Raw genomic sequence first — 115,343 nt, 5'->3', positions numbered from 1 at the left:
AGATGAAAAGAATAAATAATTTTTTAATTTTCGCCATACTCTTCTTAGCATTTGTTTCCTGCAACAATAAGAAGACAGAAGTAAGCGATCTGGATAAGTTAAGAAACAGCAACAATGTAAAAAGTTACCCTGCCGTACAGATGGACAGTATGCAGGCCATCAATTCCATTACCAAGCAGAAAGTACAGGAGCTTCTGGATCTTTCTACCTTATATTTGTCCGGAAACAGAAATACTGAGGTAGATACATTTATCTATTCTCAGATGGAAAGTTATTTTCACAAGCCCGACTCTACTACGTTCAAAAAACTCTTCCATGAGCTGGACAGCCTTAAAGTAAAATCGGTGAAAGTAAATAACCTGAACGTTTACAAAGAATTCTATAAAAAGGATACTTTAGATTATGCAAAATTCAACCTGGAATATTTTGATTCAAAAAATAAATCCCTGGGAACTTTTGAGAAAAATGCCCAATATATTTTGCTTTCTACTCCAATGATTAAAAAGGAATTTAAGTTTTATTTCTTAGATTTTTATTCTGATCCGCTAAAGAAAGACAGCACATCAGCAGGTGTCACCAAATAGTCCAGAGGAATATCATTTTCCCATACATCATCAATATTTTCATCGGGGTTAAAATAATTAACTCCGATTTTTTTTGTTTCGGAAGGAATCCTATCAAAAAAAGCATCGTAAAATCCTTTTCCGTAGCCTACTCTGTTTCCTCTTTTATCACAATAGAGCAAAGGCGTAATAACATAATTAAAATCTAAAAACCCGGAATCTTCATTAGAAACGGGCTCCGAAATACCCCATTCATTAGTTTCGAATTCTGTATCATTAAAAATCTCTACGGATATTAATTTAGCATCAACAATTTTAGGCACAAAAACTCTGATATTCCGGCTTAAAAAATAGTTAATGAATATTTGAGTATCAATTTCTTTAAATTTTTCAATCGGAATGAAAATGTGAACTTTCTGACCGGGTAAAGGCTTAAAAAAATCAACAAAATTTTCAAAAACTTTTTCAGATAACAAGAAAGCCTCATCAGTTGACAAGGCTTTTCTTTTCTGCATGTATTTTTTTCTAAGTTCTGATTTCAACATCGTTATCAGGCGTTTAAAGCTTACAGAATCTTATATAATTTATCTGACAGACGAACTCTGAACGGAAGCTCAAAAGTGATCTGATCTCCTTTTTTTGCTGTTTCACAAGGACCTCCATTGGCATAAAGCTCAGTAATGGTCAATTCCTGCTCACCTGTTGTTGGGCCTGAAATCAATACTTTATCGCCTACTGAAAGCTCTTTGTTTTCAATTAAAAACTGTCCGATTTTCGATTTTGTATAATAATGTTCTGCCTTTCCGACTAACACTTTTTTGACGGCTATTTTCTGACGGATATTCTTTGTTTCAACTTTCGCCAAAGGCTTATCAGGAAGGTCACCTGATTTTTTAAATTTCAACGCATCCGATTTCCCTTTTCTGAAAACCTTATTTCCAACCTGCAACCCCTTTCTTAGCTTCAACTGTTCTTCCAAAGGCAAATGTATGATTTCCAAACATTCTGTAGAACAACAGTTTTCCATGGCAGCTTTACATTCGTCACACTGGATAAACAACAAGTGGCAGGCATCGTTAGCACAGTTCGTATGGTTGTCACAAGGTTTTCCACACTGATGGCACTGTGCAATAATATCATCTGTAATTCTTTCACCTAAGCGGTGATCAAATACAAAGTTCTTCCCAATAAACTTACTTTTAATCCCTTCTTCTTTAATCTGACGGGTATATTCAATAATTCCGCCTTCCAGCTGGAAAACGTTTTTAAAACCCTGATGCTTGAAGTAGGCACTGGCTTTTTCACAACGTATTCCGCCTGTACAGTACATTAGCAGGTTCTTATCTTCTTTAAAATCCTGTAACTGCTCGTTGATAATCGGTAAACTTTCTCTGAAATTTTCCACATCAGGAGTAATAGCCCCTTCAAAATGACCTACTTCACTTTCGTAGTGATTTCTAAAATCAACAACAATCGTATTCGGATCATCAAGTAAATTATTAAATTCCTGAGCCCTTAAGTGAATTCCTTTATTGGTAACATCAAAAGAATCATCATTCAAACCGTCAGCAACAATTTTATGTCTGACTTTTATAGTCAGTTTTAAAAAAGAGTAATCATCGTGCTCAACCGCTACATTTAAACGGATCCCTCTCATAAAGTCGTAGGCTTCCAGTGTATTACGAAAAGCCTCAAATTGATCCGCAGGAACACTCATCTGAGCATTAATACCTTCATGGGCAACATAGATACGACCAAGCGCATCAAGTGCGTTCCAGGCTATAAATAATTCGTCGCGAAATTTTTTGGGATCTTCAATTTTGGCATACGCATAGAAAGACAACGTAAGGCGTTCCTTACCAGCTTCATCAATAAGTTGAGCTCTTTCTTCTGCGCTTAAGGTGTTATACAGTTGCATGCTATAAACGTTTTAAGTGAGAAAAATATTTTTGCAAATATAATCATTTTTCAATTGACAGGGTTGAAGCACATTTAAGTAAGTAATAAGAGCCTGAGAATGATTAAGAATATTTGGACTAATTGTTGTAACTTAAACATAAATTTCATTTCAGCCCGGTTGAATGTGACATTTTTTCTTTAATAATTTTTTAAGTTTTGTTAATACACGATCTAAGATTATGACATAATGTATAAAATGACACAATAGCCGTTAAATTTTAGTTAAAATTGAAACATAGCATGCTAATTGCTTACTTATTTAGCATTAAATTTGTTTGCGTATAAAACAAAAAAAATCAATAAAATAAATAAAAAAGAAAGATATACAATGAAGAGTACTTTAAAAAAACTATTACCATTTGCAGTAGTGGGAGTTGTCTCAGGAGCTACTACCGTTGGGACACTACAATACTTCGGTCAGCATTCAAATAACAGTGACCAGTCTTACTTCACAGCAGCAGCCCCTAATGCCTCATTTGTAGGTATGAATACAGGAGCTGTAGGCGATGATTTTGTAAAGGCCTCAAAAACTACAGTTCCGGCTGTTGTTACAATCAAAAATTACCAGAGCAGATCAACGAGCAGGGCTTCAGAGCAGGATTTGTTTGATTTCTTCTTCGGAGATCCTTTCGGAGGCAGAGGTCAGCAGAGACAGAAGCAGCAGGCTCCGGACAACATGCCATCAGGAATGGGATCCGGGGTAATCATCTCACCGGACGGATATATCATCTCCAACAATCACGTTGTTGCAGGAGCCAATAAACTGGAAGTGGTCTTAAGTAACAAGAAATCTTACATCGCTACCCTTGTGGGAACTGATCCAAATACGGATATTTCTTTACTTAAAATTGAAGAGAAAGGACTTCCTTATTTAAATTTTGCCAATTCAGACAATATCGAAGTCGGACAATGGGTGCTTGCCGTAGGAAACCCGCTTGGGCTGAATTCTACTGTAACGGCAGGTATTGTCTCTGCTAAAGGCAGGGGAATTGGTATACTGGGAGGCCAGGGCAAAGCTACCAATCCTATTGAAAGCTTTATCCAGACTGATGCAGCGATTAACCCGGGTAACTCAGGAGGAGCCCTGGTTAACGTCAATGGTGATCTAATTGGGATCAACTCTGCAATCCAATCTACCACAGGATATTATCAGGGATACGGATTTGCTGTTCCGGCTAATTTAGCAAGAAAAATTGTTGAAGATATCAAGAAATTCGGAATTGTACAGAGAGGATTCTTAGGAGTTTCGTCATTAGACCTTTCTAACGACCAGCAGGTAGCTGCGTACAACCAGCAGTATAAAACAAGCATCAAAGCAGGTTCAGGAGTTTATGTAACCGGATTCGGGGATAACAGCGGCGCTGAAGATGCAGGTCTGAAAAAAGGTGATATCATTACTAAAATAGATACCTATGACATTACAGACTTTGCAGATCTTTCCATGTCTATCGGAAGTAAGCGTCCGGGTGACAAGGTTCAGGTAACCTATCTGAGAAACGGTAAGCCAAACACAACTACGGTGACCCTTAAAGACCAGAAAGGAGGAACAACCACCCGAACTAAAGATGATTTAAGCGTAACGGAAAAAATAGGAGCAGATTTTGATCCTCTTAATGAAAAGTTTAAAACGGAATATGGGCTGAACAGCGGAGTTGTTGCTAAAAATGTAAGCGAAGGAAGCGAGATGGCCAAGATCGGAATTGTAGACAATTACATCATTATAGAAATTAATGGCAAGCCTGTAAATTCACAGAAAGATGTAGAAAAGATCCTTGATAAATACCAGGGTAATGTACAGGTGAAATTCGTGGATGACTATGGAAGAATTTATACCAAAGGATTCAAGATGCCTTAATAAATAATGACAATTAGTCTCTTAAATAACAAAAACGCTGCAGATTTGCAGCGTTTTTTATTTTATTTGGTTTTGTTCATTTTATCAGCGATCTTCTTTTTCTTATTCCGTTCATAAATAATCTCTACAATCTTACCCCCAATCCACGAAAACGGGAAAAACGTAAGGAAAATAGAGATCTTATAAAATGTAGGATGGTATGGAAATACAATAACATCCAGCATGGCTATGAAAAGCATGATAAAACCGATAAGAATAGCATAAGCCACCTTGGCATACTTTACAATAAGTGCAGTAGCAACGCCTCCTATCGTTGTTCCCAGCCCTGAAATAAACAGCAGAAAACCGAAAAACGCATTATCGCCTCTCATACTGTAAAGAAATCTCTGCCAGTGCTCAAAGGGAGCAAAAGCTTCGAAAGTGATCCATTGCGGAAAAACCCTTATACCAAGAGTAATAATAAGCCCGGCTATTCCAAGGCCTACAAGAACCGCAATTGTATTTCTTATAAAATTCATTAATCCTGATGTGCAATCATAGAAATTTCAATATCAACATTCTTAGGCAGGCAGGAAACTTGTACAGTTTCACGGGCCGGATAGCTGTCTGCATCAAGATATGAGGCATAAATATCGTTCATTACTGCAAAATCATCCATACTTTTAAGGAAGATTGTAGCTTTTACTACATTTTTAAACGTCATTCCCGCTTCAGTAAGAATAGCTTCAAGGTTCTTCATTACCTGGTGCGTTTCCTTCTCAATTCCCTCTACAAGTTTACCAGTTGCAGGATCTACAGGGATCTGGCCGGAAATATATAAAACTCCGTTGGCCATATTAGCTTGTGAATAAGGCCCGATTGCTGCAGGTGCATTAACTGTGTTGATTATTTGTTTCATATGTGGATATTTATTTTTTTCAAAGTCATCATGCCATCACTTCCCTTCATCGTTCGCTTAACGAATTTCATGAATAGTGATTTCATTTTGGTGCAAATATAAAATTTATATTTACAATTGTCAATCTGATATTAGAAAGGTGCACCAGGCTGCGTAAAACTTCTGTCTTTGTATTTCAATGCATCACTTAAGATATTAGCTTTGATACCGATAAAGAAGTCATATACCTTATACTGCCCAAAAGGAACCCAGTTGAAGTTGATTGTGAAACTTCGCTGGTCTCTGGAAAACCCGATTCTTGTATAGGCAAGGTCTTTCGTCACCAGGTCAAAATGTGTACTTCCATTGATATTCCAGTACGGAGTAAGCTTGATGCTGCCATCCAGACCTACAGAAGCAATCTTAGTACCAAGTGCGGACAATCCTTTTGAATAAGCATAGTTGGCATTGATATTCAAAGTCCATGCCTGGTCGAAATGGGCATAATTATCATCGTCAAAATAATAATTTTCATTTCTTATTTCTCCTTTTGCCGGATACTTTTTAGCATAATCTGTTTTTTCGCCAAAGAGTTCGCTGCTTAAAGGATATGATAACTGTACGTTGAAACCCTGTACACTGAAATGTCCAAACTGTTCCGTTCTCACCCCCTGTGTTGCACCCGGAGCAAAGACAATCTTATAAGGATCCAGTGAAAGACTGGTATTCACATTCAATTTATTATTGAAGAAAGAAGACTGTCCGTTGATGCTGAATACAGACCATGGATGATCTTTCGCTGCAAAATTATAGTTCCCTGAAAGGTTAAGAGATTCAAAGATTTTTATTTTCTTCACGCCGGTAGAATCGGTTTTAGATTTTACTTTCATTTCGATATTGTTTCCAATATTAAAACCTAAAGCTCCTACCACTCCGCTTGACGGGCTTCCCACAATTCCTTTTTCAAAAATAGAATAAGGGGTCAGGGCACCCTCTGCATTATAATAATTTTTATAGTATCCGAAACCGGGACTTGAGAAATCCGGTGAATATGTAAAGCTAAGACTTGGCGTCATCATATGTCTTACCGCTTCTACCGCAGACCCTTTTTTGAACTTCAGCATACCGTAAAGAGTAGTCTGAAGACTGGCAGATGAAGAGAAAGTGGAATATCCGGCAATATTTTTCTGAATTTCGTCTACATCCGCATTCTTTACAGGATCATAATATTTTTTCAGTGTCTTGGTCGTTAAAGCATTATCAATATTGGCACTTAAACTGAATGTGAAATATTTGGCTACCGTTGTGTTGGTTCCCAATGCAATATTATTTTTCAGTCCTGTCTGCATCTTATCCCACATTGCTTTTGTAAAAAGCTCATTTTCCTGTGTACTTACAAAGTTCGTCAGGTTAAAACCTGTGTTCACTGTAATATTTTCAAGAAGTCCCTGTCTCACTCCTGTTTTCGATTTAAACAGATAAAACTGATTGATCGCCACATTCATCTGAGGCAGACGAAGATCTGCAAGCCCGGTGGCAAAGTTTTGAGAATATGATGCCGTTCCGGTAATGGTTGCAGGAAGCTTTAAGAATCTTTTTGTGATTGTTACCGCCGAACTCTGCTGTGTATTCAGAACGTTCTGGTTGAAAATATAGTTGTTATTAAGCGGGTTGTTGTAAAACTTGGTGCTTACGATATCCACCGAAGCACTGAAGGTCAGGAAAGGATTTGCCTTTGTATCCTGAGTATGTGTCCATGCGATTCTGTATGTACTGTTTTTGGTATAATCGTCCAAACCTTTAATTCCTCTCACCATGGTTCCCACATCGGCTGTAAAAGTTCCGGAATACCTGTATTTCTTAAGGTAATTCATCTGCGGCCTTAGGTTCCAGCTTCCTTTGGTATAAATATCGGCAAGTACTTTAAGGTCGAAATGCTCTCCTATCGGCTGGTAATACCCCAATCCGTTAAGGAAGAATCCTACATCTTCCCTTTCCCCAAAACTTGGGATCAGGATACCGGCCGCCCTCTTTTCCGAAAACGGAAGAATGGCAAACGGAAGAATAAGAGGAGTTGGCACTCTTTCTATATACATCTGGATAGGACCTGTAACAATCTGTGATTTATTTTTTGTCTTGATCAGCTTGATATTGGAAGCCCGCATAAAGTAATCCGAGGCCGTATCTTTTTTCTTGATATAATATTCATCTGTAGTATAATCTGCGTTTCTCATGGCAAAAACAGAATCATTATACTTTTTGGTTTTTTGTGCCGTAATGACCCCTTCACTTTCTTCTGTTCTGGCATTAAAGGCAATGGCCTGCTTGGTTTTGGTATTGTAGCTGAACTCATTGGTCTCGTACTTCTTGCCGGCCTGAGTGGTAATTACAGGTTCTATGATCTTCCCTAGAGAATCCTGTTTTCCGCGGGCATAGATCAGGTTTTTGTTGTCATCGATAGAGATATAATCCGCATCAATCTGCATGTCCTGATATTTTACCTGGGCATTTTTATTCAGAAATGTCATCTTTTTCGGAACATCTCTTCGCTGATCATCTGCTTTTGTACGGAGAACATCATCTAAAGCTTCCTTTTTTACGACAATGGTATCCTTTTTGGAAATAGTATCATTAACCACATTTTTAGGCAATTTTTCAGGGGTTTTCTGTGCTAAAAAATTGTTAAAAATTAGGATAATTAAAATTTGTAATATATTTTTGAGGACGGTTTTGGCCAATTTTATTCTTTAAATTAAGGCTCAAAATTAGTATAATTTTTAAAACTGTAAGATGTACAAACAAAAATTTAAAATAATTTTATCATTTCTCCTTCTTCTTTCCGGCATTTTAATTTTTTCACAAAAGAAATTTACGATCGTTTTAGATGCTGGTCATGGGGGAAGTGACCACGGAGCGAACAGGACTTATGCAGATATCGGAAGGGTTGCAGAAAAAGACGTTACTCTTGCCGTTACTCTCAAAGTTGGGGCCATGTTGGAAAAAAACAGAGATTTCAAAGTTATATATACGCGTAAATTTGATGAATACCCTTCCCTATCAGACAGAACCAATCTGGCCAACAGGAGTAAAGCTGATCTTTTTGTTTCCATTCACTGTAATTCTTCACAGAGACCAACAGCCTACGGAACTGAAACTTATGTACAGGGACCTAACCAGAATGATGAAAACCTGGAAGTGGCAAAAAGAGAGAACGACGTGATCTTTCTTGATGAAAAAGACAGACAGACCTTCGGCTCTTACAATCCAAGCTCTCCGGAATCTCTTATTGCGCTGAAGCTTCAGCAGAACAAATACCTTGAATCAAGTTTGCTGCTTGGCGGACTGGTTGAAGGTAATTTTGTAAATAAAGATAAAAGGTTTTCCAGAGGGGTTTTCCAGAAAAACCTTCACGTACTGCGTATGAATGCGATGCCTTCTGTACTGATAGAGACAGGATTTATCAACCACCCCGAAGAAAGCCACTATCTGGCTTCTGAAAAGGGACAAACCGAAATTTCGGAAAGTATCTATAATGCGATCATCGATTATAAAAAAGCAATTGACAGAAAAACAGGCGGATCTTCTATCGCTACCAAAAAACCTGAACCTGAAAAGCCTGCTGAATCTCCTTTGAAAAATGATTTCAGGATTTTACTGTTGAGCTCCCCTGTTAAATACAACGACGGAGACCCGGCCTTAAAAGGATTAAACTATATTCTCCCTATTAAAGACAACGGGCAGTATAAATATTACTATGGGGTTACAAATATGGCCTCAATACGAGATATCAATCTTAAAACTGCTAAGGATGCAGGATTCAGAAATGCTTATGCGGTAGGATTTATGCCTAATCAAAAACTGCTGACAGGCTATTATACCATAGAGGTCTATACGGGCGAAAAACTGAATGGCAATTCGTTTATTCTTCAGACATTGAAAGATGTGGAGAGAAATAAAGACAATGGCGTGTTTTATTACACGTATGGTAAAGTATTTACTTTAGAGGATGCTGTAAAGCTTCAAAAAGACCTTGAATCCAAGGGAATCAAGAATACGATTATCCAAAAAGTTTTTAAATAACGTAAAAAATAATTTTGAAGTTAAAAAGTTAATCATTACTTTTGCAACCTCAAAATTTGGCCTATTCGTCTAGTGGTTAGGACTCAAGATTTTCATTCTTGCAACAGGGGTTCGATTCCCCTATAGGCTACCAAATTTGATATCATGCCGGATTTAAAAATACAGGAAGCAAAACTTCTTTTTAAGAAAATCCACTCTAACCCAAAAAGTTATGATTTACAAATCAATGAAGAGGGGATTACAGGCAGAGATGATAAGATAAGTTTCAGACTTTACAGGACAGGAGAAAGGGTTGCCTTTGAAGTAACAATTGACGGACTTTCCTTTACCAATACCACTGGAGAATGGAACAATGCGATGATCATGCTAAGCAGCACGATCAAGAAAATTGAACGAGAACAAGAGAATTTAAAAATAGAACAAGCAATAGATAAACTCAGAAAATACCTGTCCGAAGAAAATTGAAAAATTTTAAAAAATAATTTGGCAGATTAAAAAAAAGTTTATAGTTTTGCACTCACATTTGAACGATATGGCAAATCATAAATCAGCATTAAAAAGAATCAGACAAAACGAAGTTAGAAAAGTTCGTAACAGATATTATCACAAGACTGCTAGAACTGCTCTTAAAGTCTTAAGAAATGAAGAGAACAAAGCTGCTGCTACAGAGCAACTGCCAAAAGTTATTGCTTTATTGGATAAATTAGCTAAAAGAAATATTATCCACAAAAACAAAGCAGCTAACTTGAAAAGCAAATTAACAAAGCACGTTAATAAATTAGCGTAAAAGTATAGTAGGCCCGTTCGTCTATCGGTTAGGACCTCAGATTTTCATTCTGGTAAGAGGGGTTCGATTCCCCTACGGGCTACAAAATTTAATCGCTACTAACCGAGTGGTTAATAAGAGTTGAAACTTATAAAAACAAAAAATCTAACCCGCTAATTTATTAGTGTTAGATAGATGGCCCGTTCGTCTATCGGTTAGGACCTCAGATTTTCATTCTGGTAAGAGGGGTTCGATTCCCCTACGGGCTACTTAACAACAATTAAAAAACTCTGATATATACAAGTATCAGAGTTTTTTTTGTTTTGAATCCTTACGAAATTCTTCCGATTTTCCGAAATCTCCCTTACACAATCTTGTACAAGGCGAATTTCCAAAATCTTTTTTGATTTCTAAAATTTCTCCTTTCCTTTATTTTCCTTTTGCTCTAAGTTCATTCAAATATCTAAATATAAATTAGGACAAAACATTGGTAAATCGTCTTAATTTCGGAAAGATTATTTTGGTACTTTTTATATGAAAAATATGACACCTCAACAATGCTGAGGTGAGCTTATTTATTTTTTCCAATTTGGATAATCAATCAAATGAATTAACTCTTCAAGAACAATTCGTAAATCATCCTTTAGTTTATCTAAATCTGATTTTTTTGCACTATATCGTCTTGTGTGTGCACTCATATCTCCCATCTTTTTTAAGCTTTTAAGGCTGTCTTTTGCATTTCTGCCAATATTCCATTTAGTTTCAGCGCTGAAATGATCAATTAGATCACTTAAAAAATAAAAGTGCCCATTGCTTGCATTTTTTATTTTATCCGAAATATTAAATCTTTCAAATGACTCAATTATCAAAACTTCCAGCAATTTTCTTGTCATTACCGAACACGCATCATAAAGACCTTGATCATAACATGAAGCAGCTTGTTTAGCTATTGTTTTTAAATAATCTCTTGTATTATCAAACAATTCAAGGGGAAAATAGCTACTTGTGGGAGCAATGATTTTTGGAACGTTCATCAACCCATCTATTTCATTTTTTTTTGTTCTTTCTAAATGATATAATCCTTTTTGAAGAATAAATTTCACCGTTTTGCCTTTGACTTTTTTTGAGTTATTTTTCAAGTATTGCGGAATGTTACTATACTTTGAAATTTTCAGCTCATTGAAATAAATCTCAATGTCTTTTGCAGAGCAGCCTTCATTTCCAAGAATTGAAGTATGATAGTAAACAAAATAATCAATCTTCTGACTTGCAGGAATATCATCAAATTTTTCAATTTGATTAACAAATGTAATTAAATCCAAACTCATTTTTTTACCTACATTTTTATTTATTGTGACTTCCAATTTCTAAAGTGATTAAGACCTTTGGTTGTTATTTCAATATTTGATTTATCACCAGTGAGCCATGATGTCCTAGTCTTGGTATTATTAAAGCTTCCTAACATATTTTCTGGAAGCTTATATTTCATAGCATCATAACAAGTAAATAGATGATCCAAAGTTATTGTCTGAATTTTAAGAATCTTTGATAAATAATATGTAAAGAGCAAATTTCTTTCACTATCATTCTTGGGATTATGCTCTTGAACAAAATCATTTAAATTTTCTTCTCCAATTGGATGAAAATCAATATCTGAAAGCACCTTATATTTTGTACCATTTAACGTTTTCTTTTTACTACTTTTATCACTTTCACTACCATTATCTTTCTTTGGTTTTGATGATGCTTTTGGTTTTGCTTGTGAGCCAATAGTTCTTGATATTATCTCTTTAGCTTTTTCGACACCCTCATTAAGAATAGAGTATCCTTCAGATAAAGGATTTATAAAATTACCCCGAACAGCTCTTCCAATATTTGTAGACAATCTATTTTTTTTATCATTATCAAGCCTTTTTGATTCATCATATTTTGCAATTAGGTCTTGACGAGTAAAAGTATCTTTACCAAAATGAGATGCATAAAATGAGTAAACAACAACCCATTCTACTTCAGTTGAAGGAAGATTTTTCATCGCTATTGCTTTCAAAGCAGGGTAATTTTCTATTTCTACATTGTGCAATTCTTTTTTCTGATTCATGTCTTTCTCAATAATGACATTTTTTTCTTGAATAGAATAGTCAACATCAATAGTTTCTACATTTTGTTCAAACTCTTGAGTGTTAATTTTTGGAGCTTCATATTCACTTACAGGAATATTTTTAATTTTTCCATTTCCTGACAAGTCTCTTAAAATCCCAGCTAAATCCTTTCCCACACTATCACTAAATGTTGCTTCGATTGTCCTATCTGAACTAGTTTCATGTAATCTAAAAGTGTTTGCATTAACAATTCCAGGTGAAATTGTTGAGTTTTTTGTTTCACGTGGAGTACCACAATTGGTGCATCCTACATCATCAATCTCCAAAACATCATCACAAACCTTACATCTAATTTGTGTCATACAGCCTCCACAAAAATATACTTTTTTGGGTGCTAAAACTTTAGAACAATTTGGGCATTGAGAAATCATATTTTCTTCCATCATAATTTTGAATAATTTATTAGTTAATGGTTATCAATTTGTATATTTCAATGTGAATTTAATCAATTTATTTGAAATATCTAAATATCATCTTATCTACTAATTTTTATCAAAAATTATATTCAATTTATCAATCTTGTTCTTCCAAACTTGAGAGCTACTAATCTTTTTGATTTATCATAAACAAATATGTTCTTTTGAGCTGACACATTCATTCCTCTGTTAAATTTGAAATCTTCTGAAAACAAGTCATCGGTAAACAAAAGTTCACAATCAAAATAAACGCTGTCTAATTCCTGACCGTTTTCAGAAAAGGGAGAGATTTTTCTGATTTCCAAATTCTGAACCTCAACCTTGTTTTCAAGCATTCCTTTCAAATCATAATCTACCTGCTCTATTGTTGTTCTTTTGGAACAGGAAAACATCAAGAGAACAACTGTTGATATTATAGTGATCTTTTTCATTCTTCTTCAAAATTTATTCTGACGATTTTCTGTGATTTCACATTTTCCTCACTGATTTTATTGACAACTAAATAAACTCCTTGTTTCTGCATTTTTGGGTTTAGTTCTTTGTATATGTCTGAGGTCTTATCAAGTGATTCTTTCATAACAAAATCTTTTGATGTTGAAGTGTCGTTGAGTTTGTAATCAATATCAACATAAAATTTTGGATTGGTAACTTTTCTCAAATTTCCCTCTCCGTCGGAATAATACAATTGCTGAATAAATGAGAATGGTTGTTTAAAATAGGAAATACTCAATATTTTTGCATCAATCATCCAATCACCGTGAGATATTCTATTTCCGTCATAGTAAACTCCCTGATCCCCTTTGAAATACTTTGGTGCTGGTATTCCTGCCAATCCTCGTTTGTTCTTGATGATGAGAGTATCTTTGACCGTATAAGGAAGACCTTTGTCTAAAAACACCTGTACAAAATATTCTTTCGGGATTGTTCCCTCTGGAAAGGAGATGTCGTTTTGAGATTGATTAGTAATATTTGATTGTTCTTTTGACTTGAAAGTCTTGTCTTTTTCAGTTGACTTTAAAGAATCAGATAAAGGAAAATCCAGAATATCCATTTGAGAATCAAATCCTACCTCTTCAACAGCATAAGATTCTGAAATTTTGCTCGTTTTTATGTTGATATTTTCCTGTTTTATCAATCCTCTGTTCTTAGAATAGTATTCAACTGTTTTTTCAGAGAATTGTTGTCTTCCTGACATTTTCCTTTCAATAACAAGAAGTTTTTCTTTTCCTGTTTTCCAATAGCACAGACCATAATAAATTGTTCCGTTATCATCTGCGTAACTCCACTTGGTTGTTCCGATAGAGGCAGGGAGCTTGAAATAAATGTTATTTTTCCCAAAATCATGTTCTTCTCCACCCATGTCTCCAAAAGTTCCGTCTTTTGTCTTAATCAATGAAACTTCATCACTCCCGATCTGAAAGAGCTTGGCACTCGGTTCGGAGTTCATGAATCCAATTTCAAGGGTTGTTCCGATAAGCTGATTTGAAATTTTGAAATAATTGATTCTGAAAAAATCCTCTGAATTTGTTTTTGATTTCAGGCTAAGGAAATTGTTTTTGACTGGAAAAATCCATTGTTCCAGTTTTTCTGTTTCTTGTCCTTTTACTCCTTGACAAAAAGCTGTCAGAGTCAATAAAAGAAAGAAAAAACCATAATTGTTTTTCATATCGTTACTGTTTTAATCTTCAATGATGTGATGAAGTCTATCGTAAAACAGCTTTTCTGGAAAAAAGAAAAGCAAGTGGTTCTCACATGCTTTTAGTTCTGAAGGCTCGGCAAAGCCTATGTTACATAAAAACAGGATAAGCCACTTGCCTATAAGACAAGTGTGCCGAAACTGTTTGCATTTTGTAACATTTAAGAATTTTGCCGATTCACAGAACAAAAGCAAAAGTTTTACACTTTTATTTTTCCGATAAAATTTGAATCACAAAGATAGAAATTTTTGCAATTCCTTTCTCTGTTTCGTTTCAACAAAGAGAATTTCAAAATTTGACATTTTTTCTTTGATTCTCCTTGTCTTCTTTTAAAAAGCACAAAGTAGGTCAACAAGAACCTACTTGACGATTTTTTTCAACATTTATTTCATTCTGAAAGTTTGCTTTAAACCTTCAACATACATTTTTTTCATTTCGTGATCGAACTCTTTTGTATTTCCTCTGAGTTTAAATCCTAAATCAGAGTTCAAAGCAGCATCAAATTGACTAAGCTTCTTTGATTTGTCACTTGACCTTAATAATCCTTTATCAACTCCTTTTTTCAATATAAAATCAATCTTATCTCTACCCAAACGGTACATGAGATACCTTTTCATAAAAGCTTCAAAACCTTTCAATCCTTTTACACCAGGATATGCTAACAATGATTTTTTGTGAATTCTATTATACATATCAAACCATAATCTTAGAGCCTTTTTGCTGTTTTCAGCTTTGAACAAATCTTTAACCCTTAAATCTGGGATTTTCAGGTGCTGAGAAGGGTTTGATTGCATCATAAATTCGTAACGAACCAGATTATGGAAAGTATCAATAAGAGAAGTATCGTCTTGGATCAGTTTTTTATTCTTTGCAATAAACTCTTTTATCTTGTCATAAAAAACTAAATTTCTTCTGCCACTATTTGAATAATATCTCAAAGTTGTTCTTTTTGAATTATCACGTTGAAAATATTTCAAAGAATACATCTCAGGAAAGTAATCAGAAACTTCATTTTTGAGTTCAAAATTTGCTCCAATATCGAGTCTTCTAATACGAGCATTTTTTAGATCAACACCAAGCTCATCACTTAATAACATAATTGCCCAACCAAAATTTCTGAAATCAAAGTTTACAACATTGTTCTTATTAAAATATTTTGCAATGCTTCCTTCAACTCTTATAACTTCGTCATTGACAAATATTGCCATGTTTCTGATCATTCCTGTTGGTCTAAAATTTCCTCTGGCATATTTATCAGCTGGCATTAAGTTCTCCTTAATTTCATCGGTATTCCAAGGCATTTCAACATCTTCCAGATATAGTTTCAAATGAATTGTGTCGTACATAATTTATTTTTTTGAGGTGAACAAAAGTCAAACGGCAAAATTGACTTGTATTAATACTCTTCTCTTTCTTTTTTCGGAATATTAATACGCTTTTTATTTGAAATCAGACAATTTTGCCGAAACTTTTGATAATGGTAATTTTCAATTTCTGAAAAGAGAAATGATTTTCTCCGTTTTCACTAAATTTTCTTTGGGTTTTGATTATTTACTTCAGATTTTATCTCTTCAAGGGTTTTGACTTTTATTGCCGTTAACCATTCGTCAATCTCAGATTTTCTGAAGAAAATACTATTTCCTCCAGGTGTTTTGTAATGAGGAATTTTCCTTTTGCTTGTCAATTTGTAGATATATGATTTTTCATAGCCTGTGTAACTACAAAGCTGGTTGAGATTCAGGATTTCTTTTTGATTTCTCAATAGCTCTCTAACTTCTAAAAGAATATCAATGAAAGTTTCTTTTTTCATAATTTAATCTGCTAATATGTTTGGTAATTTATTGATGGCTTTGGTTTTTGAAAGCTCAGCGGTTCTGACATAGATTTGAGTTTGCCTCAAATCTTTATGACCTAAAAGCGATGAAACCATATTGATTCCAACATCTGCAAAAACCAAAGACGTAGCAAAAGTATGTCTGGCACAATGCCAAGTGATGTGTTTATCAATTTCAGCTTTTTCAACCCATTTCTTCAAAATACCCAAACAGCCTGTATGGGAAGGCAAATCAAAAACAAGAGATTTCCCCTGCTCTCTTTCTCCCAAGAGCTTAATAGCATTGTCGTGAAGAGGCATGACCTCCTTTTCCTTTGTTTTGACCTGAACGATTGAAAGAATGTTTTCATTATTGATATTGCTCCATTTGAGTATCTTGACATCACAATAACGTAGACCTGTCAAGCAACTGAAAAGAAAGGCTCTTTTAACATTTGAGTTGGAACACTCTGTAATAGACAATAAAAATGCTTCCTCCGATGTGAGAATATCTTTTTCAGCTGAAATTCCTTTTGAGTTTTTTATATTTAAAGCAGGATTTGTTTTGAAATACTTGGAAATTGTAGCCTCCTTGATAATTCTTTTCAACTTTTTAAAATAATTGAATGGAGTACTACCGTTCAATGTTGCATCCAAATAATCCTTAAAAGAAATTAAAAATTCTTCATCAATTTCAGAACAAGGCAATTTTTTCTTTTTCCAGAAAGTTTTGAGCTTTGCAATCATTGACTTAAATGTACGCATCTCACTATGTTGAGCTTTTCTTTCAATAAATTCATCACAGTATTCAAAAAAATCTTTTTCTGTTTGATAGCCTTTCTCATACAAATCATCAACTCCCCTTAGTTCGATGTTTGCTACAATTTTTTTGACTATTTCTTTCCTCTCCTTATTGATTTCCCTTTCAAGAGGAGTTTTTGGATATTTGTAGTATCTAATATCCAGCATTTTCTTTTTTCGTGTCCCATTCTTGTGAATGTCCAATTGAATTCCAATCTGGTTGCCTTTCAATTCAATCTCTCTAACTTTTATTGTCATACTTATAATTTTTGTATATCAGCTTTATAACAGATGTTCAAAAAAAGAATCGGATTTTTAACAGATTTTAACAAACATTGTAAACATTTACGAAAATCTTCCGAATACAAGTATGAGGAGGAGGTCAAACAAAGGAAATCAGAATCAAAGAATCTTTGATTTTTCTAAGTATTCTCTGAAAATTTATGCTCAAATTTTCTAAAAAGTATTTCCCCTACGGGCTACTAAAAGAGAGATTCTAATATTTAGAATCTCTCTTTTATTTTTATTCCTTTAATAATTTCCGTCACACAACTCCCACTCTATTATCAGGAGATTTTTACATTAACAATAAAATAGTGCAAATCTTATTATTTTTTACCTACCTTTGCATTCATCAGATGATAAGATGTATATGCAGATTCAAAGGAAAACATTAGCTCAGGAGGTCGCAGAAAGATTAATTCAGGGGATTACCAATGAAGAATACGCTGTTGGTGATAAACTTCCGATTGAACCGGAACTGATGAAAATATATGGCGTCGGCCGTTCCAGCATCCGTGAGGCTATAAAAATTTTATCGATAAAAGGGGTTCTAAGTGTACAGCAAGGTGTGGGAACTTTTGTGACTTCTAAAAATATCCAGGAATCACTGGAAGATCAGATCAATAATTCGGAATTAAACGAAGTGTATGAGGTACGTTCTCTCTTAGATTCAAAGATAGCGGCAAAAGCAGCTGCCAGCCGAAGTGAAAAGGAACTAGAGACGATTAAAATGTATCTGGATCTCAGAGACCAGTTTGCGAAGAAAAACCAGGCACTGGAATGCTACCAGGCTGATATTAATTTTCATATCTCTATTGCTGAAGCCTGTGGCAATACTCTTTTGAAAGAAATTTACAGAATTGCAAGTAAGCATATTCTCAGAACTTTTGAAAGCAGTCATAAAAACAATACAGACTCTTTCAAAATCTCACAGAAAATACATGCGGACCTTTATAAGTCTATTGAAAATAAAGATTCTGAAACTGCAGCCCGTATTGCACAACTGATCGTCGACAGAGTATATTAAAATAAATTTTTAACAAAATTCATCAGATGATATGATGAATACAAATTATAATTCATGGAAAATCTTCAAACAAAAACAATTGACACCAATAAAATTGTTTACCCGATCTTATTTATGATCAGCTTTTCTCATTTTTTAAATGATCTCATACAATCTACAATTCCTTCATTATACCCTATTCTAAAAGGTAAATTTAGCCTGTCTTTTTCTCAGATTGGTATTATTACATTGGTATTTCAGCTTACTGCATCCATTTTACAGCCTTTCGTTGGAATTTATACGGATAAAAAGCCCAACCCGAGATCTTTAGCTATAGGAATGGGATTATCTATGGCCGGACTATTACTTTTGGCTGCAGCACATCAGTATTATATGATTCTGATATCAGTTGCATTAATCGGAATGGGATCTTCCATTTTTCATCCTGAGGCTTCCCGGGTTGCTCAATTGGCATCTGGCGGGCAGAAGGGACTTGCCCAATCTATTTTCCAGGTAGGAGGAAACTCAGGGAGTGCTATTGGTCCTCTATTGGTCGCTTTAGTTGTGCTTCCCCTGGGGCAGCACTATGTAAGCCTTTTTGCTATAGCTGCCTTTATAGGAATTATAGTACTGTGGAGAATTGGGAACTGGTATGCGGAAAGATTATCTCTAAAAAAAACAGCGCAGCATTCCAGTAATATCATAACTGTAGAACTGTCCCGTAAAAAAGTTATATTTTCTATTAGTGTTCTGCTGGCATTGGTTTTTTCCAAGTACATTTATCTGGCATCCATGACTAATTATTTTACGTTTTTTCTCATTGATAAATTTCATGTTTCTGTAAAAGATTCTCAGCTGTATTTATTTATGTTTCTTGCAGCGGTAGCTATCGGAACCATTTTAGGGGGAAGATTGGGTGATAAGTATGGAAGAAAGAAAATCATATGGATCTCCATACTTGGTGCAGCACCTTTCACTCTCTGTCTTCCGTATCTCCCGTTGTTATGGACTGTGGTATTTGCCATTTTAATCGGGTTAATTATTGCTTCAGCTTTTTCTGCAATTTTGGTATATGCTACAGACCTTCTGCCCAACAAAATTGGATTGGTAGCAGGATTGTTTTTTGGCTTTATGTTTGGGATGGGCGGAATAGGCTCTGCTGTACTGGGGGCTTTGGCAGATGATACCAGCATTGAGTATGTATTTAAAATCTGTGCTTTCTTACCTCTTATGGGCATAATCACTGCGTTTCTGCCGAATATAAAAGGCCGAAAAAAATAATTTCTGTGGAAATAAGATTGAGGAATTAAGAGATAATTCTGATAAAATCTTTGCTGAAGTATCTAAGATTACATAATTCACATTAAATAGAAATAATGTTGTTCACCTACACTTTTATGCTTAAATTTGGATAAAACATTAACCAAAATCTTTATAGCATGAAATCTAATTTAATTTCAAAGGGACGCCTTTTTCAGGCCGCATTATTTTCAGTTTTTTTATTCCAATCGGGCAATACAAAGGCGCAAAACAGAATCTATGCCCATGACCAACTCTCCAATGTGTATGGAGTATGTCTGGGATGTGCCGTACAAAATCCGCTGAATGCCGTTGGAGACAACGAGGACAACTATTCTACCATGGTTATGGGTACCGTTTTATTGGGAGGTGTTGAACAGACCCTGAGGTTTCCTGAAGTGAGAACCAACACTAAATTAGTAATTGGTATCGGAACCAACAACATTCCTCTGACTGTTCAGCTATTAAGTGGCATATACATAGAAACGATGAGCGGAACAACAGACAACAATGACAGCCAAATGATAACCGGAAACTTACTGAAGCTCTCGGACAATCCTTCCAGAGCAACTATTGAATTTGTTCCCGTGAGCTCCTACAACGCCGTTAAAATAAGACTGAGTGGTGGTGTTCTAAGCCTGGGTGGCGGATTCAGAGTGTATTATGCTTACCAGGATCCGCTTGCTTCCATTATGGCTTACAGCAAAGCCGGACAGATTACACTGAGTGGTACCGTTCCATTGGAAGGCTCTGAAGTTACCCTAAGAAATACTTCCGGAAAAGAAGTACACCGCTCTACCCTTACTTCCAAAACTTTTGAACTTTCTTCTCCACAGCCTGAAGGAATTTATATCCTGACGGTAGAAACGAAAGACAAAAAAACTTATTCCCGTAAGATCAGAATCAATAATTAAATAATAATACATATTAAGGATTCCGGCAGGCTAAAAGCCTGCCGGAATCTGTTTTAAATCTGTTTTAAATCTAAAAATCGGCGGCCCGAATGGGCCGCCGATTCATTGAAATATATAGACTGTGATGGTTATTTTTTGATCAGCTTCTGCTGGTATACTGCTTTATCGGTTACAGCCTTTAGAATATACACTCCGTTCGGAAGTGTACTTACATTGATCTGACTATTATTCAGCTGTGCATTTACCATTTTACCGGAGACATCATAAATAGTAACATTCAATATCTTTTCCTGAGTTTTAAGAATCAAAATATCTGTTACCGGATTCGGGTAAATACTGAATTCTATTTTCTTCACTTCAGCAGTAGCCAACGTAGAAGTTGTACTGTTAACCGTAAGTATTTTTTCCACTACTTTTCCGTTTGAATTAAAGCTGATTTTAATATCTGCTGTTCCTGAAGCAACAGGAGTTAGAACCAGTTCATCATTGGCATTAATCACTGCGGAAACTGCTGCAGGATTAGAATTTGACTTAATTGACTTTACAATGGCAGATGAAAGATTATCCTCATCAGAAACTACTGTTTTAAGGTCAATTACAGAGGCATTATTCACATTAACCTGCGACGGAAATGTACTGCTCACCATAGGAAGCGTATTATCCGGGAATACCGCCATAGCCGGGAACCAATAATAGTCATTAAGTGTTTTTGTATTGGTAATGGCTCCGTTAACGCCAATAGTATGGATCCAGTTTTTCTGATAATGCGCACCAAAACCACTTTCAGTTGTGTTAAGAATTAATTCATCAGTGGTTGGGTTCACACGAAGTCCGGCTCCGTATGGAATCTGCTTATATGTACCTGTCTGACCAGGAATTGTTGCGAAATTTTCGTTGAATGTCTTGGTCGCAACGTCAAACTTTACAATCTGTGTTCCTGAAACAAAGCTATTAACTGAATTGATCCAGTATAAAACATTCTGTTTGCTGCTCGCTGAAAAGCTTCCTGCATTCCATGCTCCCCAGGATCCTAAATACTTCGTGGTAGGAATAGTATATGAAGTGGTAACAAAAGTAGTTGGATGAATATTCACCACTTTCTGATCCTGGATAGCCCAGATACTTCCGTCTTTTGCCTGAACAATAGAATGGAAAGCTCCCGGAATCGTACTAATCAGCGTATCGGTTGCAGGATCAATGACTAAAATTCCTGCAGACTGCTTCACGGCAAATACATATTTAGAAGAACGGATCATATTTCCGATCTGCCCGGCATATTGGCCGCCACCGCCTGTTCCGGCTATTGCACTTCCAACCTGCATATTCGCGATGTCAAATACAAAAATACCGTTTGAAGCTCCGATGTATCCTTTATTTTCATTAACCCCAACAAATGATCTTCCGTCGCCGCCCCCGATATTGTTAAATCCTGCAATTTTCTGCATTGTCTGTGCATTGGCTACAACAAGCCTTCCTCCCGGAGTATATTGAGTGTCGCCACCGTCTGCAGCCTGCTTTGAAATAAAATAGAATTTATCTCCGTAGATTGTCCCATACTGAGTTGTAGCTCCAAAGGCATGATTATTATTCGCATTGCTGTAGACACGGTAATTGATCTGTCCGTTATTACCAATGAAATTTACAGACCCGTTAGTATGACCGTACCATTCTTCATTGACCATAAAGTAGCCGTCAGTAAAATTAGCAGAAGCCACATAAGCAGATACCGGTGTCAAGGTTGAAGAAATAGGAAAAGAATTCATTCCAGGATTAAAATTCCATACATCCCATGATCCATTCTGAAGCACACGTGAAGAAGCCCCCACTCCTGAATATCCAAAATCAGGATCTGCAGGATCTTTCACCCAATAAGACCAATAGCTGTTATACCATCCCGATCCCCAATGATCTCCGGCATCTGCAGCAGTAAAATCATCAAAATCATACGCACCCGTGTTTACAATCCCATTTACAGGGTAAAGAGGATAGGTTGTATTGCCATTTTTATAAAGTGCATTGGTATTTTGTCCATTAAGGTCAAAACCCATTCCTCCGATGGCTGTTCCGAACTGTGTTCCCGGGTAAAACAATGTGAAAAATCTGTGATCTGCCTTTGCTATGGCTTTCAGCATATCTTCTCCGGTAGCATTTCCGTTCCATCTGAAACCCCATACCAAAGCATCAGGATTTTTGCTGTCGTTCCACTGAACCACGAAGGCGGCTTCATTGGTACCACTTCCCACCCAATACTGGATATCGGAGAAATTGATGTTAGTGGTTACTGTCGTATTCAGCTGATTGCTGTTGCCCTGAATATCATTTCGGGGCACACCCTGCACTTTTACCTGCGCATTTGTAAAGAGCGCAAATAAAAAGAGCATGGCCAAAAGGTAAAACTTTTTCATTTTTTTGAATTATATATTAAATTTTGTTTCTTATTTAAAATGCAGATCATAGGCACCTCCTACTTCAGTAGAGACTTCTCCAAGCCAGCCCGCTTCCTGATTGATACCGGTGTATACTTTAATAAAATCAATACCAGGCAGCTTTACATAGTTCCCGTTCTTGTCTACAGCCCAGGAAATATCAATATTAGAAGCTTCATCAGTATTCGGAGCATTATCGGCATAACCGTACTCATAAGATGTTCCTACCCAATAATTTCCAACTCCGCTTTGGTCATAATAATTATCCTTAAGTCTGGTTCCTGTCAGGTTATAAGAAGTGCCTGACAACCATAAAGGATAATAGCTTTGTGAATGGAAGGTATTTTTGGTTTTAAATCCTGAATTCCCAATATTATCCTGCCATTTGATATACTCCACATCAGTCTGCCAAAGTTCACTTCCGGGAACAGGAGGCTTAGTTTCGTTGGGCTTGAAGTAGGTTATGCTGTAATTCTTAGTTGTTGTATTTTTAAAATATTCGCTGCCGGCGATTTCGTACCATTCATCTTCATCAGGCTTTCCATTTTTATTTTTATCGTAGCCCACCATGATGATACCGGGTTCGCAGGATCCTGTTCTGGTTGCATTGGCGTTATTTCCCCAAAAAGCATTACCCAAAATTTTGAAATCTCTCCCTTCAAGGTTGGGAATCGTATGGTCAAAGCCAAAAGCAACATAACCACCAAAACCGCCAAGTGTAATCATCATAGAATTGCCACCTACCAATAATTCTTTGGCTTTTTTAATCATATCAGCCTCGGTATTTCCGGCTGTGTATGTAGGATTATCATTGGTAAACTGGCCAACAGCAGGACGGAATTCGAAAACATCTGCAATGTATTTGCTGTAAGGGATCAACTCTTTATTAACAATAATCGAAGATTTGTAGGTTTTCACAGCACCTTTTACTTCTACCCTTAATGTCAAAGGGTAAGTTTTTACAACAGGGCTCACAAAGTCCAGCTGCAGATGATCAGAAATAATAGAATCATTAATGCTCCAGGTAAGCTTGCCTTCAATTTTCGGATCTATATTCAAAAGCTTAAGCCTGTCTATGCTATAAGATTCTTTAAGAACTTCCGTAGGAAAAGTCACTTCTTCCCCTACTTCTTCACTGTCGCTTTTACAGGCTGCCGTTCCCAAAAGAACGGAAGAGAGAAAGGTAATTTTTAAAATAGTTCTGGTTTTTCTTTCCATTTTTTCTAATCAGATTATTTATATAAAAAAGCAAAATGGGCAGGGATATTTCCGCCTTCGGTTTTCCACTTGAATTTCCCGGTCTTGTCGAAACAGTATACATATCCGGTGGTCACATAGTTTTTCGCATCCGTCAGATAAATGTCGCCTGTATAAGGGTTTACAGCAATTCCGTAAGGAGCTTTAATCTCATCCACATACTGCTGGTCAATAATTTTATTGGAAATTACCTGCTCTGTCTTTACATCGATAATTCCGAAGGTCTTGACGTAAGAATGAGTATTGTAATTAAATTCATTTCCATAATAATACAACTTGTCATTCACAATGGTCATTCCGCTGACAGCGACGTGAAAATCTTTTTTCACAGTTCCGGTAGCAGCATCAACCAGGAAAAGACTGGATGGGATGTTGTAATAATCCCCTCTGGAGCTTACATATAAATCTCCGTAATTATCTTTTTTAATACGGTGAAGATTAATAGCTACATCAATTTTCTTGGTTTGAGTAAAGCTATTCAGATCAATGACGGAAACGGTTTTATCATAATCCGGGAACATATACCCCCCGGAATTGGCCACAAAAAGCTGATCGCCCATCACTTCTATTTCTTCCGGCTGATATCCAACCACCACCTGTCTTTCAATGTTCAGTGATGTGGTATCAATTTCAACTACTTTTCCCGGTGGAGAGTTCGGATTCAGTTCAACCGGACCTGCATAGCTGCTGGCATAAACTTTATTGCCTTTAAAAGCCAGATAACGGCAGTTCTGGAGCTGTATCGTTTTGATCCGCTTGGCTGTTTTTGCTTCCAGCACTTCAATTTTATTGGAAACATTCACCACCACATACATTTTGCTTCCGTAGATCATGATATGATTTCCCACATCACCCAGCTCTTTGACCACAGAAGCATTGGTTTCCCCATAAATATTTTTGCGGTACGTTCCTGTGGCATAATCGAAATAATCGAGTGTACATTTATTGCTGCCCATATTTCCTTCGTTCAGAAGATAAAAACCTTTAATAGGAGTATCTTCTCCGGTGCTTACCTCTTTTGTCTCCGAGGGAACTATATTGTCATCTGTCCTGCACGAGAACAGAAAGAAAAGAGTAAAAGCCAGCAGGCAAAAATTTAGTTTTTTCATAATGTAAAGCTTACAATAAGTTTAAAATTTCTTCCGGGCATCGGATAATTCCTTACCACGTCATAGTATTGATTAAGGAGGTTATTGACCTCAAAACCGGCTTTAATCTGATGAGAATGCCAGTTGAATTTTTTCTGAACGGATAAGTCATGGGTATACCACGGCTGCAGATAATTGGCCCGGATATTATTCAGCTGGGCGTCATATCGTTCTCCGGTGTACATGAAACTGTAATTGAAACTCCAGTCTTTATAGTCTGCCATCATGGTAAAGGTCAGGGCATGCCATGGCACATAAGAGATCTGGTCGCCATAATAGTCGTCACTTCTGTCAGTATAGTCTCCGGCACGCTGATAGGTATAGCTTACCAAAGGTTTCAGTTTTAATTTATTAATATCAAATTCAGCCTGGACATTCACATCTGCCCCGATGATTTTCACTTCACCCAGATTCACCATCATCCATCTGAAAAGATTGGTGGTAGGAACAGCTATAATCTTATTTTCTACTTCATTATAATAGCCATCCACTTTCAGATAGATTCCTTTAAACACTTTATGGTCATAGAGTTTCTCGTAAGTAAAACCTGCATCGTACTGATTCGTATATTCAGGTTTCAGCATTACATTCCCGATCATGGTGTAGTACAGATCATTGAAAGTAGGCATCCTGAACACTCTTTTGTAGAAAGCCCGAACGGTAAAGTCTTTTGAATCAAAAGGCTGATAGCTCAGGAAAGCTGAAGGCGTCCATTCGGTTTTATCTGGAGATTTTGCATTCATTTTCACGTCTTCATGTACAAAAGTCCCAAGAACGCTTCCTAAAAATTTAAGCCGGTTCCACTGATAGGTCGTAGCAAAAGACACGAGCGAAGTATAGCGGGTAGGATATGAAAAATCCCTCAGGCTGGCATCCAGATTATTATACTGAAAGTCAAAGCTTGCACTTACATCCCAGTTCTGATTAACAGAATAAATATTGGAATTGGAAAAATAGAGCTCTCTCTGAACATAAGAATTATCAATCGGCAGAACGGTTGTTGCCACATTCACCGTATCTAAAAACCGGGTGTAGTCGTAGGCAAATTTAGCTTTGACCTGCGTTTCAAATTTCGGAAACAACTTTTTACGGAAACTGGCCTGGACGAAATAGTTTTCATCCAGCATCTGCTGACCTTTAGGTTTGAAATTGTTATTAACAATAGCCGTGGGAACTCCACGATCGGAAATATAACCGTAACCGCGCACACTCCAGTTTCCATCGCTTATGGTCCCGTTTAAAGCAGTTTCAAATCGTTTCGCACGGATATAAGAATCATATCTTCTGGCAATGGTATCGTTGGCAACAGAGCCGTCAGAATTTTTCTTTTCATATTTAAACTTATACAATCCGTCACTCTGCACAAATTCCGAGCTGAAACTTACAGAAACTCTGTCTGAAAGCTTCTGCTCCAGACGGAAGGAAGGGTTGAATAAACTGATGGAGCCTAATTTCAGTTTAAGCGTCAAATTAGTCGTCTGATTTCCTTTAAAAACAGGGATTTTAGGCTGAAGATAAATAGATCCGGAAGACCCGAAATCCTTTGCCGGCTGAAAAATTTCACTTTTCTGGCCGTTATATAAAGAAATAGCTTCAAGATCGTACAGTGAAAACTTTCCGAGATCCACGATTCCGTTCTGAACATTTCCCAGCTGGATACCGTCATAGAAAACACCCACATGCTGGCTTCCCATACTCCGGATATTCACCGTTTTCAGACCTCCCATTCCACCGTAATCTTTGATCTGAACTCCTGAAAAATACCGTAAAGCATCAGCCACCGACTGGCTGTTCAGCCTTTCAAGCTGTTCTCCGGAAAGCACCTGTGCGGGAAGAATTTCTCTAAAATCTTTTTTGTAAAGCTGAATTGGAAGAATGGTTTTCTCCCGGATCGTATCTCGGGATTGTGAGAATAGAAGTTGAGATGCTGCCACAAATAATGTGATAACACTTTTTTTAAACTGTGAAGCAGTACATTTTCTGACCATTAGCTCATTGAGAATAATGCTGACGCTAATGGATATAAGATAGCAAAGATAAAGCACAGCTGTCACTGCACAGAATCGTTGTTGTCCTAAGCTTTATTCCACGAAAGCATCAAACGTTTATCTTCTGGCAGGTCTTCTGACTTACTCCGTTTTTGAAATCCTTCCCATTAAAAAAACAGTGGATATACTCTTCAAAAACTTTGATGTGGAGCTTACAGCAGCGGGTCTGTCCCGGATTTTCACCGGATTCCCTTTTAAGTGCTTTTTACAGCGCACCAGATTGCGGCAAAGATAGAAAATAACTTAATATATACAATAATGGCATAATAGATTAATTCTCAATACTATGAAAAAATCAGATTTGTTAAGTGATATATTAAAACTGGTGGCTTCGAGAACCTCAGCCACCAGTTTTTTAGAAATTATAATCGAGTGTACAATTTATTTTCTATTATAATGAATATTGAATAACCCACATTTGTTGGCTGAGGCTCTCGAAGCCAACTACATTAAATTCCAAAATTGATAAATACACTGAATCTGGATTTTGCTTCGATATCGCCTGCCGCAAGATTGGAATAGGCAGGCAGCATCACTTCTCCTCCTAAACTGAACTTTTTATACGAAGCTTCAAAACCGAGTTTTCCATATAAAGCGCTTCCGGCTGTTTTGGGCAATACTTCGTCAAACTGTCTGTTTTTATCATAGACTTCGCCCTGAAGTCCGGCTTTGGCAGAGAAAATAGTCTTTTCATTTGCTGCAAGCTGATAAAAACCTGTTGCGGCATAATTCCACTGGTTTCCGAAATGGTAATGCTTCTTATTTTCGGTTTTTACCGTGTAATCTGTGTTGACCAGCACAGCCAGCTTATTCTTTTGAAATTTATAGTTCAAAGCGGCCTGATAGTCCCAGCTTCCTGTTCCAAGCTGAAAACTTGGATTGACTCCCGAAGCTCCTTTTTCATCAAATTTCCCCAAAGGAATTTTTACTCCCAAACCACCACTAAGCTGATGAAAATTATCTTTAGAATTGATAATCCTGTAGATTCCCATCAGGTTCATATCACCGATTCCATTGATGTTGATATCGCCCTGCATTGTTTTCTTTTCATGAAAATGAAATGGCAGGCTGGCATATACGCTCAATTTTTCAGTCAATGGAATTTTACCCCAAACCTGCAGGGTATTGAAGTACTGATCCTGTGTGAGGTCTTTTACAAAAAGGTTTTCTTTGGCCTTGTAATGCTGGGCAAAATATTTGATCCCGATAAACTGTGGATTCAGTAAAGATTCAAAACCGGAGGAACCGTTTCCTGCTGCACAGCCGCACGCATCACAGTCATCAAATACAATACTGTTTACCGGATCTGCGATATACAGACTGTCGTTGATCGTTTTAGCCTTACAGACCCATGATAATGTAACACTTAGTATAAATATTATTTTTTTTATGCTCATTCTGCAAATTTTGGATTAGAAATAAAGTTTTTATCAGATAAGGTTTTCAAAAAAGCGATGATCAGCTGTTTTTCCTGTGTATCCATCGCAATTCCGACATGCCCGTTATTTTTCAGCTGCGGATCAAGATTGGGATTATCCTCCACACTATCTGAATAGAAATTAAGGACGGCTCCCAGCGTGTAAAACCTTCCGTCATGCATATAGGGTGCGGTATATTCTACATTTCTAAGGCTCGGTACACGGAATTTCATCCAATCCACCTGATCAAGGGTTACTCGATAACGCCCGGCATCTTTGAACTGGGTATTGTAGTACATTCCTGTATTCCTGAAACTCTCATCGGTAAATAATTCTCCGCTGTGGCAGGAAGCACATTTCTGATTAAAAAGAGCTAATCCCTGAGATTCTTCAGCAGTAAAATTTTCTTTTCCCTGTTTAACCCTGTCATATTTCGAGTCTGCGGAAATCATGCTTACCATAAACTGCGACAGAGCCTTCAATAGTCTTTCACCGGTTATGTTTTCGTCACCATAAGCTGCCTTGAAGAGTTTTTTATACTTCTGATCATCCTTTAATTTAGAAATTACTTCTGGCATTGAGCTGTCCATTTCATTGGCATCCGTGATCGGTATGACCGGCTGTTCGTTCAGATTATGGATCACGCCGTCCCACATATACCTTTTCAGGAATGCCATGTTTTGAATGGGTGGTGCATTACGGATTCCAATTCTGTCGTCCACACCATGACTCACGGTATGGCCATGGTGCGTGAAGGCATTTTCCTGAATATGGCAGAAACCACATGATATGGTATTGTTCCGGGAAAGCCTGCCCTCGTAAAATAAATTTCTTCCCAACTCTACTCCATTTTTTGTGACCGGATTACCGGCTTCATCGAAAGTCATTTTAGGAAAGTACGACGGAAACTGCAGTGAATAGACCTCATCTTTTTCCAGCGGCTGCATGACCTCATCCGAGCATGACAAATAGCTCAGAAAAGTAATAACCAGCAGTATTGTTTTTAATAAAATCCTAATCATTATGAACATGATCTACTTTAAACATCGCAGTTAGGTTATTGGTAACATCCACCAGATGCTGGCCTGAACCCATCATCATATTGTTTTCTGTAGTTAGGGAAAGCGTTTTGCTTCCGCTCAGAAACTGATTAAGATCTGCAAGAATGTGGATAGAAGGTCTTACCTGGGCTGTTACTCTGGCGGTTGTCGGAAGATTCAACGTAATTTCCCGATAAAGATCCGGAGTATTATTAGCCGTTACATTTCCCATGTTTCCGGTGTGATTCATGAATTCCGTATCTGCAGAAGCAGTTCCGTATTTTCCTTCCAGTTTTACAAAGACATAACCGGCTGCCCATGACCACGACATTCCTTTCTGCTTGGCTTTCGTCCAGAATTCTGCCTGCCCGTCCTGTCCCAGCAGGTATGCTTTCTGACTGATCCCAAGTCCGAATTTTACTTTTTTGTAATTGTTTTTAGGAATACCGTTCAGATCGAGATAAACAACTCCTGCAACGGCATCTGCCTGATCTATAATAAAAGCACCTTTATCAGGATTATTTTCATTGTATGTGAATTCATTTCCGCTTTCGTCAATCAGTGTGATATTGCTGATGACATATTTCAAAGCGGAGAAAGTATGTTTCTGCCCGGCAGCAGAAGTCTGTACCGTCTGGTTTAGGACAATATCCCCCAGGTTATTGAATCCGTTTTCAAATTTTATCTGCAGGTTTCCGGTTGCAGTATCCTGCGGATCGGCATCATCGCTGTTTCGACATGATGATAAAGTGAATAAGCTAAAGGTAATAAAGAATAATGATAAAAATTTATAGGTTTTCATTTTGATTTTTTAAGTTGAATTTTTAAAATAGAAATACTTTTGAATGAACTAACATTCAATTTATTTAACCACAAAAGGCACAAAGTTTTTTGACACTTTAGTTAGTTGGAGTTGAAATGTTTTTGAATAAGAAGATCACTTAAGTTTTAAAAAAATCAAGGATTTTTTATCTCGAATATGTATAAACATTTGTGAAAATCTGTGCAATTTGTGGTGAAAAATATCACACCAAAGGCACAAAAGTTTTTTGACGCTTCAATTATTTAAAGTGTATTGAAAACTATATAGAAGAACACTGAATTTTCAGCGAACCTTATATGCGTTCTGTGGTTTTGTAATGTTTAAAATTGAACTTAAAAAAAACCGGTGGTTTGAAAATGTGTTTCAGAAACAGAAAAGAATAGACTGTTTCATAAAGGAAATTGAAATTTACGGATAGAAATTTTTCTGCATTTTGAACAGAGGTAATTTCAGGAAGTGTACAGATATCAAGATTTTTCTGTCCTGAATTTTTGGTTTTATTTAAAGGTGAGGAATCGGAATTATCCGTCTTCGAAAGTTCTTTGCTTAAGTAGCACTTTCCGTTACAGTGAAGCTCCGGCTTGCTTTTATTGATACAGAGAACCGTGGAAATGTAATTATAATTTACAGCATACTCCATCAGTGGGATCAGAGGCCTGAACACCATATAAAGAGTGAGGAATATGCTGCAAATTAAGTTCATCTTTATTTCTTGCTTACAGCTTCATCATATCTTCTGCTTACTTCTTTCCAGTTCAGTACATTCCAGATGGCAGTAAGATAGTCTGCTCTCTTGTTCTGATATTTCAGGTAATAAGCGTGTTCCCACACATCAATTCCTAAGATCGGAGTTCCTTTTTCTTCCACGACATCCATCAGAGGGTTATCCTGATTGGCTGTAGAAGACACGAATAATTTTCCGTTTTTATCCACAGAAAGCCATGCCCATCCTGAACCGAAACGGTCTGCCCCCGCTTTACTGATCTTTTCTTTGAAAGCATCCATGCTTCCGAAAGTTTCCGTAATTGCTTTAGCTAATTTTTCAGAAGGCTGTGTATTTTTTACAGGCGTAAGAACGGTCCAGAAAAGCTCGTGATTGTAATGCCCACCCGCATTGTTTCTCACTGCCGGAGTCAATTTAGAAACCCCTGAAAGGATCTGGAAAAGGGTCTGCTTCTCCTGAGGTGTACCCGCAATTGCTTTATTCAAATTAGCAGTATAAGCTGCACCATGCTTTGAATAGTGAATTTCCATAGTCTGTGCATCTATCGAACCTTCCAGTGCATTATAGGCATAAGGAAGCGGTGTCTGCTTAAACTGAGCAAAAGCAAACTGTGCGGCAAATACGGCACTTAAAGCTGCTACTTTCAAAATCTTCATAACGTTTTGTTTTTATGGTTTAACAATATTTTTATACTTATAGAAGGGAAGCAGGATGATGGAAGAGGGAAGCTCATTCTGCCTGAGGATGACTATACTCCATCTATACTTCCTCATCTCATCTTTTTAATCATCCGCATGCATGAATTCATCACTCAGTATCCCAAATCATTAGCTTCTGCATTAAGACTCCTCTACTCCATAATCTCAATTCATTTGTCTCTAATCATTTCATTAATGACTATCATCAATCATTACCCTCATCATTAACTTCCAGCTTCATTCTTCCATCTTCCTTCCCTAACTCTATTTCAATAATTTCTTAATATCCTCGATCAATATTTCCCGGTCCGGATGGTATTTCCCGTTAAGCTTCGGAGTTTTCCCTTCCGGATCTTCATAATTCAGTCCGGAGTAATACAGGATCGGCATTTTATCTTTATTGTATCTGCAACGGATATTTCCTTCCTTATCTACCAGAGCGATCATTCCACTGTGGTTAAGGCTTTCGCTGTCATCTTCCTTATCTCCTACGTAGATATTGAACTGGTCTGCCAGTTTTCCGATATAATCTCTGTTTCCGGTAAGAAAATGCCAGTCCGGGGATTTTGCCCCTACACTTTTAGCGTGTTCTTTCAATGCCGCGGGTGTATCATTTTCCGGATCAATGCTTATTGAAATGATTCCAAATTCCGGACTGTTTACCTCATCTTCAATAAATCTCATATTCCGGTTCATTACAGGACAAATTGTAGGACATCTGCTAAAGAAAAACTCTACCAGATAGACTTTTCCCAGCATATCTTTATTGGTGATTTTTTTATTATTCTGGTCGGTGAGTTCAAAATCGGGAACCTTCATTACGGTATACAGGTTCTTTTTAAAATATCCCATTCCCACACCTATTCCCAGAAACAGAAGAGCGAAAATCGCAATCGGAATAATCACCTTTCTCTTTGTTCCGTTTTGGGTTTTATTATTTTTGGGCATATTTCTCAGGATTTTTTTTGAATTCGTCCTTGCATAGGCTACTGCAAAAACCGTACGTTTTATTTTTATAGACTGCCGTATCTTTCATATCATCTTCTGTTTTCATGTGGCAGATGGGATCTTCTGCATTGGCGAATTTTACTTTCTTAACAGTCGATTTTGAAGATGTTGTGCTCTTTTTATGCTTTACTTTAGGCGTTTCCTGGCCACAGGCGAATAATGAAACTGACAACAATGCAGTCAGAATAATTTTTGATTTCATTTTAATGGTAAATTGAAATTGATAGTATATGAATGTGTGAATTAGTTTTAACACAAAGAGAAACACCGTTTCTACCATCTATTGCTTTAAAACAATATCCAGCCATAGAAAACGAGGTACTTTGAGAAAAAACTAAAGGTAGTTAAAAATTTAACCTAAAGGAGGATGGAATATTCTGGAAAAGTACTCCGAAGAATGATCAATACTATAATCTGAATATATAGCCTTATCTTCAGCATCAGATTCTTTCTGACCGAAAAATGAAAGGATATCGTGGGAAACAAAAACATCCAGACCGGATATTTTGATGACCTGGGAATTGTTGGACTGCTTTTCCGTTTTTGCCAGCTCTTTGCTGACATAACACTTCCCTTTACACGTTGACTGAGGAATATTCCTGTTTTCACAAAGGTTTTTTACAATATAATCATAGTTCACGGCATAGTTCACCAATGGCAAAACGGGACGTAATGCAATGGTAAAAATGATGAATATGGAAATAAAAAGTCTCAATGATCAGTTCTGTTGTACAAATATACTATTCAAATTGGGTTTATGCCTTATTTATGATGAATGTCATTGTTATTTTTGATTGAGAACCGGTGAACCAAGTTAAAAGAAAATAAATCTCCGCTACAATTATAACGGAGACTTTATTTTTATCTCGCTGATTTTGCTGATTAAGCAGATTTTTATGTTTGAAACTGTATGTTTGTTTTCATTTTACCTGCTACCTGCAATCTATGATGCAACCTAGTTAAACTTCATCCTCTGAATTCTCACTGCATTTAAAATAGCCAGCATTGCTACTCCCACATCTGCGAATACGGCTTCCCACATGGTGGCCAGACCTCCGGCTCCGAGCGCTAAGACAACCGCTTTTACCGCAAAGGCAAGAACAATATTCTGCCAAACGATCTTCTTGGTTTGTTTACCAATATTGATGGCCATTGGAATCTTGTTGGGTTTATCATCCTGGATAACTACATCTGCGGTTTCAATCGTGGCATCGCTTCCTAGTCCGCCCATGGCGATTCCTACGTCGCTAAGCGCAACTACGGGAGCATCATTCACGCCATCGCCGACAAATGCTACAGTTTGATTTTTTGCTTTGATTTCTTTTACTTTATTGACTTTGTCTTCCGGTAAGAGGTCTCCAAAAGCACTGTCGATACCGAGTTGGTCTGCCACATATTTGACAACGGTAGTTTTATCACCGCTGAGCATGGTTGCTTTTACACCCATTCTGTGCAGGTTATCAACGGTTTCCTTGGCATCGCTTTTTATACTGTCTGCAATGGTGATGTAGCCTGCAAACTTTTGATCATAAGCTATGGCAATAAGCGTGTACACAATATTGGCATGATTGGTATCGTAGCTGATACCAAATTTATCCATCAGCTTAAAATTACCTACCAGCAATACTTTTCCATTGACTGAAGCTTTTAAGCCATGTCCCGCAATTTCTTCCACATTTTCCAGGGGAAGAGCATGATCAATCTCTCCTGCATAATTGTGGATTGCTGTGGCTACAGGGTGTGTACTTTTACTTTCCAGGGTATTGACCAATTTCAGGATCTCTTCTTTATTAAATTCGGGCTGAATGCTTACTTCCTGTACTTTGAATACGCCTTCCGTCATGGTTCCGGTTTTATCCATTACTACATTCTGGATTTCTGCGATACTGTCTAAGAAATTACTTCCTTTAAACAAAATTCCGTTTCTGCTCGCAGCTCCGATTCCTCCGAAATACCCCAGCGGAATGGAGATCACCAACGCACAAGGACATGAGATCACCAGGAAGATCAAGGCTCTGTACAACCAGTCTCTGAACTGATAATCATTCACAAAGAAATACGGCAGAAGACATATTCCTATGGCAAGAAATACAACAATCGGCGTGTATATTTTTGCAAATTTCCTGATGAATAATTCGGTAGGGGCTTTCTGCGCGGTGGCATTTTGAACCAGTTCCAGAATTTTACTCAGCTTGCTGTCTTCATAAGCGGTATTCACTTTTACAAGAGCAATGCTGTTCATATTTATCATCCCGGCCAGTACGGCCTCCCCTTTTGTTTTTGTATCCGGCTTACTTTCACCTGTGAGCGCTGCGGTATTGAATGAAGCTGATTCAGTCATCAGTTCACCGTCAAGAGCCAGTTTTTCACCGGGTTTCAACTGGATGACATCGCCTATTTTGGTTTCTTTGGCTTTAATGGTCTTTGGCTGGCTTCCTTCAATGATCGTTACCTCATCAGGACGCTGATCCAGCAATGCTTTGATGTTTCCTTTGGCTCTTGAAACGGCCATTCCCTGGAATACTTCTCCTACGGAATAGAAAAGCATTACGGCAACACCTTCAGGATATTCCCCTATTGCAAATGCTCCTACTGTGGCAATTCCCATCAGGAAAAATTCAGAAAAGACATCACCCTGAACGATGCTTTCGTAGGCTTCTTTTAATACGGGAAATCCTACAGGAATATAGGCTGCCAGATACCAGGCCAAACGTACCCAGCCTGTAAACCATTCTGTTTTTATATAATTATCCAATGCTATTCCTATCAGCAACAGCAGCAAAGAAATGATGGCAGGAAGAAACATCTGGAAGGCTGTTTTGTCTCCTGTATCGTGAGAGTGATCATGCCCGTCTCCTTCTGAATGACCGTGTGTATGCTGTTCTTTCTTTTTGGGTTTTGTACTGCAACATTCTTCCATAAATACTATTTTGATGTAAAATTAAGGTTATACTCAATGCAATACTATTGCAAACTTTCAAGACAGTTTTCGCAGATTCCTTTGGCAAAAAGTCTTATTTCATCGATTCTGAAATTGGCCTGAACATTTTGAGGAAAGGAAATATCTTCTCTGCAGGTGGTCTGCTTGCATATTTTGCAGTAAAAATGCAGATGCCAGTCTTTGTGAGTTTTCTCATCGCAGCCGTCATCGCATAGTTTATATTTTGTAGTGGTATTTTCCTGTATGCTGTGGACAATTCCTTTTTCTTCAAACGTTTTCAGTGTCCGGTAAATGGTGGTCCTGTCTGCATTATCAAAGTGACTTTCTACTTCTGACAGAGATAATGCAGCTTCCTGTGTACTCAGAAAATCATACACCAGAATTCGCATGCTGGTGGGCTTGGTATTTTTATCGATGAGTTTGTTTTCTATATCTTTTTTCATTTTCAATTTCTTTTTAAAGATGTACTTCCTGTTCTTCATAACCTTCTTCTTCAATCTGAAAAGTGGTATGAGAAATTTTAAAATTTTCTGTTGTAGCTTCCGTTAAAATTTTGAGCAACTGATTCTGCCCTGTTTCCTTATCTTTCACGATGTGAGCGCTCATCGCATTTACGCTTGAGGTCAGCGACCATACATGAAGATCATGAACCCCTTCTACACCCGGAATTTTTTCTAATGACTGACGAAGCTGATGAATATCAACATCTTTTGGAGTTCCTTCCAGCAGGACATTGACAGCTTCTTTCAATAAACGCCATGTTCTTGGAAAAATCAAAAGCCCAATAACTGCAGAAATAATCGGATCTGCATAATACCAGCCTGTCGTCAGCATAATAACTCCTGCAATCATTACTCCAACAGAGGTAAGCATATCGGAAAGCACTTCAAAGTAGGCTCCTTTCATATTCAGGCTTCCTTCCGAGTCTTTTCTTAGAATCATCATTCCGATTATATTTACTACAAGTCCTATTCCAGCAACAATCAGCATGGTTTTACTCTGAACAGCCGGAGGATTCTGAAATCTTTGGTAAGCTTCATACAATACGTAAAGGGAAATTCCCAATAATACCACAGCATTGATAACTGCCGCCAATATTTCTGTCCGGTAATACCCGAATGTTTTAGAGGCATCGGCTTTTCTTTCTCCTATTTTGATGGCGATAAATGCCAGAAGCAATCCCACAACATCAGTCAGCATGTGTGCTGCATCTGCCATCAGGGCAAGACTTTGGGTGATAAAACCGCCAATCACCTCAGCAACCATATAGGCTCCGCTTAACAGCAGGACAAAGAGTAAGTTCTTTTTATGTCTGCTGGCCGGTGAACCTGTCTGCATTTTTATTTCTTCCATGTTTTCTGAATTTTAGGTGATTACATTTCGTAATACAAAGCATTTTCTTTTTTAACGGGAATATTCTGATCTCCTGTCATTTGCTTAATATTCATTTCAATAGTCTGCGCCAATGTGGTCACAGGTGTATCTACAGGCCCGTTTTCAAAAGGATCCTGCATGATAATGGATGTCTTTTCGATCGCAAGAAACATGACCGGAATAAGGAAAGTTATTAATATTTCAACAGCCAGCTGGGAATCATCCAGTCCAAACGGAAGGATAGCCGCAAAAACATAGATCAGGGTATGCAGCAAAATACTGTAAGACCTTGGGAAAACCGTATTTTTCAACCGTTCACATTTTCCCATGCTGTCGCAGAGCCTGGTGATGATGTCATTCAGCTGCATCCGCTGAAAGTCTGTTAATCCTTTTGAAGAAGCGATTTCTTTGAGCTGTTGGGAATGGGCATCTAAAAGGGCATTCGGAACATTGGCAGCTTTGATCTGATATTCATCCAGATAGTGCTGAACTTTGTCTGAAAAAGGCAGTCTTCTCAGAGATTCACCAAGGGCATAGGTCCAGATGATCTGTCTTTGTGCAAATTCTTTTATGACTTTATCTTCTCCTGCCGGAAAAAACTGGATGACGAGCCTCATCAGTGTTCTGGAATCATTCACTATCGCACCCCATACTGTTCTGGCTTCCCACCATCTTTCGTAGGATTGGGAAGTACGGAATGCCAGCAGCAATGATACGGCTGTTCCCAACAGTGCCGGAATATTAAGGGGAAGCGAAATTTTCCGGAACCATGGGAGAAGGTCTAATAGTCCTATGGATACAGCAAATATGGCCATAAACAGGATCTGAGATCTTATTTCACGGATGAAATACCAGATGGATATTTTCTTGTTTAGCAGCATAACTGAATAATGTATTAGAATGTTTCTTATTCTGACTCTGAAAATCTACCGTAAACACCTCTAATTTAGGCATAAAATCGGCACCTCTTCCGGTCTGTTCTTATAAATTGTCTATTATTTCCTGTTAATGCCCATGATCCCCGGAATTGGCAAGCTTCGCATTAACAAAAAATGCTCCTTTCACTACTATTTTAGCACCCGCAGGAATTCCTTTTACAGGAGTAATTGCCGTATACCCCATATCTGAAGTTCCTTTTACCACTTCTACTTTTTCAAAATTTAAAGTCTTTTTACGTTCGGCAGGTTCTCCTTTTTCATTTTTGTGATCGTCTCCGCCTTCTTCCTCTTCATGCTCCTCCGGCTTTTTATTTGTCTGGATAAAGACGTAGTATTTTCCATCTGCTTCTACTATGGCTTCATTCGGAACAGCAGGCGTTGTATTTTTATCAAGACTGACAATTCCGGTAATGTTCATTCCGTCGATCAGACCTGCTTTATTCCCGGTGACTGTGCCATGTACTGAAACGGTTTTGCTTTCGTTTTCAAATGAGGAGCCTACACTGTAAACCATGGCGTCATATTCGGTTTCAGGATTGTTTGTCAGTTTGAAATGGACGATCTGCCCTACTCTCATTTTAGGAAGGTCTTTTTCAAAAACCTGAAGATCCAGATGGATAGAATTGTTATCAATAATTTCTGCCACGGGTGACGAAACATCTACATAACTTCCAATCTGTGCTGAAATATTGCTGACCGTTCCGCTGATCGGCGCTGTAATCACCAGTCCTGATCTCATATTGCCATTGCTCACTTTCCCCGGACTGATTCCCATCATCTGAAGCTGTCTCAGAAGGGACGCTTTTTTCGTTCTCAGGGTTTTAAGCTCGGCATCTGAGCTCTGCAGGTTTTTCTTTGCGCCGGCATCGTTGTCAAAAAGTTCACGCTGTCTTCTGTATTCCTGCTCTGCATAGGTAATCCTGCTGTTCGTCGTTAAATATTCTTCCTGCAACTGGATAAATTCAGGATTGGCGATGGTTGCGATTACCTGTCCTTTTTTTACGATACTTCCTACCTGTACATTCAGGGTCTTGATCACTCCGCCATACAGAGAAGTAATGGTGGCTTTATTATTGTTGGGCACTCTCAGAAGGCCGTTCGCTTTGACGGTGGAAGTAAGTTCCTTCATTTCGATTGGGCCTAAAGATATCCCGACGGATTTAATCTGGTCTTCCGTTAATGCAGCAATGGTCTGTGGTCCTTCTTCATGGCCGGCCTCAGCTTTTTCAGTTTTCACTTCTGGTTTTTCAGCCGATGTTTCTTTTTTTCCACAGCTTAAAAGTAAAAGTGCCGTGACGGTCAGAGATATGATATTGTGTTTTATTTTCATGTTATTTATTGATGATTGAATTAATGGTAACTACAGATTGGTTGACCTGCTGAATGGATTCTAAATATTTCAACTGAATATTGGTGGCAGTCTGCAAGGCAAAAAGATATTCTACGTAAGAGATTTCTCCTGTTTTGTACCCTAACTGGGCCGCTTTCACAATTTTTTCGGCATTAGGGATAGCTTGACTTACGTAATATTCGTACTGCTGTATATCCTGCTGATACTGTCCGAAAGCGTTTTCAAGCTGTGTAGAAAGTTGTTTCTGCTGCATCTTCGCATTGGTTTCGGCTGCCAATTTTTCATATTCCAGGGACTGCATTCTTGCTTTTGTCGCTCCAAACGTCAACGGAATGGCAACCCCTACAGAGAACGAATTGAAACGGTCGCCTGCATTATAGAATTTCTCCTGCCCGTTTTTGGTATGGAAACCAATCAGCGACTGGCTCGTCAGACCAAGGCTGAATTCAGGAAGCCCCTGTGATTTTTCCACATTTTTATTCTTTTCGGCCAGTTCCATTTCATGATAAAAAGCTTTAACCGTAGGATTATTGGCTAGCGATGAACTGTCCAGAATATTTTCGGTATTCAGGGGTTCGTAATCACTTTTAAAAGGAACTTCAAAATTCTCGGAAGTATTCAGTAATGTCTTTAGATTTTTATAGGCATTGTTTAAATACACTTCATTCTGTTTCAGCAGAAGACTGATTTCTCCTTTTTGGGTTTCTGCGGTGTTAATTTCAATTTTCTTGATATCTCCCGCTTTAAATCTTACGGTAGCGATCCTGATAAAATCCTGATAAAGGCTGTCAAGCTCTTTCAGTTTGAATTTATTGTACTGAAGGTATTCAATCTGATAATAATATGTTCTTACCTGTTTGGTCAGTTCATTCGCCGAGATTTCTTTATCGATCTGCCTGCTTTTTATATTTTCGGTGATCAATTCTCTCCTTGCTTTGAACAACGTGGGAAAAGGGATGCTCTGCGAAATGGCAAATGACTGGTCGAATTTCGGACTGTTGTACTGTCCAAGCTGTGCTTCAAAATTTAATTTGGGAAGTTCTTTTGCCGTTCCTTTTAAAGCTTCGGCAGATTTTATATTGAGATCTTTTGATTTTAAAACCAGATTATTTTCGGCAGCCATTTCTACAGCCTGATCTACGGAAATGGGTCTGGTCTGCGCATTGAATGTCTGTCCAAACATCAGGAACCCAAGAACAATAGCTGTAGTGATTGGCTTCATTTTATTCATCTTTCCTGAAATCTTTGAATTAAAAATAATATAGAGCATCGGCAGAACAAATAAGGTAAGGAATGTAGCAGTCACCAATCCTCCGATGACTACGGTTGCCAAAGGTTTCTGTACCTCAGCTCCTGCTCCCGTAGAAATTGCCATCGGCAGGAATCCTAATGAGGCTACTGTTGCGGTCATCAGAACCGGTCTTAATCTGGTTTTTGTTCCTTCATAGACTCTTTTCAGCACATCCGTCTCACCCTCTTTTTCCAGTTGGTTAAATGTTCCGATCAATACAATTCCGTTAAGAACCGCGACTCCGAAAAGAGCGATAAATCCAATCCCGGCACTGATACTGAACGGCATATCCCTTAAAAGAAGGGCAAATATACCTCCGATGGCACTCATCGGAATAGCTGTAAAGATCAATGCAGCCTGCTTAAATGAGTGGAAGGTGAAATAGAGCAACATAAAAATCAGAAACAGGGAAACCGGAACCGCGATCATCAGACGCTTGCTGGCTTCCTGTAGATTTTCAAACTGACCCCCATAGGTAAAATAATATCCGGAAGGTAACTTGATCTGTTTATCTAATTTCGCCTGAATATCTTTCACCACACTTTGTACATCACGGTCTTTTACATTGAAACCGATTACAATTCTCCTTTTCCCTTCTTCACGGCTGATCTGTGCCGGTCCCAGTTTATAGCTGACATTAGCCACCTGGGAAAGTGGGACCTGTGCCCCTGTTCCTGTTGCAATCATTAAATTATTCACATCCTCGATATTCGTTCTGTGAAGACTGTCGAGACGGACCACAAGGTCGAAGCGTCTTTCGTTTTCAAAAACCTGGCCGGCTGTTTTACCTGCAAAGGCGGTGCTTACGGCATTGTTTACATCTTCTATATTCAATCCGTAATTGGCCATTCTCGTTCTGTCGTATTCTACGTTAATCTGGGGAAGTCCGCTTACTCTTTCGATCTGTGGGGCAGTTGCACCATCGACGGTCTGGATTGCTTTTCCAACTTTATCCGCATAAATAGAAAGCGAATCGAGGTTTTCGCCAAAAATTTTAACGGCAACGTCCTGTCTGATTCCTGTCATCAGCTCATTAAAACGCATCTGGATGGGCTGGTTCTTTTCAAAAAACACTCCGGGAATGGTTTCTAATTTTTCACTGATCTCATCGGCGAGTTCTGTATATGATTTTTTTGATTTCCATTCTTTTTGTGGTTTTAAAACAACAATCAAATCGGTAGCTTCGGGAGGCATCGGATCGGTAGGAACCTCAGCAGAACCGGTTTTTCCAACGACCATTTTCACCTCATCAAACTGTTTGATAATTCTTGACGCCTGCATAGAGGTTTCGATACTCTGACTGAGGGAACTTCCCTGCGGCAGGATACAGTGGAATGCATAATCTCCTTCCTGCAGCTGCGGGATAAATTCACCACCCATATTTTTGAAAATGAAAGCACTAACGATAAAAATGAAAACCGTAGCTGATACAATGATGTATTTTACTTTAACTGCTTTCTGCAGCATGGGCTGATAGATTTTCTGAAGAAAATTCATCATTTTGTCCGAGAAAGTCTCTTTATGTGAAATCTTTTTAGACAAGAACAAGGCACTCATCATTGGTATATAGGTCAGTGAAAGGATCAATGCTCCTAAAATGGCAAATCCTACCGTTTTAGCCATTGGCGTAAACATTTTTCCTTCCACACCGGCCAATGTAAGGATCGGGATATAAACGATCAGAATAATAATCTCTCCGAAAGCTGCACTGCTTCTGATCTTCGATGCGGAGAGAAAAACTTCTTCGTCCATTTCGCTTTGGGTAAGCGTCCGCATGGATTTTCTCAGTCCCAAATGATGTAGAGTGGCTTCCACAATAATTACTGCACCGTCTACGATCAAGCCGAAGTCTATTGCTCCAAGACTCATTAAATTGGCACTTACTCCAAAAACATTCATCATTCCCAAAGCAAAAAGCAGTGACAATGGAATGGCTGAAGCCACAATCAATCCTGCTCTGAGGTTTCCAAGGAAAACCACCAGGACGAAAATAACAATCAGGGCACCTTCAATAAGATTCTTCTCTACAGTGTTAATTGCTCTCCCGACAAGATCTGTTCTGTCCAGAAAAGGCTCTATGACCACATCGTCGGGAAGGGACTTCTGAATGGTCGGGATTTTAGCTTTAATACGGCTGACCACTTCGTTACTGTTGGCTCCTTTCAGCATCATTACTACGCCGCCTACTGCATCTACTTTTCCATTGTAAGTCAGTGCTCCGTAACGCACAGCATTCCCGAGACGAACATCTGCAACATCTTTTATAAATATAGGAACGCTTCCTGTCTCATTTTTTACGGAAATATTTTTAATATCTTCCAGTGAGGCCACAAGGCCAATTCCCCGGATAAAATAAGCATTTGGCTTTTTGTCGATATAAGCTCCTCCTGTATTCTGGTTATTTTTTTCTAAAGCTGTAAAAATGTCGGTAATGCTTACTCCCATGGCTTTAAGGCGGTCCGGGTTTATACCGACTTCATATTGCTTCAATTCTCCTCCAAAGCTGTTGATTTCTGCAACGCCTGGTGTTCCGTTCAGCTGTCTGCGGACAATCCAGTCCTGCATGGTGCGGAGTTCTTTGGCAGAATATTTCTTTTCACTGCCTTTTTTCGGGTGGAGAATATACTGATACACTTCCCCAAGACCTGTACTTACAGGGGCAAGTTCGGGAGTTCCCACTCCTTTGGGGATTTCTTCAACGGCCAACTTCAGCTGTTCATTGATCAGCTGTCTGGCAAAATAAACGTCTACATTTTCTTTGAATACCACAGTGATCACGGAAAGTCCGAATCTTGAAATGCTTCTTGTTTCCTGGATATCCGGAACATTGGCAATACTCTGCTCTATGGGAAAGGTAACAAGCTGCTCCACTTCCTGCCCTGCCAGCGTAGGACATGCTGTAATAATCTGCACCTGATTATTGGTAATATCAGGAACCGCATCTATGGGAAGTTTTGTAGCACTCCATACTCCCCAGATAATGAGAAGCAAAGTCATGATACCCACAACCACCTTATTTTTGATACTGAATTTTATGATTTTATCTAACACAATCTGTATTTAATTTTTTATTGGAAATAACTGCATACGGCAATAATGCCGCTGCAAAAATATCACGAAGACCTCTGCAATGGTATTGCAAAGTTCAGTAGATCAGAAAGCCTAACTTTCTAATAATCAATAAAAATTAAATCTTAGGGGGCTGCCAGATATGGTCGTACATCTGGTATGCGAAATTGTTTTTCTGAAAAAGAATTTTCTTTGAAAAGTAAGCCTGAACATGGCTTTGAACTTCAAACAAAGGATCCATTTTGAAAGAAGACACTGTCATCTGGCAGCAGCTGCAGGTACACAACGGTGAGCAGATGTCTCCCTTATCTTTTGAATGGGATTCCTGAATATTGAATGAAAGTTTAATTTCAGAAGGCCCTGCAGGACGGTGCACATCTTCGCAGGGCATCAGTGACAATGCCATGAAATAGAATGCTAGTATCCATCTTAACAGGTTCATATGGACAAAGGTAAAGTTTTTTTCTAAAAAGGAAAGACCGTAGAGTGATTTATTATATTTTTAGCATCTAATTTCTTTCTAAGGAGCATTAATTTTTCAAAAATAAATTAACACTGATAAACAACTGTTTACAAGTTCAAGATCACTATTTTTTGATTTTCCCCGCTTAATATTTTTTGATTTAAAAGAGTTTTGACTAAAATTATTATGATTTTTTTTAATTCGTCATCATATAATTCCCATTTTAATGATTTGCCTTATTATTGTCAGCTTTTGATTTAAATATTTTTTATTTTTGCTGAAAAAACATAACCTTATTACTAAAAAACACAGCCTTCAGTCACTCACCTACTGACATTTTATATTAATTATTTTTTAAAACACTTATACTGAAAAAAATTATGAAACAATCTTTATTAATTATTCTGAGCTTTTCGGCTTATCACAATTTGCACAGAACCGGAATACAGATAGCTCAAGTGCTACTCCTTCGAACAGGTTTACAGAAACAATTGTTCATCTCTAAGGCCAACAATACAAAAGTCACACCGATTCTTTCCAGAAGGATGGACTAATGAATCCACAATGCGTCACCGTAGTTTTTTAGTAATGCCAGTGCAAATTACATTGGGAAATATTGATGAAGGACATTTAGTAACGCAGAGAAACTTACCTAATTTATTTAATTGAACAAAAAATAAACAACTATAAACAGATGAAAATTAAATTATTATCATTGGCCCTATTGGCATCATCTTTCACATTTGCACAGTTATATACTCCAACCGGTACATTGCAAACCTCCTCAAATAATAATATTGGTATCGGAATCAATGCACCTGAAGCCAGTCTTGATATTAATGCAAACAGCAGTATTCCCATCATTAGAGGTAATGGAGGTTATATTCCGACCGGACTGAGATTTGTTGATGATTCATATACACAATCCGGCCAGGTAAAGGAATGGAGTATATGGAAAGGAAATACCTGGGCAAAAGGGTTGGGATTCATGAGATATGATGCAGTCAACCGTTGTGCTGGGGGAATTTGTGATGTGCCTTTATTCTTAGCGGACGATGGCAATATAGGTATAAATACAAGTACACCCCAAGAGAAACTTTCTATTTATGGAAAGCATTACACTTCTACCATCTTATTGCATGCAGACAATGATGGTAATGCTCCTGCGGATTTAATGATTTGGGCTTCCGAACCAGGATTAACCTATTCCGGGGTGGGTATTGGGAATAATATAAAAAATTTTTTGAACGGGGGCAGTATGGAAAGAATAAACCCTTCAAAAGGAGGCTCATATATTCGATTGTTAGATAATGAGATTAATTTTAATCTAGTATCCGGTGCAGGGCTCAAGCAACAGACTCTGACTTTACATTCCAACGGCAATGCATCATTGCAAGGTAAATTTGAAGCCAAAGAAATAAAAGTAACTCTTACACCTACAGCCGATTTTGTTTTTGATGAGAATTATAATCTTCCAAAATTAGAAGATGTTGAAAAACATATCAAAGAAAAGAAACACCTTCCCGAAATTGCTTCAGCAAAAGAAATGGAAAAAGAAGGAGTAAATGTGGGAGAATTCCAGATTAAATTGCTGCAAAAGATTGAGGAATTGACCTTGTATACTATAGAGCAGGATAAAGAAAATAAATCTCAATCCGAAGAAATTAAAGAACTAAAAAAACAAGTCCAACAGCTTCTTTCCACTAAAAAATAAATCACAAATGAAAAGAAAATTACTTTCGATATTCTCATTATTTATAGGGTTTCTAGGCTTTTCACAAACTGAGGTCTATTTCAAATATGACGAAGCCGGAAACCAAAGATACAGAGGAACTAATGCAGCAGCCAAAAATGCACCTACTGAAACAGCAAAACAAGAAACTAAAACAGTGGTTGCTTTGCAGCAGCAAGAAACTCCTGCCATGGATGAAAAAACTTTCCTGAAACAGATAAGACTTTATCCTGTACCCGTTAATGACGTTCTTACCATAGACTGGACTAAAGAAGCAGACGATCTTATAGAATCTGTTTCGCTGTATCAGCACAGTACGGTACACTGGAAATTCCAACAGCAGAATATTCCTGCATTGAACCGTCAGCTGAAGATCAATATGACAGGTTATGACTGGGGCGTTTATATTCTGCGCTTTACATTAAAAGACGGAAGAGTCTTTGGAAGAAATGTTACAAAACGATAAGCTATTTATCTGATTCGTCGTCTATCAATTTATTAACACAAAGAAAAAGAATATGAAAATTTTCTATTCATTCATAATATCCTGTCTTTCAATAGTAGGGTATTCACAAACTATATTATACCAAGCTGAAAGTACCTCGCGAACGGTTCAGGATCCACAAACTGTTGTGCTTGCACAGGGGTTTCATGCAACATCCAATGTATCTAATCCTTTTATCGCTAAAATTGGACCGGGGACTGAAAATCCGGGAGGGGGCCCAATTGATTCAGGAGCTGGTGCCGGTAATCCAACCGGAACTACAGAAACAGCAGATAACAAATTTCATGATACTAAAGGAAATATTGAAGTAAATGGCGCAGGGCAACTGCAATTTACCTTACCGATTGATCTGCCTCAGGGTGTGAAAAATGTTTCTCCCAATATGAGCTTAATCTATCTGAGTAATTCTGGAAATGGAATTGCTGGTTTTGGATGGGCTTTATCAGGTGTCACTACTATCTCTAGAAGTGGAAAAAATATTGAAAAAGACGGAGAGTTAACCAGTGTAAAATTAGACTATTCAGACTATTATAGTTTTAACGGACAACGATTAATTTTAAACTCAGGAGAATATGGTAAAGATGGCGCAGAATATGTTACGGAGAAGTATTCAAATATCAAAATAAAATCAGTTGGGGCAATTACAGGTCAGGCATGGCAAGGTCCAGAATACTGGGAAGTGACTTTTGAAGACGGCTCACAGGCTTGGTATGGGGGAACAAATTCGGGAATGAGCTTAGCGAGAACCCCCATAGAATATAATATTGTTAAATGGAGAGATGCTCAGGGAAATTATATTGTCTATAACTATGTACAGACTGCATCTAAAAATGTAGCTTCAGTCTCCAGCATTCAATGGGGAGGAAACGAAGTATTAAATACTCCTGTAATCAATGAAATCACATTTAACTATATGCCTAGAGCTTTGTCTGAGCAATATTATGTTGCTGGAGTTTCATTGATTCAGGACAGGATATTGGATAATGTTGTTGTGAAAACAAACAACAATTCTTATAAAAAATACACTATTGAATATGGTAATAATGGTACAAGCTACCAGTTTATTAATAAAATTACGGAATATAATGCAGAGGGAGTTGCTGCCAATCCTATCGCATTTGATTATCCTCAACCCGTTCCTTCTTCTGTGGATTTAGACTATTTACCCAATAGTGATCCGTTTAACGGCGTAAAACTGACAGGAGACTTCAACGGGGATTCCTATATCGATTTTATTATGTCAAATGGTACTGTGAAATTGGGAGCATTTAATAATGATACTTTTACGACCATTACTACAAATAAATATTTTGAAGCTAATGCAAAAGTAGTGAGTACATTACTGGACGAAGAAGGACAAATCTATAATGGGAATGGGATTGTACAATATGAGGAAGGTAAAATTGTAGGTTATATCTTCAGAAATAATAATTTCGTCAAAGTATTTGAAAAATTAGTATATGATGAATCCGACTGTGTGACAGGTAATGAACCTCCACCTGCGGGTTGTCGCATAGAGGTTTCCTCATTGAATGAAGGTGATATTAATGGAGATGGTATCTCGGACATTTTTTTGACTTTAAAAAAAAGAGTTTGTGAATGGGTGCCAGATCCTGCTTGTAGTAATATTACACCAAATGAAACTACGAACCGTCCTGCTCCATGTACCGTTCTTAGATGTGCAACATATGATGTAGGAAACTTCATTGTAGATTTAAAAAATCAGAATAATCCAGTTGCTACTTATACAATTGATGCAGGAATTAATGAAAACATTCTTTATAACCAGCAATATATGGATATAGATGGAGACGGAAAGGTTGAAATCATCAATGTCTCCAATAATGATTACAAAGTATTTGAATTTGTAAAAACGGCTACAAATCAATATCTGAAAAAAATTAGGTTTACAAGCAATTTAGTTGAAACTAAAGATCCTGAGTTTCCTGTATTATTTGGGGATTTTAATGGGGATGGGAAATTGGATTTTACCATACCAGTTACAGACACTGCCATTGGAAAAGCAGATGACTGGAGATTCTATATAGGAACTGGCACAGGATTCAATAATTTCCTTAAAGTAGAATTCTTTCCATACAGAAAACGTCAAACACAGGTCAATAATAGCTATACTCAATTTGCCAGACAGTACTTTTTTGCTATTGCTGATATGAATAAGGATGGTAAATCTGATGTTATTCAGATTTTCTCTTATAATCAGGTTAATAATTACAGCGCACAGGGATATAGGGATTTCGGGTATGTCATAAGTACAAAATTGGCTAATGGAGCAGCTTCTGATGGTACGCTAAATTTCCAGCCCATACCATCCTTTGTAAGTCCAACGTACCAAGTACAGGATATTCAAGACCTGACATTGTTTACTCCTCTAACAAATCCAATAAAGGCAAATAATAACTATTATAACGTATTTCTATATTGGAAGGAACATCTGCACAGAATAAAAGCACCAACACCACTTTCAGAACTAGCAAGGATTAAATCTATTAACCAACGAAATGGGAGTGTCATAACGGGGGTTAGTTACTTGGAAGCGGTTCCTAATGGAACTAATATTTATAAGAAAGTTAAGAAAGAGCTTTATCCTTATTTTTCATTAGAAAGAGTGGATCAGACCTTCGTTGTTTCTCAACTTCAGCAGGTAGGCAGAAAGCAGGATTTCCGATACAGAGGAATGACAGGGCATTTGCAAGGAAGAGGAAGTATTGGGTATCACCAAATGGCTAGATCTTCATGGTATGCAGATGGTTTTGAAAACACGAAAATATGGAGCGGTGTTGAGATAGATGCTCAAAAATTTGGTCAGCCTGTAAAAGAATGGTCAATCAGAACTAACGACGAAAGCCTGATTTTCCCGACAGATATTTCCGTTAATAATACTCAGTTATTATCATTTAAGCAAAATAATTATATTATTCAGCAACTGCCTAACAAAGTTGATATAATTCTTCCTGAAATCATTATTGAAAAAGATTTCTTAAAAAATATTACTTTAACGAAATCAGTAATTTATAATAATTACTACTTACCAAGTTCCACCCAGGTCAATATCAATAATAATTTTTCAACAATAAACACTACTTTTGGATATATTCATAACCCAGCAGGGATAGGCTCCAATTATTATATTGGTCGACCAGAGTCTAAAACTGTTATAACACAGGCTTATGGTGATACAAAATCTACAAAAGAAGAATATGTTTATGAAAGCAATCTTTTAAAAACACTTAAAACGTGGAACAGAGATAACACCGAATATTTACTGGAAACCTATAATTATGATGGTTTTGGAAATATTATTCAAAAAGTTATCAGTAACAGTGTAGATTCTCAAACCCAAACCAGTACATCTAAATATGAACCTACAGGAAGATTTGTTGAAAAAAATACAGATAATCTCGGACTAGCGACCAGCTATACATACAATGATAGGGGACAAATCCTTACCCAGACGGATCCGTTGGACAATAAGCTCACCAATATCTATGATGGTTGGGGTAAACTAATGAAGTCCAAAACCAATCTGGAAGGAACAACAACTTATCAATATGAAAAAGATAGCCAATCAAATATAACTATTACTCAATATGACCCTGATGGTGATGTATCAAAAAAATTCACCAACAAATTAGGACAGGATTATAAAACATCTACAAAAGCATTCGGACAGGGTCAATTTGTATCTCAGGAAATCCAATATGATGTTTTAGGCAGAAAAACGAAAGAGAGTGAACCTTATTTTGAAGGTGGAAGTATAAGCCTATGGAACGTCATCGCTTATAATGATACTTTTTATCCTGCTAAGGTAACAGCAACTGCATTAGCAACATTAAATAATGTAGGAGAAATATCTTCATTCTTGGGCAAGCGAATAGAAACTGTTACTTCTGGAAATACAATCTCTATAACAGAAGTTAACGGATATGCACGAACAAATAGTAAAACCACTGATGCTTTAAATAATGTTATCTCCAGTACAGATAAGGGAGGGACTGTCAATTTCTCTTACAATGCTGCGGGAGAACAGATAAAAGCACAATATGCCGAAAATATTGTTACTACCAAGTATGACTCCTGGGGAAGAAAGTCTGAGTTCAATGATCCTTCCAATGGATTGTATAAATATGAATATGATCCTTTCGGACAAACTAAGAAAATTATAAGTCCCAAGGGAACTAAGGAGTATACTTATAATAATTTAGGTCAGCTTATTTCTCATGCAGAAATCTCTACAACAGATGGAGGTCAGGCAACCAATAAAATAATTTCTTATTCATATGATAGCAAAGGAAGGGTAATTTCAAGAAGCGGAACATCTAAAGGAAAATCTTATAGCTCAAATGTGGCCTATGATCCGCAGGGAAGATTATTATCTTCGTCTGAAAGCAGCAATGGAAGGTATTATATACGAAAAGGGATTACTTATGATGATAAGGCAAGGGTAATTTCTTACGAAAAACAATTATATTCTTCCGGTGTTTTGACCAAAGTTACTGTAGAAAATGTATATAGTGCCTGGAATGGAGAGCTTTATCAGGTAAAAGATAAAAATTCAGGTAAAGTTTTATGGGAACTTAAAGAAACCAATGCTAAAGGTCAGGTTGTAAGAGCCAAATTAGGAACCTCAGATATTAATAATACATACAATGATGCAACTGGTTTCTTAACAGAAATCAAACATATTTCTCCTGTACAAAGTATTCTGAACATCCAGTATAATTTTGATGTTATTAAAAATGAACTTAAGTTGAGAAAAACTTTAGGTGATTTTAATATAATCGAATCATTTGATTATGATGACAATAACAGATTAATCAGCTGGACAAATCCTAGAACGGGACAGAATTCTCAAAATAGCTATGACACTAAGGGAAGGATAATAGAAAATGATCAGGTGGGAATCATGAAATATGAAAATTCTGCCAAGATCTATCAACCGACTGGAATGACCCTGAATGCAGCAGGTACTCAGAATTATAATAATGACCTGATCCAAAGCATAGCCTACAACGAGAACAACGATCCTGTCTTTGTTGATGGTGAGAAAGGAGATGTAGCTTTTCAGTACGGCTTGACTAGCATGAGGCAAAAGGTAAGCTATGGAGGAAATTTTGATCCTGATCAGGAAGGTAAATTTACTAAGTTCTACAGTGAAGACGGAAGTTTTGAAATCGTAAAAGACAATACAACAGGTAAAGAAAAGCATGTTCTTTATATTGGTGGAAGTCCATACGAAAGTAATATCATTTACCTGAAGAACTATGATGAAGCCAATGGATCTTACAAATTTTTACATAAAGATTATTTAGGAAGCATCCTAGCCATTAGCGATGAAGCAGGAAACAAACTGGAACAAAGACATTTTGATGCCTGGGGTAATTTTACTCATCTTCAAATAGGAAATGGAGCGATTATCACCGATAAAAATATAATTAACAACACTTCGTTATTATTAGAAAGGGGATATACAAGCCATGAACATTTTGCAGAGGTTGGAATCATTCACATGAATGGAAGATTGTATGATCCATTACTAAGGAGATTCTTAAATGCCGACGAAAATATACAAGATCCTTCGAATACGCAGAATTACAATAAATATGGATATGTATTGAATAATCCATTAATGTTTAATGACCCGACTGGAGAGGCTTCTATACCTGTTATAATAGCAAATATATTAAGAAATTCTTTGTTTTATCAAGGCTTTGCAGTGCTTACAGGACAGGGAAATGTGAAAATGTTTTTATTAAATTCTTATATAGCACTCCTTACTTATGGTGCATCAACTATCGTGAGTAGTGCAATGAGTTGTATAAGCAGTAGTTTTTTAGGTGTTGTAGCACAAAGTGCCGTAAATGGTGCTATTAGTGGAGGGATAAATGCAGTATTTAATGGAGAAAATTTTCTTAAAGGAGTATATAGAGGAGCCGTAATGGGAGCCGCAATGGGAGGAATTAGTTACGGTATTAGTAATGTAATAATGATGTTAACAACACCTCATTATACTTATCATAATATTACAGAAGAGGATCTTAAATTCTTAGAATCAGATAATTCTTCTCCAGTAGATGCATCACCCCGTACTATGTGGAAAACTTTCTATGACAAAGATTGGAATAAAGATGGAACAGGTGTACGTAACTTTTATGCTGATAATCCAACTAAGAGGTATATTAGAGACGGTGACTGGTATTATGATACTGTCGATAAAGTTAGAGCAGGTGGATATACTAGATTTAATAATTGGAATAATACCACATCCATAAATTTGGCAAAAACAGCCTTTGCTTCAAGGTTAAGATTAGAATATGTTATGACACATGAATTAGCCCATTCTACAATTTTTATGAATCCATCTTTACGATCCTTTCTACAAGTTAAAGTTCAAAAAAATGGTAAAGAAGTTTATGAGCCAGAAATGTTACTACATAATGGACTTAAGACAGACGTCAGTATTGAACATGGTGCAATATGGGGGATAGAAAGAGATTTTATAAATAAATACGGTTCAAAAGGTCTATCTGGAATAATGCATGATTCATGGGGTACATATTGGAATGATCATTTTGCCCCAAATAAACAATATAATCATGTATATGAAGCGATTAAAAAATTAGTAAAATAGAAAATTATGAGAAAAATCACTTTAGTAATGTTATTTTTCTTTTTTGTTCTGTCTTGTAATAAAAAAGAAAAAGAAGGTGTAGAAATTTATATGGAAAAAAAGCAACAACTTAATAGTCATTGTTTGCTGGTCAAAATAATTATTAAGAACAACGATAAAAAAAATTATTTGATTCCTATCGGTCCAAATTTTTATTTAGATAATGATAAAAAAATGTTACAATCAATTCCTTCACAGATTATAACTTCAGATTTTATAACTTTCGATGATAGGAAGGATTTTATGTTACAAGAATTTACTGAAAAAAATCTATACAAAGGATTTTCTCATGAAGCCTTTAAAATGGCAATATTAAAAAATTATGAAGAATATGCAAATTCATTATTTTTTATTCCAAAAAATTCTAAAAGAGAGCTGTTCTTAGCTTTTAATAACTATATGTATAATACGCATAATCGTAATGAAATTTTTAACGATAAATCCACAAAAATAAGAATTGTTCATTATGTAAAAGAAGACGTAAAAAATATAGATTCCTTGATTAATTATAATAAATTAAAATATATGGTGTACAGAAAGAATATATATTTAGATGATTCATTATATATCAATAAATAGAATTTGAATATCCATGTAATAAATAGATCCGAATAGGAATGATTAGTATCTTTAGTTAACGGGACATGGTCTCGGGAAGATTTTTGCTAAAGTTTAGTTCTCATGATTGTTCTACTGACAAGAAAGAAATTAAAAAATATTCTAAAATAGAAGCTCTCATTTATGATTTAATAATGAAGTCTCCGGAATATCGGAAAACACTTTATTGGGAATTTATAAAAAGAGAGTCTCTTTTAGAATAAAAACTTTAAAAGCCACGATGTGTAAACATCGTGGCTTAAAAAAAATCAAATCTAAACACCTATAAGCTTGGGTTATTCTCAATCTCCTATCTACGGAATACTAAAAAGATAATATCCTGATATGATCTGATTAAAATCTTAGGCTTTGGAGAAGTATTTAGTGAGGGTTCTGGGCTTAATAGAAACAGCTTATATGAAGCCTATGTCAGTTTTTAAATGCTCAATGAAATAATTATCTTATGAAAAATTATATATACATAATAATTTTATTTAATGCTTTTCAAGCTTGTACAGCTCAGAACAAAGTAAAAAAAGACTTTATATATCATACCGCAGATTATGACTTTGGAGCTATTCAGGAAGAACGTGTTTACAACAGCTCAACTGGAATATATGAATACAAGAAATATTCTAAAAATGATTTAGATAAAAGTATAAAATTATACATAAGGCTTACACAAGACGATTTAGACACTATTTACAAATTATATACTTCTTCAAATTCAGGAATGAGTGATTGTTATTTTGAGAATTATGTAATTGTACATAAATCAACACTAACATTCAGTTCAGAGAAGGATGGTTTCAATGAAATAGAATGTATTAAAAATGATGATAATTCTATTTTTACTAAAATTGAAAATAAGATTGAAAGCTACATTACCTCCTCTAGTATCTATAAAACCACTTTTTACTGGGAGTTTTATAAAAAATAAAAATCATGATAAAACTTAGATGGAAAGATGAAACAATATTAAAGTTGAGGCTTCTGCTATTAGTCATTCTTAGCTTCTTTTTAGGTTGTAAAAAAGAACATAGCAGTATAAATAAACAGCAATCAAATAAATCTGTTGAACAAAAAATCATTCCAAAGTATGGAAAACTATACTTTGATTATGATGGAATAGATCACTATCATATTAGTATTGATGAAAATGCAGTCATGATTTTAGATAGTGGTCAGAATCGTTCAAGAAAAGATCAGTTAAAACTTGACATACTTATTAACAAAACTCCCAAGGATATAAATGATACGGAGTTTATAAAAAGTCTGGATAAGCTTGGTTTCAAAAAATCAGTAATAAAAGCTCAAAACTTTAAAAAAATCAATGAGATATTTATTGAGAAAACCGTAAGTGAGATTCTTGAATATGCCTGCGTTCCTGTATATCGGGATATTTTAGTTTTTAAAAAGGGAGAGAAAATTATTGGGATGGCAAAAATATGCTTTGATTGTCATCAAAAGCATATCGTCGGAACCAATGCTAATACAGAAAATTTTGGACAAGACGGTGACTATCCGAAACTCCTTCAAATTCTTAATACCAATTAGTTTAATAGAAAAGCCGTAATGTTGAAACATTACGGCTTTTTAAAAAGTCAAATCTAAATAAACTACAAATTCGGATTATTCTCAATCTCCTTTTGCGGAATACTAAATAGATAATACTTACTGTTCGGGGCAAAAGCAGACTGATCCGGGAAATTAAAGACCGAATGCCCTCTTCCATTCACTGTTTTCACCGTTCCGTCTGGAGTGGTAATCTGTACTTTTACAGGTTGTCCACTGGCATCTACAAATGGTTTTCTTACTACGGCTCCCTGCGTTCTGATGATATCTGAAAGGGAGAATCCTTCTCCGAAAAGTTCTTTTCTTCTTTCAATCAGGATCTCTTTTATGACATCATTTTGCACAAGAGATCCACTGTAAGGATTGGCATTTCTCGCAGTTTTTAATTGGTTTAAAGCTGCAACAGCATTGGTGATATTTCCGTTTCTGGCTTCTGCCTCGGCTTCAATCAAATACATTTCTGCAGCTCTCATCAATACAATATCTGCGATGAGTCCGGTTTTAAATTTAAATTTGGAATACCTCAACAGCCCTTCCCTGCCCGGAAGGCCATCCCACTGAAATAGCTGATATCTGATGTCATTCGTATCAAATAAATCTTTGAAGAAAGGATCTGCCATAAAACTATAGTAATAGCTTCCCGAAGAAGACACATCCAGATAGTGAAAAGCATAGCTCGCTCCTGACTGTTCCTGAGTTTGCCCATGTCCCCATATCCATTCTCCGTTGTTGATATCGTTGAAACCTTCCTTATATTTTTCAGCTGTCATTAGCGGGTAGCCTGCTCTGGCTATTTTTGCTGCCGCTGCCGCCTTACTCCATTCTCCGGTATTCAGGTAGGTTCTTGCTAAAAGTCCGTTGACAACAGCTTTGTTGATCTTATCTTTATTATTTCTGGTATAATTGGCCAATAAATTATCCGCTTCAGTAAGGTCGCTTTTAATCAAGGTATATATTTCCTCCAGACTTGCTCTCTTCTTTGGAACTGAACTGATTGTCGAAGGCTCTGTGTAGATGGGTGCTGTAAGAGCCGTTTTATCTTTGAGATAACTGAACTGGTAAAAGCTGGCCAGATTCAGATAGCAGAAAGCCCGCAAAGCTTTAGCCTGTCCCTTTACCTGGTCTTTTTTGGCCTGGCTCCCTCCCGTCTGGTCAATACGGGTGATCACATTATTCATATTATTAATCGTTGAATACAATGTCGACCATATAAACTGCGGTCTCGACGCTGTATTGTTGATCATTTCCGTAAAAGCATAGGCAGATGGGAAACCGTATTTGTTCGTAAGGATCGCAGCGTCGCTTCCCATGGCATCGCTGGTTCTCAAGACTGTTGAATACCCTATATTGGCATAGGTGGGTCCGTCATCATTCAATTTCGCCCATGCCCCATTGATTACCGTTTCTGCGCTTTCGGCCGTTTTGAAAACCTCTGCACCGCTCGCCTGATCCGTAGGAGCCGTTTCCAGTTCGTTTTCACAGCTGATCAGCGACCATACTGCGATCAGGACAAAAGATATATATTTTAATTGTTTCATTGTTTCAAATTTTAAAGTTTTAAAGAGTTGCCTGAAGACCAAAAGTTATTGTTCTCATGGCAGGATATCTGTAATAAGTGGTCCCGTCCAATGCCTGTTCCGGGTCCATTCCTTTATGTTTGTAGAAAGTCAGAAGGTTTTCTGCCTGAACATAGATCCTAAACTTTTTCAGTCCCAGTTTTTCAAAATAATCGGAAGGAAGTGTATAACCGAGGTTCACATTTTTAAGTCTTGCATAGGTTCCGGAATATAAAAACCTTGAAGAAGTGGAAGTCCAGTTATTTGTTGTTGTACTTAACGCAGGAACATCTGTATTTGGGTTTTCAGGCGTCCATCTGTTCAGCATTTCTGCACTCCATGCACGTCCGCCAGCGCTTCCGTTGGACATTAATGATGTATAATCCGTATCAAGGATCTTTCCACCTATACTGAATGTCAACAATCCTGATACATCAAAGTTTTTATAGGCAATACTTGTGGTAATTCCTCCTGTTACTTTAGGAAGTGCAGATCCCTGTACTGTTTTTGTTGCTTTGGCATACTCTGAAGTGGTTCCGTCCACTGTATTTCCGTTCGCATCCTGATAGATATATCTCCATAAAGGTTTTCCGTTGGAAGGATCTACGCCCATCCATTCAGGAATAAAGAAATCATAGATTGAACCGCCTACTTCCAAACGCTTTGTTCCCGTTATTACAGATCCTTTTGGAAGCTTTGTAATCTTATTGCTCAAAGTACTCAGGTTGACATCCACATTCCACTGGAAATTATCATTTTTGATGGGAGTTGTAAACAATGAGAATTCAAAACCCGTATTCTGTATCGTCCCGACATTGAACGGAAAATCACTGATTCCAAGAGATGGAGCAACCGGCATATTAAACAGAAGATCCTGGCTTTTCCGTTTAAAATATTCTACGTTACCTTTCACCCTGTTATTAAGAATGGCAAACTCAAGACCTACATTTAAATTAAGATTGGTTTCCCATTTCACATCATTGGTCTGTACTTTTTCAAGAACAGTTCCCGGCTCACCAAGATTATTATAAAATTTATACAATTCCTGATAAGCATAATAAAGTGAAGATCCGTTCGGTCTTCTTAATTTATCATTCCCCTGGCCACCATAACTTGCCCGCAGTGTTAATTGGTTAAAGACATTCAGGTTCTTGATAAAATCTTCATTTGAAACTTTCCATGAAGCTCCTACTGACCAGAATTTTCCCCATCGGTTATCTGCAAAGAATCTTGAAGAACCGTCTGCCCTTCCCGATACTGATAAAAAGTAGGTATTGTTAAAATCATATTCCGCCCTTCCAAGAAAACTCAACAACGAAAATTTATCACTGTTTCCACTGAAACTTCCCAATAAGGCGGCTGCATCAGGCTCATAATAGTAAGGAAGGGAAAACTGGCTTCTGGAACCGGAGATCGTCTGGTAATCATATTTATAAAATTCCTGTCCTCCTAAAACATTAAGATGATGCTTACCGAATTTTTTGTCAAAAGTCAGAATATTACTGGTTGTATAGGAAAGTGTTCTGCTGTTTGATCTCGTTACAGAACCACCGATCTCACTGCCTTCTCCGATAAGAGGATTAGAATAGTAATGACCGTTATAATTTACCAGATCAACTGAAAAGCTGGTTTTAAATTTCAGTTCCGGAAGGAAAGTAAAATCTAAAAATCCTTTTCCTGAGAAATTGTCTTCTTTATTTTCGTTCTTGTCCAGAGGAAGTGTTGCCGCAGCATTTTGATTCTGCAATGCACTTGTAGGCCTGTATTTCCCGAAATCATAAATTCTGTTCCCTCCGGCATCCAGCACATAGCTTCCATCGGCATTTCTTTCGTAATATGGATAGAAAGACGGAATTACCCTGGCTGCATTAATAATATTGTCTGTTCTAGAATCTGAAGATGGCGGTGCATTCTGGATACTGTTGGTATAACTTAAATTCACACCTGCATTCAGCCATTTTTTAACTTCGGAATTGATCTTTAGTCTGGTTGCAAATTTTTGAAATCCAGACTCTATGGCAATTCCTTTATCATCAAGATACCCTACTGAAAAGAAATAATTGCTTTTTTCGCTGCCTCCGCTGATATCAAAATCTACCTGGCTTCTGGAAGCTGTCCTTTGGAGAATATCCCTCCAATCGTCATTCCATAAGGCTTTTGCTCCAGGAAGAAGCTTTCCGTCCGCTCCAACAGGATTTGGAAATCCGGTTCCGTAAGGATTTATTCCCAAAGCATTCACAAGATTGTTGCTTGCCATCTGTCCGGCCTGTTCAGAAGATATCTGTCCGGATTTGTATCCGTTTCTAAGTGCTTCCCAATACAGCTGGAAATATTCATCTGTACTTACCTGCTTATAGTCTTTTACAGCTCTGCTGGAAAATCCCTGGCTGATATTGAAGTTTACTCTCGATTCTCCTTTTTTACCGGATTTCGTTGTAATGATGATAATCCCGTTAGCTCCTCTTGAACCGTATAATGAACTGGCTGTAGCATCTTTCAGAACACTGATGGATTCTATATCATTCGGGCTGATGGAATTAATATTTCCGTCAAAAGGAATTCCGTCCACCACATAAAGAGGATCACTGGAAGCACTGATAGAACCTACTCCCCTGATCCTTACGGAAGCTGTTGAGCCCGGCTGCCCGGAAGCGCTTACTGCCTGAACGCCGGGAACCTGGCCTTCCAGAGCTTTTGTAATATTGGTAACCGGCCTGTTATTGATCTTGTCACTGGAAATAGTGGCTACAGAACCGGTATAACTTGTCCTTTTTGCTTTACCATAGGCAATCACTACCACTTCATCGATTTCCTTTTCGTTAATCGTATCTTTTTTCGGTTTTGCTTCCTGTGCATTAGCACTGATAATTCCTAAAAAAAATACGGCAACCGGAGGAATCCAAATTTTAGATTTAATTAAATTTCTACTAATCATAATCAATTTTGTTTACTACATATTAAAAATTAACCCTTTGCAGAAAATACAGCAAAGGGCATCGATAAATACGATTAACCAAATGCTTATTTTCCCTTTAAAGGCTGAATGTAACACCTTGCACAGAGGCAGGTTGTTAAGACTTCACAGGGTCAGTTCCCTCCATCTTTCTTTATAAGCCGATCGAAATATGTTGCAAATCTAAAAACATTTAGTCTACAAAACAAGTAGACTAAATGTTTCATCAATTATATTTTTAAAAATTAAACATATCATTTAAAATAAATATCAAATAAATAAGGAGTTACAAGGATTAATAAATTATTAAACATGAGAAATATCATTAAAAATAATTCAATTGAGGTATTTAAACAGATCATTTAATTACTTAAAGCGAATATTTTCTTCCATTTGGCGACAGAATTCCGGCTCAATTTAAAATGGTTAGCCAATTGAGTATTATTAAGGCCGTTTTTCTCCTGATATTCCAGAATATCCAAAATTGCAGATTCATCGTAAGACCTATGCTTTTGATTAAATTGAAATGTCCTTTGATCCTTAAGCCCGAAAACCATCTGATTCAATCTAATAATATCTAGAGTCGATAAGGTCTTTTTCTGCAATACAGGATTACAAATATTAAGTTTTTCCGGATGTTTTTTAATGATAATATCAGTATAGATTTTTCTATAGTTCGGTTGTAATTTTCTCATGCATTTTTTTGATTTTTACTTTATTTTTCATTCTCTAGCTTTTCTTTCAGCCATATTTACTTATCCATTTATACAGTGTGGTCTTGGGAATTTTATATTCATCTATAACCTGAAATTTTGTTTTCTCTCCTGTACTTATTAATTCTAACATAAAATCTATAATTTCTTTCGTATATACATTTTTACGAAATTGCGGCAAAGATGTTACTGTGATTTTAGAAGAACCCTTTCCCGGAGGTGAAAAAAGTATTAAATGCTGAGTATACAGTCTGAAAAAATCATACTCCAACAGTTTACTCCATTTAAGAATAATTTCAGTCCCAAGACTCTTTTCATTATACATTTTATTGATTTCATCTTCTGTGATTTTGAAGAAATTGCAGATCCGGGCAATAGGGATTTTCTGCTCATCTGCTCTTTCTCTGATACACTCGCCAATATGAATATTTTTTAAATCTAATTCCATTACTCTTTCTGATTATTAAATCTTTTATTTTGTATTCTGTCATAGGCATTTTCATATTCAGGATTTTCAGTTCCCATAATTTTATCCCAAAACCTAAAATACAGCCCATAATTTCCATGAAACTTACTGTGGTGCAGATTGTGATACACTGAAGAATTAAGGATCTGAAATAAAAATGATTTTCTAAACCATTTTGGTGCAATTTCATATCCTAAATGCCCATAAGCATTGATCAAAAATCCAACAACGATAAAGCAATAGATACTTATGAGGTGGAAGGGAATAATAAATAGCAAAATGGGAACAATCAACCCTTCTCCTACCGCTTCTAAAAAATGGAAAGAATATGATGTGAAAGGACTTGGATTATTGGATTGATGATGAACAACATGGGCATACTTAAATACTTTTTGATGATGCAAAAGCCTATGAAGCCAATAAAAATAAGTATCATGGATAAATATACCCAACAAAAAACTTACAGGAAGCCACCAAAGCGGATAATCATTGATGTTGTGATACCATTTTGTATATTTTGATAGATCAGTATCTATTGCCACAAAAATTAAAACAGACATAATCACGGAAGACAAAACCGAATGTCTTATTTCTCTTTTAATATCTCTTCCTAAAATCTCTTTTTTTTGGATTTTAGCAGTCGCTAAAGCTTTTTTGTATAAAATATAACATACAACATAATAGCTCCCGGCAATCATAAAATATTTTAAAATACCAAATACGCTAATATCTAAAAATTCATTTATTGGATTCATTCCGTGATTATTAGTTTTTATATCATATCATATATGCCAGGCTTTAATTAAAACCGGAAAGAGCAGTTACTAAAAACAGCTCTTTTCCGGAAATTATTATGAATGTTTAAATGGTTAGTACAATCTTTGGATAGATATGTAGACCTCTAATGTATTATCGGTAGTGGTTGCATCGGCAGTAGTATTTCCATTACCACTATTCGTAAGGGATTTATTGTCGATACGCAACACATAATAAACCCTGTACCATTTATTATCGGTTGTCGTTACATCAAATGTAACAGTTTCATTTCTGCCTTGTGTAAGATAAACTCCATCATCAAATTGTGCATAATTACTTGGAAGAATCAGCAGATTGGCACCATGAGAGTCACCTGTATGTGTTGATACTTCAGAAACCCATACTTTTGCATTCGAGGCCGTTATGTTATAAAGGCGCGGATCCATATTTGTAGTTGCACCGGTTCCGTCATAAGCTCCGGGAGAATTTATAAAGGCATCTATTCTGAAGGTATTGTTTAATACCGGAAGGTCTGTAAGATATTGGCTTAAGAGAAATGATGACGCTTTACGGGGAATTGATGAATGATAAAACACCAACTCTCCCAACCCAATCCCGTCACCGGCACCTACTGTTGCATTACAGGTTTGTCCTCCGATATTTAGCGGAAATGTTGTAGTGACAGGGCTTGTAACAGTGGGTATACCAGATACTGTGTAGTTCAAAGTTCCGGATCCTGAATTAAAATTTCCTGCAGATAATGTTGCAGTAAGACCATTCACAGGACCTACTGTCTGTGCATTATAAACTCCTCCGTTTCCTCCGGTATACGGCACACTCATAGTTCCCGTATATGGCACCCCTGCAGTATAAGTATTTGGAGAAAGGGTAATCCCGTTACAGGTAATTCCACTTATAGTTCCGGGAGCAAGAGAATCATTATTAAGGGTTCTCCATTCGCTGCCATTCCAGTATACATAACCAATATAAGCAAGTCCTCCTGTTCCAAGGTTATATACCAATAATCCTGCAGCCGGTGAAGGTATTGTAACCTGATCTGTCTGAGAACTTAATGCTGCTTTAGGACCTAAAAGACCTTTCTTACTGCCGGAAGCCAATCCGTCTACATTTATATCCAGAATTGCAGATGCATTTGGAATATTAATTCCTATACCTACACTTCCATTTGAAGCTACTGTAAAATCATTAGCCTGTTGCGAAGCAGTCGGAATTCCTGTTATGGCATTGTCTTTCGATGCATCTACATTAAAAATCCCTTGTGGATTAGCGGTGTTTATTCCAACCTGGGAATATACTGACGCAGAAGCGATGCATGTAATTAGTAATAGTATTTTCTTCATTTGTAATTGTTTAAAAAGTGTTAAAAAATGGAAAGAGGTTTTTAAAGGGATGCCTCTTTCAAAAAATTATCATTGAATGTTTTTTTATTGAAATTTATGTTTATGAAAACTTTACATTTTAGATAATCGGGGGAGGCCTGATATAAGAAATTCTATTTTTAAATAAAGTATTTTTACAGCTTTCAAATATTTTTATCAGTCTCTTCTTTTCAAAAAATAATTTAAAAACTGTCTGATTCGGGACAATCATGAAATTTGATTTATACTGACCATCAGTTATTCCTTTTAATTCCTCAGATAACCAGATCAGAAATTTCTTTTGAGTATCTTTATCTGCTATTTTAATTTTAATTTCAAAGGCATCTTTAGCGTTTTCTTTTTTATCCAAATCTTCTCTTTGTGTTTTCCTTTGTTGCCTTCTTAAAGGATTTTTTCTGTGAGTTTTAGAAGTATTTTTACTTATTTTCTTTCGTTCAATCTTAAGCTCTGCATTTTTTATTTTTTCAATTCCATAAATGATAGTTCCTTTTGCAATAAAAACTGTAGATATTTTCGCGTTTTTTTCAATACTTTTGTTTTCACTTGAATCTCTCCTCATTTTAGCCTGCATAAAAAGAAATGTCAGCAACACAAAAGTGCACAACATTATTTTTTTTATTAAAAGAGGGGTATTCATTTGAAATATTTTTTTGATATGATTCCTTTTGCAAAGTTATTTCTATAGGTAAATCAAAAAAATGATGAATAAATGAGAATCTTGAAAATGATTTAAACTTAATTATTTAACTGAAAATCAAATAATTAAATAAAACATTTATAAGAATTGATTGATATTCTCTGAAATAAACTGACATAAATGCTTGAATTAAACACAAAATATACACAAATAGAAAAATTAAAGCATGAATTGATGGATAGATATGTAATCCTAATGATTCTTATCTTAGGAACTTATGCTGTTATCTTTACTTTCTTTATTCAGGACAAAATAATGCCTTGGTATTTAATTGGTGGAATAGCTTTTACCAGTTACAGTTATTCGCTTGCACGAAAAAAATACCCTATAACTCTGATTATACATTTATATTTAATATTTGCCCCTCTATACAATTTTTATATTATGCTTGCCTTCTGGAATAATTCTGTAGCAAGTTTTTGTTGGCTAATGCCCATTCCTTTGGGAGCTTATATCTTTTTTTCCAGCAGAATGGTATTGAGCTATACAGCATATACCTTACTAATGATTATTCTGGTTTATATTATTGCCAATAATTTTTCTTTTAGCTTCCCGCAGCACTCTCAAAAGGAAGTCATATTTACAGATACCATTCTAATTATTTCTAATGTTTTAGTAGTTGCCTTATTAATTTATTATAAAGATAAGATCAGGAAACTGGAAATCTTATCACAGTTTGAGCAAACCGGAACAAGGAAATCTCAAAAATACAAGGCCAATACTATTGAAATACATTCAGAAGATACCGATATTGACATTGAAAGTATGGAAAAACTCTTCAACCGGATAGAAACATGTATGACTGAAAACATGCTCTTTAAAGATGAAAAATTTAATCTTTCAAAGCTGAGTGTGGCATTAGACGTCAACAGTACTTATATATCCAAAGCCATCCGTTATAAAGGATATCCTAATTTCAACAACTATCTGAATGTTTATAGAATTAACTATGTAAAAAAACTATTCACCGAAATTGATTTCCAAAAAACCACATTAATGTATGTTTATACCGAAGCAGGATTTTCTAATCAATCTACATTTAACAGGGTTTTTAAACAAATAGAAGGAATTACCCCCTCAGAATATTTCCAGAAAAACCTCAAAAATAATCGTGAATAGTACTCTGTAGAAAATTATTTATCTTTGGATAAATTTTTTTAATGAAAATTCTTATCCTTAACGGTCCGAACCTTAATTTACTGGGAACAAGAGAACCTGAAATCTATGGAAATATTTCTATGGAGGATTATTTGGAAAAACTAAAATCTGAATTTCCCTCCAATGAACTAAAATATTACCAGTCCAATATTGAAGGAGAAATTATTAACCGTCTTCAGGAAGATGATTTTGATGCCCTGGTGATCAATCCAGGTGCGTATACTCACTATTCCTATGCTATTGCAGACTGTTTAAAGAATATACGAAAGCCTAAAATCGAAGTGCATATTAGTAACATTTATAAAAGAGAAGAATTCCGTCAGAAGTCTGTAACGGCAGCCCATACGGATGCAGTGTTATCGGGCTTTGGAATGGACGGGTACAGGTTGGCGATTTTAAGCTTAAAAACGGTAAGCTAATAAGTACTTTAATACTTTTAAAAATGCTGAGCTATGCTGAAGCATCTAAATATATATAAAATAAAAATCCTCATCAATTGATGAGGATTTTTATATTTAGTTGGTTGTCTGTTCTTGCAATTGAGGTCCGGAAGCAATAAGCTTTTTACCTTCTTCTGTATTACAATACTGTTCAAAGTTTTTAATATATCTTGTAGCAAGATCTTTTGCTTTTTCTTCCCATTCTGAAGCATTGCTGTACGTTTCTCTTGGATCTAAGATTCCTTCGGAAACATTCGGAAGCTGTGTAGGAATTTCAAGGTTCATAATCGGAACCCGAGTTTTAGGAGCATTTTCGATAGACCCGTCAATGATTGCATCGATGATCGCTCTTGTATCTTTCAAAGAAATTCTCTTTCCCGTTCCGTTCCATCCGGTATTTACTAAATAGGCTTTGGCACCATGCTCCTTCATTTTACCAATCAGTGTTTTAGAATACATTGTCGGGTGAAGGGTAAGAAATGCCTCTCCGAATGCAGGAGAGAAAGATGGTTCAGGTTCAGTAATTCCTCTTTCTGTACCGGCAAGTTTGGAAGTATATCCACAAAGGAAGTGGTATTGTGCCTGGTTCTCATCTAAGATAGAAACCGGAGGCAATACTCCGAATGCATCAGCAGAAAGGTAAACAATCTTTTTAGCATGCCCTGCCTTAGAAGGAAGAACGATTTTGTTGATATGATAAATCGGGTAAGATACTCTTGTATTTTCAGTGATAGATCCGTCGGTATAATCTGCGATTCCGTTGTTTACCACTACGTTTTCAAGAAGCGCATCTCTTTTGATCGCTCTGAAAATGTCCGGTTCTTTTTCTGCTGAAAGGTCAATTACTTTAGCATAACATCCTCCTTCATAGTTAAATACACCATTATTATCCCAACCGTGCTCATCGTCACCGATCAGGAATCTTTTAGGATCTGCAGATAAAGTTGTTTTTCCGGTTCCGGAAAGGCCAAAGAAAAGAGCTACATCACCGTCTTCACCTACGTTGGCAGAACAGTGCATAGAAGCCATTCCTTTCAGTGGAAGGTAATAGTTCATCATAGCAAACATCCCCTTCTTCATTTCACCTCCGTACCATGTACCTCCGATGATCTGTAGTTTTTCAGTAAGATTAAACATGATGAAGTTCTCAGAATTCAGTCCCTGGGCTTCCCAGTTCGGGTTGGTAGTTTTAGAACCGTTGATTACTGTGAAATCCGGCTCTCCGAAGTTTTCAAGCTCATAGTGAGAAGGACGGATAAACATATTAGTAACGAAATGCGCCTGCCACGCTACTTCAACGATAAATCTTACTTTTAGTCTGGTATCTGTGTTGGTACCACAAAAAGCATCAACAACATAGATTTTTTTAGCTTCAGAAAGCTGGTTTAGCACTAATCCTTTACAAGAATCAAAATTTTCCGCTGTAGTCGGAAGGTTTACTTTCCCATCCCAAAAAATTGTATCTCTTGTAACATCATCCTGAACTATGTATCTGTCTTTAGGTGAACGACCTGTGAAAATTCCGGTTTTTACTGATACTGCACCAGATTCTGTAAGTTCAGCTTTCTCAAAGCCTTGATTTTCAGGAGCTACCTCAGCCTGATATAACTCTTCGTAAGACGGGTTATAGACGACTTCATAATTCCCTTTAATCCCTAATTTTTCTAAATCCTGGATGATTTTAGCGTGTTTCATTTTACTTATATTTTCTATTTCTTTATTGGGCTCAACAAAATTAATATTAATTATTTGTTAAAGGTGGTTTAAATATAATGATATAAGTCAGAATGACAAATAAAAAAACAGGATTGTAAATTACTGATTATAAATTAATTATATCAGACCATTCAAAAACAGTATTGAAACCTTTTCCCCAAAAATAGTCCTCATAGCCGTGAAATTTGGCACTCATCACAAAATCTCCTCCCCATGCTCCCAGACTTTTAACAAAAACGGGACAGTCTGCGAAAAATTTTTCTTTAACTGTGGGTATTTCAAGGAATTTTGAAATTTTTTGCTCATGAATCATCATCAATTGAGAAAAATTTTCCAATTCTCTACATAACAAAACTTTTTTTGTGATATCCGAAAATTCATCAATAAGGATTTGTGATTTCGGCTTCGACTTGTAAAAACGGATTCCTTCCCGGCTGTCCTGTTTCTGATTTAAATGAATAAAAATCAGCTCATTTTTGAATGGTGGATTAAAATCTGCTTTCTCATAACTGATTTCAGGTTTACTGCGGAAAAGAACAGCTGACTTTTCTTTTGCCACTGCAATATCATAGCCGCTTCCTCCCAGACTCATGCTGTTAAGATGGAAAGGATCAATAGCCGCCCACTCTGCAAGGTTGCTCATTAGAGTAGAGCTGCTGCCCAGTCCGTAATCTGCAGGAAACTGAAGGTTAGTCTTCAGATGATAAGTAAAACTGCTTTTGAATTTGGATTCAGAAAGCTGCTGAACATTTTTTAAGGTTTTTAGAATAAATTCAGCGCCTGAGGGAATATTGGTTTCCAGGATCTGCCAGTTCTTATAATCAATGACAGCCTTCAGCCATAATTTGTTTTGATGATGGGCTTCCCAAAAGATCAGGGACTTTTTATCATCTTCTTCATCAAAAAAAAACTCTTGTCCAGGCTTGGTAGGTACCGCCAGGACAAGAGCTCCGTCTATCGCGAAATATTCTGAAGTAAGCATAAGCTTTCCCGGTGAAAATATTCCGCTCATATTTTTTTTAATTAGATTGCAGAAGCAACATCTACAGAAGCATCAATTTTCTTGATCAGTCCCTGAAGAGTTTTTCCCGGACCAACTTCCACAAAATTAGAGGCTCCGTCTTTGATCATATTCTGAACAGACTGTGTCCATTTTACAGGACCTGTAAGCTGAGCGATCAGGTTTTGTTTGATCTCCTCAGGATTAATCACTGCGGTAGTGGTAATATTCTGATATACCGGAATAGTTGCTTTTCTGAATTTTGTTTTTTCAATCGCAGCTGCCAGTCTTTCCTGCGCCGGCTGCATTAGCGGAGAGTGGAATGCTCCGTTTACAGGAAGCAACAATGCTCTTTTTGCTCCCGCTTCTTTAAGCTTTGCGCAAGCTTCTTCTACTGCAGGTGTTTCTCCTGAAATTACCAATTGTCCGGGACAGTTATAATTGGCAGGCACCACAATACCGCTGATTTGCGCACAGATCTCTTCAACTTTAGCGTCTTCAAGACCTAAAATTGCAGCCATAGAGCTTGGATTGGCATCACAGGCTTCCTGCATTGCTTTTGCTCTTTCAAATACTAATTTCAGGCCGTCATCAAAGGACAAAACTCCATTGGCTACTAAGGCTGAAAATTCCCCTAAAGAGTGTCCTGCAACCATTTCGGCTCCAAGACCGTTCACTGCTTTTAAAGCAGCTACTGAATGTATAAAGATAGAAGGCTGGGTAACCTCTGTTTTCTTAAGATCTCCATCCGTACCGTTGAACATCAAGGAAAGAATATCGAAACCTAAAATTTCATTGGCAGATTCCATTAAGTCCTTTATGTCTTTTCTAGAATCGTACAATTCTTTTCCCATTCCTACGAACTGAGAACCCTGCCCAGGAAATACAAGTGCTTTCATGTATTGAATTAAATATTATGCAAATATAAAGATAATGTTAAAAATATCCTTTTAAAAAGGCATAAATCGGTTAAGGAACTAGTCTTATCACTCGGTATCCGGTGTTTACGTAAGCCCCGTTTGCTTTAGATTTTACAAACTCAAACTTGGTAGCAAGCTGGGTCTGAACTTTATTCATCTGTTTAAAGATCTCTCCTTTTTTATTTTCTCTGGTCAGCATGTCATTTACAACATCAAAACCTACGATGGCATATTTTGGAGGTACTTTGCAGTATTTACTTTTATAAGCGGCTAAGATTTCTTTCTCAAAACTACCGTCAGCATTGATCTTTCTGTCCATCAGGTACACAAGGCTTGCCTGGCTCAGCTCATCTACTTTCTTCTCGAAAACCGGAGAGTAATACATACTGAATGCTTTTACTCCCTGTACTTCTTTGGAAAGAGCAATGGTTTTATTGGCAAATGCTTCTCCGACAGCGTCATTATCGCTGGCCAGAATTGCAATAACCGGAGCAGACTGCCCTGTCATCATATTCTTATCCAACTGAATTTCTGAAGGAGAATTCACAATAATTATATTTGGATTTTTAACTGCTTTTTCAAGACCTCCTTTGATGTAGTTTGCAATTTCTTTTTTGCTGTCTGCCACTACATAGATTTTCTGATCCGAATATACCGCTTTTACTTCTTCAACAATTTTATCTGCATAAGTCTGGTCATTGGTTTCCACGATGATCAGGTTATTATAATTGTAGAGTTCGGGAGAGTTCGCAAAAGGTGCTACAACCGGAATTTTCTGGTTTTTGGTAAAATCAAGAACGTCAATCACATTCGATTTAAAGAATGGGCCGATGATCAGGTCTGTATTATCAGGATTGATCTGGGTCATTGAGTTTTTAAATGAGGCTTCGTTTCCTGAATCCACAATTTTAATATCAAGCTTCTGCCCGCCTCTTGCATTTCTTTCAATAGCCAGTTTAGCCCCGGTAAGGAAATCCAGCGCCATTGATCTGTACTGGGTTTCGTTGGTACTGTATCCGAAAGGAAGCATCAAAACAACGCTTAATGCGTCACCGCTTTTCTTCACATAAGCCGGATCCTGCTTTTTGATCTTTAAGATCATTCCTGCTTTCAGTCCTTTGGAAAGATCAGGATTCAGAGCGATCAGTTCATCGATTGAAACTCCGAATTTATTCAAAATAGAGAATACAGTATCTCCTTGTTGAACGGTATAGGTAACGTAATCGTCAGCCACAGCAGTTACATCTGCTGTTGTAGATTTTTCGTTTCCTGAATCTATTTTTGTTTTCGAATTTACGGGTTCGGAAACTACAGCTGCATCCGTATTCGTTCTTTTTATTCTGATGGTTTCGCCGGGCTTAAGACCTTTTTCTTCCAATCCTGGATTTAAAGCAAAAAGTTCCTGCTGGCTGACTCCAAACTGTTTTGTAATTCTGTAATAATTATCTTTTGACTGGATTACATAATCTTCTCCTTCTGCAGGTGTTGCTACAGCTGCGGATGTTTCTGTATGAGTTTCTGCAGACTTAGTAACTACAGCCGCAGAAACTGCCTGTTGTTCTCCGCCATATTTTTTGATGCTATCGAGAGGCAATGTGATCTCGTCCCCTATTTTCATATGGGTATCAAGTTCAGGATTCAGTTTTCTTAAATCCGTTTCAGAAATACGGTATTGTTTTGTAATTCCGTAAATCGTTTGTTTAGGCTGAAGTATAATTTTTCCGACCTGAGCATTTGCATGACCGGGTTTTGCTTTTTCTACGACTGCAGGCTTGGAAGCCGGAACAGTATGCTTTTCAGCTTTTACCATAACCACGTCTCCTATGGCCAGCTTACCGTCTTTGAATTTTGGGTTCAGCTTTAACAGTTCATCTACAGTAATCCCGTATTTCTTTGCAATATTATAAGGATTGTCTCCTTTTACAACGGTGTGAGAGTTCTGGGCAGACACTCCCAAAACCATACATAAACTGGACAAAATAAAAAACCTCTTTATCATACTCGATAATTATAATTTACAAAAATACTTCTTTAAAATTAAATGGCAACAATTATTAATTTGGATTCTTGAACCACCATTTCTTCCCAACAATTTTCAAGCCATGAATAGCCATAGTCTGAAAAGAATACGCTGAAATTATAGACTCTCTCCTGCCATGTTTTTGAAGGATGAACATCTAAAAACAGGTTTTCCAGTCTTTCGAGCAGTTCGCCCTGCTTTATTTTTTCTGCATGCAGAAGGCGCTTTTTCATTCTCTTAAATGATTTCAGCTGTCTCACTTCTTCTGCTTTTACCATATTCCCGAAAGATCGTTCTGTTGTTTCTGCTATTAATTTCAGTTCGGAGAAGCTTTTCTCTAAAAGTATTTCTTTTTCTTCAAGTAATGATAATAAATTGCTGTCTTTTAAAATTTTCTGGTTGGTAATTGCCGTAAAGTTTCCAAAGAAGTCCTCGATATTAAGATTCAGTTTTTCAATTTTCCCAACAGTTTTTTCTTTAATGAAAAGCATGGAGTTCCTTGGGATCAAAACAGGAAAAGGAATATTAACTGATGCAAAATAATCCTTAAGTTCCAGCCAGTACATGATCTCGGCATTTCCTCCGATGTAGGCTAAGTTGGGAAGTACTTTTTCCTGATAAACCGGACGCATTAAAGCATTCGGGCTGAATTTTTCAGGATGGTTTTCCAGCTCTTGAAGTATTTCTTCCCGGCTAAATATTTTATCTGTATCTACTGCAATATATTTTTCTCCGTCAAAATCGATCCTGTCTCTTGTTTCAGAAAGATAAAAAAGATTGATATCACGCGGATTGACCTGTACTTTTCCATATTTTCCTGTCAGAAAACCTACTTTCTCTTTTGAGTTTTTCTGTAAGCTGAAATTCAGCAGTTCATCTTTGAAAATATCTTTGATCTGGCTTTTAAGCTCTTTGGAATCACCATCAATGATCAACAGTCCAAATTCAGAAAAAAGCCTGTTTACCAAAATTTTAATAGCCTCCGTCAGTGTATTCCCAGATTTATAGGCTTCTTTCATCATCAAAATCAGCTCTGTACCGAATACGGAATCTTTAAATTCTTTTTCAAATTCAGAAATAAAGAATGTATCGCTGATCGTAATCCTGCCTACCGGCCCACCGGATTTCTCGTTGATTTCGTAATAATTAGGTTCTGTTTTGAAATGGTTGATCTCTGCAAAATCATGATCTTCCGATGCCATCCAATATACAGGAACAAAATTAAAATCCGGGAAATTTTCCTTCAGATAAGTACATGTTTTAATGGTCTGTAAAATTTTATAGACAAAGAAAACAGGTCCGGAAAACAGATTTAGCTGATGTCCGGTAGTTATAGTAAATGTATTGGGTGACCTGAGGTTTTCCAGATTCTCTTTCTGTTTTGAAGAAAGGGTAAGTTCTAAAAGTTGCTTTTCCAGCACATCGGATAAGATACTTCTCTGACCCTGCGTAAAAGAGTCCTGTTTGAGATGAATCTGATCTTTAAAGTGGTCTAAAGAAAAGGTATTTTTTTCAAAGCCTTCAATTTTCTGATTCAGGAAATCTTTTACCAGTTGTGGAATGCTTTCTATATCATTAAATGATATTTTATTTATTGTTTTCAACGCTGTTTTGTTTTTAGTTGAACAAATACCACACAATACCAATATTCAATCTGAAATCGTAAACCGGATAATGTGGAAATGCGTAGGCTTTATTGTTGGAAATTACCGTTCCTATCTGCTGGCCTTCTACGTAGAAGAACATTTTTTTAACCTTCATGTTAATATACAGATCTACAATAGGCTGCCCTCCGATAGAGAATGAATTTGCATCTGGCAGAATATATTCGTTTAAAATCGGGAAGTAATCTCTTGAGGCAAATTTCGAGAAATAATAGACTTTCAGACCTGCCTGAATTTCCGCGGCCTTTTTAAATGCCTGGCTTTGGAAGAAGAAATTGGCTCTTCCTATGAAACCTGGCATCGGAAGCAGCTCTTTATTCGTCAAGGCATTTTGGAAATGGAGTCTTGTATTCAGGTGGAATTTCCCATAACTGAATGTAGCATCTCCACCAATCTGGGAAATGTTCAGCGAGTTACTGCTTTGTTCCGGCGCTCCATCAGCATTGAAATAAGTATAATTATCTATTCTGAAATAGTTGGCAAAAATTTCTGTTTTGAACCATTTCAGGTTAACACTTCCCCCAATCTCTGTTACCGTCTGGTTTTTGGCGTCTTCAAGATAATAATTGTATTTGTTGTAAACGGAAGTATTTAAAAGGTAGTTAAATGATGGGTAAGCACTCTGGAAATTCACTTTTGCATTCACAAAATAATCTTTTACCGGCTCAAATTTTATGTTGTTGGCTGTTCTAAGATAGCTCCCAAACTGGCTTCCGTTGGAGAATTCCAAGAAAGATTTCAGCTGGAACTTATCCCAAAGTTTTACCTGAAGATTTCCAACGGCTCCAATCCTATTTTCTTTAAATTCACCGGGAAGAGCTATACCATTTACTGTAGCAATATCTCTCACTCCAAATTTCAGCATCTGATAACGTACCCCACCATCAAGCTTGAATTTTTCATTATTGAAAACAAGGCTTAATGTATTGCTGAAGTTGTCTGAATATTTTTTTGTGGTAAGAGGAAAGCCGTTAGTTAATTCTGAAACATTATCATACCAGTAGGGTTCTACTGCTCCCTGATTGTAAAAATATTTATTACCCTGATGAGACAGGGTATGCCTTATGCTGAATGGAAATTTTTCTGAATTGAACGGTGTAAACTGATGACTCAGATAATATCTTCTGTATGAGTACTGAGAACTGGATGAAGCCAGATTAACCTGAGCATTTTGCCTGTTCTTATAGTTGCTGTCACCATTCTGGAAAAGATCATCTTCTGTGATCCCCCCACTTTCCTGGTTGTTTACATTCTGGTGAAGATAATGAGCAAACAATTCATAATTTCCACTTTTGGAAACGTAATGTCCCGAAAATAAAGTGTTGTTATTAGATGCTAATGAATTTCTGTAAAACCCCTGGGAACGGAGTCCCATATATTCAAGGGCAAAATTGAATCTCTTCCCAATATTCTGGGTATAGGTAGACTTCAATGCAGCTCCGTTCTTCATAGCCGTATGGTAAATGAAAGCAGCTGTAGGTGTTTTTACATCATAATATTTTACGTCATCAGCTCCGATGATCATGTATGATTTGTTGGAAGGAAGTAAGGCCAGGTTCTGCTCCGGATTCACTTCATACACCAAAGGATTGAATCCTGCACCTATATTGGCCACCTGAGCTCTCCCAAAGTTTTCTGTATTATTGTACTGCGAAAAAATATGGGTCTTATCAAACGTCAGCACAGTATCAAAAATCTTCTTTTCGGAAAATTGGGTCTGATACTGATAATCGTTAATAGTAGGTTTAAAGATTTTGAGTGAATCTTTTTTCCCGGTGTCTATGACAAGAGTGTCTTCTTCTTTTTGCGGGCTTTTAATATCTGTTTTATTAACGACCTGGGCTTTAACATTAAAGCAAACGAAGATGATTATGATAAAAAAATATCTCATTGTAACATTTAAGCTACAAAAATATAAAATCTGCTACAATGTATTCATATAAGTTACCAGTTTAATTAAATCAGCTTCTGATTTAAAATTAATATGTTGTTCTTTGATGAATTTCTCCACTTCGTCTGATTTCACTGAAAAATCATTTAAAAGATCCTTCTTGTTTTTAGCCATTTTTGTAAAAGCTCCGCTTTTTCTTATGATATAAATGTCTTTTTCTTTGGCATAGTAGTCATTTCTATCTTTCGTCATCCCATTAGGGCTCTTTTCTCCTTTTAACAGTTCTATCTTTTCTCTTTTATATAAAGAGTATTTCTCAGGGTTGTTTACCAATTGTACGAGATACCCAAATTTATCTTTTCCTTCTAAATTATAGTTTAGACATTCATATATTTTGCCATCAACAAATTTTATAATTTGTCCGTTTTCTTTATTGGCAGCATAGGTATCTTTTCCATTAAGAAATTCCATTTCATCACTAAAAGCATTATAGCGAAGATCCGGAACATTATTCGAATACCCTGAAATCTTTACTTTTTTAAAGCTATCACCATTCATATATGGACTACCATCTCTTACTTCTGTATCACCAATTAATTTTCTTTCTTCAAAAGGAAGCCTCTGAGTATTATTGGTACTTATGCTTCCATTTTTGTTGGCGCTCTGTGCAAAAGAGAATAAACTAAATCCTACAAATAACAGAGTCATATTAAATTTATTCATAATTATCTAATTTTAAACATTCAATATAAAAAAAAGCCTGCATACACAGGCTTTTTTTGTTAAGTTTTTCTTAGTTATCGTAACCAGGGTTAGATTTTACAAGGGTTCCGGCAACATCTGTTTCTACTCTAGGAATAGGAAAAGCTGTCAGAAGAGGGTTTGTACTAGCACCTGAAGGTCTTGGTACAGGATCTCCCCATCTCAATAAATCCCACAGTCTCAATCCTTCTCCAACCAATTCTTTAGCTCTTTCAAGCTTCAGGTCAGCCATAGTAACAGTTCCTGCAGCAGGAAGACCTCTGTTTACAAGAATCATATTATAATATTGAAGGGCTTTAGCAGCACTACCTCCATTAAGTTCAGCTTCAACACCATTCAGAATAACCTCTTCATATCTTACGATCTTGATATTATCAGTTCCCTCCAGGTTTGGATATTTTCCGTTAAGATAATACTCTTCATCAAACTGGATCATTGAAGGATGTCTTCTAATATCATTTGCATCATACTCAGCAAATAAATCTTCACTCACTACAGTATTAGAATATCCGTTATAATTAAACATGTATCCCCATGAATCGGTACTGTTTGATCCTGCAACTCCTACAGCAAGCTCAAAAATGCTGTTATTTTGTTGTGGAAACTTCCAAGAGCTAACATATGAAGATGTTGGAATAACATTAAATTCGTTAGAAGCTACAATATCATTAACAAGCGTTCTTACTTTAGCATAATCTCCTTTGTAAAGATAATATCTGCTCATTAAAGCTTTAACAGCATTAATAGTTACATCTACAGATCCGGACGAACCTTCACCAAAACTACTACTGTTAGCCTCCATCATAGCAAGTCCTGCATTAAAATCTGATTCAATCTGAGCTTCATTTTGAGCAATTGTTCCTCTTGCCTGCATAGCCTTAGGGTCATACTTTAAAGGAGTTACAATACCCAGAGTTCCCCCTGTATATTTCTGACCATAAAGTTTTAGTAGGTCAAAAAAGAAAAATGCTCTCATAGCATATGCCTGACCAATATGGTACTTTACTGCTTCTTTTTCGTCTACTGTTCCTTTAATACCATTAGGATCCGTACCAATCAGAATGTTAGCTTTAGCAACAGCTGTATAGATCTGTCTGTATGTATCTCTTGCGTAAGCATCAGCTGATGTCATGGTATAGTTATTTACTGTATTGTAATATCCCGCAGCACCATTACTATACATTTCATCTGATCTTACTTCTGCAAATAATCCATAATCTCTTCCGTAATAACTAGGAGCTCTCATTGAAGTATACATCCCTCTTGCGAAAGACTCTACTTCAGTTAAACTTGTTAAAGGCGCCTGTTCTACATCTTGATAAAATTTTGTTTCTACGAAATCATCGCTACAAGAAACTGCAGCTATTGATACTCCGACTGCAACGACAGCAGCTTTTAGAATATTTATTTTCATAATATCTTTTTATTTATTTATTAAAAACCAATATTAACACCGATGCTGTATGTTCTCATAATTGGTAAATTCAGGTCAGACGTTCCGTCTAAGTTAATTTCCGGATCCAGTTTAAGTCTCTTATCGAATGTATGTGTCCACATATTAGTACCCATAACAAAGATTTGTACTGAGTTAAGCCCTGAACCGTTTAGGAAATCTTTTGTAAATGTATATGAAAGTCTTGCATTACTTAATCTCAAGTAATCACTGTCATATAAGAATCTGGTAGAAGCCTGATTAGCACGCTTGTTTCCAAGACCAAAAATAGGTTTTGGATTAGCAGCACCAGTATTAGTTGGTGTCCAGTAATCCAGCTGATCTGCATATCCAGAATAGTTGGCTGTATACTGTCCATCACTCATTGTATAGTTGGCCCAGTTATCATAGATTTTACCTCCGAAACCATAAGTTAACTGTGCATCAAGTCCGATTCCTTTGTAAGACATATTGATGTTACCACCACCAAATATTTTACTTAAGAAACTTCCTTGAACAGCCTGTTTAGCTGTATTATAATTATTGGTAGTTTCTCCGTCAACACCATTGATATACCAAAGCGGATCTCCATTTGAAGGATCTACTCCAGCCCACTTTCTCAAGTACCATGTTCTTGCACCTTCTCCTACTCTTACTGTCTGTAATGCTGTGTTCACATCTCCTCCATATAATGAAGTAATTTCGTTATGTAAAGTACTTAAATTTGCTCCGATGGTTAAATTAAATTGGTCTCTGTCTCCTTTGAAAATATCTGCATTTACAGCAAATTCGAAACCTCTGTTAACAAGTGTCCCGATATTGTCAACATAGCTTGCAAGACCTTGAGCTGATGATAACGGAATGTTATAAATCAAATCTTCTGTCTTCTTGTTATAATAATCTGCAGAAACAGTCAATCTGTTTTTGAAGAATCCGAAATCAAATCCTACGTTGAAAGGCTTAATAGTTTCCCATTTCAGGTTAGGATTGTATATTCCAGAATAAGAAGCTGCAGCCAGATCGTTGTAATTTGTTGAGTAAGCATATAATGCGTAAGGGATAGCAGTAACCTGGTTACCTACTTTACCATAAGAAGCTCTGAATTTCAAGGTAGAGATTGCATCTATATTCTTCATAAAGTCAAGTCTTGCAAGGTCAACTCCCAAACCGGCTGACCAAAAGTCTCCTCCTTTCTGTCCAGGTGTAAAACGTGACAATACGTCTCTTCTGTATGATAGATCTAATAAAACTAACTTATCGAAGTCATAGTGACCTGTTAATGCATAACCATATCTGCTTGTTTCAACTCTTGTTCCTGCAATTGACTGCATTTTCACAAAGTTGGTAATTGTTCTAAGGCTTAAAGATCCTACGGATGATGCTGATGCAGTAAGGTCTCTGAAATCAGATTTATATGCTTCCTGAATTGCTGAGAAATCAAAATTATGTTTGTCTGCTAATCTAAAGTTATAACTTAAGATATTCTGAACGTTAAAGTTAAAATATCTTCTTGATCCTGCAATATTTAATCCATTATAGTTCGTACCATCACCATGTACCGGACTTCTGTATTCATCCTCTTCAAGTGTAATGTATTCAGGAGCAAAAACGAATCTGTATTTTAAGTTTTTAAGAATATCGTATTCAGCATACATATTACCAAAGATTCTCGCTGTTTTTCCTACCTGCGAATTTAAATCAAGTAAAGCTGCAGTATTGAATAACCCATTGGACATTCTTCCGTTTCCTCCCCAATAATATGTTCCATCTGCATTACGTACCGGATCGGTAGGTCTTAAGAAATATTCACTTAGAATAGGGTTCGCAAATCCTCCCCCGTTTGCAAGTGTACTGATTTTACTGTAAGAAAACTGTAAGTTGGTCCCGAATCTGAATTTATCTGTCGCTTTTACATCTATTTTATTGGTAAAAGTCAATCTGTTAAAATAAGAATTCTTTACAATACTGTTTTGGTCGAAATAGTTAATGGAATTGTAGTAAGAAATTTGTTCATTTCCTCCGGACATACTAATGTCGGCACCCTGTACATAAGCGCCTCCATTATGGGATAATTCTTTTCTCCAGTCTGTATCTCCTCCTAATCTGTAAATCGCGGCCACTCCGGAACCTGCATTCCCATTTCTCAGATAATTTGTTGCAGCCTCAACAGTTCCAAGAGAAGGTAGTCTGTTTAATAACTGGTTTGCAACAAGATTCTGATATTCTGATGCATTCAATCCTCTATGTCCTTCAACAGCTCTGTCACTTACACCATGATTAAAGCTAACACTAAATCTAGGTTTTCCTTTTTTACCTGATTTAGTTGTAATAATGATAACACCGGCACCGGCATCCGCTCCATACACTGCAGTAGAAACCGCATCTTTAAGAACAGTTACACTTTCAATGTCATCAGGGTTCATGTTTGCAAGGATATTCGCAGTAACACTATTTCCTGAAAGGTCACCCGAAGAAACTCTTACACCATCAACAATGTAAATAGGAGAAACACCTCCATTAATGGAAGCTACCCCTCTTACTCTTACAGAAGCAAAACCTCCAGGCTGTCCTGAAGATGAACCGGTCTGAACACCAGTTACTCTACCCTGTAACATTTTATCAACCGACGCAACAGGAATATCTTCAATAGCTTTTGCTTTCATTGTAGATGTAGAACCTGTAATTTCTGAAACAGCTTTTTTCTGTCCGAATCCAACCATTACTACCTCATCAATCTGAGTAGTAGATGCTGTGTCCTTTTTCGTCGTTTGTGCAAAAGCCACCTGTCCTAAGAAAAACAGAGCTCCAGCACTTAATACACGTAGTTTAACATTCATATTAACAAATTTTAATATATTTAATTCGCAAATATGTTAATAAATATTAAAACTCACAAGTATTCCTATGAGATAACCTATAGCTTCATTTAGTATGAGCCCTTTAATTATTTTATTGAATAATGAAGATTAAGCAATAATATTCCGCTTTATTTGTAAAAATTATATTTTTTCCACGCCTGTTATTTTTTTTAACAAATTATTACCATTACAAAAAAAATTATTTAGAAGCAATATAAATTATATTTTTGGAAATGTAATTTATATTTTTAACATCATTTTAAAATTAAGAAATAGTAAAAAAATACATTAAAACACTCAATATCAAATAATTATAAAAAAATAAAGTATTATATTGACCTTATCTTTTCAAAAACTCACTTATAAATATTTCTACAAAAAACATTATAAAATTTATATATTTAACCTTATTGCCATGAAAAAGAAATAAAATCATCCTGTAATTTATTGCCACAAAATATAATATATCAGCCTTAAATGAATTTAACTTCTAAATGTGCAATAAAAAATATTAACCCTTGCTAAAATAAGCAGGGGTTAATATTATCGTTGTATTATTGACCTGTAAATACTTCATCATAATTTCCATAGCTTCCAAGTGATCCACCCGTAGCAGGATTTTTAACAAAATAATTAACACGAAGTTTTAATATTCTCGTGCACGCATTAAATGATGATTTAGTTCCATCAGTTGCATCCTTAACATAATTTACACCTCCATTTGCACTAGAACCTAAACTTTGTTCAGGTGTTGTTATAGCATAAGTGTCTGGATTATATTTTAAAGTAAGATCACTACCATCATCCATAAAACCAATAACCTTGAATGTGCCTGTACCATTTGTAACTCCTAAATCCTGAATAGTATAAACCGCATTAGGATTCTCCACCCAACTTGATACATTGTTTTTAAACTGTCCATTTCCAACGAATGAAGAAGTAGGACAAGATTTAGTATAAGTTAAAGTATAAGTTTGATCAAATGTTGCATTAGCGACTGATGCAGACTGTAATTTAAACACAATTACTTTAGGATCCACAGTAGCTCCAGCTTCAAGCAGCTTTACCTGAAATTGTCCGTCAATTTTACCTCCCTCAACTGTCAGATTTTGATTTACAATTTGAAAATCAGTACCTTCTACAGCCGTTGAAACACTTGTGTCCACCAACAACTTTACCTGTGCTGCACCTGAGAGTGCATGAATTGTCCCGAAATCAATGCCTACTGTAGTAGGGCCAGACCCCATTTTCACGATTGCTTCTCCTCTTACTCCTTTATTGAAATGTAAAAACGGTTGACCATCATAAACCTGAGTCTCATCTTTACAACTATTTAGGAAGAAAACAACGAATGCCAATATTAAAAATGCAATTTTTTTCATAGATTCTTTATATTATTATTAATAATTAATAACCTGTATTTTGTTGAATATTAGGGTTTGCATTAATCTCATCCAATGGAATAGGTAATGTAAATCTATAGTCACTCGCAGGTAATGTAAGCGGCATACTCTTATTGTCATCATCATACACATCTCTATCAACACCAACACCGGCAGCTACACCCATTCTTTTTAAATCCACATAACGATGCCCTTCGAAACATAATTCTCTTCTTCTCTCCAAAAGAATATCTGCATATGCCTGTTGAGCAGTTGTGTAAGTAATGGCAGCAACTGTTCCATTTTTAGATCTTGCTTTTCTTACTTTACTAATATTACTTGCTGCCGTAGGCAGGTCTCCCTGATGCACAGCAACTTCAGCTAAAATAAAGTGCATTTCAGATAATCTAAACATTTTAATATCATTTCTCAACTGCATAGTAGCACTTGCCAAAGGAGCAGGTTTCCCTGGATATTTGTTAATAACAATTACATCATCTTCTCTTGCATTTGCACCAGTTGGATAGAATCCATCAAATGTGCTTGATGGGTCTACAAATACATCACGTCTCACATCTCCTCCTGCTATCTGTCCATTAATAACAGAAAATAGCTTTCTACTCATATCAAAATTCACAGAACCATTGATATCCGTAGAATTTGTAGTCCATAAATTTGCAATATTAGACCAGCTGCCCGTAGAACTATTAGGTCTGTATAAAGACCATAAAATTTCACCTCTTCCATTTGTTGTTGCATCTGCCCACATACTAGAATATGCTGTACCTGTCCCAACTGTTAAAACTAGCCCACTGGTATTAATAGCTTCCGTAGCATTAAGTTTTGCATTAACATCGTCACCTCTGTAATTATAATATCTAGCAGCAATAGCATTAATGGTAGCTTTTTTATCAAGATAATTCTGAGCAGGAACACCAGTTCCAGCAGCAACACTACTTGTATTATAATTGGTAAGCGCATACTGCAAATCCGAATCAATCAAAGCATAAATATCAGAGTTTTTAACTCTTGGCAATTTAGTCGTAAAGATGTCTGCGGGTGTAGTACTAAGCATTACTCCCAGAGCGTTTACATCTTTCATATTTGGAGAAAAATATGACTCTAAAGTGATGTAAGCTAATGCTCTCAATGTTCTTGCATGAACTAAAATATTAGTATACAAGGCTTTATCATTAGTAGAAAGAGCATTATAATTAATTAATGTACTCCCTTGTAAAAGAATATTCACTTTATTGATCGTGTTATAATTACTCACCCAAATACCAGAAACCTGGCTTGTTGTAGAGTTCAAAACAAATCTATGTGTTAAAATATCAGAAGTACTTACACTACTTGGGCCAAATCCAACTTCATCTGTAAAAAGCGAAGTAAAAAAAATTTCATTTACTGGATTTACAGCCGGATAAACACTCCCATTAAGAAATTTCTGCATATCTTCTACTGAACGAAATGCAACATCAGCATCATTAATCTCTCCATCCTGAACAATTTCCAGTGCATCATTACATGACATCAGCACCAGAAAAAACGATAATATATAAAATACTTTTTTCATTTTAATAATTTTTTAAAAATCAACTTTTACTCCTATTGTGTACATTCTTGGATTAGGATATACACTTAAGTTAGATCCTGTAAGTGGCTCCGGATCAAAACCTCTCCATTTTGTCCATGTATAAATATTTTCTCCTTGTACATAAATTCTAAGTCCTGTAATCGGAAGGTTTCGCAACTGCTCTTTTCTAAGCTGATACCCTAGAGTAACAGATCTCAATTTTAAGAAAGATGCATCTTTTATGAAATAATCAGAATCAGCTGTATACCCCCAGTTTGTAGCTCTTAAGCTTGGTGTATCAGAATTCGAATTTTCAGGAGTCCAAGCTCCCAACAAATCGGTTGACATGTTCGAAGATCCAACAGCACTAGATCCTAACCCCTCAGGATTAGCTAACCAATAAAGTGCATTATCGAATTTTTTTACACCTTTCTGGAAAGTAAATAAAGTATCAAAGAAGAAACCTTTATATCCACTTTCAAAGCCAAAGCTTCCTGCATATTTAGGAATAGGACTCACATCTAGGAATTGTGCATCTTCAACTTGTGGAGCTTCTGTAACCCCACCATCTTTAGTAAAGAATAATAAGTTACCATTACTCTTGTTTACACCAGCATATTTATAAACATACCATTCACTTAATGTGTGTCCAGCCATATTAACTGTTGTCCCTGGTTCTGGATCTCCAAAAATAGTATAGTCGTTGATTTTATTATTGTTATAAGAACCATTAGCAAATACACTGAAGTTAACATCATTTGTTTTTACAACGTTATAACGCAACCCAAGCTCAATACCCTTATTAGTCATTGTACCGTTGTTACCACTTACTGTATAAGCACCAGCAACACCTGAAATTGGAATTGTACTAAACAGGTTAGTTGTTTTCTTTGTATAGACATCAAAAGTACCCTCTAATTTATTGTTAAGCAAAGTGAAATCCAATCCAACATTTGCCTGAGCTACATCTTCCCACTGCACCAATGGGTTTCCGTATGCAAAACTTAATCCAAGCGCGTTACCATATCCTGTAGGAGAGGTATACAAGTCTCTAATAACCTGACTCGCCGTCAATAGGGGGTTTGCACCTGGATTTGCAGCTACAATATTCTGATTACCATTCGTTCCGTAAGAAGCTCTCAACTTAAGGTTATTAAATACAGAACCTTCCATGAAACTTTCTTTATCAATATTCCATCTACCCGCTACAGACCAATATGTTGCCCATCTGTTTTCTCCAACGAATCGATAGGATGCATCTCTTCTTAAGGTACCACTAAAACCAAATCTACTTGCATAATCATAATTTACTGTTCCGAAAACAGCTACAGTTCCAGCAGTAATTCTAGAAGCACTCACTGAAGGAATATAAGGGGAAGTTGCAGAATTATCAAATGGCACATATCCAGTTCCTGAACCTGGCACATATGTTCTTGGGTCTAAGCCGTTTTGTCTTCTGGTTGTAGATCTATAATTTACCTTATTATATTCCATGTTCACGGAAGCATCCACTGAATGCTCACCGGATTTCCCACTGTATAAAGCTGAGATTACATTATTAATAGTTAAATCTCTTGTTGTAGACTGATCTTCAAAACCAGTATATTTAGCTGCTCCTTGAGTAGCTAAAGCTAAATACGCCCAAGGGGCTCTACCAGAAATTCTATCACTTTGTCTGTAATCAATACCTAGTTTATTATTCACTGTAAAGTTCTTCGTAATACTGTAGGAAGCACCCAAATTTGCCCCAATAGATACCTGATCTACATAGTTTGGAAGATTACCTCTTGTTAAAAGGTTTTGCAATACATAAATATTATTTCCATTATTAAAGTTAGTTCCAATATCATTAAACAAAGCCTGTCCGTTTGCGTATTTAGTTGGACTTAAATAAGGTAATCCCTGAAGAACTCCCAAAAGCGGATTTTGTACAGAGTTGTTTCTAAGCCCCGTATTCGTTTCTTCAAATAATTCATTTCTTCTTGAAAAAGCAAGAGCTATCTGCGAATTGACATTCAGTTTATTGTCTTTAGACTTAGCCTGAATATTTGATCTTACTGTAAATCTCTTAAAGTCTGTAGTAGGCACAGCTCCACCCTGCTCCATATAACCAAAAGAGTTATAAGAAGACACATTTTCACCACCAGTTGAAAGCGCCACATCGTGAGACTGAAAAATCTCTGGTTTAAAGAAGTATTTTGACCAATCTGTACTGATGCCGGCATCCTTAGCCTTCTGCGCAGCAATATAATTTGAATTGGTTGGCGTCAAACCATACAATCTCATAATTCCCATATATTCCTCTGTATTGGCTAGATTGTACTTATCCAATGGTCTTAAAGACATACCTGTCATTCCGGTATAGGAAACTTTAAACCCACTGTTATATTTTCCTCTTTTAGTTCTGATAACTACAACACCATTAGCACCACGGTTACCATATACAGCAGTTGCTGCAGCATCCTTCAGAATTGTGATAGATTCGATATCACTAGGATTCAAATTTCTGTATTCGGAAGCATTTGATGGAATATCATCTATAACGACTAAAGCATCAGTATTACCATTGATGGAACTTGTTCCACGAATAAGCAAACTAAACTTAGCTGAACCTGGACTTCCGGAACCTCCATTCATAACCACCCCAGGAGCAGAACCCTGCAAAGAAGTCAACATATTAACGTTAGGTCTATTCTCAAGGAACACTTCCCCTACAGTATTAGAAGCAACAGTTGATTTTGGCTTCGTAATACTTTTTGAATAACCTAACAAAACCACTTCATCAATTGTTGTTTCTTTTTTTACTGTATCCTTTTTCTTAGTTGTTGTCTGCTGCGCAAGTACCATTCCTCCAAAGAAAAATAATGCGCCAGCACTCAATACACGTAGTTTAACATTCATATTAACAAATTTTAATATTTAATTGGCAAATATGTTAATAAATTTTAATACTTACAAATATTCAATAATAAAACTAATATATATTTTAACATATTTAAAATTATCTCCACGTTATGAATAATTATTAATACAAAAAAAAGGTAAATAACCACTAAAAAAACAATATAAAAGTTAAATTATACGAATATATTTAAATTAATTTAAATAACAAAATAACAATTTAGACTAATTCTAAATTTAAACAATTGGAAATTTATTAATTTATATAAAAAAATGAATATCACCTATTTACAAAATAATAATATCTTTACTCCTATTGTTTATCTCCAATATGTGATAAAACCACCCATTACAAAACCCTTAATATTAAAGCTAATTTAAGAGAAAAACAGTATTTGAAAAATCTATTTTTACATCTATTTCGTAGCCAATAAATCTTAATATTTCTTAAATAATCAATACATCAGGTAAAATATCTGCAATTCAGAATTTTAACATAACGTTTCCTAAAAAGAATTACAATATTTACAACAGAAAGTATTAAAAATATTATAAGGAATCAATTGGACTGACAAAACCATTTTCTAAAAATGATTTTATATTTATAGTGAAAAGAATATTATTTCCACCCTTTAAACTATCTGCTTTAAAAGACCTCGATTAGATATTATCATATCTTTTTCATTCAAACTGCTACACTAGCCACCTCACGCTTCTCTTATTATCTTTAAACCATTATCATAGCTCTCTCTATCAAATTTTGACGAAACTAACCATCTAAGCGATAAGTACAAGAGTATTCTCGTCAACATTATAAGCATATCAACTAGATAAACAAAAAAGCCACTTTTTACAAAGTGGCTTTTCAATTATAATTAAAAATTATTATTTCAGTTTTTTCTTAACAGCTACCTGTTCGTAAACTTCAAGAATATCTCCGACCTCAATATCGTTATAACCTTTTAGGTTCAATCCACACTCGTAACCTTTGGTTACTTCTCTTACATCATCTTTAAAACGTTTTAAGCTTTCCAGCTCTCCGTCGAATTTAACGATACCATCTCTCAATACCCTTACTTTAGACTGTCTGGTTACTTTACCTGAAAGAACCATACATCCTGCAATAGTACCTACTTTAGAGATTTTGAATACTTCTCTGATCTCAACATTACCGATTACCTGCTCTTTAATTTCAGGGGAAAGCATACCTTCCATCGCTTCTTTAACCTCATCGATGGCGGCATAAATTACGGAGTATGTTCTGATCTCGATTTCTTCTTTGTCAGCCAATTCTTTAGCATTAGCACCGGCTCTAACATTAAATCCGATAATAATTGCATCAGAAGCAGTTGCTAGGTTAACATCAGACTCAGTGATTTGCCCAACACCCTTGTGTAGAATATTAACGTTGATCTCTGCTGTAGACAATCTCTGTAACTGATCAGATAATGCTTCTACGGAACCATCCACGTCACCTTTAAGGATAATATTCAATTCTTTGAATTCACCTAAAGCAATTCTTCTTCCAAGTTCCTCAAGTGTAGTATGCTTCTTGGTTCTTATTGAAAGTTCTCTCTGTAACTGCTCTCTCTTATTGGCGATTGTTTTAGCTTCGCTTTCATCTGCATATACCTTAAATTTATCACCTGCTGTCGGTGCTCCGTCAAGGCCTAAGATCGTAACAGGGATTGAAGGACCGGCCTCTTTAAGGTTTCTGCCTCTTTCATCAAGCATAGCTTTTACCTTACCGTGGTTTTTACCTGCCACTACATAATCTCCAACTCTCAAAGTCCCGGTCTGTACCAGCATAGTGGCAACATATCCTCTTCCTTTGTCCAGTGATGCTTCAATAACAACTCCCTGAGCTGCTCTGTCAGGATTAGCCTTCAGATCAAGCATTTCTGCCTGAAGCAATACTTTTTCCAAAAGAACATCCATATTGTTACCAAATTTCGCGGAAATTTCCTGCGCCTGAACATTTCCACCCCACTCTTCTACCAGGATATTCATCCCGGAAAGTTGCTGACGGATATTATCAGGATTAGCATTTGGTCTGTCCACTTTGTTTAAAGCAATGATCATTGGCACTCCTGCAGCCTGTGCGTGAGAAATTGCTTCTCTCGTTTGAGGCATTACGTCATCATCGGCTGCAATTACAATAATTGCAATATCGGTGATCTGAGCACCTCTGGCTCTCATCGCTGTAAATGCTTCGTGACCCGGTGTATCTAAGAATGTAATTCTTTGTCCGTTTTCTAATTTTACGTTGTATGCTCCAATGTGCTGGGTAATACCTCCCGATTCACCAGCAATAACGTTGGTTTTTCTGATGTAGTCAAGTAAAGATGTTTTACCGTGGTCAACGTGACCCATTACCGTTACGATTGGTGCTCTTGGAGAAAGATCCTCCTCAGTATCCATATCCTCTTCAGATTCCACCTCTTCAAGATCAGCATCTGAGAATTCTATTTTATAACCAAACTCATCTGCAACTAATAATAAAGTATCAGCTTCCAGTCTTTGGTTCATTGTTACCATTACACCCAAAGAGAAACAAGCAGAAATAACTTCTGTTGGAGAAACATTCATTAAACTTGCCAATTCACCTACTGTGATGAATTCGGTCACTTTTAATGATCTGTCCTGAGCATCAATTTCCTGCTGACGTTCATCCTGTTCTCTACGGTAAGTTCTTTTATCTTTTCTGTGTTTAGCAGATTTGGATTTACCTCCTTTATTGGTTAATTTTTCAAGGGTTTCCTTAATTTGGTTTTTAACCTGCTCGTCGGTAAGCTCAACAGGCATAGTTCTCTGCCCTGGTCTGTTGTTGTTTCCGCCCGGGCCTTTTTTGAATCCGCCTCCCTGACCTGGTGGACGGCTTCCCTGGTTATTTCCAAAACGGTTTCCTCCCGGACCTCCTTGTCCTGGTGGACGGTTTCCTCCCGGACCTCCCTGTCCTTGCGGACGGTTTCCTCCCGGACCCCCTTGACCTTGGGGACGGTTACCCTGCCCTCCCTGGTTATTGTTATTATTTCCTGAGTTTTGGTTATTCCCCTGACCTTGTTGATTTGGTCCTCCGGGTTTTTCAATTCTCTTTCTTTTCTTTTTAGCGCCAGAACCAGGTTTTGGTGCAAACTGCGTTAAGTCAATCTTTTCACCAACGATCTTAGGACCGTCAAGCTTCTGATAAACAGTTTCTATTTTCTGAGGTTCCTGAGATTCAGGCTCAGCTGGTTTTTGAGGCTCTGCTTTGCTTTCAGCAGGCTCAGGCTGCTTTGGAGTTTCTTTCACAGGTTCTGCCGGTTTTTCCTCTTCTTTTTTCTCCTCCATTTTGGGTTTGTCTTTTTTCACAGGTCTATTTCTGGATTCTATTTGGGACAGATCGATTTTATCCAGAACTTTGAATTCCTGTTTTTCAGGAGCTGCTTTAACTTCCGGTTCAGCCACAACTTCTTCTTTCTTCTCTTCAACCGGTGCCACTACAGCTGCTGGTGCTGCAGGCACTTCTTCAACCTCAGGAGCCTTAGATTCCAGATCTATTTTACCTAAAATTTTAGTTTCCGGTTTATTTGCTTTAGCTCTTATTACTTCAGGGGTTTTCTTTTCTTCAATTTCCAGCTTTTCTTCCGGAACTTTAGTGATCACCACCTCATGGGAAGCCTTTCTCTGTTCGCCGTCTTTGGCAAACTCAGCCTCCAATGCAGAATATGCCGCTTCTTCTAATTGAGCGTTAGGATTGTTTTCAACTTCGAAATCCTTTGACTGTAAAAACTCTACTAATCTGGACATCGAGATGTTGAATTCCTTAACCGCTTTATTTAATCTTATTTTTGGCATCTATATTATTTACTATTTTTTTAATTCTTAAAATTAAAGTATTTCTTTTTTACTGTTTATTAAAATTCATTAAAATCTTAATCTTCAAATTCTTCTCTCAGAATACGTTTTACATCTTCGATAGTTTCTTCTTCAAGATCTACCATATTCAGAAGACTTTCGGTATCCTTATCCAATACTGATTTCGCAGTAGTAAGACCTACTTTCTTAAATTCATCCAAAATCCACTGCTCAATATCGTCATTAAATTCTCTCAAATCAACATCGTCATCCTCGCTGGATTCTCTATAAACATCTATTTCATATCCGGATAACCAAGAAGCCAGCCTGATATTCTGCCCTTGTTTTCCGATTACTTTGGAAATTTCTTCAACCGGAGTATAAACTAACGCGTAGTTTGCATCTTCATTGATATCAATTTTGTTAATGGTAACATTTCCTAAAGCTCTCTTTACCATGATTTCAGGGTTTTTAGACCACTGAATCACATCGATGTTTTCATTTCTCAACTCTCTTACAACTCCATGAATTCTGGATCCTTTCACTCCCACACAAGCACCTACAGGATCTATTCTGTCATCATAAGCATCTACTGCAATCTTCGCCTTCTCACCAGGAATTCTTACTACTTTCTTAAGCATAATAGTTCCGTCCTGGATTTCAGGAATTTCCAGCTCTAATAATTTCTCTAGAAATTTAGGTGCAGTTCTGGAAATAATAATCTGTGGCTTTGAACCTTTAAAATCTACCGTCTCAACAATGGCTCTGATATTCTCGCCTTTTTTAAAGAAGTCGGACGGGATCTGGTTTTCTTTTGGCAAAATGAACTCGTTCTCCTCATCATCCAATAAGATCACATGTTTGTGACGGATATGGTGAATCTCTCCAATAACAATTTCCCCAATTTTATCTCTGAACTGCTCATAAAGCATTGCATTATTATGTTCCTGAAGTTTTGTAGCCAGGATCTGCTTTAAGGTAAGGATATTTCTTCTTCCCAGCTGAGCAACAGGAATTTCCATCGTAAAATCTTCACCCACTTCAAAAGTAGGGTCAATCTTCTTCGCTTCAGAAAGCTCAATTTCCAGATCATCATCTTCAGACATTTCGTCCTCTACAATCGTTTTATTTAAAAATATCTGAAAATCTCCTTTATCAGGGTTAACAATTACATCGAAATGATCATCTGAATCAAATCTCTTTCTCAAAAGGGTCTTCAGTGAATCTTCAATAATTGCCATAAGATCAATCTTACTGATCCCTTTTTCGTCTTTAAAATCACCAAAGGATTCAATCAACGCTATATTATCCATCTATTTTTTTTTCTTTTAAAATTTAATTATTACTAACGCTTTTTTTATCTCAGAGTAAGGAATTTCTTTTTCCTCCTCCACATCCACTTTCCCTTTTCCGATCTCTTTCGGCTTTCGGTAGCGTAAAATAAGTGTAATCTTTTCATCCTCCACTTTTGCCAGCTCACCTTCAATTTTGGAAGCATCATTCAGCAATACTTCTATTTCTCTTCCTAAATTCTTTCTGAACTGTCTGGGGGCGGAAAGCGGCTCACTTAATCCTGCAGACATTACCTGAAGGCTAAAATCATGCTCTTCACGGTCCATATTAAACTCTATAGCACGGCTTGCATCAAGGCAGTCCTGAAGAGTCACCCCATTATCACCATCCAGGATCACAGTAATATCATCTCCTGCAGAAAATTTCAGATCAACAAGAAATAAATCCTTTCTGGTCTCAAGGAATTCATTTAATAATTCTTCAATTCTTTTTCTAAACTCCATACATTAATTATCTTGATTTACCAGTACGAAAAAAGGCTTTCTTCCGAAGCCTTCCCATTTTTCCTGTAAATCCACTGCAAATATACGCATTTTTTCTAAAAAAGCAAAATCTACTTAATTATCAAGTAAATACCTTAAAATATGGATTAAGGTAAATTAAACAGGCGGGTGAAAGTATTTTTATTATTTTTGTCCTGAAATTTAAAAACATACATTTTGAATATAACAATTGTAGGAACAGGTTATGTAGGGCTGGTTACAGGTACTACCCTGGCAGAACTTGGCAATTCAGTATACTGTGTTGATATTGATGAAAAGAAAGTAGAAGGTATGAAAAACGGCATTGTTCCCATCTATGAGCCGAACCTTGAAGAGATGTTTCTGAGAAACATTCAATCCGAAAGATTATTTTTCACTACCAATCTTAAGGAAGCTTTAGACAAAAGTGAAGTTATATACCTGGCACTGCCAACACCACCGGGAGAAGACGGCTCTGCAGATCTTTCATATGTAATCCAGGTGGCCAATAATATCGGAGAAATGATGACGGAATACAAGGTCATCGTTAACAAAAGCACCGTTCCCGTAGGAACCGCAGACAAAGTAAGAGAAGTAATTGCTTCCAAAACAGATATTCCTTTTGATGTAGTTTCCAATCCGGAATTCTTAAGAGAAGGGTTTGCCGTGGAAGATTCTATGAATCCTTCAAGGGTTGTCGTGGGTGCCAGCTCTGAAAAAGCAAAAAATATCATGGCTCAGATTTACCAGCCATTTACCAATACCGGAATTCCGATCATCTTTATGGATGAGAAATCATCGGAGCTTACAAAATATGCCGCCAACTCATTCCTTGCCGTAAAAATCACTTTCATGAATGAAATTGCCAATTACTGCGAGAAAGTAGGTGCTGACGTGGATAAAGTAAGACTTGGAATGGGAAGCGATGACAGAATCGGGCACCGGTTTTTATTCCCGGGTATCGGATATGGCGGAAGCTGTTTCCCTAAAGATGTAAAGGCTCTTATCAAGTCCGGAATACAGGAGGATTTCAATTTCCAGATTCTTGAGGCTACTGAAAAAGTAAATACCTCACAAAAAGTAATTCTTGTTTCAGAAATAGAAAAATACTTCGGGGGAAATATCCGTGGAAAAAAAATTGCCATGTGGGGCCTGGCATTCAAAGCCAATACAGATGATATCCGTGAAGCATCTTCTTTGGACAATATTGCTCTTTTATTAGAAAAAGGCGCAGAAATTGCTGCGTATGATGCGGTAGCAGAAAGTAACGTGCAAAAACTTCTTGGTGATAAAATACATTATGCGAAAGGAATGTATGACGCTCTTGAAGATGCAGATGCCTTATTCATTGCTACAGAATGGCCTGAGTTTAAAAATCCGAATTTTGAACTGATGGCTAAAAAAATGAAAAACAAAGTTATTTTTGACGGAAGAAACATGTATCCGTTAGAAATCCCGGAACAGAATGGATTTCATTATAAAAGTATAGGAAGAAAGACCATAGAAAATAAATAGATGAAAAATATAATTATTACCGGAGGGGCCGGATTTATAGGATCTCACGTTGTAAGAGAGTTCGTAAAAAATAATCCGGACACAACAATCATTAATCTTGATGCCCTCACTTATGCCGGAAATTTAGAAAACCTGAAGGATATTGAAAATGAGCCTAATTATGTTTTTGAAAAGGCAGACATTACAAAACCCGAAGAATTAAGGAAAGTATTCGAAAAATACAGTCCTGATGCTGTCGTGCATCTGGCTGCAGAAAGTCATGTAGACAGAAGTATTACAGACCCGATGGCATTCATTAATACCAATGTGAACGGAACTGCCAATCTTCTTAATTTATGTAAGGAATTCTGGACCCTAAATCCGGATCACACCCATGGCAGATTTCCTGATGAGAAAAGAAATAATTTATTTTATCACGTTTCTACGGACGAAGTATACGGAAGTCTTGGCGAAACAGGATTCTTTTTGGAAACGACTGCCTATGATCCTCAATCTCCGTATTCGGCTTCAAAAGCAGCCTCTGACCATCTGGTAAGAGCTTATGGAAACACTTACGGAATGCCATTCATCATATCCAACTGTTCAAACAATTACGGCCCGAACCATTTCCCTGAAAAACTAATCCCTCTGTGTATATCAAATATTATTAATGAAAGACCATTGCCAATTTATGGTGACGGAAAATATACAAGAGACTGGCTATTTGTAATAGATCACGCAAAAGGTATTCATCAGATCTTTAATGAAGCTAAAACTGGTGAGACATACAATATTGGAGGATTCAACGAGTGGCAGAATATTGATCTGGTAAAAGAATTGATTAAGCAAATGGATTCCAAATTAGGAAAACCGGAAGGGTATTCTGAAAAATTAATCACGTTCGTAAAAGACAGACCGGGACATGATAAGCGTTATGCTATTGATGCAACAAAACTTAATAAAGATTTAGGCTGGAAGCCGTCTGTAACTTTCGAAGAAGGACTTTCAAAAACGATCGACTGGTATCTTGAGAACAAAGAGTGGCTTGAGAATGTTACCAGCGGGGACTATCAGAAATATTACGAAAAGCAATATAATTAACAAACACAGAAAATGAAAGGAATTATATTAGCCGGTGGTTCCGGGACCAGACTTTACCCTCTTACAATCGCCGTAAGTAAGCAGCTGATGCCTGTTTATGACAAGCCAATGATTTATTATCCCCTTTCAACTTTATTGCTGGCAGGGATTAAAGATATTCTGATCATTACAACTCCTCATGACCAAGCAGGATTTATTAAACTTTTAGGCGACGGATCCCAGATCGGATGCAACATTGAATATGTCGTGCAGCCGAGTCCTGACGGATTGGCACAGGCCTTTATTTTAGGTGATGAATTTATCGGCAATGATCCTGTAGCACTGGTATTAGGAGACAATATCTTCTATGGTTCTGAAATGGGAACTTTGCTCAAGAACAAAACCAATCCTGATGGCGGAGTGGTTTTCGCCTATCATGTTTCAGATCCTGAAAGGTATGGTGTTGTAGAATTTGACGATGACCTTAAAGCTATATCCATTGAGGAAAAACCTTTAAATCCTAAATCCAATTATGCAGTTCCCGGCTTATATTTTTACGATAATGAAGTAGTGGATATCGCAAAAAACATTCAGCCTTCCGCAAGAGGAGAGCTTGAAATTACAGATGTCAATAATGTTTATTTAAGCAAAGGAAAACTTGAAGTAGGTGTTCTCGACAGAGGTACCGCATGGCTTGATACCGGAACTTTTGACTCTCTGAATGATGCTTCTGAATTTGTAAGCGTTATTGAAAAAAGACAGGGTTTCAAGATAGGCTGTATTGAAGAAATTGCCTTCAGGAATAAATTCATCAACGAAGAAAAGCTGCTTGAAACTGCTGAAAAATATGGTAAAAGCGGCTATGGTGAATACCTTAAAAAGCTGGTCAGAAAGTAACATTATCATATTCTGAACTTTACAATAACTATTGGCTTTACAGCCGATAGTTTTTTATGTAACATCATCTCATATTTCCTTAATACAGAATATTTATTTGATGTAAATTTTTATACATGATCATCTAATATCAACAGGCTATACTCCGATAGTAATTTTATAATTAACTTTGAGGGCTTAAAGAATTATCTATAAAATTAATGGAATACAATAAACCGCAAATCATTACATTTGATAAAATAGGCTCATCACATCTGGGCTATATTACTATAGCAGAGAATCAGAAAAATGTTCCTTTTGAGATAAAGCGTGTCTACTGGACGTATTATACACCTCATAATGTAACGAGAGGAGGACATGCCCATAAGGCGCTGCAGCAGCTCATATTCGCTGTTTCAGGAACAATTACCTTTAATACCGAGGATAAAGAAGGCCATAAAGAAACTTTTATTTTAGATCACCCTACAAAAGGTTTATATATTCCCAAATTGGTATGGCGTGACATTCAGTTTTCCCATAATGCAGTCCTGTTGTGTCTGGCTTCGGAAGTATATGAAGAAGAAGATTACTTCCGGGATTATGAAAGTTTTAAGGAAACAACGCAGAAAAAATAATTAGCCTACACTTTATCTGTATGACGGCGGTAATAAATATAAATAACACACAATAGCAATTGATTATAAAGGAATTAAACTAAGATTTGTTCTGACTAATGATGCTTCATTTATATCACCCCCGGTTTTGGAGTAGGTATTACTGGAGAGCATTCTGTTTAAATACAATTGACATAAAAAAATAGCATTATGATAAAATTTCTTGATCTTCAAAAGATCAATTTACAGCATCAGGAAGAAATTGAGAACAAGCTTCTAGGTGTTTTCCGCAGTGGCTGGTATTTGCTGGGAAATGAGCTAAAAAACTTTGAGACCAATCTTTCCTCATATATCGGATCAGAATATGCTTTAGGAGTAGCCAACGGACTGGATGCTCTCCGCCTTATCTTCCGTGCCTATATTGAGTTGGGCTTCATGCAACCCGGTGATGAAGTTCTTGTTCCGGCTAACACTTATATCGCTTCAGTCCTGGCTTTATCAGATAACGGACTCATCCCTGTATTTGTAGAACCGGATACCAATACCTATAATATTGATATCTCAAAAATTGAAGAAAAAATAACTCCGAAAACAAAAGCTATACTCATCGTTCACCTTCAGGGAAGAATTGTTTTTTCTGAAGAGCTTAAAAATATCACATCAAAGTATAACCTAAAGATCGTAGAAGACAATGCACAGGCGATCGGCGCAGAATGGAACGGTATTAAATCAGGAAACCTCGGTGATGCTGCAGGTTTCAGCTTTTATCCCGGAAAAAACCTTGGGGCTTTAGGAGATGCGGGAGCCGTAACTACGAATGACAAAGAACTATTCGAAGCCATCCGCGCTATAGCCAACTACGGTTCAAACCAGAAATATGTTAACATTTATAAAGGATTAAATTCCAGGCTGGATGAAATTCAGGCCGCTGTTTTGGATGTGAAGCTGAAATATATCGGTCACGAAAACGATACCCGAAGAGAAATCGCCAAACGATTCATCTCTGAGATCAACAACCCAAAGATCATCCTTCCTGAAAATCCTGCTGAAGAAAAAGAGCATGTATGGCATGTTTTCGTCATAAGAACAGAAAAGAGAGATGAACTCCAGGCCTATTTAACAGAAAAAGGCATCAATACTATTATCCACTATCCTATTCCGCCTCACAAGCAGGAAGCATACAAAGAGTACAGCCATCTTTCATTCCCTATTACAGAGAAAATGCATGATGAAGTACTGAGTCTTCCGATTTCTTCTGTTTTGGAAGAGGAAGAGATCCAGGCTATTATCAAGGCTGTTAATGAATTTTAAAGATTACACTGTAATAAGGCTCAAGATTTTTCAGTCAAAATGCTGAACAATGAATATCCTGAACAATTCGTCAACAAATAAGATTCTTATTATAAATTTCAAGAACTATTGGCTTTATGGCTAATAGTTTTTTGTTTATAATAACAAATATCAATATATTAGTTGATGCTTTCAGATTTATGTGAATAATTATTCATTAATTGGAAATACTAAATAAGAATTAAATATTTTAAATTTGCAAAAACTTACACAAATGAATGAACCACAACAGAAGTTGGGTAGAACTGTAAATTATGGCCTGGCAATTATTTTCAGAGTCTTTCGAAAATCCCTACAGATGAAACTTTACAATTCATCTGATTTCCAAATATAATATCATAATTATTTTATGAATAGCTTTAGCCATAGCAACAATACCTCACTTTAGTTGTTGTTTTCTGGTTTTATATAAATAATAATTTACAAACCTGAAAATGCGAGGATACTTAATGATTATAAATTTGTAAAAAAAATCTAATTTGAAAACCGTAGTATACACATCTGATAAAAAAACACATTTTTTCCAGGAGCTAAAATCAATTTACCGGGATATTAAATCATCTAATTTCTTAGCCTATCAAATGACCAAAAGGGATATACAATCTCAACACAGACAGTCTTTGCTCGGTTTCTTTTGGATCATAGCCCCTGTAATTGTCAACTCCTTGATTTGGCTATTCTTAAATGGCTCCGGAGTAGTAAATGTAAGAACTCCCGAAGGAATACCTTATCCTGTTTTTGTTATTTTAGGAACCACGATATGGAGTATCTTCTCTGAAGCTATCCAAAGTCCTATCATTTCGGTAAATGCAGGAAGAGCAATTATTTCAAAAATCAATTTTCCAAAAGAAGCGTTGTTAATGAAAGGTTTATACACCTCTCTTTTCAATTTAATTATAAAAATGGTCCCTATTATAGCTATTTTGATAATTTATAAAATTTCTCCTTCTTGGAATTTGCTTCTTTTTCCTTTTTATATCTTAGCTTTAACTATCTTCGCTTTTACCATAGGCCTAATTATTACCCCGCTAGGATTAATCTACACGGATATAAGCAAAATACTAACTACAGGCATTCCTTTTTTAATGTATTTTACGCCTGTTGTATATGCTGTACCAACAATAGGGATTTTTAAATTTTTATTTAATCTTAACCCATTAACTTATTTAATTAATGATTCTCGAAACACTTTGGTAGGAGTAGAAACACAGTCTTTGATGTTCACAATCATTTTAACGGTTGTCAGTTGTATTGTTTTATTAATCGGCTTAGTTATTTTTAGAAAATCAATGCCAATAGTTATTGAAAAAATTGCAGGATAATGAAAAAAGATAGAGAAGTATTAGTTTCGGTACAGAATGTATCTAAAAAATTCAGCAAAAACCTGAGGAGTTCACTGAAGTATGGAGCCTCAGATATTATCCGCAGTACACTTGGTTTATCAATAAATAAAGAATTACGCCCTCAGGAATTTTGGGCTGTAAAAGATGTTAGCTTTGATCTAGTAAGGGGAGAATGCATTGGCTTAATTGGTCATAACGGTGCCGGGAAATCGTCTCTTTTAAAGGTTCTAAACGGATTATATGCTCCGGATAAAGGTCAGATTATCATGAAGGGAAAAATAGGAGCACTGATAGAATTAGGCGCCGGTTTTAACCCGATACTTACGGGGCGAGAAAATATATATAGCAATGCCTCCATTTTAGGATTTACGAAAAAAGAAGTTGAAGAAAAAATACAATCTATAATAGATTTTTCGGAAATAAATGATTTTATAGACACCCCGGTGCAAAACTATTCCTCAGGAATGAAGGTGCGTTTAGGCTTTGCTGTTGCAGCTCATCTTGAACCGGATATCCTGATTATTGATGAAGTCTTAGCAGTTGGAGATTTAGGATTTGTTTTAAAATGCTTTAGCAAAATTGACGAACTACTTCCTCATACAGCAGTAATCTTTGTTTCTCATAGTATGCCCATGGTCTCCCGCATCTGTAACGAAATAATCCTAATGGATCATGGTAAAGTTGAATATCAGGGAAAAGAAATAGGAAAAGGTATACAACTTTATTACAATAAATTTTCGAACAACAGCCAGAATAAAGTATATGATAACAACACTTTTGAATTGATTTCTGCAAAAACAGATCTTTTGAATAACGAAATACACCGTTATCAGGACTTTAACCTTACTTTTGAATTCAAAATCAATAAACCTGTTGATGAATTACCTGTTTTATATCTTGAATTCAAGGATAAAGAACAGAAACCTATTGCAGGAATTACAGTTAAAGAAAATAAAGAAGATATAAACCAATCCACAAAAATTGTTTACAAAACGACTGTAAAAAATCCTCTTTTCACCTTAGGAAAATATATTATGGATGTAGGATTATATGAACCCGCTACAGAATCCCCTTATCTTCGAATCAATAACATTCTGGAGTTTACGGTAGATGGAGAAAAAGAACAATGGATCCCGTTTGAGCTTGATAGCGAAAATATCATAACTTTACATTAAAATTTATTTATGATTCCCGTAACACAACCCTTTCTTCCACCTCAGGAAGAATATGAAAAATATATAGACGGTATCTGGAAAAGAAACTGGCTTACCAATATGGGTCCGCTAGCCAGTCAGCTTGAAATGGAGCTTAAAGATCATTTAAAACTCAATCATGTGCTGTTTGTAACCAACGGAACTGTTGCCATCCAGATGGCAATAAAAGCATTGGGAATTTCAGGTGAAGTAATTACTACTCCGTTTTCTTTTATTGCAACCACCAGTTCAATTGTTTGGGAAGGATGTACCCCTGTTTTTGTTGATATAGATGCCAAAAGCTTATGTATAGATCCTAAAAAAATTGAGGATGCCATCACGGAAAAAACCAGCGCAATTCTTGCCACCCATGTTTATGGAAATCCATGTGATGTGGAAGCAATAGACACCATTGCAAAGAAACATAATCTAAAAGTAATCTATGATGCAGCGCATGCTTTCGGAGTAGAAATAAACGGCAGATCTGTTTTCGAATACGGAGATATCTCCACCTGCTCCCTGCATGCTACAAAACTTTACCATAGTATTGAGGGAGGTTTATTGATAACAAAAGACCCTGAATTACTGAAAAAACTGGCTTACATCAGAAACTTCGGGATTTCAGGCTTTGATTCATTCTCTGAATTGGGTCTTAATGGTAAAAACTCAGAATTTCATGCCGCAATGGGGCTTGTTAATCTAAAATACATTTCTCAGATACACGAAAAAAGAAAAGCACTCGCAGAACTTTATGATGAAAAACTTAAAAATTTACATGCTGTAAAACCTCTCTGGCATTCAAAAGCTAATGATAATCATTCCTATTATCCTGTTGTTTTGGAAAGTGAAGAACTATTACTGAAATTAAAAAAGGAGATGGATAAACAGGAAATTTTTACAAGAAGATATTTTTATCCAAGCTTAGCTTCCGCATTGCCCTATTTGCCAAAACTGGAACTTCCCATTACTGAAGATATTGCCAAAAGAGTTTTATGTCTTCCGTTTTATTACGATCTTACATTTGAAGAGGTTGAGCTTATCGCAAGGTTAATGTTAAGAATTCAAAACAACGATTAGTATGAAAATAGCTGTAATGCAGCCCTATTTTATGCCTTATATAGGATATTTTCAACTTATAAATGCTGTTGATAAGTTCGTTATTTACGATGATGTAAATTATATAAAACAAGGTTGGATTAATCGAAATAATATTCTTCTTAACGGAAAAAGTCATTTATTTTCTATCCCTTTGAAAGATGCAAGTTCATTTAAAAAAATTAATGAAATAGAAATTAATCAGACTCTTTTTGTTAAATGGAAAGAAAAATTTTTCAAAACACTTGAACTGGCTTATAAAAAAGCCCCAAATTATGGTATTATCATTCCAATTTTAAAAAAAACTTTTGATCATCACACTACAATAAGCGAGCTAATTTATCTGAGTCTTGTAGAAATATGTAATTACCTGGGTATTACTACAAAAATTGAAAAAACATCCGAAATCTATCATAATGTAGAACTATCCAGAGAAGAAAGACTTATTGATATTTGTAAAAAAGAAAATGCAGGAACTTATATCAATCCGATTGGCGGGCAGGAATTGTATACTAAAGATTATTTTAAAAACCATGACATCAGTTTACTTTTCATAAAGACAGCCAAAATTGATTATCAACAATTTAATCATGATTTTGTACCTTGGTTATCAATAATTGATATTTTAATGTTTAATTCAACCGAAGAAATTTCTTCCATGCTAAACCAATATGAATTATTATGATAAAGGATGAAATTAAAAATATAATCTTATTAATTGAATCTGTAAATAGCAGAATAGATAACGCAGATGAATATGTAAATAAAATTTCCAGCTATTCTACAATAATTCCATTTATTGAAGAAGGCAAATTACAGGGTTTTATTTCCTATTACAATAACGATCCCGACAAAGAAAATGCATTTTTAACACTGATTGCTATTCATCCTGATTTTCAAGGAAAAGGTTTAGGGAAAAAATTATTGTCATTTTCAATTGCAGATTTAGAACAAAAGAAATTTAAAAATTATTCTTTGGAAGTTTTAAAGGACAATATAGCAGCAATTGCATTATATGAAAACTTCGGTTTTAAAATAAAAGAAGACAGAGACTTAATATGGTTAATGAACTTAGAGCTATGAAGCCAAAAGTAAGCGTTATTATGATTACTTATGGTCATGAAAAATATATTCAGGAGGCCATAAACGGAATATTTCTACAAAAAACCGATTTTTTGGTAGAACTTATTATTGCTAATGACAAATCACCGGATTCTTCTGATAAAATTATTACAGAAGTCATAAAAACATGCCCTCCGAATATATCGGTAAAATATATTCTCAACGAAAACAATATGGGCGCAAATGCTAATTATCTCAACGCCTATTCAAAAACTGAGGGAGAATATATTGCATCCTGTGAAGGAGATGATTTTTGGACCGATCCTTTAAAATTACAAAAACAGGTTGATTTTTTAGAAAATAATTCTGATTACAGTCTTACATTTCACAAAATCAAAGAACTTACTAACAGAAAAGAAAAATTTACACATATCAATCCTGATGAGGAAAAAACATATACCATCGGTGACCTTTCAAAAGAGAATTTTATCATAACTGTTTCAGTAGTCTTCAAAAAAAATATAGAAATACTACCGGACTGGTTGCAATATTCTCCTATTGGAGATTACCCGTTGCATCTGCTGAATGCCTCACATGGTCTTATAAAATATTTCCCTGATGAAATGGCAGTTTACAGAGTAGGAAGCGGAATGTGGAGCACTCAAAATACAACAGATCAAATTGTCAATACAATGTTCTCTTTAAGATTTTTATTACAACATTTTAAAAATAATAAAGAAGTTTTTGATAACCTTAAACTGCAATATACTAATTTTCAAAAAGCACTTGTAAGACCTTTTGATGAAAGAAAGTTATTGGAAACAAAAATTAAAGATTATAACTACCTTGAAAGTATAACATCTTTTAGTTGTCTTTTAAAAATGGCTAAGATTAAAATTGTTAAGAAGTTAAAAAATAGAAATTCGAATTAACCGATGTTCCAAAAAATAAAAAATTATCTGCATAAAAAAATCTTCAAGATTGTTAAAGATTTTGAAGTACTTGAAGAGAAAAAAAGCTGGTGGCGATTTATCTCGAAACCGAATATTAATATTCACCATACTTTTGCTCCTCAAGATGTAAATATATTTAAAGGAAATGAAGGAGAATTTGGAAATATCATTATTGGTGAAACTTTTTTTGTGAGAGATTACTGTAATATTACAGTTCTTCCGGGAGCAACTCTCAGCATTGGAAAAGGAGTTTTTTTCAACAATTATTCTTCCATTAATTGTCTGGACAGTATAACTATTGGTGATAACTCTATTTTTGGAGAAGGTGTAAAAATATACGATCACAATCATAAATACGGATTTGTCCCTGATTTTTCAGTCCACAAAAATGATTATACAAAAGCGCCGGTCATGATCGGTAAAAATTGCTGGATTGGCAGTAATACAGTCATTCTGAAAGGTGTGGAAATCGGAGACAATTGCATCATTGGGGCAGGATGTGTTATTCATAAATCAGTGCCCGCCAACACAATTATAAAAAACAATCAAAATTTAATCTCTGAACCTTTACAAAAATGAGTGAAACAAAAAAGATATTATTAATATCCCATGAAGCATCTTTATCAGGAGCGCCTATTCTGGTCCTAAGCTTATTAAAAAAATTAAAGCAGCAAAGAAAAGACTATACAATTGATGTCCTGTTATTAAGACCAGGTCAACTGTACGAAGATTTTGCAAAGCTTTCTGATAATAAAATTCTTGTCGCCAATCACTTCAATCAATCTTTATCTTTTGTAAACAGAAATTTTAAAAAATTTCAGACTGCCTTCTTTCCAAAACAGGAAAGCAAAGAAGAACAGATTGAAAAAGTAACAGGAAAACTTCTTCAAAACAATTATGATCTTGTTTATGCCAATACAGCAGAAACTTTGGTATGGACAATTCCGTTTTATAAGAAAAACATTCCTACTATCGTAGCCATTCATGAGCTTACTTTTGGTATTGAAAGTGCTTATTCAAAAGATTTTATTTTAAAAAATATTTCCAACGTCTCTATGATTATTGCAGGTTCAAACGCTGTGGCAGACAACCTCATCAACAGATACAATGCCGATCCGAAAAAAGTAACAGCCATTCATTCTTTTGTAGATGAAAAGTTGGAGATTCAAAAAGACAGGGAACAAATAAAAAAAGAATTAAATATTGCTGAATCCGATATAATTCTCGGTATTGCAAGTTCTCAGGAATTAAGAAAAGGAACCGATCTTGTTCCACTTTTAGTAAAAAAAATTTCAGATAAAACAGATATCAATTTTAAATTCATTAATCTGGGTGGCTCATCCAAAACAGGTCCTGTAAAATGTTCTAAAATTGATGCTGAAAAACTGGGTGTTGAAGACAAAATAATATATGTCGATCACAATAAAACACCTAACGATTACATCAATATTTTTGATATCTTTCTTTTGTTATCACGAGAAGATCCTTTTCCATTGGTAATGCTCACTGCTGCAAAACTTCAGAAGCCTATTGTTGCTTTTGAGAAAAGCGGGGGTGCTGTAGAATTTTTAGAAAACGGTCATGGAGTTCTGGCACCCTATCTTGATCTTGATACAATGGCAGATGAAATTGTAAAGCTCATGAAAGATTCTAGACTAAGAGAATCTTATGGAGAAAGTATTAATAAAAGACTAGAAAATGAATATTCCGACAAAAAACTTACCAGTAAGATTTTTACGCTAATTGATAGTTTTCTTTAATTATGATATCCATCATTATCTCATCATATCAACAAAATTACTACGAACAGCTCGTTAAAAATATTAGCGAGACAATTGGTGAGGATTTCAAGTATGAAATTATCCAAATATGGAATCCTAATACGATGAGCATTACGAAGGCATATAACCTCGGAGCCGAAAAAGCACAATTTGAAAACCTTTTGTTTCTTCACGAAGACCTTGTTTTTCACACAAAAGACTGGGGAGCAAAACTTATAAAACATTTTTCAATTCCTAATGTGGGAATTTTAGGATTGGCAGGATCTGATTATGTTCCTGCTGCACCTTGTAGCTGGACAGTAACTGAAAAGTACAACTTCATCAATATTCTTCAAGGAAACAAGGACAATCAGAAGGCTGTTTTACTCAATAGAACCCAGGCAAATATTAATCCGGTATTTGCGGTAGACGGAGTATTTCTAGCTGTAAAAAAAGAAGTGTATAATCAATTTAGATTCGATGAAAATCTAACTGGATTTCACGGATATGACTTAGATTTCAGCCTGAGAGTTTCCAAAAAACGACAAAATTTCATTATTGATGATATTTTAGCAGAACATTTTTCAAAAGGAAATCCGGATAAAAAATGGTTTGATACCAATGTCCTGATAAAACAAAAACTGGGTGCTGATTTTCAGAAAAAAAAAGATCGGGACACCGAAAAAAAAGTTTTCATGTCTTTCCTGCATGGATATTTCATATACTATCCGGTTACTATCAATAATATCATATTCACATTACGGTTCTTTCCAATGAAAAGCCTTATTTTTAGAGATTATTTATTCATCGCAAAAAAATATGTGGGCTACATTAAATACTCATCGCAAATAAATAAAAAACATAAAGGAGTATAAATACTCACCTCAAAAAAACATACATAAATGATTATAGGAAACGGACTTATTGCTAATTCATTAAGAAATATCGATTCAAAGGATCATCTGTTCTTTGCTTCCGGTGTTTCAAACTCCCTCGAAACCAAAAATTCTGAATTTGAAAGAGAATTCAGCCTTCTGAAAAACACTTTGGAAAAACACAATCAAAGCAAATTCATCTATTTTTCAACATTAAGTATACATGACCAGTCCAAGCAGGACAGTCCTTATATCTTACATAAGCTTAAAATGGAGGATTATATCAAAGATAATTCCCGGAACTATCTTATTCTCCGGATTGGAAATATCGTAGGGAAAGGAGGAAACCCAAATACATTGTTCAACTATTTAAAGGCTCAGATTACCCACGATCATAAATTTAACGTTCATAGCCATGCCAGAAGACTGCTGATTGATATGGATGATATCAATAAATTTTTAGTGGAAATCTGCCCTTCTATACAGAATAAAACCATCAGCTATGCTTTTCCGTACTATTATAATTTACAGGAAATCATAGGTGCCATTGAAAAAAAAGTAAATAAAAAAGCTGTTTACGATACTATAAACGAAGGAGATTTCTATCAGGTTTCCTTTGAAGAAAATGTCAATCAGTTCTTCTCTGGTATCAACCCTGAAGATTATATAAAATCTTTGGTCAATAAGTATATATAAGCTACAAAAAGATGAAGATCTATTTTATTATTGTTACATACAATGCCATGAAATGGGCGGAAAGATGTTTTACAAGCTTAAGGAACTCCAACATTCCCGTAAAATCAATAGTAATTGATAATGGCTCTGCCGATGGAACTCAGGAATATATTAAAAACAATTTTCCTGAAGTAGATTTCATACAGTCTTCCGAAAACTCCGGTTTCGGAAAAGCCAATAATCTGGGAATAGAAAAAGCCTATAAAGAAGGAGCTGATTTTGTATATCTTATGAATCAGGATGCCTGGATTTTCCCTGACAGTGTAGAACAATTGCTGGAAATTTACAATAATTATCCTGATCAGGAAAAAATTGGGGTTTTAAGCCCTATGCATATGGATGGTACCGGGGAAAAATTTGACCTTCATTTTGAAAACTATCTTGCCCAGGATTGTAAGAACAACAGATTCCTTTCCGATGTTTTCTTTCGTGAAGCAAAGCCCTTTTATGAAATAAAGTTTGTGAACGCCGCTCATTGGTTTATTCCCAGAAAAGTGCTGGAAAAGGTTGGCGGCTTTAATCCTTACTTCTTTCATGGTGCCGAAGATTACGATTACATCAACAGAATTACTTATTTTGGGTTAAAAGTCATTGTTTGTCCGAAAAGTAAAGTGGTGCACGATGCAAAAGTCCAGGATTACCAGAAAGAGGTAATTAAAGATCCTGCTGAAGTATTGGCAAGAAAAAGACTTTCCATGCAGATGCAAAGGGAAACAAGATATATGGATCCTAATTTCGATTATAATATCAGCCGGGAGAAAAAAGCTTTTTTAACCACCCTTATGAAAATGGGAATCCAGAGAAATATCAGCGAATATAAATTTTACCTGGAACAGTACAGATTTTTTTCAAAAAGATTTGGTGAGATTGAAGCTTACAGAAAACTATCCATGAGTGGTAACCATCCTTATTTAAATATTTAAAGCATTTAAAATGGATAAGTTACCCCTAAGTATCTGCATTCTTTCCTGGAAAAGTGCTGCCAATCTGAAAAACACCCTAAGATCATACAAAAAGTATGGTCTCCTGGATATGGTGGATGATATTACGATTCTGTTTCAGGAAGTACAGGATGATGATAAAAAAACAGCAGAAAAATACAAGATCAAATATATCGGCTTAAAGGAAAATGTAGGAATAGGAAAAGGCATGAAAATGCTCGCTGAAAATGCATCTGCCCAAAACATCCTTTTCCTGGAACATGACTGGGAGCTGATTGAGAAGCAAAACACTCTGTTTTTCCAGCTTAAGGCCGGATTAGAACTCTTAAATAGCGGGTTTGATGTGGTACGCTACCGAAGCAGAAAAAAACCCGGCCATCCCCTGATATCTATCAGGCATAAAGGTCAGGAACTGGACTATTATGACGACTGGCACGAATGCACCTCCCCTCACCTGCTGGAATCCCTGCACTGGCTAGATCCGGCGGTAGAATTCCCCGATAAAATACAGAAACAAGGAACCTTTTTTGTAACCACATCGCGGTGGGCAAACTGGACGAATAATCCTTATCTGGTCCGAAAAAGCTTCCTTCTTGAAAAAATTCTGCCTTTCGCCGGGGAGTCCGTTTCGCTGGAAAGAAATATTGCTTCATGGTGGGTAAAACAGGGCTTTAAAATAGCACAGGGCGAAGGACTTTTCACTCATAAGGACCTTGTAAAATATCCGAAGAAGAACATACTCCGGAAAATACTTAATAAATTAAAAGATAAATTAAAATAAACACGAATGAGAATCCTTTTCCATGAGAACGAACTCAATTACAGAGGAACTTCCATCGCATTATATGACTACGCAGATTTCAACGAAAGATATCTGGGAAATGAATCTATCATCGTATATAATAAAACCCTGCCTACCAACCATCCGCTTGGAATTGAAAAATTTGAAAAAAGATTTCAGGTATTCAATTATTCGGATTTCAAAGAAGTGGATACCATTATAAAGAATAACAATATTGATTTGTTTTACGCCATTAAAAATGGTTTTTATGATGATATAGAGACCAAAGAATGTAAAACAGCCGTTCACAGTGTTTTTAAATATTTTGAACCTCACGGGGATATTTATGCTTATGTATCACAATGGCTTAGCGAAGAAATGACACAGGGTAAATCTCCGTTTGTTCCCCATATGGTCAATTTTGAAAACGAAACCCATGAAGATCTGAGAGCTGAACTTCATATTCCTAAAAATGCCAAAGTATTCGGGTATTACGGTGGAGAACAAAGCTTCAATATAGGTTTTGTGCAGAAGACCGTGGAAAAGATTGCCTCCAGATACAAAGACATTTATTTTATCTTCATGGGCGTTGATCCGTTTGTGAAAAAAAGATGGTGGAAATCTGTCCCTGCCAATATTAAATTTTTACCTCCAAGCTCGGATGTGCTGACAAAGCTTAAATTCATCAATACATGTAATGCTTTACTTCACGCCCGTGAAAGAGGTGAAACATTCGGGATCACTGTTGCGGAGTTTGCCATCAAGGGAAAACCTGTCATCACTTTTGCGGATTCTCCTGAAAAAGCCCATATCAATCATCTGGAAAATCAGGCTTATTATTATAAAGATGCAGATGAACTTAAAAATATACTTCTGGATTCGGATTTAAGATTGTCTGCCAAGGAATTATATGAAAAATTCTTACCTAATCCGGTGATGGACAAATTTAAAAAGGTATTTATTGATTAAATATGAAATCAAAGATCATCAATCACCTCATCGGGATCATATTTCTTATCTATTACTGTATCTGTATACAGAATACTTATTTGCAGATCGTTACGTATAAAAATGGTTGGTATTTAGGCGAATGGATTATCAATTACCAGGATGGCGGCTTCAAAAGAAGAGGCCTGTTCGGCAGCATATTCATATTCCTGAATGAGGTTATCCACATTCATATTGAGTATCTCGTATTCTCATTCCTCTTTATCATCTATACCGTATTTTTTTTCCTATTGGCAAAACTGTTCCGGAAAAATAACAACAGCCTGATAACAATAGCTATCCTGCTACTACCCTCGGCGTTCGGCATGCTTCTAAAAGACCCGACCATTGCCGCGAAAAAGGATATTTTTTTCATGCTGATGTATCTTTTATACTTCATCTCCCTGAAATCAAAAATTATGATCAATGATCTTGTCATCACTGTATTGATTATAGTTTCTATCCTGAATCATGAAGCTTCTTTCTTTTATTTGCCATTTGTAGCATTCACTTATTTTATTAAAAATGAAGGTACTGCAATGGGCAAGCTTAAGAAAATCTTCATTTTTCAGATAATTCCTGCCGTCCTTACAATGGGTATTCTCTACAAATTCGGCATGGATATAAAAACGGATAACTCTATCCGGTTTTTAAAAGAACACAGTCTTGAGCTCGGACAACTGGGAATCTATGAGTATGACCCTGATTTTGATATCCTCAATTTTTATGCAGAACATCTTTACGGCTATCAAATGTATATCGTCAGCTTATTAATCAGCATATTGACTTTTGGAATTTATTATAGATTTAACAAGCTTAATATTAATTATGCGTTCATTATAATACAGGCCCTTTTTTTAATACCTTTATTTTTTATAGCATACGATTGGGGAAGATGGATCAACATCCTTTTCTCTTTATTAACCATATACATTGCCGGTGAAAAAACTCTGGCAAGCAATACAAAAAAAGATATAGTAGCTCTTATATTAATTGCATTTAATTTTTTATGGAGTATGATGGTCCTGCATCAGGGTTTTGTAACGTTCCCTGCTCTTGACTCTTTAATAAAACGGGCATATTACTTTATCTTTTATAAAATCCAGAAAGTTTTTTAGTTATAAAAAACTGGCAATTAGAAATATAGGCAAGCAAATTTTCCAAATCTGTCGTAAATTTGCCTGTCTGAAATCAAAAATTTGAGTAAAACACCGGATGATTATATTTATATTGAAAGTAACGACTACCCTTTCAGCCAAAAGAATTCGTACCTTTAAAATTTGTAAACCATCCTGAACAATATAAAATAATAAAAAACAGACAGATTTACTTTATACATTCCCTCTCAATTAAAAAATAAAAAATACACACAATTAAACACTAAAATTATGAAAATACCTGGAGTAAATGCTATCAGATATCAATTAAGAAAATTAGAACTAGCCAACAAATACCTTAATAATAAATATCACATTCATGCTAAGCAAAAGTTTGTTGAAGAAATCGAAAAAACTCCTTTAAGAACTGATATTATCCGTTTTCTTTTGGAACAATTTACTACACCGACAGTCTATTTGGAAATAGGTGTAAGAAATCCTAATGACAACTTTAATAAGATTTCTGCTAAAGAAAAATACAGCGTTGACCCCGGATATGAAAACTCTGAAAACAATGTAGATTTTAAAGTCACCAGTGATGAGTTTTTTGAAATGCTGAAAACCGGAAAAGCCCTTAGAAGTGATATAAAATTTGATGTTATTTTCATTGATGGCTCTCACCTTGCAGAACAGGTGGAAAAAGACATACAGAACTCTTTAGATTATCTTAAAGAAGATGGATTTATTGTGATGCACGACTGTAATCCTCCTACGGAATTTCATGCGTCAGAAAATTATGATTATCTTTTGTCCCCAGCTTCAACCCTTTGGAACGGTACAACATGGAAAGCGTTTGTTAAAAACAGAAAAAGAGAAGATATTTATTCCTGCTGCGTTGATACAGACTGGGGTATTGGGGTTATTTCAAGAAAAGTAAATTTTGGGCCTTCCAATAAAATTGAAAACACTTTTTTTGAATATCATACTTTTGACAAGTATAGAAAAGAAAGCCTGAATTTAGTTTCTTTTGATACATTTAAGTCGTTTTTTATATGTTAGCAGTTATAGTTCCTTATTACAAAAAAAAGTTTTTTTCTGAAACACTGAAATCTATTGAAGCACAAACCGATAAAAGATTTAATGTATATATAGGAAATGATGCTAGTCCGGAAGATCCGGAAGATCTTATCAATGAAATATTAAAAAATACCCATTATAAATATTTTCCATACAAAGAAAATCTGGGTGGCAAAAACCTGGCTTTACAGTGGGAAAGAGTCATTGATGAGGCCAAACTTGAGGAGTGGATCATGATACTGGGAGACGATGATATATTGGAGAATAATGTAGTGGAAATATTTTATAAAAATCTGAAAAAAATTCAGGAAAATAAAATTTCTTTAGTAAAATTTTCCCAATATCTGATAGATGAAAATGGATCTCAGACAAGAAATCCTACTCATATGGAAAATATCGTTTCTTCAAAAGATTTTTTGGTCAAAAAAATAAGCAATCGGTTTCCCAATAGCCTGTCAGAAAATATTTTCAGTAAAAAAATATACCAGAAATATAGGTTTAAAAAATTTCCTTTAGCATGGCATTCCGATGATCTGGCTATCCTTGAATTTTCAGATCTGAAAGATTTCTTATTCATAGACGATGCAAAAGTAGGAGTAAGAATTTCAGCTGACAGCATTTCCGGAATGGACAACTCTACAAGAGATAAGCAACTGGCAACTTACTTATTTTGTGAATATATTATTAAAAATTATGCCCAGATATTCCCTGAAAATTTCATTGAATTACTGTTAAAGAAATACCGTGAGATTATATGGAGAAACGGTTTTGATATTAATTTAAATTTCAGTAAAATTTATATTAATCAAAGAAATTTTTTCAGAGCGATCTATGCCATTAAAATAAAATATGATTTACAAAAAAGAATCAAAAAAATAAATAAATTATAAGTTATGTGCGGAATAGCCGGAATTATAACCCATAATGCCAGAAACTATCAAAATGAAATTCAATGGATGACGGATGCCATCGCATATCGTGGTCCGGATTCTTCACATCATGAATTTTATGACAATGCAGCTTTAGGCCATCGCCGGCTTTCAATTATAGATCTGTCTGAAAATGGTAAACAGCCCATGTTTTCCAGCACAAAAAAAGAATGCATCGTGCTGAATGGTGAAATTTATGGCTATCAGGCTATAAAAGATCAGTATTCCGATTATTCTTATCGCGGAAGTTCAGATACTGAAGTGGTGCTTGCCATGTATCAGAAAAAAGATAAAAACCTGATCCATGATCTTCCCGGAATGTTCGCTTTTGCAATTTGGGATGAAGAAAAGCAGGAACTTTTCTGTGCAAGAGACCGTTTCGGAGAAAAGCCGTTCTATTATGCTTTCGGAAAAAACGGTGAATTTATTTTTGCTTCCGAAATTAAAGCCATTCTTGCATCAGGATTAATAAAACCTGAGATTGATAAAGCGCAGATCGCCTATTACTTAAAAAACGGCTACATTCATCCTCATAAAACGATTTATAAAAACATTTTCAATCTTAAACCTGCCCATAGCCTGATCTATAAAGAAGGAAAATTAGATATAAAGCCTTACTGGACCATTCCTGCTGAAACTTCCAAACTGAGCATGGATGAGAGCATTGAAAAATTTAAATACCTTTTGGATAACGCTATCAAAAAACAAATGGTAGCCGATGTTCCCGTAGGTTCTTTTCTGTCAGGAGGCCTGGATTCCAGTACCATTGTTGCTGTTGCCTCAAAATATAAAGAAAACATAAAAACGTTGGTGTATGGTTACGAAAGCGGAGATCTGAACGAGATGCCCTATGCACAGGCTATTGCAGATAAATATAAAACAGACCACCATATTCTTTTAGACAAAAAACAGAAGATCTCCGAAACTTTGCAGGAAGTTTACTCTTATATGGATGAGCCGTTAATGGATTCTTCCCTGCTCCCTACCCATCTTATTTTCAAAGAAGCTGCAAAAGATCTGAAGGTAATTCTTTCAGGGGATGTAGGGGATGAACTTTTTGGAGGCTATACTTTTTATAAATACAACATCAACCTTTCCCAAAAAGGTTTTTATCCGGATTATCTTTCAAAGATGATTCTTTTAGCCGGCAAATTCAGGGATATGGGTTCCGAAAGGCGCATAAGAGCAGAATATCGCGACACGATAGATTATCATCAGAATAAGGTACGGAATTACTTTACCGTTTCTGAAATCAGACAACTGGGAATTGCCGAGGAAATTCCAGGACAGGACTTCAGCTTTAAGCCTACTAATAATGATTTCAATGATCTGATGAGGATCGATCTGGAAAAGTATGTCCCAGCCAATATGCTGCTGAAAGGTGACAGGACTTCTATGTATAATTCTGTAGAGGTGAGAATCCCTTTCTTGGATATTGATTTTGCAGAATTCTGTATTCAGATGCCATGGCAATACAAAGTCAATTCTTCAGAAGATAAAATTATATTGAGAAAAGCCTACTCACAGGCATGGACAGAGGAAATCGCAAAACGCCACAAGAACGGTTTCGGAGCTTCCGTAAAAGAATGGTTTAAAGAACCTGAACTTGAGAACTTAAGCCGGGAGCTTCTTGAAAATAAAAACAGCTACATCTTTGAGTTTTTAGACTTTGACGAAGTTCAGAAGAAGCTTAACAGGCATCATCAGCACTGGAACTTACTGATTTTAGCACTTTGGTTTCAGAACAATAAAAATCATTTACAGTAATTATGAAAATAGGACTGACGCAAAATTATTATCCCGTCAAAAGAAATATTTTAAATAAAGTTTCAGAATGTGAATATGTTTTTTTGAGAAAGAATAATAATCTTTTTCATTCATTGTCTACATTAAAGAAAGTTATACTTAGGAAGAAAATGGATATTGAGGGGAAGTATTTCTTTTACCAGAAACCTAAGATCGATATCCTTCATCTTTATAATGAAATCAATTATTCTTCCCAGAAATGGGTAGCTTCTTTTGAGACGCTTGTTCCGAGGTTTCCTGAAACTAAAAATGATCACCAGAAGACTGAACCTCAGCATATCCGCAATAAAAAAACGGAAAACGCACTCAGACAGATTGGTAAAAAAAACTGTATGGGGATTATTTCAATTTCCCAGGCTTCTGCCAACATTCAGCTGGAACTTCTGAAAAATTATCCTGATTTTCAGGAAATGATACAATCCAAACTTTCTGTGATTCATCCTTCTCAGGAGATTATTCCGAGAGATTCGCAGAAGATTTACCAGAATATTGAGACCTTCAACCTCGTGTTTGTAGGAAACCAGTTCCATTTAAAAGGAGGGGTTGAAATGATAGAAGTTCTTAAGAAATTAAGGCAAAAATACAGTTTCAGACTCATCCTCATTTCGTCCTTTAAAACAGATCATTATGTAACCAAAGTTACTGAAAAAGAAGCTTTGGAAACCAAAGAAATGTTGAAAAAAGAGGAATGGATTGAGATCTATGAAGATATCCCCAACGAAAAGGTATTAGAACTTATTAAGCAGTCTCATATCGGTCTTTTACCCACCTGGTCGGATACCTATGGATTTTCTGTTCTGGAGATGCAGGCAGCAGGTGTTCCTGTGATTACGACGGACATCCGGGCGTTGCCGGAGATCAATGATGAACGCTACGGCTGGCTTATTCATCTTCCTCAGAATCGTTTGAAACAGGCACTTTATTTCACAGCAGAACAGCGGGAGGAACTGAAAAAAACACTAAAAACCCAGCTTGAAAATATCCTTGAAGATATTTTTACCCATCCTGAACAGCTGCCTGAAAAGTCAGCAAACTCCCTGGAAAGAATCAAAAAGAACCATGATCCCGCCATTGTTAGTGAAAAATTAAAAGCCATATACAGCAAGGCATGAATATCTCTGTAATTATACCGGTTTACAATGCATCCGAGTTTTTAGAGAAAGCGGTGGATTCTGCTTTACAGTTTGAAGAAGTAAAAGAAATTGTATTGGTTGAGGATAAATCTACCGACAATTCGTTAGAAGTCTGCCAAAAACTGATTGTAAAAGATCCAAGGATTAAATTATACCAACACCCGGACAAAGGCAATCATGGCGCTGGAGCCACAAGAAATTTAGGCCTTGTAAAAGCGGAATGTGAGTTTATATCTTTTCTGGATGCTGATGATTATTATCTTCCCAACCGTTTTGATGCCGAAAAAGAAGCTTTTAAAGAACAAAAAACTGAAGGTGTTTTTGGAGCTATCGGCGTAGAATATTTATCTGAAAAAGGCAGAAAAGAGTTTCAGGATAAGTTTAAAGATATTTCATTGACCACAGTTAATTTTCCTGCGGAAGGTGAAAGTGTTTTGAAGGGATTATTAGGGCTGACTTCTCAAGTCTTTGGAACATTCTTTCATCTGAATACACTTACTCTCAGAAAATCAGTGCTGGTGAAGAACAACCTGCGCTTCAACGAAAATCTTCGTGTACATCAGGATTCCGATTTTATCATTAAACTGGCCTATCACTGCTATTTAAAATCAGGCATTATAGATAAAGCTATTGCGATAAGAGGGGTTCA

At 36.2% G+C, this 115,343-nt stretch carries 94 protein-coding genes, 3 tRNA genes and 2 riboswitches (2 of these 99 running past the window's edge); of the genes, 44 read left to right on the top strand and 53 right to left on the bottom strand.

Going from position 1 to position 115,343, the window contains the following annotated elements; all coding sequences use genetic code 11:
* Nucleotides 1-19 carry the final stretch of a hypothetical protein gene (locus tag AC4IFE_RS04325; RefSeq protein WP_490755175.1) on the top strand. Its footprint begins 1,160 nt before the window's first position, so only the last 19 of its 1,179 coding nucleotides appear in the window; its start codon lies beyond the left edge, outside the window; the stop codon is at nucleotides 17-19.
* Nucleotides 3-584: a hypothetical protein gene (locus tag AC4IFE_RS04320; RefSeq protein WP_490755174.1), complete on the top strand. Its 582-nt coding sequence runs from the start codon at nucleotides 3-5 to the stop codon at nucleotides 582-584. The genes AC4IFE_RS04325 and AC4IFE_RS04320 overlap by 17 nt, the downstream gene beginning before the upstream one ends.
* On the opposite strand, the gene AC4IFE_RS04315 is transcribed toward AC4IFE_RS04320, so the two are convergent.
* Nucleotides 533-1,108, bottom strand: a complete 576-nt coding sequence (locus AC4IFE_RS04315) for a 5-formyltetrahydrofolate cyclo-ligase (RefSeq protein WP_490755172.1) — start codon at nucleotides 1,106-1,108, stop codon at nucleotides 533-535. The two genes, AC4IFE_RS04320 and AC4IFE_RS04315, sit on opposite strands and share 52 nt — an antisense overlap.
* A 20-nt stretch (nucleotides 1,109-1,128) precedes the next feature.
* Nucleotides 1,129-2,481 carry an oxygen-dependent tRNA uridine(34) hydroxylase TrhO gene (gene trhO, locus AC4IFE_RS04310; protein WP_490755170.1) on the bottom strand — a complete coding sequence of 451 codons (1,353 nt, stop codon included), beginning with the start codon at nucleotides 2,479-2,481 and terminating at the stop codon, nucleotides 1,129-1,131.
* Between the two features lie 369 nt (nucleotides 2,482-2,850).
* Between trhO and AC4IFE_RS04305 the strand changes: the two genes are divergently transcribed.
* Entirely contained in the window at nucleotides 2,851-4,377 is a 1,527-nt protein-coding gene (locus AC4IFE_RS04305) for a trypsin-like peptidase domain-containing protein (RefSeq protein WP_490755169.1), read from the top strand.
* Nucleotides 4,378-4,439: 62 nt separating this feature from the next.
* On the opposite strand, the gene AC4IFE_RS04300 is transcribed toward AC4IFE_RS04305, so the two are convergent.
* From AC4IFE_RS04300 to AC4IFE_RS04290, 3 genes are all read right to left on the bottom strand, one after another.
* Complete coding sequence (locus AC4IFE_RS04300) at nucleotides 4,440-4,895, bottom strand: hypothetical protein (RefSeq protein ID WP_111957020.1); 456 nt, start codon at nucleotides 4,893-4,895, stop codon at nucleotides 4,440-4,442.
* Nucleotides 4,895-5,275: a RidA family protein gene (locus AC4IFE_RS04295; protein WP_062700765.1), complete on the bottom strand. Its 381-nt coding sequence runs from the start codon at nucleotides 5,273-5,275 to the stop codon at nucleotides 4,895-4,897. Before AC4IFE_RS04295 ends, AC4IFE_RS04300 begins: the two co-directional genes overlap by 1 nt.
* A 131-nt stretch (nucleotides 5,276-5,406) precedes the next feature.
* Nucleotides 5,407-7,992 (bottom strand): putative LPS assembly protein LptD, encoded by a 2,586-nt coding sequence (locus AC4IFE_RS04290; RefSeq protein ID WP_490755167.1) that lies wholly within the window; start codon nucleotides 7,990-7,992, stop codon nucleotides 5,407-5,409.
* A 52-nt stretch (nucleotides 7,993-8,044) separates the two neighbouring features.
* Here AC4IFE_RS04290 and AC4IFE_RS04285 point away from each other — a divergent pair, with 52 nt between their 5' ends.
* From AC4IFE_RS04285 to AC4IFE_RS04260, 6 genes are all read left to right on the top strand, one after another.
* Nucleotides 8,045-9,334, top strand: a complete 1,290-nt coding sequence (locus tag AC4IFE_RS04285; RefSeq protein WP_490755166.1) for an N-acetylmuramoyl-L-alanine amidase family protein — start codon at nucleotides 8,045-8,047, stop codon at nucleotides 9,332-9,334.
* Nucleotides 9,335-9,392: 58 nt separating this feature from the next.
* Nucleotides 9,393-9,467 (top strand) — tRNA-Glu (locus tag AC4IFE_RS04280).
* Between the two features lie 11 nt (nucleotides 9,468-9,478).
* Nucleotides 9,479-9,799 carry a hypothetical protein gene (locus AC4IFE_RS04275; RefSeq protein WP_111957012.1) on the top strand — a complete coding sequence of 107 codons (321 nt, stop codon included), beginning with the start codon at nucleotides 9,479-9,481 and terminating at the stop codon, nucleotides 9,797-9,799.
* A gap of 67 nt (nucleotides 9,800-9,866) precedes the next feature.
* Complete coding sequence (gene rpsT / locus AC4IFE_RS04270; protein ID WP_040993501.1) at nucleotides 9,867-10,121, top strand: 30S ribosomal protein S20; 255 nt, start codon at nucleotides 9,867-9,869, stop codon at nucleotides 10,119-10,121.
* Nucleotides 10,122-10,131: 10 nt separating this feature from the next.
* Nucleotides 10,132-10,203, top strand: a tRNA-Glu gene (locus AC4IFE_RS04265).
* A gap of 94 nt (nucleotides 10,204-10,297) precedes the next feature.
* Nucleotides 10,298-10,369 (top strand) — tRNA-Glu (locus AC4IFE_RS04260).
* 306 nt (nucleotides 10,370-10,675) lie between these two features.
* Here AC4IFE_RS04260 and AC4IFE_RS04255 read toward each other — a convergent pair.
* The 7 genes from AC4IFE_RS04255 to AC4IFE_RS04225 all read right to left on the bottom strand — a co-directional run bounded on the left by AC4IFE_RS04255 (nucleotide 10,676) and on the right by AC4IFE_RS04225 (nucleotide 17,244).
* Nucleotides 10,676-11,428, bottom strand: a complete 753-nt coding sequence (locus AC4IFE_RS04255; protein WP_490755164.1) for a DUF4145 domain-containing protein — start codon at nucleotides 11,426-11,428, stop codon at nucleotides 10,676-10,678.
* Nucleotides 11,429-11,448: 20 nt separating this feature from the next.
* Nucleotides 11,449-12,645, bottom strand: a complete 1,197-nt coding sequence (locus AC4IFE_RS04250) for a hypothetical protein (RefSeq protein WP_490755163.1) — start codon at nucleotides 12,643-12,645, stop codon at nucleotides 11,449-11,451.
* Between the two features lie 119 nt (nucleotides 12,646-12,764).
* Nucleotides 12,765-13,106: a hypothetical protein gene (locus tag AC4IFE_RS04245; RefSeq protein WP_490755161.1), complete on the bottom strand. Its 342-nt coding sequence runs from the start codon at nucleotides 13,104-13,106 to the stop codon at nucleotides 12,765-12,767.
* Nucleotides 13,103-14,341, bottom strand: a complete 1,239-nt coding sequence (locus AC4IFE_RS04240) for a hypothetical protein (RefSeq protein ID WP_490755159.1) — start codon at nucleotides 14,339-14,341, stop codon at nucleotides 13,103-13,105. Before AC4IFE_RS04240 ends, AC4IFE_RS04245 begins: the two co-directional genes overlap by 4 nt.
* A 414-nt stretch (nucleotides 14,342-14,755) precedes the next feature.
* Complete coding sequence (locus AC4IFE_RS04235; protein ID WP_490755158.1) at nucleotides 14,756-15,718, bottom strand: phage/plasmid replication domain-containing protein; 963 nt, start codon at nucleotides 15,716-15,718, stop codon at nucleotides 14,756-14,758.
* A 179-nt stretch (nucleotides 15,719-15,897) separates the two neighbouring features.
* The gene (locus AC4IFE_RS04230) at nucleotides 15,898-16,182 is read right to left on the bottom strand and encodes a helix-turn-helix transcriptional regulator (protein WP_490755156.1); all 285 of its coding nucleotides are present in this window, start codon (nucleotides 16,180-16,182) and stop codon (nucleotides 15,898-15,900) included.
* Between the two features lie 3 nt (nucleotides 16,183-16,185).
* The gene (locus AC4IFE_RS04225; RefSeq protein WP_490755154.1) at nucleotides 16,186-17,244 is read right to left on the bottom strand and encodes a tyrosine-type recombinase/integrase; all 1,059 of its coding nucleotides are present in this window, start codon (nucleotides 17,242-17,244) and stop codon (nucleotides 16,186-16,188) included.
* Nucleotides 17,245-17,638: 394 nt separating this feature from the next.
* On the opposite strand from AC4IFE_RS04225, the gene AC4IFE_RS04220 reads away from it, so the two are divergent.
* From AC4IFE_RS04220 to AC4IFE_RS04210, 3 genes are all read left to right on the top strand, one after another.
* Nucleotides 17,639-18,295 (top strand): FadR/GntR family transcriptional regulator, encoded by a 657-nt coding sequence (locus AC4IFE_RS04220; protein ID WP_490755153.1) that lies wholly within the window; start codon nucleotides 17,639-17,641, stop codon nucleotides 18,293-18,295.
* A gap of 54 nt (nucleotides 18,296-18,349) precedes the next feature.
* Complete coding sequence (locus AC4IFE_RS04215) at nucleotides 18,350-19,555, top strand: MFS transporter (RefSeq protein ID WP_490755151.1); 1,206 nt, start codon at nucleotides 18,350-18,352, stop codon at nucleotides 19,553-19,555.
* A gap of 158 nt (nucleotides 19,556-19,713) precedes the next feature.
* Nucleotides 19,714-20,487 carry a T9SS type A sorting domain-containing protein gene (locus AC4IFE_RS04210; RefSeq protein ID WP_490755150.1) on the top strand — a complete coding sequence of 258 codons (774 nt, stop codon included), beginning with the start codon at nucleotides 19,714-19,716 and terminating at the stop codon, nucleotides 20,485-20,487.
* A 128-nt stretch (nucleotides 20,488-20,615) separates the two neighbouring features.
* Here the strand turns inward: AC4IFE_RS04210 and AC4IFE_RS04205 are convergent, their stop codons facing one another.
* From AC4IFE_RS04205 to AC4IFE_RS04115, 19 genes are all read right to left on the bottom strand, one after another.
* Entirely contained in the window at nucleotides 20,616-22,892 is a 2,277-nt protein-coding gene (locus AC4IFE_RS04205; RefSeq protein WP_490755148.1) for a DUF5074 domain-containing protein, read from the bottom strand.
* 30 nt (nucleotides 22,893-22,922) lie between these two features.
* Complete coding sequence (locus AC4IFE_RS04200) at nucleotides 22,923-24,131, bottom strand: cell surface protein (RefSeq protein ID WP_490755146.1); 1,209 nt, start codon at nucleotides 24,129-24,131, stop codon at nucleotides 22,923-22,925.
* A gap of 14 nt (nucleotides 24,132-24,145) precedes the next feature.
* Nucleotides 24,146-25,279 carry a YncE family protein gene (locus AC4IFE_RS04195; RefSeq protein WP_490755144.1) on the bottom strand — a complete coding sequence of 378 codons (1,134 nt, stop codon included), beginning with the start codon at nucleotides 25,277-25,279 and terminating at the stop codon, nucleotides 24,146-24,148.
* Nucleotides 25,276-27,306 (bottom strand): TonB-dependent receptor, encoded by a 2,031-nt coding sequence (locus AC4IFE_RS04190; RefSeq protein ID WP_490755142.1) that lies wholly within the window; start codon nucleotides 27,304-27,306, stop codon nucleotides 25,276-25,278. Before AC4IFE_RS04190 ends, AC4IFE_RS04195 begins: the two co-directional genes overlap by 4 nt.
* A 109-nt stretch (nucleotides 27,307-27,415) precedes the next feature.
* Nucleotides 27,416-27,601, bottom strand: a riboswitch (cobalamin riboswitch).
* A 214-nt stretch (nucleotides 27,602-27,815) separates the two neighbouring features.
* A complete protein-coding gene (locus AC4IFE_RS04185) occupies nucleotides 27,816-28,763 on the bottom strand; it encodes a transporter (protein WP_490755141.1) in 948 nt (315 codons plus the stop codon).
* A complete protein-coding gene (locus AC4IFE_RS04180; RefSeq protein ID WP_490755139.1) occupies nucleotides 28,760-29,806 on the bottom strand; it encodes a cytochrome-c peroxidase in 1,047 nt (348 codons plus the stop codon). Before AC4IFE_RS04180 ends, AC4IFE_RS04185 begins: the two co-directional genes overlap by 4 nt.
* Nucleotides 29,799-30,626 (bottom strand): MbnP family protein, encoded by an 828-nt coding sequence (locus AC4IFE_RS04175; protein ID WP_490755138.1) that lies wholly within the window; start codon nucleotides 30,624-30,626, stop codon nucleotides 29,799-29,801. The genes AC4IFE_RS04180 and AC4IFE_RS04175 overlap by 8 nt, the downstream gene beginning before the upstream one ends.
* A gap of 313 nt (nucleotides 30,627-30,939) precedes the next feature.
* Nucleotides 30,940-31,350, bottom strand: coding sequence for a hypothetical protein (locus AC4IFE_RS04170; RefSeq protein WP_490755136.1), 411 nt, complete (start codon nucleotides 31,348-31,350; stop codon nucleotides 30,940-30,942).
* Between the two features lie 2 nt (nucleotides 31,351-31,352).
* Nucleotides 31,353-32,027 carry a superoxide dismutase gene (locus AC4IFE_RS04165; RefSeq protein WP_490755135.1) on the bottom strand — a complete coding sequence of 225 codons (675 nt, stop codon included), beginning with the start codon at nucleotides 32,025-32,027 and terminating at the stop codon, nucleotides 31,353-31,355.
* A gap of 306 nt (nucleotides 32,028-32,333) precedes the next feature.
* Nucleotides 32,334-33,017 carry an SCO family protein gene (locus AC4IFE_RS04160; RefSeq protein WP_490755133.1) on the bottom strand — a complete coding sequence of 228 codons (684 nt, stop codon included), beginning with the start codon at nucleotides 33,015-33,017 and terminating at the stop codon, nucleotides 32,334-32,336.
* Nucleotides 33,004-33,279: a YHS domain-containing protein gene (locus AC4IFE_RS04155; protein ID WP_490755132.1), complete on the bottom strand. Its 276-nt coding sequence runs from the start codon at nucleotides 33,277-33,279 to the stop codon at nucleotides 33,004-33,006. Before AC4IFE_RS04155 ends, AC4IFE_RS04160 begins: the two co-directional genes overlap by 14 nt.
* 150 nt (nucleotides 33,280-33,429) lie before the next feature.
* The gene (locus AC4IFE_RS04150; protein ID WP_490755131.1) at nucleotides 33,430-33,792 is read right to left on the bottom strand and encodes a hypothetical protein; all 363 of its coding nucleotides are present in this window, start codon (nucleotides 33,790-33,792) and stop codon (nucleotides 33,430-33,432) included.
* A gap of 240 nt (nucleotides 33,793-34,032) precedes the next feature.
* Entirely contained in the window at nucleotides 34,033-35,997 is a 1,965-nt protein-coding gene (locus tag AC4IFE_RS04145) for a heavy metal translocating P-type ATPase (protein WP_490755130.1), read from the bottom strand.
* A gap of 44 nt (nucleotides 35,998-36,041) precedes the next feature.
* On the bottom strand, nucleotides 36,042-36,461 hold the full coding sequence (locus AC4IFE_RS04140) for a Fur family transcriptional regulator (RefSeq protein WP_490755129.1): 420 nt from the start codon (nucleotides 36,459-36,461) through the stop codon (nucleotides 36,042-36,044).
* 13 nt (nucleotides 36,462-36,474) lie between these two features.
* On the bottom strand, nucleotides 36,475-37,371 hold the full coding sequence (locus AC4IFE_RS04135; protein ID WP_490755128.1) for a cation diffusion facilitator family transporter: 897 nt from the start codon (nucleotides 37,369-37,371) through the stop codon (nucleotides 36,475-36,477).
* Nucleotides 37,372-37,391: 20 nt separating this feature from the next.
* The gene (locus tag AC4IFE_RS04130; RefSeq protein WP_490755126.1) at nucleotides 37,392-38,273 is read right to left on the bottom strand and encodes a bestrophin family protein; all 882 of its coding nucleotides are present in this window, start codon (nucleotides 38,271-38,273) and stop codon (nucleotides 37,392-37,394) included.
* Nucleotides 38,274-38,397: 124 nt separating this feature from the next.
* Nucleotides 38,398-39,660, bottom strand: coding sequence for an efflux RND transporter periplasmic adaptor subunit (locus tag AC4IFE_RS04125; RefSeq protein WP_490755124.1), 1,263 nt, complete (start codon nucleotides 39,658-39,660; stop codon nucleotides 38,398-38,400).
* 1 nt (nucleotide 39,661) lies between these two features.
* Entirely contained in the window at nucleotides 39,662-44,023 is a 4,362-nt protein-coding gene (locus AC4IFE_RS04120) for a CusA/CzcA family heavy metal efflux RND transporter (RefSeq protein WP_490755123.1), read from the bottom strand.
* 136 nt (nucleotides 44,024-44,159) lie between these two features.
* Nucleotides 44,160-44,483 (bottom strand): DUF6660 family protein, encoded by a 324-nt coding sequence (locus tag AC4IFE_RS04115; RefSeq protein ID WP_490755121.1) that lies wholly within the window; start codon nucleotides 44,481-44,483, stop codon nucleotides 44,160-44,162.
* Nucleotides 44,484-45,204: 721 nt separating this feature from the next.
* Here AC4IFE_RS04115 and AC4IFE_RS04110 point away from each other — a divergent pair.
* The 6 genes from AC4IFE_RS04110 to AC4IFE_RS04085 all read left to right on the top strand — a co-directional run bounded on the left by AC4IFE_RS04110 (nucleotide 45,205) and on the right by AC4IFE_RS04085 (nucleotide 55,583).
* Complete coding sequence (locus AC4IFE_RS04110; RefSeq protein ID WP_490755429.1) at nucleotides 45,205-46,218, top strand: hypothetical protein; 1,014 nt, start codon at nucleotides 45,205-45,207, stop codon at nucleotides 46,216-46,218.
* Nucleotides 46,219-46,225: 7 nt separating this feature from the next.
* Nucleotides 46,226-46,702, top strand: coding sequence for a T9SS type A sorting domain-containing protein (locus tag AC4IFE_RS04105; RefSeq protein ID WP_490755119.1), 477 nt, complete (start codon nucleotides 46,226-46,228; stop codon nucleotides 46,700-46,702).
* A 52-nt stretch (nucleotides 46,703-46,754) separates the two neighbouring features.
* Complete coding sequence (locus AC4IFE_RS04100) at nucleotides 46,755-53,390, top strand: RHS repeat-associated core domain-containing protein (RefSeq protein WP_490755117.1); 6,636 nt, start codon at nucleotides 46,755-46,757, stop codon at nucleotides 53,388-53,390.
* A 6-nt stretch (nucleotides 53,391-53,396) separates the two neighbouring features.
* The gene (locus tag AC4IFE_RS04095; RefSeq protein WP_490755115.1) at nucleotides 53,397-54,008 is read left to right on the top strand and encodes a hypothetical protein; all 612 of its coding nucleotides are present in this window, start codon (nucleotides 53,397-53,399) and stop codon (nucleotides 54,006-54,008) included.
* Between the two features lie 481 nt (nucleotides 54,009-54,489).
* Entirely contained in the window at nucleotides 54,490-54,966 is a 477-nt protein-coding gene (locus AC4IFE_RS04090) for a hypothetical protein (RefSeq protein ID WP_490755114.1), read from the top strand.
* A 5-nt stretch (nucleotides 54,967-54,971) separates the two neighbouring features.
* Nucleotides 54,972-55,583: a hypothetical protein gene (locus AC4IFE_RS04085; RefSeq protein ID WP_490755112.1), complete on the top strand. Its 612-nt coding sequence runs from the start codon at nucleotides 54,972-54,974 to the stop codon at nucleotides 55,581-55,583.
* Nucleotides 55,584-55,645: 62 nt separating this feature from the next.
* Here AC4IFE_RS04085 and AC4IFE_RS04080 read toward each other — a convergent pair whose 3' ends face one another.
* The 7 genes from AC4IFE_RS04080 to AC4IFE_RS04050 all read right to left on the bottom strand — a co-directional run bounded on the left by AC4IFE_RS04080 (nucleotide 55,646) and on the right by AC4IFE_RS04050 (nucleotide 64,082).
* Nucleotides 55,646-57,139: a RagB/SusD family nutrient uptake outer membrane protein gene (locus AC4IFE_RS04080; protein ID WP_490755111.1), complete on the bottom strand. Its 1,494-nt coding sequence runs from the start codon at nucleotides 57,137-57,139 to the stop codon at nucleotides 55,646-55,648.
* A 19-nt stretch (nucleotides 57,140-57,158) separates the two neighbouring features.
* Nucleotides 57,159-60,092, bottom strand: a complete 2,934-nt coding sequence (locus AC4IFE_RS04075) for a SusC/RagA family TonB-linked outer membrane protein (protein WP_490755110.1) — start codon at nucleotides 60,090-60,092, stop codon at nucleotides 57,159-57,161.
* An 83-nt stretch (nucleotides 60,093-60,175) separates the two neighbouring features.
* Nucleotides 60,176-60,273, bottom strand: a riboswitch (SAM riboswitch).
* A 199-nt stretch (nucleotides 60,274-60,472) separates the two neighbouring features.
* Nucleotides 60,473-60,805, bottom strand: a complete 333-nt coding sequence (locus AC4IFE_RS04070; RefSeq protein ID WP_490755108.1) for a helix-turn-helix domain-containing protein — start codon at nucleotides 60,803-60,805, stop codon at nucleotides 60,473-60,475.
* A gap of 46 nt (nucleotides 60,806-60,851) precedes the next feature.
* Nucleotides 60,852-61,271: a transposase gene (locus AC4IFE_RS04065; protein ID WP_490755106.1), complete on the bottom strand. Its 420-nt coding sequence runs from the start codon at nucleotides 61,269-61,271 to the stop codon at nucleotides 60,852-60,854.
* Nucleotides 61,271-62,044: a sterol desaturase family protein gene (locus AC4IFE_RS04060; protein WP_490755104.1), complete on the bottom strand. Its 774-nt coding sequence runs from the start codon at nucleotides 62,042-62,044 to the stop codon at nucleotides 61,271-61,273. The genes AC4IFE_RS04065 and AC4IFE_RS04060 overlap by 1 nt, the downstream gene beginning before the upstream one ends.
* Before the next feature lie 114 nt (nucleotides 62,045-62,158).
* A complete protein-coding gene (locus AC4IFE_RS04055) occupies nucleotides 62,159-63,406 on the bottom strand; it encodes a phage tail-like protein (RefSeq protein WP_490755102.1) in 1,248 nt (415 codons plus the stop codon).
* Nucleotides 63,407-63,524: 118 nt separating this feature from the next.
* Entirely contained in the window at nucleotides 63,525-64,082 is a 558-nt protein-coding gene (locus AC4IFE_RS04050) for a hypothetical protein (protein WP_490755100.1), read from the bottom strand.
* 180 nt (nucleotides 64,083-64,262) lie between these two features.
* Between AC4IFE_RS04050 and AC4IFE_RS04045 the strand changes: the two genes are divergently transcribed.
* Together AC4IFE_RS04045 and AC4IFE_RS04040 are read left to right on the top strand one after the other, a co-directional pair.
* Nucleotides 64,263-65,261: a helix-turn-helix domain-containing protein gene (locus AC4IFE_RS04045; protein WP_490755098.1), complete on the top strand. Its 999-nt coding sequence runs from the start codon at nucleotides 64,263-64,265 to the stop codon at nucleotides 65,259-65,261.
* Between the two features lie 41 nt (nucleotides 65,262-65,302).
* Nucleotides 65,303-65,719 carry a type II 3-dehydroquinate dehydratase gene (locus AC4IFE_RS04040; RefSeq protein ID WP_490755097.1) on the top strand — a complete coding sequence of 139 codons (417 nt, stop codon included), beginning with the start codon at nucleotides 65,303-65,305 and terminating at the stop codon, nucleotides 65,717-65,719.
* A gap of 96 nt (nucleotides 65,720-65,815) precedes the next feature.
* Here AC4IFE_RS04040 and pckA read toward each other — a convergent pair whose 3' ends face one another.
* From pckA to rimP, 15 genes are all read right to left on the bottom strand, one after another.
* Entirely contained in the window at nucleotides 65,816-67,435 is a 1,620-nt protein-coding gene (gene pckA / locus AC4IFE_RS04035) for a phosphoenolpyruvate carboxykinase (ATP) (protein WP_490755096.1), read from the bottom strand.
* 127 nt (nucleotides 67,436-67,562) lie between these two features.
* Nucleotides 67,563-68,468 (bottom strand): GYDIA family GHMP kinase, encoded by a 906-nt coding sequence (locus tag AC4IFE_RS04030; protein ID WP_490755094.1) that lies wholly within the window; start codon nucleotides 68,466-68,468, stop codon nucleotides 67,563-67,565.
* Nucleotides 68,469-68,479: 11 nt separating this feature from the next.
* On the bottom strand, nucleotides 68,480-69,355 hold the full coding sequence (fabD, locus tag AC4IFE_RS04025) for an ACP S-malonyltransferase (RefSeq protein WP_490755093.1): 876 nt from the start codon (nucleotides 69,353-69,355) through the stop codon (nucleotides 68,480-68,482).
* 70 nt (nucleotides 69,356-69,425) lie between these two features.
* The gene (locus AC4IFE_RS04020; RefSeq protein WP_490755092.1) at nucleotides 69,426-71,375 is read right to left on the bottom strand and encodes a LysM peptidoglycan-binding domain-containing protein; all 1,950 of its coding nucleotides are present in this window, start codon (nucleotides 71,373-71,375) and stop codon (nucleotides 69,426-69,428) included.
* Nucleotides 71,376-71,413: 38 nt separating this feature from the next.
* Nucleotides 71,414-73,000, bottom strand: a complete 1,587-nt coding sequence (gene bshC, locus AC4IFE_RS04015) for a bacillithiol biosynthesis cysteine-adding enzyme BshC (RefSeq protein WP_490755090.1) — start codon at nucleotides 72,998-73,000, stop codon at nucleotides 71,414-71,416.
* A 13-nt stretch (nucleotides 73,001-73,013) separates the two neighbouring features.
* On the bottom strand, nucleotides 73,014-74,951 hold the full coding sequence (locus tag AC4IFE_RS04010) for a putative porin (RefSeq protein ID WP_490755089.1): 1,938 nt from the start codon (nucleotides 74,949-74,951) through the stop codon (nucleotides 73,014-73,016).
* A gap of 33 nt (nucleotides 74,952-74,984) precedes the next feature.
* Complete coding sequence (locus AC4IFE_RS04005; RefSeq protein WP_490755087.1) at nucleotides 74,985-75,674, bottom strand: hypothetical protein; 690 nt, start codon at nucleotides 75,672-75,674, stop codon at nucleotides 74,985-74,987.
* Nucleotides 75,675-75,744: 70 nt separating this feature from the next.
* The gene (locus tag AC4IFE_RS04000) at nucleotides 75,745-77,127 is read right to left on the bottom strand and encodes a RagB/SusD family nutrient uptake outer membrane protein (protein WP_490755085.1); all 1,383 of its coding nucleotides are present in this window, start codon (nucleotides 77,125-77,127) and stop codon (nucleotides 75,745-75,747) included.
* Nucleotides 77,128-77,147: 20 nt separating this feature from the next.
* A complete protein-coding gene (locus tag AC4IFE_RS03995; protein WP_490755083.1) occupies nucleotides 77,148-79,982 on the bottom strand; it encodes a SusC/RagA family TonB-linked outer membrane protein in 2,835 nt (944 codons plus the stop codon).
* Between the two features lie 575 nt (nucleotides 79,983-80,557).
* Nucleotides 80,558-81,385, bottom strand: a complete 828-nt coding sequence (locus AC4IFE_RS03990) for a hypothetical protein (protein ID WP_490755082.1) — start codon at nucleotides 81,383-81,385, stop codon at nucleotides 80,558-80,560.
* A gap of 25 nt (nucleotides 81,386-81,410) precedes the next feature.
* Nucleotides 81,411-82,961, bottom strand: coding sequence for a RagB/SusD family nutrient uptake outer membrane protein (locus AC4IFE_RS03985; protein WP_490755081.1), 1,551 nt, complete (start codon nucleotides 82,959-82,961; stop codon nucleotides 81,411-81,413).
* A gap of 12 nt (nucleotides 82,962-82,973) precedes the next feature.
* The gene (locus tag AC4IFE_RS03980; protein WP_490755080.1) at nucleotides 82,974-85,862 is read right to left on the bottom strand and encodes a SusC/RagA family TonB-linked outer membrane protein; all 2,889 of its coding nucleotides are present in this window, start codon (nucleotides 85,860-85,862) and stop codon (nucleotides 82,974-82,976) included.
* An 885-nt stretch (nucleotides 85,863-86,747) separates the two neighbouring features.
* The gene (gene infB / locus AC4IFE_RS03975) at nucleotides 86,748-89,699 is read right to left on the bottom strand and encodes a translation initiation factor IF-2 (RefSeq protein WP_490755079.1); all 2,952 of its coding nucleotides are present in this window, start codon (nucleotides 89,697-89,699) and stop codon (nucleotides 86,748-86,750) included.
* A gap of 77 nt (nucleotides 89,700-89,776) precedes the next feature.
* Nucleotides 89,777-91,012: a transcription termination factor NusA gene (gene nusA / locus AC4IFE_RS03970; RefSeq protein WP_111959002.1), complete on the bottom strand. Its 1,236-nt coding sequence runs from the start codon at nucleotides 91,010-91,012 to the stop codon at nucleotides 89,777-89,779.
* Between the two features lie 15 nt (nucleotides 91,013-91,027).
* On the bottom strand, nucleotides 91,028-91,495 hold the full coding sequence (gene rimP / locus AC4IFE_RS03965; RefSeq protein WP_490755077.1) for a ribosome assembly cofactor RimP: 468 nt from the start codon (nucleotides 91,493-91,495) through the stop codon (nucleotides 91,028-91,030).
* Between the two features lie 216 nt (nucleotides 91,496-91,711).
* On the opposite strand from rimP, the gene AC4IFE_RS03960 reads away from it, so the two are divergent.
* The 24 genes from AC4IFE_RS03960 to AC4IFE_RS03845 form a co-directional block, all read left to right on the top strand.
* On the top strand, nucleotides 91,712-93,028 hold the full coding sequence (locus tag AC4IFE_RS03960) for a UDP-glucose dehydrogenase family protein (protein WP_490755075.1): 1,317 nt from the start codon (nucleotides 91,712-91,714) through the stop codon (nucleotides 93,026-93,028).
* Nucleotides 93,029-94,108, top strand: coding sequence for a dTDP-glucose 4,6-dehydratase (gene rfbB, locus AC4IFE_RS03955; RefSeq protein ID WP_490755073.1), 1,080 nt, complete (start codon nucleotides 93,029-93,031; stop codon nucleotides 94,106-94,108).
* Between the two features lie 12 nt (nucleotides 94,109-94,120).
* Entirely contained in the window at nucleotides 94,121-94,984 is an 864-nt protein-coding gene (rfbA, locus tag AC4IFE_RS03950) for a glucose-1-phosphate thymidylyltransferase RfbA (protein ID WP_490755071.1), read from the top strand.
* Nucleotides 94,985-95,184: 200 nt separating this feature from the next.
* Entirely contained in the window at nucleotides 95,185-95,598 is a 414-nt protein-coding gene (locus AC4IFE_RS03945) for a sugar 3,4-ketoisomerase (protein WP_490755069.1), read from the top strand.
* 189 nt (nucleotides 95,599-95,787) lie between these two features.
* Complete coding sequence (locus tag AC4IFE_RS03940; protein ID WP_490755067.1) at nucleotides 95,788-96,888, top strand: DegT/DnrJ/EryC1/StrS family aminotransferase; 1,101 nt, start codon at nucleotides 95,788-95,790, stop codon at nucleotides 96,886-96,888.
* A 518-nt stretch (nucleotides 96,889-97,406) separates the two neighbouring features.
* A complete protein-coding gene (locus AC4IFE_RS03935; protein WP_490755066.1) occupies nucleotides 97,407-98,249 on the top strand; it encodes an ABC transporter permease in 843 nt (280 codons plus the stop codon).
* Nucleotides 98,249-99,445: an ABC transporter ATP-binding protein gene (locus AC4IFE_RS03930; RefSeq protein ID WP_490755065.1), complete on the top strand. Its 1,197-nt coding sequence runs from the start codon at nucleotides 98,249-98,251 to the stop codon at nucleotides 99,443-99,445. The genes AC4IFE_RS03935 and AC4IFE_RS03930 overlap by 1 nt, the downstream gene beginning before the upstream one ends.
* A 9-nt stretch (nucleotides 99,446-99,454) precedes the next feature.
* Nucleotides 99,455-100,540 (top strand): DegT/DnrJ/EryC1/StrS family aminotransferase, encoded by a 1,086-nt coding sequence (locus AC4IFE_RS03925; RefSeq protein WP_490755064.1) that lies wholly within the window; start codon nucleotides 99,455-99,457, stop codon nucleotides 100,538-100,540.
* Nucleotide 100,541: 1 nt separating this feature from the next.
* The gene (locus AC4IFE_RS03920; RefSeq protein WP_490755063.1) at nucleotides 100,542-101,243 is read left to right on the top strand and encodes a WbqC family protein; all 702 of its coding nucleotides are present in this window, start codon (nucleotides 100,542-100,544) and stop codon (nucleotides 101,241-101,243) included.
* Nucleotides 101,240-101,641, top strand: a complete 402-nt coding sequence (locus AC4IFE_RS03915) for a GNAT family N-acetyltransferase (RefSeq protein WP_490755062.1) — start codon at nucleotides 101,240-101,242, stop codon at nucleotides 101,639-101,641. The genes AC4IFE_RS03920 and AC4IFE_RS03915 overlap by 4 nt, the downstream gene beginning before the upstream one ends.
* Nucleotides 101,638-102,552, top strand: a complete 915-nt coding sequence (locus tag AC4IFE_RS03910) for a glycosyltransferase family 2 protein (RefSeq protein ID WP_490755060.1) — start codon at nucleotides 101,638-101,640, stop codon at nucleotides 102,550-102,552. The genes AC4IFE_RS03915 and AC4IFE_RS03910 overlap by 4 nt, the downstream gene beginning before the upstream one ends.
* 3 nt (nucleotides 102,553-102,555) lie before the next feature.
* The gene (locus AC4IFE_RS03905; RefSeq protein ID WP_490755059.1) at nucleotides 102,556-103,152 is read left to right on the top strand and encodes an acyltransferase; all 597 of its coding nucleotides are present in this window, start codon (nucleotides 102,556-102,558) and stop codon (nucleotides 103,150-103,152) included.
* Complete coding sequence (locus tag AC4IFE_RS03900) at nucleotides 103,149-104,333, top strand: glycosyltransferase family 4 protein (RefSeq protein ID WP_490755057.1); 1,185 nt, start codon at nucleotides 103,149-103,151, stop codon at nucleotides 104,331-104,333. Before AC4IFE_RS03905 ends, AC4IFE_RS03900 begins: the two co-directional genes overlap by 4 nt.
* A gap of 2 nt (nucleotides 104,334-104,335) precedes the next feature.
* On the top strand, nucleotides 104,336-105,208 hold the full coding sequence (locus AC4IFE_RS03895; RefSeq protein WP_490755056.1) for a glycosyltransferase: 873 nt from the start codon (nucleotides 104,336-104,338) through the stop codon (nucleotides 105,206-105,208).
* 27 nt (nucleotides 105,209-105,235) lie between these two features.
* Nucleotides 105,236-105,904 (top strand): NAD-dependent epimerase/dehydratase family protein, encoded by a 669-nt coding sequence (locus AC4IFE_RS03890; RefSeq protein WP_490755054.1) that lies wholly within the window; start codon nucleotides 105,236-105,238, stop codon nucleotides 105,902-105,904.
* Between the two features lie 11 nt (nucleotides 105,905-105,915).
* Entirely contained in the window at nucleotides 105,916-106,866 is a 951-nt protein-coding gene (locus tag AC4IFE_RS03885) for a glycosyltransferase family 2 protein (protein WP_490755053.1), read from the top strand.
* A 10-nt stretch (nucleotides 106,867-106,876) separates the two neighbouring features.
* Entirely contained in the window at nucleotides 106,877-107,665 is a 789-nt protein-coding gene (locus AC4IFE_RS03880; protein WP_490755051.1) for a glycosyltransferase family 2 protein, read from the top strand.
* 6 nt (nucleotides 107,666-107,671) lie between these two features.
* The gene (locus AC4IFE_RS03875; protein WP_490755050.1) at nucleotides 107,672-108,634 is read left to right on the top strand and encodes a glycosyltransferase family protein; all 963 of its coding nucleotides are present in this window, start codon (nucleotides 107,672-107,674) and stop codon (nucleotides 108,632-108,634) included.
* A 2-nt stretch (nucleotides 108,635-108,636) separates the two neighbouring features.
* Nucleotides 108,637-109,770, top strand: a complete 1,134-nt coding sequence (locus AC4IFE_RS03870; RefSeq protein ID WP_490755048.1) for a hypothetical protein — start codon at nucleotides 108,637-108,639, stop codon at nucleotides 109,768-109,770.
* Between the two features lie 270 nt (nucleotides 109,771-110,040).
* Nucleotides 110,041-110,808, top strand: coding sequence for a class I SAM-dependent methyltransferase (locus AC4IFE_RS03865; protein ID WP_490755047.1), 768 nt, complete (start codon nucleotides 110,041-110,043; stop codon nucleotides 110,806-110,808).
* The gene (locus tag AC4IFE_RS03860; protein ID WP_490755045.1) at nucleotides 110,802-111,716 is read left to right on the top strand and encodes a glycosyltransferase family 2 protein; all 915 of its coding nucleotides are present in this window, start codon (nucleotides 110,802-110,804) and stop codon (nucleotides 111,714-111,716) included. Before AC4IFE_RS03865 ends, AC4IFE_RS03860 begins: the two co-directional genes overlap by 7 nt.
* Nucleotides 111,717-111,719: 3 nt before the next feature.
* Entirely contained in the window at nucleotides 111,720-113,522 is a 1,803-nt protein-coding gene (gene asnB / locus AC4IFE_RS03855) for an asparagine synthase (glutamine-hydrolyzing) (RefSeq protein WP_490755043.1), read from the top strand.
* Nucleotides 113,523-113,524: 2 nt separating this feature from the next.
* On the top strand, nucleotides 113,525-114,673 hold the full coding sequence (locus tag AC4IFE_RS03850) for a glycosyltransferase family 4 protein (protein ID WP_490755041.1): 1,149 nt from the start codon (nucleotides 113,525-113,527) through the stop codon (nucleotides 114,671-114,673).
* A protein-coding gene (locus tag AC4IFE_RS03845; RefSeq protein ID WP_490755039.1) for a glycosyltransferase family 2 protein crosses the window boundary here: on the top strand, nucleotides 114,670-115,343 show its 5' portion. The gene runs 262 nt beyond the window's last position; 674 of the gene's 936 nt are visible here — the first part of the coding sequence; the start codon lies at nucleotides 114,670-114,672; its stop codon lies off the right edge, out of view. The genes AC4IFE_RS03850 and AC4IFE_RS03845 overlap by 4 nt, the downstream gene beginning before the upstream one ends.

Source organism: Chryseobacterium sp. UF-81, from assembly GCF_058245105.1.
The sequence above is the reverse complement of the archived record's forward strand: the minus strand, read 5'-3'. Positions and strand labels throughout refer to the sequence as shown.

Excerpts from the sequence above, each read along its gene's own strand:
- AC4IFE_RS04320 (WP_490755174.1), top strand. The coding sequence starts at position 3 with ATGAAAAGAATAAATAATTTTTTAATTTTCGCCATACTCTTCTTAGCA.
- AC4IFE_RS04315 (WP_490755172.1), bottom strand. The coding sequence starts at position 1,108 with ATGTTGAAATCAGAACTTAGAAAAAAATACATGCAGAAAAGAAAAGCC.
- trhO (WP_490755170.1), bottom strand. The coding sequence starts at position 2,481 with ATGCAACTGTATAACACCTTAAGCGCAGAAGAAAGAGCTCAACTTATT.
- AC4IFE_RS04305 (WP_490755169.1), top strand. The coding sequence starts at position 2,851 with ATGAAGAGTACTTTAAAAAAACTATTACCATTTGCAGTAGTGGGAGTT.
- AC4IFE_RS04300 (WP_111957020.1), bottom strand. The coding sequence starts at position 4,895 with ATGAATTTTATAAGAAATACAATTGCGGTTCTTGTAGGCCTTGGAATA.
- AC4IFE_RS04295 (WP_062700765.1), bottom strand. The coding sequence starts at position 5,275 with ATGAAACAAATAATCAACACAGTTAATGCACCTGCAGCAATCGGGCCT.
- AC4IFE_RS04285 (WP_490755166.1), top strand. The coding sequence starts at position 8,045 with ATGTACAAACAAAAATTTAAAATAATTTTATCATTTCTCCTTCTTCTT.
- AC4IFE_RS04275 (WP_111957012.1), top strand. The coding sequence starts at position 9,479 with ATGCCGGATTTAAAAATACAGGAAGCAAAACTTCTTTTTAAGAAAATC.
- rpsT (WP_040993501.1), top strand. The coding sequence starts at position 9,867 with ATGGCAAATCATAAATCAGCATTAAAAAGAATCAGACAAAACGAAGTT.
- AC4IFE_RS04255 (WP_490755164.1), bottom strand. The coding sequence starts at position 11,428 with ATGAGTTTGGATTTAATTACATTTGTTAATCAAATTGAAAAATTTGAT.
- AC4IFE_RS04250 (WP_490755163.1), bottom strand. The coding sequence starts at position 12,645 with ATGATGGAAGAAAATATGATTTCTCAATGCCCAAATTGTTCTAAAGTT.
- AC4IFE_RS04245 (WP_490755161.1), bottom strand. The coding sequence starts at position 13,106 with ATGAAAAAGATCACTATAATATCAACAGTTGTTCTCTTGATGTTTTCC.
- AC4IFE_RS04240 (WP_490755159.1), bottom strand. The coding sequence starts at position 14,341 with ATGAAAAACAATTATGGTTTTTTCTTTCTTTTATTGACTCTGACAGCT.
- AC4IFE_RS04235 (WP_490755158.1), bottom strand. The coding sequence starts at position 15,718 with ATGTACGACACAATTCATTTGAAACTATATCTGGAAGATGTTGAAATG.
- AC4IFE_RS04230 (WP_490755156.1), bottom strand. The coding sequence starts at position 16,182 with ATGAAAAAAGAAACTTTCATTGATATTCTTTTAGAAGTTAGAGAGCTA.
- AC4IFE_RS04225 (WP_490755154.1), bottom strand. The coding sequence starts at position 17,244 with ATGACAATAAAAGTTAGAGAGATTGAATTGAAAGGCAACCAGATTGGA.
- AC4IFE_RS04220 (WP_490755153.1), top strand. The coding sequence starts at position 17,639 with ATGCAGATTCAAAGGAAAACATTAGCTCAGGAGGTCGCAGAAAGATTA.
- AC4IFE_RS04215 (WP_490755151.1), top strand. The coding sequence starts at position 18,350 with ATGGAAAATCTTCAAACAAAAACAATTGACACCAATAAAATTGTTTAC.
- AC4IFE_RS04210 (WP_490755150.1), top strand. The coding sequence starts at position 19,714 with ATGAAATCTAATTTAATTTCAAAGGGACGCCTTTTTCAGGCCGCATTA.
- AC4IFE_RS04205 (WP_490755148.1), bottom strand. The coding sequence starts at position 22,892 with ATGAAAAAGTTTTACCTTTTGGCCATGCTCTTTTTATTTGCGCTCTTT.
- AC4IFE_RS04200 (WP_490755146.1), bottom strand. The coding sequence starts at position 24,131 with ATGGAAAGAAAAACCAGAACTATTTTAAAAATTACCTTTCTCTCTTCC.
- AC4IFE_RS04195 (WP_490755144.1), bottom strand. The coding sequence starts at position 25,279 with ATGAAAAAACTAAATTTTTGCCTGCTGGCTTTTACTCTTTTCTTTCTG.
- AC4IFE_RS04190 (WP_490755142.1), bottom strand. The coding sequence starts at position 27,306 with ATGGTCAGAAAATGTACTGCTTCACAGTTTAAAAAAAGTGTTATCACA.
- AC4IFE_RS04185 (WP_490755141.1), bottom strand. The coding sequence starts at position 28,763 with ATGAGCATAAAAAAAATAATATTTATACTAAGTGTTACATTATCATGG.
- AC4IFE_RS04180 (WP_490755139.1), bottom strand. The coding sequence starts at position 29,806 with ATGATTAGGATTTTATTAAAAACAATACTGCTGGTTATTACTTTTCTG.
- AC4IFE_RS04175 (WP_490755138.1), bottom strand. The coding sequence starts at position 30,626 with ATGAAAACCTATAAATTTTTATCATTATTCTTTATTACCTTTAGCTTA.
- AC4IFE_RS04170 (WP_490755136.1), bottom strand. The coding sequence starts at position 31,350 with ATGAACTTAATTTGCAGCATATTCCTCACTCTTTATATGGTGTTCAGG.
- AC4IFE_RS04165 (WP_490755135.1), bottom strand. The coding sequence starts at position 32,027 with ATGAAGATTTTGAAAGTAGCAGCTTTAAGTGCCGTATTTGCCGCACAG.
- AC4IFE_RS04160 (WP_490755133.1), bottom strand. The coding sequence starts at position 33,017 with ATGCCCAAAAATAATAAAACCCAAAACGGAACAAAGAGAAAGGTGATT.
- AC4IFE_RS04155 (WP_490755132.1), bottom strand. The coding sequence starts at position 33,279 with ATGAAATCAAAAATTATTCTGACTGCATTGTTGTCAGTTTCATTATTC.
- AC4IFE_RS04145 (WP_490755130.1), bottom strand. The coding sequence starts at position 35,997 with ATGGAAGAATGTTGCAGTACAAAACCCAAAAAGAAAGAACAGCATACA.
- AC4IFE_RS04140 (WP_490755129.1), bottom strand. The coding sequence starts at position 36,461 with ATGAAAAAAGATATAGAAAACAAACTCATCGATAAAAATACCAAGCCC.
- AC4IFE_RS04135 (WP_490755128.1), bottom strand. The coding sequence starts at position 37,371 with ATGGAAGAAATAAAAATGCAGACAGGTTCACCGGCCAGCAGACATAAA.
- AC4IFE_RS04130 (WP_490755126.1), bottom strand. The coding sequence starts at position 38,273 with ATGCTGCTAAACAAGAAAATATCCATCTGGTATTTCATCCGTGAAATA.
- AC4IFE_RS04125 (WP_490755124.1), bottom strand. The coding sequence starts at position 39,660 with ATGAAAATAAAACACAATATCATATCTCTGACCGTCACGGCACTTTTA.
- AC4IFE_RS04115 (WP_490755121.1), bottom strand. The coding sequence starts at position 44,483 with ATGAACCTGTTAAGATGGATACTAGCATTCTATTTCATGGCATTGTCA.
- AC4IFE_RS04105 (WP_490755119.1), top strand. The coding sequence starts at position 46,226 with ATGAAAAGAAAATTACTTTCGATATTCTCATTATTTATAGGGTTTCTA.
- AC4IFE_RS04100 (WP_490755117.1), top strand. The coding sequence starts at position 46,755 with ATGAAAATTTTCTATTCATTCATAATATCCTGTCTTTCAATAGTAGGG.
- AC4IFE_RS04095 (WP_490755115.1), top strand. The coding sequence starts at position 53,397 with ATGAGAAAAATCACTTTAGTAATGTTATTTTTCTTTTTTGTTCTGTCT.
- AC4IFE_RS04090 (WP_490755114.1), top strand. The coding sequence starts at position 54,490 with ATGAAAAATTATATATACATAATAATTTTATTTAATGCTTTTCAAGCT.
- AC4IFE_RS04085 (WP_490755112.1), top strand. The coding sequence starts at position 54,972 with ATGATAAAACTTAGATGGAAAGATGAAACAATATTAAAGTTGAGGCTT.
- AC4IFE_RS04080 (WP_490755111.1), bottom strand. The coding sequence starts at position 57,139 with ATGAAACAATTAAAATATATATCTTTTGTCCTGATCGCAGTATGGTCG.
- AC4IFE_RS04075 (WP_490755110.1), bottom strand. The coding sequence starts at position 60,092 with ATGATTAGTAGAAATTTAATTAAATCTAAAATTTGGATTCCTCCGGTT.
- AC4IFE_RS04070 (WP_490755108.1), bottom strand. The coding sequence starts at position 60,805 with ATGAGAAAATTACAACCGAACTATAGAAAAATCTATACTGATATTATC.
- AC4IFE_RS04065 (WP_490755106.1), bottom strand. The coding sequence starts at position 61,271 with ATGGAATTAGATTTAAAAAATATTCATATTGGCGAGTGTATCAGAGAA.
- AC4IFE_RS04060 (WP_490755104.1), bottom strand. The coding sequence starts at position 62,044 with ATGAATCCAATAAATGAATTTTTAGATATTAGCGTATTTGGTATTTTA.
- AC4IFE_RS04055 (WP_490755102.1), bottom strand. The coding sequence starts at position 63,406 with ATGAAGAAAATACTATTACTAATTACATGCATCGCTTCTGCGTCAGTA.
- AC4IFE_RS04050 (WP_490755100.1), bottom strand. The coding sequence starts at position 64,082 with ATGAATACCCCTCTTTTAATAAAAAAAATAATGTTGTGCACTTTTGTG.
- AC4IFE_RS04045 (WP_490755098.1), top strand. The coding sequence starts at position 64,263 with ATGCTTGAATTAAACACAAAATATACACAAATAGAAAAATTAAAGCAT.
- AC4IFE_RS04040 (WP_490755097.1), top strand. The coding sequence starts at position 65,303 with ATGAAAATTCTTATCCTTAACGGTCCGAACCTTAATTTACTGGGAACA.
- pckA (WP_490755096.1), bottom strand. The coding sequence starts at position 67,435 with ATGAAACACGCTAAAATCATCCAGGATTTAGAAAAATTAGGGATTAAA.
- AC4IFE_RS04030 (WP_490755094.1), bottom strand. The coding sequence starts at position 68,468 with ATGAGCGGAATATTTTCACCGGGAAAGCTTATGCTTACTTCAGAATAT.
- fabD (WP_490755093.1), bottom strand. The coding sequence starts at position 69,355 with ATGAAAGCACTTGTATTTCCTGGGCAGGGTTCTCAGTTCGTAGGAATG.
- AC4IFE_RS04020 (WP_490755092.1), bottom strand. The coding sequence starts at position 71,375 with ATGATAAAGAGGTTTTTTATTTTGTCCAGTTTATGTATGGTTTTGGGA.
- AC4IFE_RS04010 (WP_490755089.1), bottom strand. The coding sequence starts at position 74,951 with ATGAGATATTTTTTTATCATAATCATCTTCGTTTGCTTTAATGTTAAA.
- AC4IFE_RS04005 (WP_490755087.1), bottom strand. The coding sequence starts at position 75,674 with ATGAATAAATTTAATATGACTCTGTTATTTGTAGGATTTAGTTTATTC.
- AC4IFE_RS04000 (WP_490755085.1), bottom strand. The coding sequence starts at position 77,127 with ATGAAAATAAATATTCTAAAAGCTGCTGTCGTTGCAGTCGGAGTATCA.
- AC4IFE_RS03995 (WP_490755083.1), bottom strand. The coding sequence starts at position 79,982 with ATGAATGTTAAACTACGTGTATTAAGTGCTGGAGCTCTGTTTTTCTTA.
- AC4IFE_RS03990 (WP_490755082.1), bottom strand. The coding sequence starts at position 81,385 with ATGAAAAAAATTGCATTTTTAATATTGGCATTCGTTGTTTTCTTCCTA.
- AC4IFE_RS03985 (WP_490755081.1), bottom strand. The coding sequence starts at position 82,961 with ATGAAAAAAGTATTTTATATATTATCGTTTTTTCTGGTGCTGATGTCA.
- AC4IFE_RS03980 (WP_490755080.1), bottom strand. The coding sequence starts at position 85,862 with ATGAATGTTAAACTACGTGTATTGAGTGCTGGCGCATTATTTTTCTTT.
- infB (WP_490755079.1), bottom strand. The coding sequence starts at position 89,699 with ATGCCAAAAATAAGATTAAATAAAGCGGTTAAGGAATTCAACATCTCG.
- nusA (WP_111959002.1), bottom strand. The coding sequence starts at position 91,012 with ATGGATAATATAGCGTTGATTGAATCCTTTGGTGATTTTAAAGACGAA.
- rimP (WP_490755077.1), bottom strand. The coding sequence starts at position 91,495 with ATGGAGTTTAGAAAAAGAATTGAAGAATTATTAAATGAATTCCTTGAG.
- rfbB (WP_490755073.1), top strand. The coding sequence starts at position 93,029 with ATGAAAAATATAATTATTACCGGAGGGGCCGGATTTATAGGATCTCAC.
- rfbA (WP_490755071.1), top strand. The coding sequence starts at position 94,121 with ATGAAAGGAATTATATTAGCCGGTGGTTCCGGGACCAGACTTTACCCT.
- AC4IFE_RS03945 (WP_490755069.1), top strand. The coding sequence starts at position 95,185 with ATGGAATACAATAAACCGCAAATCATTACATTTGATAAAATAGGCTCA.
- AC4IFE_RS03940 (WP_490755067.1), top strand. The coding sequence starts at position 95,788 with ATGATAAAATTTCTTGATCTTCAAAAGATCAATTTACAGCATCAGGAA.
- AC4IFE_RS03930 (WP_490755065.1), top strand. The coding sequence starts at position 98,249 with ATGAAAAAAGATAGAGAAGTATTAGTTTCGGTACAGAATGTATCTAAA.
- AC4IFE_RS03925 (WP_490755064.1), top strand. The coding sequence starts at position 99,455 with ATGATTCCCGTAACACAACCCTTTCTTCCACCTCAGGAAGAATATGAA.
- AC4IFE_RS03920 (WP_490755063.1), top strand. The coding sequence starts at position 100,542 with ATGAAAATAGCTGTAATGCAGCCCTATTTTATGCCTTATATAGGATAT.
- AC4IFE_RS03915 (WP_490755062.1), top strand. The coding sequence starts at position 101,240 with ATGATAAAGGATGAAATTAAAAATATAATCTTATTAATTGAATCTGTA.
- AC4IFE_RS03910 (WP_490755060.1), top strand. The coding sequence starts at position 101,638 with ATGAAGCCAAAAGTAAGCGTTATTATGATTACTTATGGTCATGAAAAA.
- AC4IFE_RS03905 (WP_490755059.1), top strand. The coding sequence starts at position 102,556 with ATGTTCCAAAAAATAAAAAATTATCTGCATAAAAAAATCTTCAAGATT.
- AC4IFE_RS03900 (WP_490755057.1), top strand. The coding sequence starts at position 103,149 with ATGAGTGAAACAAAAAAGATATTATTAATATCCCATGAAGCATCTTTA.
- AC4IFE_RS03895 (WP_490755056.1), top strand. The coding sequence starts at position 104,336 with ATGATATCCATCATTATCTCATCATATCAACAAAATTACTACGAACAG.
- AC4IFE_RS03890 (WP_490755054.1), top strand. The coding sequence starts at position 105,236 with ATGATTATAGGAAACGGACTTATTGCTAATTCATTAAGAAATATCGAT.
- AC4IFE_RS03885 (WP_490755053.1), top strand. The coding sequence starts at position 105,916 with ATGAAGATCTATTTTATTATTGTTACATACAATGCCATGAAATGGGCG.
- AC4IFE_RS03880 (WP_490755051.1), top strand. The coding sequence starts at position 106,877 with ATGGATAAGTTACCCCTAAGTATCTGCATTCTTTCCTGGAAAAGTGCT.
- AC4IFE_RS03875 (WP_490755050.1), top strand. The coding sequence starts at position 107,672 with ATGAGAATCCTTTTCCATGAGAACGAACTCAATTACAGAGGAACTTCC.
- AC4IFE_RS03870 (WP_490755048.1), top strand. The coding sequence starts at position 108,637 with ATGAAATCAAAGATCATCAATCACCTCATCGGGATCATATTTCTTATC.
- AC4IFE_RS03865 (WP_490755047.1), top strand. The coding sequence starts at position 110,041 with ATGAAAATACCTGGAGTAAATGCTATCAGATATCAATTAAGAAAATTA.
- AC4IFE_RS03860 (WP_490755045.1), top strand. The coding sequence starts at position 110,802 with ATGTTAGCAGTTATAGTTCCTTATTACAAAAAAAAGTTTTTTTCTGAA.
- asnB (WP_490755043.1), top strand. The coding sequence starts at position 111,720 with ATGTGCGGAATAGCCGGAATTATAACCCATAATGCCAGAAACTATCAA.
- AC4IFE_RS03850 (WP_490755041.1), top strand. The coding sequence starts at position 113,525 with ATGAAAATAGGACTGACGCAAAATTATTATCCCGTCAAAAGAAATATT.